97 protein-coding genes, 3 tRNA genes and 1 rRNA gene (1 of these 101 only partly in view) are annotated in these 106295 nt (G+C 73.0%); 71 read left to right on the top strand and 30 right to left on the bottom strand.

All coding sequences use genetic code 11. The annotated features are described in order from the left end of the window. From rrf to L1785_RS12595, 9 genes are all read left to right on the top strand, one after another. Positions 1-78, top strand: a 5S ribosomal RNA gene (rrf, locus tag L1785_RS23495); the annotation flags it as partial. A gap of 166 nt (positions 79-244) precedes the next feature. Then, positions 245-541 carry an Asp-tRNA(Asn)/Glu-tRNA(Gln) amidotransferase subunit GatC gene (gatC, locus tag L1785_RS12630; RefSeq protein ID WP_236089622.1) on the top strand — a complete coding sequence of 99 codons (297 nt, stop codon included), beginning with the start codon at positions 245-247 and terminating at the stop codon, positions 539-541. A 1-nt stretch (position 542) separates the two neighbouring features. Next, positions 543-2075, top strand: coding sequence for an Asp-tRNA(Asn)/Glu-tRNA(Gln) amidotransferase subunit GatA (gene gatA, locus L1785_RS12625; RefSeq protein WP_236089621.1), 1533 nt, complete (start codon positions 543-545; stop codon positions 2073-2075). Continuing rightward, complete coding sequence (gene gatB / locus L1785_RS12620; RefSeq protein WP_236089620.1) at positions 2072-3580, top strand: Asp-tRNA(Asn)/Glu-tRNA(Gln) amidotransferase subunit GatB; 1509 nt, start codon at positions 2072-2074, stop codon at positions 3578-3580. The genes gatA and gatB overlap by 4 nt, the downstream gene beginning before the upstream one ends. Continuing rightward, complete coding sequence (locus L1785_RS12615) at positions 3577-4158, top strand: GNAT family N-acetyltransferase (protein WP_236089619.1); 582 nt, start codon at positions 3577-3579, stop codon at positions 4156-4158. The genes gatB and L1785_RS12615 overlap by 4 nt, the downstream gene beginning before the upstream one ends. 91 nt (positions 4159-4249) lie before the next feature. Further along, positions 4250-6112, top strand: coding sequence for a dihydroxy-acid dehydratase (gene ilvD, locus L1785_RS12610; RefSeq protein ID WP_236089618.1), 1863 nt, complete (start codon positions 4250-4252; stop codon positions 6110-6112). Positions 6113-6136: 24 nt separating this feature from the next. Beyond that, positions 6137-7837: a dihydroxy-acid dehydratase gene (ilvD, locus tag L1785_RS12605; protein ID WP_236089617.1), complete on the top strand. Its 1701-nt coding sequence runs from the start codon at positions 6137-6139 to the stop codon at positions 7835-7837. A 36-nt stretch (positions 7838-7873) separates the two neighbouring features. Then, the gene (locus L1785_RS12600; RefSeq protein WP_236089616.1) at positions 7874-9220 is read left to right on the top strand and encodes a 4a-hydroxytetrahydrobiopterin dehydratase family protein; all 1347 of its coding nucleotides are present in this window, start codon (positions 7874-7876) and stop codon (positions 9218-9220) included. Then, a complete protein-coding gene (locus L1785_RS12595; RefSeq protein ID WP_236089615.1) occupies positions 9217-9873 on the top strand; it encodes a 4a-hydroxytetrahydrobiopterin dehydratase in 657 nt (218 codons plus the stop codon). The genes L1785_RS12600 and L1785_RS12595 overlap by 4 nt, the downstream gene beginning before the upstream one ends. Positions 9874-9886: 13 nt before the next feature. Here the strand turns inward: L1785_RS12595 and L1785_RS12590 are convergent, their stop codons facing one another. The 4 genes from L1785_RS12590 to L1785_RS12575 are packed head-to-tail and all read right to left on the bottom strand — an operon-like array spanning position 9887 to position 13786. Then, the gene (locus L1785_RS12590; protein WP_236089614.1) at positions 9887-10834 is read right to left on the bottom strand and encodes an ABC transporter ATP-binding protein; all 948 of its coding nucleotides are present in this window, start codon (positions 10832-10834) and stop codon (positions 9887-9889) included. Beyond that, on the bottom strand, positions 10831-11643 hold the full coding sequence (locus tag L1785_RS12585; protein WP_236089613.1) for an ABC transporter permease: 813 nt from the start codon (positions 11641-11643) through the stop codon (positions 10831-10833). The genes L1785_RS12590 and L1785_RS12585 overlap by 4 nt, the downstream gene beginning before the upstream one ends. Then, entirely contained in the window at positions 11636-12466 is an 831-nt protein-coding gene (locus L1785_RS12580; protein ID WP_236089612.1) for an ABC transporter permease, read from the bottom strand. Before L1785_RS12580 ends, L1785_RS12585 begins: the two co-directional genes overlap by 8 nt. 12 nt (positions 12467-12478) lie before the next feature. Continuing rightward, positions 12479-13786, bottom strand: a complete 1308-nt coding sequence (locus L1785_RS12575) for a cytochrome P450 (protein WP_236089611.1) — start codon at positions 13784-13786, stop codon at positions 12479-12481. Between the two features lie 71 nt (positions 13787-13857). Here L1785_RS12575 and L1785_RS12570 point away from each other — a divergent pair, with 71 nt between their 5' ends. The 13 genes from L1785_RS12570 (at position 13858) to L1785_RS12510 (ending at position 28228) form a co-directional block, all read left to right on the top strand. After that, positions 13858-14964: a 3-oxoacyl-ACP synthase III family protein gene (locus tag L1785_RS12570; RefSeq protein WP_236089610.1), complete on the top strand. Its 1107-nt coding sequence runs from the start codon at positions 13858-13860 to the stop codon at positions 14962-14964. Beyond that, entirely contained in the window at positions 14961-15731 is a 771-nt protein-coding gene (locus L1785_RS12565; RefSeq protein ID WP_236089609.1) for a glycosyltransferase family 2 protein, read from the top strand. The genes L1785_RS12570 and L1785_RS12565 overlap by 4 nt, the downstream gene beginning before the upstream one ends. After that, a complete protein-coding gene (locus tag L1785_RS12560) occupies positions 15728-16963 on the top strand; it encodes a cytochrome P450 (protein WP_236089608.1) in 1236 nt (411 codons plus the stop codon). The genes L1785_RS12565 and L1785_RS12560 overlap by 4 nt, the downstream gene beginning before the upstream one ends. Further along, positions 16960-18642: a class I adenylate-forming enzyme family protein gene (locus L1785_RS12555; RefSeq protein ID WP_236089607.1), complete on the top strand. Its 1683-nt coding sequence runs from the start codon at positions 16960-16962 to the stop codon at positions 18640-18642. The genes L1785_RS12560 and L1785_RS12555 overlap by 4 nt, the downstream gene beginning before the upstream one ends. Continuing rightward, positions 18639-19628 carry an NAD-dependent epimerase/dehydratase family protein gene (locus L1785_RS12550; protein ID WP_236089606.1) on the top strand — a complete coding sequence of 330 codons (990 nt, stop codon included), beginning with the start codon at positions 18639-18641 and terminating at the stop codon, positions 19626-19628. The genes L1785_RS12555 and L1785_RS12550 overlap by 4 nt, the downstream gene beginning before the upstream one ends. Positions 19629-19910: 282 nt before the next feature. Beyond that, positions 19911-21797 (top strand): acetolactate synthase large subunit, encoded by a 1887-nt coding sequence (locus L1785_RS12545; protein ID WP_236089605.1) that lies wholly within the window; start codon positions 19911-19913, stop codon positions 21795-21797. A gap of 1 nt (position 21798) precedes the next feature. Then, a complete protein-coding gene (gene ilvN / locus L1785_RS12540) occupies positions 21799-22323 on the top strand; it encodes an acetolactate synthase small subunit (protein ID WP_236089604.1) in 525 nt (174 codons plus the stop codon). Between the two features lie 41 nt (positions 22324-22364). After that, complete coding sequence (gene ilvC, locus L1785_RS12535) at positions 22365-23393, top strand: ketol-acid reductoisomerase (protein ID WP_236089603.1); 1029 nt, start codon at positions 22365-22367, stop codon at positions 23391-23393. 122 nt (positions 23394-23515) lie between these two features. Further along, entirely contained in the window at positions 23516-24070 is a 555-nt protein-coding gene (locus L1785_RS12530; RefSeq protein WP_236089602.1) for an ASCH domain-containing protein, read from the top strand. A gap of 219 nt (positions 24071-24289) precedes the next feature. After that, a complete protein-coding gene (locus L1785_RS12525; protein WP_236089601.1) occupies positions 24290-24688 on the top strand; it encodes a VOC family protein in 399 nt (132 codons plus the stop codon). A gap of 72 nt (positions 24689-24760) precedes the next feature. Beyond that, positions 24761-25804: a 3-isopropylmalate dehydrogenase gene (locus tag L1785_RS12520; protein WP_236089600.1), complete on the top strand. Its 1044-nt coding sequence runs from the start codon at positions 24761-24763 to the stop codon at positions 25802-25804. 155 nt (positions 25805-25959) lie between these two features. Further along, on the top strand, positions 25960-27090 hold the full coding sequence (locus L1785_RS12515; protein WP_236089599.1) for a branched-chain amino acid aminotransferase: 1131 nt from the start codon (positions 25960-25962) through the stop codon (positions 27088-27090). Between the two features lie 10 nt (positions 27091-27100). Then, on the top strand, positions 27101-28228 hold the full coding sequence (locus L1785_RS12510; protein ID WP_236089598.1) for a winged helix DNA-binding domain-containing protein: 1128 nt from the start codon (positions 27101-27103) through the stop codon (positions 28226-28228). A gap of 3 nt (positions 28229-28231) precedes the next feature. On the opposite strand, the gene L1785_RS12505 is transcribed toward L1785_RS12510, so the two are convergent. Next, positions 28232-28849: a hypothetical protein gene (locus L1785_RS12505; protein ID WP_236089597.1), complete on the bottom strand. Its 618-nt coding sequence runs from the start codon at positions 28847-28849 to the stop codon at positions 28232-28234. Between the two features lie 120 nt (positions 28850-28969). Here L1785_RS12505 and L1785_RS12500 point away from each other — a divergent pair, with 120 nt between their 5' ends. The 4 genes from L1785_RS12500 to cimA all read left to right on the top strand — a co-directional run bounded on the left by L1785_RS12500 (position 28970) and on the right by cimA (position 33452). Then, positions 28970-29911 (top strand): ABC transporter ATP-binding protein, encoded by a 942-nt coding sequence (locus tag L1785_RS12500; RefSeq protein WP_236089596.1) that lies wholly within the window; start codon positions 28970-28972, stop codon positions 29909-29911. Between the two features lie 2 nt (positions 29912-29913). Beyond that, positions 29914-30747: an ABC transporter permease gene (locus L1785_RS12495; protein WP_236089595.1), complete on the top strand. Its 834-nt coding sequence runs from the start codon at positions 29914-29916 to the stop codon at positions 30745-30747. Next, complete coding sequence (locus L1785_RS12490; RefSeq protein WP_236089594.1) at positions 30744-31577, top strand: ABC transporter permease; 834 nt, start codon at positions 30744-30746, stop codon at positions 31575-31577. Before L1785_RS12495 ends, L1785_RS12490 begins: the two co-directional genes overlap by 4 nt. Before the next feature lie 240 nt (positions 31578-31817). Further along, positions 31818-33452 (top strand): citramalate synthase, encoded by a 1635-nt coding sequence (gene cimA, locus L1785_RS12485; protein WP_236089593.1) that lies wholly within the window; start codon positions 31818-31820, stop codon positions 33450-33452. 30 nt (positions 33453-33482) lie between these two features. Here the strand turns inward: cimA and L1785_RS12480 are convergent, their stop codons facing one another. Then, a complete protein-coding gene (locus L1785_RS12480; protein WP_236089592.1) occupies positions 33483-34364 on the bottom strand; it encodes a MurR/RpiR family transcriptional regulator in 882 nt (293 codons plus the stop codon). Further along, the gene (locus L1785_RS12475; protein ID WP_236089591.1) at positions 34361-35566 is read right to left on the bottom strand and encodes a BadF/BadG/BcrA/BcrD ATPase family protein; all 1206 of its coding nucleotides are present in this window, start codon (positions 35564-35566) and stop codon (positions 34361-34363) included. The genes L1785_RS12480 and L1785_RS12475 overlap by 4 nt, the downstream gene beginning before the upstream one ends. 208 nt (positions 35567-35774) lie before the next feature. On the opposite strand from L1785_RS12475, the gene lplAB reads away from it, so the two are divergent. From lplAB to L1785_RS12460, 3 genes are all read left to right on the top strand, one after another. Next, a complete protein-coding gene (lplAB, locus tag L1785_RS12470; RefSeq protein WP_236089590.1) occupies positions 35775-36821 on the top strand; it encodes a lipoate-protein ligase LplAB in 1047 nt (348 codons plus the stop codon). Between the two features lie 201 nt (positions 36822-37022). Beyond that, positions 37023-37958, top strand: coding sequence for an N-acetylmuramic acid 6-phosphate etherase (locus L1785_RS12465; RefSeq protein ID WP_236089589.1), 936 nt, complete (start codon positions 37023-37025; stop codon positions 37956-37958). Between the two features lie 79 nt (positions 37959-38037). Beyond that, positions 38038-39540: a sigma-70 family RNA polymerase sigma factor gene (locus L1785_RS12460; RefSeq protein ID WP_236089588.1), complete on the top strand. Its 1503-nt coding sequence runs from the start codon at positions 38038-38040 to the stop codon at positions 39538-39540. Between the two features lie 3 nt (positions 39541-39543). Here the strand turns inward: L1785_RS12460 and L1785_RS12455 are convergent, their stop codons facing one another. Next, entirely contained in the window at positions 39544-40245 is a 702-nt protein-coding gene (locus tag L1785_RS12455) for a YggS family pyridoxal phosphate-dependent enzyme (protein ID WP_236089587.1), read from the bottom strand. Between the two features lie 135 nt (positions 40246-40380). Between L1785_RS12455 and L1785_RS12450 the strand changes: the two genes are divergently transcribed. The 3 genes from L1785_RS12450 (at position 40381) to L1785_RS12440 (ending at position 44878) form a co-directional block, all read left to right on the top strand. Beyond that, on the top strand, positions 40381-40791 hold the full coding sequence (locus L1785_RS12450) for a YccF domain-containing protein (protein WP_236089586.1): 411 nt from the start codon (positions 40381-40383) through the stop codon (positions 40789-40791). Between the two features lie 94 nt (positions 40792-40885). After that, the gene (locus L1785_RS12445) at positions 40886-43558 is read left to right on the top strand and encodes a DEAD/DEAH box helicase (protein ID WP_236089585.1); all 2673 of its coding nucleotides are present in this window, start codon (positions 40886-40888) and stop codon (positions 43556-43558) included. A gap of 108 nt (positions 43559-43666) precedes the next feature. Next, on the top strand, positions 43667-44878 hold the full coding sequence (locus L1785_RS12440) for an SGNH/GDSL hydrolase family protein (protein ID WP_236089584.1): 1212 nt from the start codon (positions 43667-43669) through the stop codon (positions 44876-44878). A gap of 4 nt (positions 44879-44882) precedes the next feature. Here the strand turns inward: L1785_RS12440 and L1785_RS12435 are convergent, their stop codons facing one another. Beyond that, entirely contained in the window at positions 44883-45638 is a 756-nt protein-coding gene (locus L1785_RS12435) for a sulfite exporter TauE/SafE family protein (protein ID WP_236089583.1), read from the bottom strand. Between the two features lie 57 nt (positions 45639-45695). Between L1785_RS12435 and ybaK the strand changes: the two genes are divergently transcribed. Continuing rightward, on the top strand, positions 45696-46205 hold the full coding sequence (ybaK, locus tag L1785_RS12430) for a Cys-tRNA(Pro) deacylase (RefSeq protein WP_236089582.1): 510 nt from the start codon (positions 45696-45698) through the stop codon (positions 46203-46205). 84 nt (positions 46206-46289) lie between these two features. Here ybaK and L1785_RS12425 read toward each other — a convergent pair whose 3' ends face one another. From L1785_RS12425 to L1785_RS12395, 7 genes are all read right to left on the bottom strand, one after another. Then, the gene (locus L1785_RS12425) at positions 46290-47108 is read right to left on the bottom strand and encodes an aminoglycoside 3'-phosphotransferase (protein WP_236089581.1); all 819 of its coding nucleotides are present in this window, start codon (positions 47106-47108) and stop codon (positions 46290-46292) included. Between the two features lie 19 nt (positions 47109-47127). After that, complete coding sequence (locus tag L1785_RS12420; protein ID WP_236089580.1) at positions 47128-47919, bottom strand: phosphotransferase; 792 nt, start codon at positions 47917-47919, stop codon at positions 47128-47130. Positions 47920-48018: 99 nt separating this feature from the next. Then, the gene (locus tag L1785_RS12415; RefSeq protein WP_236089579.1) at positions 48019-48795 is read right to left on the bottom strand and encodes a lytic polysaccharide monooxygenase; all 777 of its coding nucleotides are present in this window, start codon (positions 48793-48795) and stop codon (positions 48019-48021) included. Between the two features lie 164 nt (positions 48796-48959). Then, complete coding sequence (locus L1785_RS12410) at positions 48960-49499, bottom strand: DUF4240 domain-containing protein (RefSeq protein WP_236089578.1); 540 nt, start codon at positions 49497-49499, stop codon at positions 48960-48962. Positions 49500-49553: 54 nt separating this feature from the next. Continuing rightward, entirely contained in the window at positions 49554-50489 is a 936-nt protein-coding gene (locus tag L1785_RS12405) for a 3-methyladenine DNA glycosylase (protein ID WP_372461861.1), read from the bottom strand. 47 nt (positions 50490-50536) lie between these two features. After that, entirely contained in the window at positions 50537-51379 is an 843-nt protein-coding gene (locus tag L1785_RS12400) for a CE1 family esterase (protein WP_236089577.1), read from the bottom strand. Between the two features lie 16 nt (positions 51380-51395). Next, on the bottom strand, positions 51396-52358 hold the full coding sequence (locus L1785_RS12395; RefSeq protein WP_236089576.1) for an aldo/keto reductase: 963 nt from the start codon (positions 52356-52358) through the stop codon (positions 51396-51398). A gap of 28 nt (positions 52359-52386) precedes the next feature. On the opposite strand from L1785_RS12395, the gene L1785_RS12390 reads away from it, so the two are divergent. Then, positions 52387-53301 carry a PhzF family phenazine biosynthesis protein gene (locus L1785_RS12390; RefSeq protein ID WP_236089575.1) on the top strand — a complete coding sequence of 305 codons (915 nt, stop codon included), beginning with the start codon at positions 52387-52389 and terminating at the stop codon, positions 53299-53301. On the opposite strand, the gene L1785_RS12385 is transcribed toward L1785_RS12390, so the two are convergent. Next, complete coding sequence (locus tag L1785_RS12385; protein WP_236089574.1) at positions 53270-54442, bottom strand: heparan-alpha-glucosaminide N-acetyltransferase domain-containing protein; 1173 nt, start codon at positions 54440-54442, stop codon at positions 53270-53272. The two genes, L1785_RS12390 and L1785_RS12385, sit on opposite strands and share 32 nt — an antisense overlap. Before the next feature lie 87 nt (positions 54443-54529). Between L1785_RS12385 and L1785_RS12380 the strand changes: the two genes are divergently transcribed. From L1785_RS12380 to L1785_RS12325, 12 genes are all read left to right on the top strand, one after another. Beyond that, the gene (locus L1785_RS12380) at positions 54530-55438 is read left to right on the top strand and encodes a class I SAM-dependent methyltransferase (protein ID WP_236089573.1); all 909 of its coding nucleotides are present in this window, start codon (positions 54530-54532) and stop codon (positions 55436-55438) included. Between the two features lie 111 nt (positions 55439-55549). Further along, complete coding sequence (locus tag L1785_RS12375; protein WP_236089572.1) at positions 55550-56332, top strand: fumarylacetoacetate hydrolase family protein; 783 nt, start codon at positions 55550-55552, stop codon at positions 56330-56332. Between the two features lie 207 nt (positions 56333-56539). After that, positions 56540-61501: a non-ribosomal peptide synthetase gene (locus L1785_RS12370; protein ID WP_236089571.1), complete on the top strand. Its 4962-nt coding sequence runs from the start codon at positions 56540-56542 to the stop codon at positions 61499-61501. Continuing rightward, positions 61498-66975: a non-ribosomal peptide synthetase/MFS transporter gene (locus L1785_RS12365; RefSeq protein ID WP_236089570.1), complete on the top strand. Its 5478-nt coding sequence runs from the start codon at positions 61498-61500 to the stop codon at positions 66973-66975. The genes L1785_RS12370 and L1785_RS12365 overlap by 4 nt, the downstream gene beginning before the upstream one ends. A gap of 29 nt (positions 66976-67004) precedes the next feature. Next, positions 67005-67670 (top strand): 4'-phosphopantetheinyl transferase family protein, encoded by a 666-nt coding sequence (locus tag L1785_RS23230; protein WP_236089569.1) that lies wholly within the window; start codon positions 67005-67007, stop codon positions 67668-67670. 65 nt (positions 67671-67735) lie between these two features. Further along, positions 67736-68410: an NADPH-dependent F420 reductase gene (locus L1785_RS12355; protein ID WP_236089568.1), complete on the top strand. Its 675-nt coding sequence runs from the start codon at positions 67736-67738 to the stop codon at positions 68408-68410. A gap of 125 nt (positions 68411-68535) precedes the next feature. Next, positions 68536-69090, top strand: coding sequence for an NUDIX hydrolase (locus tag L1785_RS12350; protein ID WP_236089567.1), 555 nt, complete (start codon positions 68536-68538; stop codon positions 69088-69090). Between the two features lie 248 nt (positions 69091-69338). Then, positions 69339-70334 carry a patatin-like phospholipase family protein gene (locus tag L1785_RS12345; protein ID WP_236089566.1) on the top strand — a complete coding sequence of 332 codons (996 nt, stop codon included), beginning with the start codon at positions 69339-69341 and terminating at the stop codon, positions 70332-70334. 161 nt (positions 70335-70495) lie between these two features. Continuing rightward, positions 70496-70855 carry a hypothetical protein gene (locus L1785_RS12340; RefSeq protein WP_236089565.1) on the top strand — a complete coding sequence of 120 codons (360 nt, stop codon included), beginning with the start codon at positions 70496-70498 and terminating at the stop codon, positions 70853-70855. 165 nt (positions 70856-71020) lie between these two features. Then, positions 71021-72457: a glutamate--tRNA ligase gene (gene gltX, locus L1785_RS12335; protein WP_236089564.1), complete on the top strand. Its 1437-nt coding sequence runs from the start codon at positions 71021-71023 to the stop codon at positions 72455-72457. After that, positions 72454-73419, top strand: coding sequence for a CPBP family intramembrane glutamic endopeptidase (locus L1785_RS12330; RefSeq protein ID WP_236089563.1), 966 nt, complete (start codon positions 72454-72456; stop codon positions 73417-73419). The genes gltX and L1785_RS12330 overlap by 4 nt, the downstream gene beginning before the upstream one ends. Next, a complete protein-coding gene (locus tag L1785_RS12325; protein WP_236089562.1) occupies positions 73416-74177 on the top strand; it encodes an HAD family hydrolase in 762 nt (253 codons plus the stop codon). The genes L1785_RS12330 and L1785_RS12325 overlap by 4 nt, the downstream gene beginning before the upstream one ends. 3 nt (positions 74178-74180) lie before the next feature. Here the strand turns inward: L1785_RS12325 and L1785_RS12320 are convergent, their stop codons facing one another. Beyond that, a complete protein-coding gene (locus tag L1785_RS12320; RefSeq protein ID WP_236089561.1) occupies positions 74181-75221 on the bottom strand; it encodes a YeiH family protein in 1041 nt (346 codons plus the stop codon). Positions 75222-75291: 70 nt separating this feature from the next. On the opposite strand from L1785_RS12320, the gene L1785_RS12315 reads away from it, so the two are divergent. Next, the gene (locus tag L1785_RS12315) at positions 75292-76251 is read left to right on the top strand and encodes a LysR family transcriptional regulator (protein ID WP_236089560.1); all 960 of its coding nucleotides are present in this window, start codon (positions 75292-75294) and stop codon (positions 76249-76251) included. On the opposite strand, the gene L1785_RS12310 is transcribed toward L1785_RS12315, so the two are convergent. After that, a complete protein-coding gene (locus tag L1785_RS12310) occupies positions 76230-77000 on the bottom strand; it encodes a class I SAM-dependent methyltransferase (protein WP_236089559.1) in 771 nt (256 codons plus the stop codon). The genes L1785_RS12315 and L1785_RS12310 overlap by 22 nt on opposite strands. Before the next feature lie 123 nt (positions 77001-77123). On the opposite strand from L1785_RS12310, the gene L1785_RS12305 reads away from it, so the two are divergent. From L1785_RS12305 to L1785_RS12295, 3 genes are all read left to right on the top strand, one after another. Further along, a tRNA-Gln gene (locus L1785_RS12305) sits at positions 77124-77195 on the top strand. A 96-nt stretch (positions 77196-77291) separates the two neighbouring features. Beyond that, positions 77292-77364, top strand: a tRNA-Glu gene (locus L1785_RS12300). Between the two features lie 37 nt (positions 77365-77401). Beyond that, a tRNA-Glu gene (locus L1785_RS12295) sits at positions 77402-77474 on the top strand. A gap of 57 nt (positions 77475-77531) precedes the next feature. On the opposite strand, the gene L1785_RS12290 is transcribed toward L1785_RS12295, so the two are convergent. From L1785_RS12290 to L1785_RS12280, 3 genes are read right to left on the bottom strand one after another with little or no spacing between them, the layout of a single operon-like run. Then, positions 77532-78257 (bottom strand): PH domain-containing protein, encoded by a 726-nt coding sequence (locus L1785_RS12290; protein ID WP_236089558.1) that lies wholly within the window; start codon positions 78255-78257, stop codon positions 77532-77534. A 23-nt stretch (positions 78258-78280) separates the two neighbouring features. Next, positions 78281-78502, bottom strand: coding sequence for a hypothetical protein (locus tag L1785_RS12285; RefSeq protein WP_236089629.1), 222 nt, complete (start codon positions 78500-78502; stop codon positions 78281-78283). Between the two features lie 55 nt (positions 78503-78557). Further along, a complete protein-coding gene (locus L1785_RS12280; protein ID WP_236089557.1) occupies positions 78558-79277 on the bottom strand; it encodes an IclR family transcriptional regulator in 720 nt (239 codons plus the stop codon). Between the two features lie 75 nt (positions 79278-79352). Between L1785_RS12280 and leuC the strand changes: the two genes are divergently transcribed. Continuing rightward, positions 79353-80870: a 3-isopropylmalate dehydratase large subunit gene (leuC, locus tag L1785_RS12275; protein ID WP_236089556.1), complete on the top strand. Its 1518-nt coding sequence runs from the start codon at positions 79353-79355 to the stop codon at positions 80868-80870. Positions 80871-80889: 19 nt separating this feature from the next. Continuing rightward, positions 80890-81537, top strand: coding sequence for a 3-isopropylmalate dehydratase small subunit (leuD, locus tag L1785_RS12270; RefSeq protein ID WP_236089555.1), 648 nt, complete (start codon positions 80890-80892; stop codon positions 81535-81537). 3 nt (positions 81538-81540) lie between these two features. Here leuD and L1785_RS12265 read toward each other — a convergent pair whose 3' ends face one another. After that, positions 81541-82392, bottom strand: a complete 852-nt coding sequence (locus L1785_RS12265) for an LLM class flavin-dependent oxidoreductase (protein WP_236089554.1) — start codon at positions 82390-82392, stop codon at positions 81541-81543. 10 nt (positions 82393-82402) lie between these two features. After that, positions 82403-82912: a MarR family winged helix-turn-helix transcriptional regulator gene (locus tag L1785_RS12260; RefSeq protein WP_236089553.1), complete on the bottom strand. Its 510-nt coding sequence runs from the start codon at positions 82910-82912 to the stop codon at positions 82403-82405. Between the two features lie 29 nt (positions 82913-82941). Between L1785_RS12260 and L1785_RS12255 the strand changes: the two genes are divergently transcribed. The 4 genes from L1785_RS12255 (at position 82942) to L1785_RS12240 (ending at position 87060) form a co-directional block, all read left to right on the top strand. Continuing rightward, positions 82942-83781, top strand: a complete 840-nt coding sequence (locus tag L1785_RS12255) for an alpha/beta hydrolase (protein WP_236089552.1) — start codon at positions 82942-82944, stop codon at positions 83779-83781. Between the two features lie 65 nt (positions 83782-83846). Further along, positions 83847-84266 carry a ribonuclease HI gene (gene rnhA, locus L1785_RS12250; protein WP_236089627.1) on the top strand — a complete coding sequence of 140 codons (420 nt, stop codon included), beginning with the start codon at positions 83847-83849 and terminating at the stop codon, positions 84264-84266. A 52-nt stretch (positions 84267-84318) separates the two neighbouring features. Then, positions 84319-85722 (top strand): dihydrolipoyl dehydrogenase, encoded by a 1404-nt coding sequence (gene lpdA / locus L1785_RS12245; protein ID WP_236089551.1) that lies wholly within the window; start codon positions 84319-84321, stop codon positions 85720-85722. 657 nt (positions 85723-86379) lie between these two features. Then, on the top strand, positions 86380-87060 hold the full coding sequence (locus tag L1785_RS12240) for a DUF4145 domain-containing protein (RefSeq protein WP_236089550.1): 681 nt from the start codon (positions 86380-86382) through the stop codon (positions 87058-87060). On the opposite strand, the gene L1785_RS12235 is transcribed toward L1785_RS12240, so the two are convergent. Then, positions 87044-87844 (bottom strand): protein phosphatase 2C domain-containing protein, encoded by an 801-nt coding sequence (locus L1785_RS12235; protein WP_236089549.1) that lies wholly within the window; start codon positions 87842-87844, stop codon positions 87044-87046. The genes L1785_RS12240 and L1785_RS12235 overlap by 17 nt on opposite strands. Further along, a complete protein-coding gene (locus L1785_RS12230) occupies positions 87841-88662 on the bottom strand; it encodes a hypothetical protein (protein WP_236089548.1) in 822 nt (273 codons plus the stop codon). Before L1785_RS12230 ends, L1785_RS12235 begins: the two co-directional genes overlap by 4 nt. A gap of 126 nt (positions 88663-88788) precedes the next feature. On the opposite strand from L1785_RS12230, the gene L1785_RS12225 reads away from it, so the two are divergent. The 12 genes from L1785_RS12225 to L1785_RS12170 all read left to right on the top strand — a co-directional run bounded on the left by L1785_RS12225 (position 88789) and on the right by L1785_RS12170 (position 97859). After that, positions 88789-89166 carry a hypothetical protein gene (locus L1785_RS12225; protein ID WP_236089547.1) on the top strand — a complete coding sequence of 126 codons (378 nt, stop codon included), beginning with the start codon at positions 88789-88791 and terminating at the stop codon, positions 89164-89166. Next, entirely contained in the window at positions 89166-89543 is a 378-nt protein-coding gene (locus tag L1785_RS12220) for a hypothetical protein (RefSeq protein WP_236089546.1), read from the top strand. Before L1785_RS12225 ends, L1785_RS12220 begins: the two co-directional genes overlap by 1 nt. Further along, complete coding sequence (locus tag L1785_RS12215) at positions 89540-89788, top strand: hypothetical protein (protein WP_236089545.1); 249 nt, start codon at positions 89540-89542, stop codon at positions 89786-89788. The genes L1785_RS12220 and L1785_RS12215 overlap by 4 nt, the downstream gene beginning before the upstream one ends. Then, a complete protein-coding gene (locus L1785_RS12210) occupies positions 89785-91332 on the top strand; it encodes an FtsK/SpoIIIE domain-containing protein (protein WP_236089544.1) in 1548 nt (515 codons plus the stop codon). The genes L1785_RS12215 and L1785_RS12210 overlap by 4 nt, the downstream gene beginning before the upstream one ends. Further along, entirely contained in the window at positions 91329-92018 is a 690-nt protein-coding gene (locus L1785_RS12205) for a DUF2637 domain-containing protein (protein WP_236089543.1), read from the top strand. The genes L1785_RS12210 and L1785_RS12205 overlap by 4 nt, the downstream gene beginning before the upstream one ends. After that, positions 92015-92284, top strand: a complete 270-nt coding sequence (locus tag L1785_RS12200) for a WhiB family transcriptional regulator (RefSeq protein ID WP_236089542.1) — start codon at positions 92015-92017, stop codon at positions 92282-92284. Before L1785_RS12205 ends, L1785_RS12200 begins: the two co-directional genes overlap by 4 nt. Then, positions 92281-92559, top strand: coding sequence for a hypothetical protein (locus tag L1785_RS12195; protein WP_236089541.1), 279 nt, complete (start codon positions 92281-92283; stop codon positions 92557-92559). The genes L1785_RS12200 and L1785_RS12195 overlap by 4 nt, the downstream gene beginning before the upstream one ends. After that, positions 92556-94178: a replication initiator gene (locus L1785_RS12190; protein ID WP_236089540.1), complete on the top strand. Its 1623-nt coding sequence runs from the start codon at positions 92556-92558 to the stop codon at positions 94176-94178. Before L1785_RS12195 ends, L1785_RS12190 begins: the two co-directional genes overlap by 4 nt. 17 nt (positions 94179-94195) lie before the next feature. Then, positions 94196-94408 carry a helix-turn-helix transcriptional regulator gene (locus L1785_RS12185; RefSeq protein ID WP_236089539.1) on the top strand — a complete coding sequence of 71 codons (213 nt, stop codon included), beginning with the start codon at positions 94196-94198 and terminating at the stop codon, positions 94406-94408. After that, positions 94408-95592, top strand: coding sequence for a tyrosine-type recombinase/integrase (locus L1785_RS12180; RefSeq protein ID WP_236089538.1), 1185 nt, complete (start codon positions 94408-94410; stop codon positions 95590-95592). Before L1785_RS12185 ends, L1785_RS12180 begins: the two co-directional genes overlap by 1 nt. Positions 95593-95820: 228 nt before the next feature. Beyond that, positions 95821-97104 (top strand): tyrosine-type recombinase/integrase, encoded by a 1284-nt coding sequence (locus L1785_RS12175; RefSeq protein ID WP_236089537.1) that lies wholly within the window; start codon positions 95821-95823, stop codon positions 97102-97104. Between the two features lie 131 nt (positions 97105-97235). Further along, positions 97236-97859, top strand: coding sequence for a hypothetical protein (locus L1785_RS12170; protein ID WP_236089536.1), 624 nt, complete (start codon positions 97236-97238; stop codon positions 97857-97859). A gap of 122 nt (positions 97860-97981) precedes the next feature. Here L1785_RS12170 and L1785_RS12165 read toward each other — a convergent pair whose 3' ends face one another. Further along, the gene (locus tag L1785_RS12165; RefSeq protein ID WP_236089535.1) at positions 97982-98713 is read right to left on the bottom strand and encodes a hypothetical protein; all 732 of its coding nucleotides are present in this window, start codon (positions 98711-98713) and stop codon (positions 97982-97984) included. Positions 98714-98772: 59 nt separating this feature from the next. Between L1785_RS12165 and L1785_RS12160 the strand changes: the two genes are divergently transcribed. Continuing rightward, positions 98773-99162 carry a hypothetical protein gene (locus L1785_RS12160; protein ID WP_236089534.1) on the top strand — a complete coding sequence of 130 codons (390 nt, stop codon included), beginning with the start codon at positions 98773-98775 and terminating at the stop codon, positions 99160-99162. 106 nt (positions 99163-99268) lie between these two features. Next, entirely contained in the window at positions 99269-99505 is a 237-nt protein-coding gene (locus tag L1785_RS12155) for a helix-turn-helix domain-containing protein (protein ID WP_236089533.1), read from the top strand. A gap of 55 nt (positions 99506-99560) precedes the next feature. On the opposite strand, the gene L1785_RS12150 is transcribed toward L1785_RS12155, so the two are convergent. The 3 genes from L1785_RS12150 to L1785_RS12140 all read right to left on the bottom strand — a co-directional run bounded on the left by L1785_RS12150 (position 99561) and on the right by L1785_RS12140 (position 102165). Then, positions 99561-100637 (bottom strand): ParB N-terminal domain-containing protein, encoded by a 1077-nt coding sequence (locus tag L1785_RS12150; RefSeq protein WP_236089532.1) that lies wholly within the window; start codon positions 100635-100637, stop codon positions 99561-99563. Further along, the gene (locus tag L1785_RS12145; RefSeq protein WP_236089531.1) at positions 100634-101458 is read right to left on the bottom strand and encodes a hypothetical protein; all 825 of its coding nucleotides are present in this window, start codon (positions 101456-101458) and stop codon (positions 100634-100636) included. Before L1785_RS12145 ends, L1785_RS12150 begins: the two co-directional genes overlap by 4 nt. Positions 101459-101865: 407 nt before the next feature. Next, positions 101866-102165 carry a hypothetical protein gene (locus L1785_RS12140; RefSeq protein ID WP_236089530.1) on the bottom strand — a complete coding sequence of 100 codons (300 nt, stop codon included), beginning with the start codon at positions 102163-102165 and terminating at the stop codon, positions 101866-101868. Between the two features lie 457 nt (positions 102166-102622). Between L1785_RS12140 and mobF the strand changes: the two genes are divergently transcribed. Then, positions 102623-106295 carry the 5' portion of a MobF family relaxase gene (mobF, locus tag L1785_RS12135; RefSeq protein WP_372461860.1) on the top strand. Its footprint extends 71 nt past the window's final position, so 3673 of the gene's 3744 nt are visible here — the first part of the coding sequence; its start codon is at positions 102623-102625; the stop codon falls past the right edge of the window.

Here is a 106295-nt window from a genome sequence, read left to right as displayed (position 1 = left end):
CCGAACCCGGAAGCTCAGCCCTTCAGCGCCGATGGTACTGCCCTGGTGACGGGGTGGGAGAGTAGGACGCCGCCGAACACCCTTCACGTGAAGGCCCGCACCCCCCGGTGCGGGCCTTCACGCATTTCCAGACCCCTACCAGGGTCCGGAACCTGTGCGCGCGGGGCACAACACGGGTCCACGCCACAGAAGTGGCCCTCTGGAACCGCGTCGTCGGGCGGTCGGCCTTGACTAGACTGCAGCCATGTCCACCATCTCCCGTGACGAGGTCGCGCGCGTGGCTGCGCTGGCGCGGATCGACCTGCGCCCTGACGAGGTCGACCGCCTCGCCGGCGAGCTCGACGTGATCGTCGAGTCCATCGCCCGCGTGAGCGAGATCGCCACCGCCGACGTGCCGGCAACGAGCCACCCCCTCCCGCTGACGAACGTGTTCCGCGAGGACGTCCCCCTGCCGGCCCTGCCGGTGCAGGACGTGCTGGCCGCAGCGCCGCAGCAGGACGAGGGTCGTTTCCTCGTGCCGCAGATCCTCGGGGAGGAGTGAGATGACCGGCGACATCACGCGGCTGAGCGCGGCGGACCTGGCGGGTGCCCTGGCGGGCGGCGAGATCTCGAGCGCGGAGGCGACGCAGGCGCACCTGGACCGCATCGCGAGCGTGGACGGCGACCTGAACGCGTTCCTGTACGTCAACGCGGACGAGGCCCTGGCCACTGCGCGCGACGTCGACGAGCGTCGCGCCGCGGGCGAGGAGCTGCACCCCCTGGCGGGCGTTCCCATCGCGGTCAAGGACGTGGTCGTCACGAAGGGCATGCCGACCACGGCGGGCTCGAAGATCCTCGAGGGCTGGATCCCGCCGTACGACGCGACGCTCGTCGAGCGCCTCCGCGCGGCGCGCCTGCCGATCCTGGGCAAGACGAACATGGACGAGTTCGCGATGGGTTCCTCCACGGAGCACTCCGCGTACGGCAACACGAAGAACCCGTGGGACCTGGACCGCATCCCGGGCGGCTCGGGGGGTGGCTCCGCCGCGGCGGTCGCGGCCTTCGAGGCCCCGCTGGCGATCGGCACCGACACGGGTGGCTCGATCCGCCAGCCCGGCGCTGTCACCGGCACGGTCGGCGTGAAGCCCACCTACGGCGGCGTCTCGCGCTACGGCCTCATCGCCATGGCGTCGTCGCTCGACCAGGCGGGCCCCGTCACGCGCACGGTGCTCGACGCCGCGCTGCTGCACGAGCTGATCGGCGGCCACGACCCGCGCGACTCCACGTCGATCGCAGAACCGCTGCCGAGGCTCGTCGAGGCGGCGCGCCAGGGCGCGACGGGCGACCTGGCGGGCCTCCGGGTCGGTGTGGTCAAGGAGCTGTCGGGCGAGGGCTACCAGGAGGGCGTGAGCGCACGCTTCGCCGAGTCGCTCGAGATCCTGCGGGGTCTCGGTGCCGAGGTCGTCGAGGTGTCGTGCCCGCACTTCACGTACGCGCTCGACGCGTACTACCTGATCATGCCGAGCGAGGCGTCGAGCAACCTGGCGAAGTTCGACGGCATGCGCTTCGGCCTGCGGGTCGAGCCCGCCGACGGCCCGGTCACGGCCGAGCGCGTCATGGCCGCGACGCGCGGCGCGGGCTTCGGCGACGAGGTGAAGCGCCGCATCATCCTCGGCACGTACGCCCTGAGCGCGGGCTACTACGACGCCTACTACGGCAGCGCCCAGAAGGTGCGCACGCTGATCCAGCGTGACTTCGCGGCCGCGTTCGAGCAGGTGGACATCCTGGTGTCGCCCACGGCGCCCACCACGGCGTTCAAGTTCGGCGAGAAGCTCGACGACCCGCTGGCGATGTACCTGAACGACGTGGCGACGATCCCCGCGAACCTGGCCGGCGTGCCGGGCATGTCCGTGCCGAACGGCCTGTCCGACGACGGTCTGCCGGTCGGCTTCCAGATCCTGGCCCCGGCCAAGGCCGACGACCGCCTGTACCGCGTGGGGGCCGCACTCGAGGCGGCCCTCGAGACGACCTGGGGCGGGCCCCTGCTGGACCGGGCCCCCGAGCTCGGGCTGACGACGACGGAGATGACACTGTGACCGCGCTGACGACCGACCTGGTCGGCTACGAAGACGCCGTCCGCCGCTACGACCCGGTGCTGGGCATCGAGGTCCACGTGGAGCTCGGCACCCGCACGAAGATGTTCTGCTCCGCCGAGGTGTCGTTCGGCGCGGCCCCGAACACCCAGGTGACCCCGGTGTCGCTGGGCCTGCCGGGGGCGCTGCCGGTGCTCAACGGCAAGGCCGTCGAGTACGCGATCCGGATCGGGCTTGCGCTGAACTGCACGATCGCCGAGAGCTGCCGGTTCGCGCGGAAGAACTACTTCTACCCGGACGTGCCGAAGAACTTCCAGACCTCGCAGTACGACGAGCCCATCGCCTACGACGGCTGGATCGACGTCGAGCTCGAGGACGGGTCGCTGTTCCGGGTCGAGATCGAGCGCGCGCACATGGAGGAGGACGCGGGCAAGAACACGCACGTGGGCGGCGCGACGGGCCGCATCCACGGCGCGGAGTACTCGCTCGTGGACTACAACCGCGCGGGCATCCCCCTCGTCGAGATCGTGACGCGCCCGATCACCGGCGTCGGCGACCGGGCGCCCGAAGTGGCCCGCGCGTACGTCCAGACGCTGCGCGACATCTTCCGTGCCCTCGACGTGTCCGAGGCGCGCATGGAGCGCGGCAACGTCCGGGCGGACGTGAACGTGTCCCTGCGCCCCACCGCGAACGATCCGCTCGGCACCCGTACCGAGACGAAGAACGTGAACTCGTTCCGCTCGGTCGAGCGCGCGGTGCGCTTCGAGGTCTCCCGGCAGGCCGGGGTCCTCGACGCCGGCCTGCCGGTGATCCAGGAGACGCGCCACTGGCACGAGGACACGGGCGTGACGACGTCGGGCCGCGTGAAGTCCGACGCCGAGGACTACCGCTACTTCCCCGAGCCGGACCTGGTGCCGGTCGCGCCGAGCCGCGAGTGGGTCGAGGAGATCCGCGCCTCGCTGCCCGAGATGCCGGTCGCGCGCCGGAACCGCCTGCAGGCCGACTGGGGCTACGCGGACGCGGAGATGCGCGACGTCGTCAACGCGGGCGCCCTCGACCTGATCGAGGCGACCGTCGCGGCGGGCACGAGCCCGGCGGGTGCGCGCAAGTGGTGGATGGGCGAGCTCGCCCGTCGGGCCAAGCAGGACGAGGTGACGCTCGAGGAGCTGACCGTGACGCCCGCGCAGATCGCGCAGCTCCAGGGGCTCGTCGACTCGGGTCGCATCAACGACAAGCTGGCGCGCCAGGTGCTCGAGGGCGTCCTCGCCGGCGAGGGGGACCCGGAGGCGGTCGTGGTCGCCCGCGGCCTCGAGGTCGTGTCCGACGACGGCCCGCTGCTCGAGGCCATCGACGCCGCGCTGGCAGCCCAGCCGGACATCGTCGCAAAGGTCAAGGGCGGCAACCTCGGCCCGGTCGGCGCGATCATCGGCGCGGTCATGAAGGCCACCCGGGGCCAGGCGGACGCCTCCCGGGTGCGCGAGCTGGTCCTGGAGAGGATCGGCGCGTGACCCGTGGTCCGGAGCTGCACGGCGAGATGATGCGGCTCCGGCCCATCGAGGCGCGGGACGCGGATCGGTTGTGGGAGTCGCTGCAGGACCCGGAGGGCATCCGCCTGACCGGGACGACGGCGACGTTCACGCGCGCGCAGATCGACGAGTGGACCGCGACGGTCGGCGACCGGCCCGGCCGGTACGACTGGGCGGTCACGCCCGCCGCGATGCGGGACGGCGTGCCGATCAGCGACGACCTGATCGGCGAGATCGTGCTGAACCAGATCGACGAGGACGCGCGCTCGGCGAACCTGAGGCTGCAGATGCTGCCCGACTACCGGGGCCGCGGCTACGGCCGCGAGGCGATCCTCGAGGTGCTGCGCTTCGCGTTCGACGGTGCGCCGGGGGTCCCAGGCCCCCGGCTGCACCGCGTCAGCCTCGATGTGCTCAGCATCAACCCGCGTGCCCGCGCGCTGTACGGGTCGCTGGGGTTCCGCGAGGAGGGCCGCCTGCGCGACGTGTACCGCGACGGCGACGGCTGGGCGGACGCGATCGTCATGAGCGTCCTCGAGGACGAGTTCCGGGCGGGAGTCTGACGCAGAGAAGCACTGTCCGAAGTGTGACCCCTCGTCCCCCCGCCTCCTGGGCGGGGTTAGGCTCCCAGGCAGCCATTCGTGAAGGAGAATCATGAGCCGCCCTCTGCGCTCCCGGACGTCCACCCACGGCCGCAACATGGCCGGTGCCCGCGCGCTGTGGCGCGCCACCGGCATGGAGACCTCGGACTTCGGCAAGCCGATCATCGCGATCGCGAACTCCTACACGCAGTTCGTGCCGGGGCACGTCCACCTCAAGGACATGGGCGACCTCGTGGCGTCAGCGGTGCGCGAGGCCGGCGGCGTGGCGAAGGAGTTCAACACGATCGCCGTCGACGACGGCATCGCCATGGGCCACGCCGGCATGCTCTACTCGCTGCCCAGCCGCGACCTCATCGCGGACTCGGTCGAGTACATGGTGGGCGCGCACACGGCCGACGCCCTGGTGTGCATCTCCAACTGCGACAAGATCACGCCAGGCATGCTCAACGCCGCGCTGCGGCTCAACATCCCGGTCATCTTCGTCTCGGGCGGGCCGATGGAGGCCGGCAAGGCGATCGTGGCCGACGGCGTCGCCAAGACCCACCTCAACCTGATCAACGCGATCAACTACTCGGCCGACGACAACGTGTCCGACGACGCGCTGGGCCGGGTCGAGGAGAACGCCTGCCCCACGTGCGGGTCCTGCTCGGGCATGTTCACCGCGAACTCGATGAACTGCCTCACCGAGGCGCTCGGGCTGTCGCTGCCCGGCAACGGGTCCACCCTCGCCACGCACACCGCCCGGCGCGAGCTGTTCCTCGAGGCCGGCCGCACGATCGTGGACCTCGCCCGCCGGTACTACGAGGACGAGGACGACACGGCGTCGCCGCGCGGCATCGCCACGCGGGCCGCGTTCGCCAACGCGATGACGCTCGACGTCGCCATGGGCGGCTCGACGAACACGGTGCTGCACATCCTCGCCGCCGCCCAGGAGGCGGAGATCGACTTCACGCTCGCCGACATCGACGAGATCAGCCGCCGTGTGCCGTGCCTGTCGAAGGTCGCGCCGAACCACCCGGACTACCACATGGAGGACGTGCACCGGGCCGGTGGCATCCCCGCCCTGCTGGGCGAGCTCGACCGGGCAGGCCTGCTCGACCACGACGTGACGAGCGTCCACACGTCCACCCTCCGGGACTGGCTCGACGCGTGGGACATCCGGAGCGGCAAGGCCACCGACCGGGCGCTGGAGCTGTTCCACGCCGCGCCGGGCGGGGTGCGCACCACCCGCGCTTTCTCGACGTCGAACCGGTGGGAGTCCCTGGACACCGACGCGGCCGAGGGCTGCATCCGCGACCTCGCCCACGCGTACACGGTCGAGGGCGGCCTCGCGGTGCTGCGCGGCAATCTCGCCGAGGACGGTGCGGTCATCAAGACCGCCGGGATCGACCCCGACGTCTTCCACTTCGTGGGCAAGGCCCTCGTGTGCGAGTCGCAGGACGAGGCTGTCGAGAAGATCCTGACGAAGCAGGTCGAGCCGGGGCACGTCGTCGTCGTGCGGTACGAGGGTCCGGCGGGCGGGCCGGGCATGCAGGAGATGCTGTACCCGACGTCGTACATCAAGGGCCGCGGCCTGGGCAAGGTGTGCGCGCTGATCACCGACGGCCGGTTCTCCGGCGGGTCGAGCGGCATCTCCGTGGGCCACGTGTCGCCCGAGGCCGCCGCGGGCGGGGCCATCGGCCTGATCGAGGACGGCGACGAGATCGAGATCGACGTCGAGACGCGGCTCATCCGGATCAACGTGCCGGACGAGGTCCTCGCCGAGCGGCGCGCCAAGATGGAGTCGTCCGAGCGGCCGTGGCAGCCCCAGAAGCGCGAGCGGTACGTGTCCGCGGCGCTGCAGGCGTACGCCGCGATGGCGACGTCGGCCGACCGCGGTGCCGTCCGGGACGTGTCGCTCCTGCGGCGGCGCTGAGGTCCCAGGCATAGGCTCGGGGCCATGACCAGCGGCGCTCCCGACGTCAAGCCACGCTCTCGGCAGGTTACCGACGGCCTGGAGGCGACCGCCGCGCGCGGCATGCTCCGGGCCGTCGGCCTCGGCGACGAAGACTTCGCCAAACCCCAGATCGGCGTGGCGAGCTCGTGGAACGAGATCACGCCCTGCAACCTGTCGCTCGACCGCCTCGCGCAGGCCGCCAAGGAGGGCGTCCACGCAGGTGGCGGCTACCCGCTGCAGTTCGGGACCATCTCGGTGTCCGACGGCATCTCCATGGGCCACGAGGGCATGCACTTCTCGCTCGTGTCCCGTGACGTCATTGCCGACTCGGTCGAGACGGTGATGCAGGCCGAGCGGCTCGACGGGTCGGTGCTGCTCGCGGGCTGCGACAAGTCGCTGCCCGGGATGCTCATGGCCGCCGCGCGCCTCGACCTGGCGAGCGTCTTCCTCTACGCCGGCACGATCATGCCGGGCTGGGTGAAGCTCGAGGACGGCACCGAGAAGCAGGTCACGCTCATAGACGCGTTCGAGGCCGTCGGCGCGTGCGCCCGCGGGCTCATGAGCCGGGAGGACGTCGACCGCATCGAGCGCGCGGTCTGCCCCGGCGAAGGCGCCTGCGGCGGCATGTACACGGCGAACACCATGGCGTCGGCCGCGGAGGCACTCGGCATGTCGCTGCCGGGGTCCGCGGCGCCGCCGTCGGCCGACCGGCGCCGCGACCTGTGGGCGCACCGCTCCGGCGAGGCCGTGGTGGAGCTGCTCCGCCGCGGCATCACCGCGCGCGACATCATGACGAAGGAGGCGTTCGAGAACGCGATCGCCGTCGTCATGGCGTTCGGCGGCTCCACCAACGCGGTGCTGCACCTGCTCGCCATCGCGCACGAGGCGGAGGTCGACCTGACCCTGGACGACTTCGACCGGATCTCCGACCGGGTGCCGCACCTGGGCGACCTCAAGCCCTTCGGCCGGTACGTCATGAACGACGTCGACCGCATCGGCGGGGTGCCCGTCGTGATGAAGGCGCTGCTCGACGCCGGCCTGCTGCACGGCGACTGCCTGACCGTGTCCGGGCGCACGGTGGCCGAGAACCTCGCCGAGATCTCCCCGCCCGACCCCGACGGCAAGATCCTGCGAGCCATGGACGACCCGATCCACCGCACGGGCGGCATCACGATCCTGCACGGCTCGCTCGCCCCCGAGGGAGCGGTCGTGAAGTCCGCCGGCTTCGACGCCGACGTCTTCGAGGGCACCGCGCGGGTGTTCGAGCGGGAGCGTGCCGCGCTCGACGCGCTGGAGGACGGGACCATCCAGGCGGGGGACGTGGTGGTGATCCGCCACGAGGGGCCCAAGGGAGGGCCGGGGATGCGCGAGATGCTCGCCATCACCGGCGCCATCAAGGGCGCGGGCCTCGGCAAGGACGTGCTGCTGGTCACCGACGGGCGGTTCTCCGGCGGCACCACCGGCCTGTGCGTCGGGCACATCGCGCCCGAGGCCGTCGACGCCGGGCCCATCGCGTTCGTGCGCGACGGCGACCCGGTCCGCCTCGACGTCGCTGCGAAGACGCTCGACCTGCTGGTCGACGACGCAGAGCTGGCCGCCCGTCGCATCGGCTGGGCGCCGCTGCCGCACCAGTACACCCGCGGCGTGCTCGCCAAGTACACGAAGCTGGTCCAGTCCGCGTCGCGCGGCGCCGTCCTGGGCTGAGCAACGAGTGTCAGTGGCTCGTGGCAGGGTGAGGAAATGACGGTCGACGAGGCGCGCGGCTGGACCGCGCAGGAGTTCCAGGGGCAGCAGGGCGTGGGGGACTGGCGGGTCCTCGCGCGCGGCGCGAGCGCGCTTTTCCGCACGGGCTCGCTCGCCGCGGGCGCGGCGCTGCTCGAACGCGTCGGCGAGGTGGCCACCGGGGCGGACCATCCCGACGTCGACCTGCGTCGCGAGGGCGTCGTCGTGCGGCTGCGAGGGAGCGATGGGCGGTTCGGCGCGGCCGACGCCGAGCTGGCCCGGGCGGTCTCTGCCGCGGCGGCGGAGCTGGGCGCCGTCGCCGACCCGGCGGGCGTGCAAGAGGTCGAGCTGACGATCGACGCGCTCGACGGCGGCGCGGTCATGCCGTTCTGGGCGGCGGTCCTGGGGCACCGCCAGATGGGCGACGAGGACCTGCTCGACCCGCAGTGGCGCTGGCCCGGGATCTGGTTCCAGGAGATGGACGCGCCCCGGCCGCTGCGCAACCGGATCCACCTCGACGTGTTCGTGCCGCACGACCGGCGGCAGGCCGTGATGGACGCCGCGTTCGCGGCGGGCGGGCGGCACGTCAACACCGGGTTCGCACCGCACTGGTGGACGCTCGCCGACCCGGAGGGCAACGAGGCCGACGTCGTGGCGTGGGAGGGGTTCGACGATCCCGTCTCCGAGCCGTGGCTTTCCCCGGAGGCGTTCCGGGCCGCCGGCGGCGTCGAGGACTGGCGCGTCCTGCAGGGCGCGAGCGCGTACTACCGCACGCGCGACCTCGCCCAGGGCGTCACTCTCGTCGCGGCCGCCGCGCGGCTGGCCGACGAGGCCGGGCTCGCCCTCTTCGCGGACCTGCGCCCCGGTGGGGCGACCCTGCGCGTGGGGCCGCCGGAGGACGACTGGATCGACCGCGACCGGCTCGCCCTGGCCCAGCGGATCCAGGGTGTGGCGCGCGAGCTCGGGCTGACCGCCGACCCGGCGGCCGTGCGTGACGTGCAGCTCACGTTCGACGCCCTCGACGTCCCCGCGCTCCAGCGGTTCTGGGCCGCCGCCCTCGGGTACGCCGAACGCGAGGAGGCCGACCTCTTCGACCCGCTGCTGCGGGGCCCCTCGATCTTCTTCCAGCAGCTCGACGCCCCGCGGGAGCAGCGCAACCGGATCCACGTCGACATGTTCGTCCCCCATGACCAGGCGCGGGCGCGCCTCGACGCGGCGCTCGCGGCAGGCGGCCGGATCGTCTACGACGCCGGGGCGCCCATCTGGTGGACCGTCGCGGACCCGGAGGGCAACGAGGTGGACATCACGGTCGGCGTGGGTCGCGAAGAGGCGTGGGCGGCGCGACAGGCGGAGGAGGAGTCATGACGACCGAGGGCCGGATCACGCCCGGGCAGTTCCACGCGGCCGACGGCGTCGAGGACTGGCGCGTGCTGCTGCAGACCGCGTGCGCGCGGTTCGCCACGGGGTCGTTCGTCGCGGGCGCCGAGCTCGTCGACGCGATCACCGAGCTCGCCGAGGCGGCGAACCACCACCCGGACGTGGACCTGCGCTATCCCCACGTCACCGTCCGGCTCACCACGCACGACGTGGGCGGGCTGTCGCAGCGCGACATCGACCTGGCCCGGCAGATCTCCGACGCGGCGCGGGAGCTCGAGATACGCGCCGACCCGCGCGCCGTCCAGGAGCTGGAGATCGCGATCGACGCGCTCGACCGGCCCGCGGTGCGGCCGTTCTGGCGCGCCGTCCTCGGCTATGCCAAGGGCAAGCCGGACGACCTGGTCGATCCCGCCGCGCGTGCGCCGTCGTTCTGGTTCCAGCAGATGGACGCGCCGCGCCCCCAGCGCAACCGGATCCACGTCGACGTCACGGTGCCCCACGACGTGGCGGAGGAGCGGGTGGCCGCGACGCTCGCGGCCGGCGGGCGCCTCGTCACCGACGCGTACGCCCCGTCCTGGTGGGTCCTGGCGGACGCCGAGGGTAACGAGGCGTGCGTGTGCACCTGGCTCGGCCGCGAATGAGTATCTGCGACGATCAGCGCGACGCCGCGTAGAGGCGCCGGACCACGTCCTCGATCTCCGGCTCCTCGATCGACAGGTCGCGCACCTCGGCGCTCTCGGAGACGGCGGCCAGCACGCGCGCCGCCGTCGTGCTCTCCGCGTCGAACGCGAGGTGCTGGCGCAGGCCACCACCCTCGCTGCGCACGTGGGTGGCGTCAGGGATACCCGTGAGGTCGTCGGCAGGCGTGGCCAGGTCTACCACGAGCACGCGCTGCGCGCCGACGGTGCGGGCGAGGCCGTCGAGGGTGCCGTCGTAGGCGAGCCGGCCGTGGTCGACCACGAGGACGCGGTCGCAGAGCCGCTCGATGTCGCCCATGTCGTGCGTGGTGAGCAGGAGCGTGGTCCCGTGCTCGCGGCGCTCTGCCACGAGGAACTCGCGCAGGCGCTGCTTGGACAGCACGTCCAGGCCGATGGTGGGCTCGTCGAGGATCAGCAGGTCGGGCCGGTGCAGCAGCGCGGCCGCGATCTCGGCGCGCATGCGCTGCCCGAGCGAGACCTGCCGCACCGGCGTGGCGAGGAAGTCGTCCATCTCGAGGAGCTCGACCAGCTCCGCGGTGCGGGCCCGTGCCTCGCCGGCGGGCAGCCCGTGGATCGTGGCCAGGATCTCGAACGACTCCCGGACCGGCAGGTCCCACCACAGCTGCGACCGCTGCCCGAACACCACGCCGATGCGCCGGGCGAGGTCGCGCCGGTCCCGGACCGGCCGCAGCCCGCAGGTGCGCACCTCGCCGGCGGTGGGCACGAGGATGCCGACGAGCATCTTGATCGTCGTGGACTTCCCCGCGCCGTTGGCCCCGATGTAACCGACCGACTCGCCCGCCTCGACCGCCAGCGAGAGGTCGTCGACAGCGCGCACCGTCCGGCGGCGCAGCCCGTCCCGGACCCGGAACTCGCGTGTCAGGCCCGTCGTCTCGATGATCATCCGCCCGCTCCTCGGTAGTGGCGTACGCCCCACCGCCAGCACAGCAGGGCGAGAGTGACGGACCAGGCGGCCGCGAGGGGCGCGCACCAGCCCAGCCAGGACGGCAGCCAGGGCGCGCCGGGCAGGCCCAGCAGCGCCGTGACCGGGAGGTAGGCGGCGAACGCCATCGGGAACACGAAGCCGAACACGACGACGACGGCCTTCGGCCACACCGACGCGGGCTGCGTGGCCGCGTACCGCCCGCCGTACACGAACGCGTTGGTCATCTCGGCGCCGTTGACGAGGAAGAACTGGAGCCCGGCCGCGGTCACGAAGACCGACGCGAACATGACGACCCCGCAGACGAGGGCGATGGCGAGCAGCGCCACCGAGCGTGCGTCCCAGGCGATGTCGTTGATGACGAGCCCGGCTACGAGCGCCCCCAGCCCCACGGTGGCCCGCGCGAGGCGGCGCAGGCTGATGTCGCTCGTGATGAGCTGCAGCAGCACCGGCTGCGGGCGCAGGAAGAACACGTCGAGCGTCCCGGCGCGTACGTAGGTGGGCAGCGAGTCGCAGTGCCCCACGACGAGGTCCGCGAGCGAGAACGTGAGGTCCGCGATCCCGAAGACGAGCAGGATCTGCGCGAAGGTGAACCCGCCGATGCCGTCGACCGCGTGGAACAGCACCCAGATCTCGGTGAACTCCATGAGCCCGATGAGGACGGCGCCCACCAGGTCGAGGACGAAGTTGGCGCGATAGCTGCGCTGCGAGCGCACCCGGGAGGCCAGCACGGCGCGGTAGGGCGCGAGCCGGGCGAGCGCGTCAGCCACCCTGCACCTCCAGCGTCCGCCGCCCGGCTCGCGTCAGCACATGCCCGAGCAGGAGCACGCCCGCGAGCCACGCGAGCTGCACCCCGACCACCCCGACGGCGTCGGCGCCCGTGACCCGGCCGGTGAGCACGTCGATCGGGTACATCATCATCGACGGGAACGGGGTGGCCTCGGCCGCCGTCCGCAACCAGTCCGGGAACAGCCAGACCGGCGTGAACAGGCCCGCGAAGAGCCCCGACACCGACATGTAGAGCACGGTGACGCCCCGCGTCTCGACGAGCCAGAACCCCGTGACCGCGAGCAGGTACACGAGGGCGTGGGACACGGTGATGCCGACGAGCACGCTGAACACGCCGAGCACGTACGGCCCCGGGGTGGCGGGCATCGTCACGCCGACCGCCAGCACGCCGATCAGGACGCTCGGCAGCCCGCGCGGCAACAGGGCGAACAGCCCCTTCCCGACGTCGGTCGCGATCGCCGCACCCTGCACGTCGACCGGCCGCAGGAAGTCGATCGCGACGTCGCCCGACCGGATGCGCTGCATCATGTCCGAGCCGCCCCAGAGGTTGACCGACCCGAGCAACCCCTGCGACAGCCAGACGTAGGCACTCATGGTGCCGACGTCGTACCCGGCGAGGGTGCCGCCCGCGCTGCCCACGGCCGCGAGCAGGATCCCCGTCTTGAGCAGCCCGAAGGTCGCGTTCGCGACCAGGCCTGCGAGGGTCGCCAGCGGGTAGGAGGACTGCCGCCGCACTCCGGCCACCAGCAGCCGCGCGTACACGCGCAGGGCGTGCACCGGTCGGCTGACGGGTGGAAGGGGCACAAGCGCGAGACTCTACGCGTCCCGCACGGACCCCGCACCTGGATTACGGGCGACGAGCAGCTCCGCGTACGACGGGATCAGCACCCCGCGCTGCGCGCGGCGGCGCACGATGCGCAGCGGCACGCCGTCGTCCCACAGGGTGCGCAGGACGGCGCCGATCTCGGCCCGCGCGAGCGCGGCGCCGAGGCACAGGTGCCGCCCCGCGCCGAACCAGAGCTGGCGCGTCTCGCGTACGTACGGACGGTCGGCGCGGAACGGCCCGACGGCCGCGTTCGCCGACCAGACGAGCAGCATGATCCGCTCGCCCGCCCGCAGGCGGGCCCCGCCGACCTCCACGTCCGCGGCCACGCCGCGACCCACCACCGAGGCGGGGCTCGTCATCCGCAGGCCCTCGCGGACAGCATTCTCGATGGGGTCGTCCTCTCCGGGAAGCAGGCTGCCGGACGGCGTGCTCCCCGAGCCGAGCCTGGCCAGCAGCCGGTCCTGCTCGCCGGTGTCGACCAGGAGCGCCGTCGTCCGCGCGATGGCGCTCGCGGAGGTCTCGGTCCCCGCGACCATGAGCAGGCTCGCGAGGCCAGTCGTCTCCTCGAGGCCGAGCCCGAGCTCGCGGCACCGGCCCAGGAGCTGCTCCGGCGGCGCCGACCGCCAGCCCTCCGGCACGCCGGCCGTGAGCTCGGCGACGAGGCCGCGGGCCGTGGCGACCTGGGCGGGGGACAGGCGGGTGGACCCGGCGGTGCCGAGGGCCACGGTGGCAAGGCGCTCGCCCGTGGCGAACGCGGTGAGCGCGCCCTCGTCGTCGGGCCAGCCGGGGCCGCCTGCAGCACGCCCGTCGGGCGCGGGGAGGCCGAGCAGGGAGATCATCATGCGGCCGACGAGCACCCGGCCGAGCCGGGCGACGTCGACGGCCTCGCCGGAGCGGAGGCGGTCGCCGACGGCGTCGAGCGTCGGGCCCCAGGCGCCGCGGACCAGCTCCGCCGAGCTCGCCTCGGTGAACAGCTCGCGGGAACGGGACCGCAGGTCGTGGTGGCCGGGGCCGTCGAACAGGTCGAGCACCCAGTCGCCGAGGATCTGCGCCCAGAGGTCGCCCACGCCACCCTCGCCGAGGATGGTGAACGACCGGTGGTCCTGCAGGACGGCCCGCGCGACGACCGGGTCGGCCGTGACCCAGCCGATGCCGGGGACCTTGCGCACGGCGGGGCCGCGTCCGCCGGGTCCGGCGAGGAGCCCGGCGACGAGGAGACCCGCCATGGCGGGCCGCGCCTGCCAGAGCAGCCCCAGCTCGTGGTGGGTGGTTGGCAGGAGCCGACGGGTCGCGAGCACGTGCCGCAGTCTGCCAGCCAAAACGGACAAGCAGGACCCGGGACACGGTGCGCGCGGCTACGCTGTGCCGGGTGCTCCCCGAACCGGCCACCGCACCGTCGCCGACCCCTCAGATCTCAGTGCCGGTCGCGCGGATCGCGGCCGTGGCCGTGCACCTGGCCGAGCGGACTGTCGACGTCGCCGAGGCCGAGCGGGCGTTGCACCGCCGCAACCCCCTGGTCGTGCCCCGCATCCCGATGGTCGCCCGCCTGACCGGCGTCAGGCAGGTCCACGTCCTGCGCGACGACGAGCAGGCGTCCGACCTGGCGGTCGCCGCGGCGCGCCGGCTGCTGGACGCCGAGGGCCTCGGGCCGGAAGACGTCGACCTGCTCCTGTTCGCGTCCGCCAGCCAGGACATGGTCGAGCCCGCGACGAGCCACATCGTCGCCGCCAAGCTCGGCGTCCGCGCGCCGGTCATGGACGTGAAGAACGCCTGCAACTCCGTGCTCAACGGCATCGAGGTGGCCGAGGCGCTCATCGGCACGGGCCGGTACGCGCGGGTCCTCGTCGCGAGCGGCGAGGCGCCGTCGCGCGCGGTCCGCTGGGACGTGCCCGACCGGGCGACGTACGCGCTGTCCGCGCCCGGCTACACGATGTCCGACGCCGGCGCCGCCGTGCTCGTGGAGGCCGTCTCGGTGGCGGACGAGGTCGAGGCGGAGCTCGCGGGGAACGCCGGGGACGCGCGACCGCCGTCGGGCATCCTGGCGTCCGCGTTCGCGGCCGAGTCCGCGCACTGGGACGTGGGGATGCTGCCCGGGGGCGGCACGGCGCACCCGCGCGACGCCGACCGGAGCTACTTCGAGATCGACGGTTCCCGGCTGCGCGACGTGTTCCTCGCGCTCGGGACCGGGACGGTGCGCGAGGCGCTGGGGCGGGCCGGGATCGGCTGGGACGACGTCGCGCTGGTCGCCGTGCACCAGGTCGCCGTGTCGTACCTCGCCGACGTGCACGCCGCCCTCGGCGTGCCCGCCGACCGCACGATCGTGACCGTCGCCGACCACGGCAACGTCGCCTCCGCGTCGCTGCCGCTGCAGCTCGTGACCGCGCTGGAGACGGGGCGGCTGCACCGCGGCGACGTCGTCGTGCTCGTGGGCCTGGCCGGCGGGATCAGCATGGGGGTCATGGTGGTGCGCTGGTGAGCACGGGAGAGCCGCTGGCCGTCGTCGTACCCGCCCTGAACGAGGCGCACCCGGGCGGGCTGCGCGCCACGCTCGAGGCGCTGCACGCCCAGGAGGACGACGACTTCGACCTCGTCGTGGTGGACAACGGCTCGACCGACGGCACCGGCGACGTCGCGCGTGCCGCGGCCGCGGAGTGGGGCCGGGGGCGCTGGCGTGTCGTCGACGAGCCGGTCAAGGGGACGGGGGCCGCCGCCGACACCGGGATGCGGGCGGCGATCGCGGGGGGCGCGGTGCTGCTCGCCCGGACCGACGCCGACTGCCTGCCGCCGCCCACGTGGACGCGGGACGTGCGCCGGGCGTTCGCGTCCGGGGACGAGCTGGTCGCGGGGCGGCTCGTGCCGCGCACTGACGACCGGCCCGTGTCGGGCTTCCAGCAGGGCGCGCTGGCGGCGGCGCTCGCGGTGGCGAGCGCGTTCGGCAAGGTGCGGCCGGGCAACCGCGACGACGGGTACCTCGGGCCGTACGTCATGACGCCGGGCTGCAACATGGCGATCACGGCCGCGCTGTACGAGGCGGCGGGCGGCTTCCCGCGCACCCGCATCGAGGACCTGCACGAGGACCGCGCGCTGGTCAACGCGGTGCGCCGGATCACGACGCGGTACGGGGCGCACCCGGAGGTGTGGGTGCTCGCGTCGACGCGCCGGGTGCATGCCTGGGGGCTGCTGCGGACGCTCGGCTGGTACGCCGACCACCGGTACCGCCCCGAGATGGTGGACATCCGGTGAGCGTCGCCATCGGAAAAAGTGTGCCAAGCGTAGGAGACCGGCCCGAGGCCCCCTGGGAGGAGCGGGTCCAGCGGGCCGCGCACCCGCTGGCCTACCCGGCCCTGCGTTCGCTGCGGCACCGCCCGGTCGTCCGCCTGCCGCGCGTCGGCGTCGTCGTGAACGACGCCTCGCTCGCCCGGGAGGTCCTGCTCGACCTCGAGAGCTTCTCGAAGGTCGGCCCGGGCGCGCCGTCGGACCTCTGGACGCCCGTCCTCGGCCCGTCCGTCCTGCTCAACATGGAGGGCGCCGAGCACGCCTCCCTGCGTCGTGCCCTCGGCCCGCTGTTCAGCCCGCGCTCGGTGCGGGAGCTGGTCGGGTCCGTGGCGCCCGACGACGGCGCACCCGAACCCGCGGTCGCCCGGCTCGCCGAGCGGCTCGCGGCGGGCGAGACGGTCGACCTCGCCGAGACGGTCACCGCGCTCGCGGGCACGGTCATCTGCCGGATGGTCGGGCTGAGCCCGACCGACGCGGCCGTTCGCGAGTCGATCGCGGCGGCGCAGTCGATCACGGGCCTCGTCCGCCTGCACCGGCGCGGCCTGACCGCCGGGCAGGTGGCGCGCGCCCGCGAGGTGCTCGGCCGCCTCGTCGCCCCGGCGCGCGCCGCCTACGCCGCGGGCGACCCGGCCACGGTGCCCGGCCGGATGCGCGAGCTGGGGCTCAGCGAGCGCGAGGCGACGGGCGCGGTGGGCGCGTTCGTGCTGACCGGGACCGAGACGATCCAGTCGTTCCTGCCGCGGCTGCTGGCGATCGCTCACGACACGGGTCGCACGGGGTGGCTGCTGGCCGCCGACGCCGACGGACGCCGTCGCGCCGTCGAGGAGGGGTTGCGCGTGACCGTCCCGACCCCCGCGATGCTGAGGGCCGTCCGCCGCGAGACGCAGGTGGGTGACCTGCGCGTCGGCACGGGGGACCGGGTCGTGATCGCGACAGTGAACTGCTGCCGCGCGGCGGGCGGTTTCGACCCGGACCGGCCCGTCGACCCAGCGGTGCGCCATCTGTGGTTCGGCGCCGGGCCGCACTTCTGCCTCGGCATGCCGCTCGCCCTCGCGCAGGTCGACGTCGTGCTCGACGCGCTCGCCCCCCTCGCCGCCGCCGGCCGCGTACCGCGCGTGGGCCGGCGCCGCGTCGCACGGGGCGTCCTCGTGCCCGCCTACCGCTCGCTCGAGCTGACACTGGAACCGGAGGTCGGGTGACCGGCGCGCAGTACACCACAGAGCACTTCGTCACCCGTCTGCTCGAGGCCGTCGCCGACGGGCGGACCGATCCCCAGGCCGTCGCGCTGCGGTGGGTCGGACGGCGGTCCGGGACCGTGACCTACGGGCGGCTCGCCCGGCAGATCGAGCGGACGGCCGCCGCGCTGCGCGCCGAAGGGCTCCGGCCGGGCGACCGGGTGCTGTTCAGCATCCGGCCCCGGCCCGAGGGCGTGATGCTCTGCCTCGCGGTGCTGGCCGCGGGCGGGTCGAACGTGTTCGTCGACCCGGGCTCGACGCCCGAGCTGTTCGCCGCGCGCCTCGCCGCCGCCCGTCCGCGGTGGGCGGCGACCGAGGCCCTGCTCTACGCGGCGTCGTCCCGCCCGCTGCGCCGCCTCGCCCGGTCTCGCGGTCTCCTCCTGCCCGACTACGGGCGGCTGCCGGTCCGCCACCTGTATTCGGGGGCGTGGCTGCCCGGGGTGCCGCGCGGCGCCCGCCGCATCGCCCGCCTCGCGTCGAGGCGGGGGCAGGAGGTCCCCGTCGGGCCGAGCCCCGACGCGGAGGCACTCGTCGTCTTCACGTCGGGCACCACCGCGGACCCGCGTGCAGTCGTCCACACCGCGAGCACGCTCGGCGGCGGCCTGGACCTGTTCCGGCAGGTCGTGGACCTGTCCGCGGGCCAGACGGTGCACACCGACCAGATGTCGATCGGCCTGCCGGCGCTGCTCGCGGGCGCCACGTGGGAGATCCCGGCGCGGACGCCGGGCCGGGACCCGGTCGCGTTCGCGCGCGGCGCCGCCGGCGCGGACGCCTCGTTCCTCGTGCCTGCGGACGCGACCGCTCTGCTCGACGCCGTCGAGGCCGGGCGGGTCCCGCCGCGAGCGCCGCGCACGGTGCTGCTCGGGGCCGCGCCGGTGCGCAAGGCACTGCTGCGCCGGGCGCAGGCCCTGCTGCCGGGCACGCGATGGCTCGCGGTGTACGGGGCGACGGAGATGCTGCCCGCGGCGGCGGTGGAGGCCGAGGAGAAGCTGGCGGCCGACGTCGACGGCGATCTCGTCGGCGCACCCCTGGCCGGGGTGTCCGCGATCCTCGACTTCTCGGGGCACGAGGACTCCGAGCCCGACCCGGACGGCACCGGGGAGGGCCGCCCGGTGGGCGAGCTCGTGCTGTCGGGCCCGTCGCTCATGGCGGGCTACCTCGCGGACCTCGACACGGGCGCACCCCGCGCGAAGGAGCACCGGACCGGGGACCTGGCCTGGTTCGACGACGCCGGCCGCATCGTCCTCGTGGGCCGGACCCGCGACATGATCATCCGCGGCACGCTCAACATCTACCCCGGGCTGTACGAGCCGCGGTTGCGGGCGCTGCCCGGTGTCGGCGAGGCGCTCCTCGTGGGTGTGCCGGTGCCGGACGGCGACGAGCGGGTGGTGCTCGTGGTGGTCTCGGACGAGAGCGAGCCGGTGGACGAGGTCGTCGTCGGCACAGGGACGCTGCTGGCCCGGGCGGTGGAGGCCCGGCTCCCCGACGTGCTGGACCACGGCGCCCTGCCCGACCTCGTCGTCGAGGTGTCGCACGTCCCGCTCGCCGGCCGCTCGCGCAAGCCGGACCGGCGGTCGCTCGCGGCCCTGGTCGCGCCGCTGCTGGCCGCCGCGCAGCAGGGCGACGAGGGGGCGCGCGGATGAGGGTCGCGGTCACGGGCGCCTCGGGGTTCGTGGGCGGCGCGGTCGTACGAGACCTTGCGACCCGGGGCCACGAGGTGCTCGCCTTCGCGCGCCGGGTCCCGGCGTGGCCGGTGCCTGCCTCCGTCACCGTCCATCTCTGGGACCTGCGCACCGGTCCGCTGCGGAAGGACGTGCTGCAGGACGCGGGCGAGGTCGACGCCGTGGTGCACGCGGGCGCGGCTGTCGGCGACGGCGGCTCGCACGCCCGGGCGTGGCTGGTGAACGTCGAGGGCACGTGCGCGGTGCGGGAGACGTTCCCGCGGGCCCGGTTCGTGCACGTGTCGTCGGGCAGCGTGTACGACCCGCACCTGCCGAGCGTGCGGGTGCGCGAGGACGACGCCCCGCCGTCGGGCACGGGCGAGGTGCGCTACCTCAACGCGTACGCGCGGACGAAGGCGGCCGCCGAGCGCTACCTGGCGGCGGACGCCGCCCGGGAGGACCGGGGGCCGGTCGTCGTGCTGCGTCCCCACGCCGTCTACGGGCCGGGCGACACGACGCTGCTGCCGCGGCTCGAGCGCGCGGTGCTCGGCCGGTGGCTGCCGCTGCCCGGGGGCGGCGAGGTGCTGCAGCACCTGACGCACGTCGACACCCTGGCCACCGCCGTCCGCGCGGCGCTGGTCGCCGACCTGACGCCGGAGGTCGCGGTGGGCCGGGCGCTCGTCGTGAACGTGGCGGACGCGGAGCCGGTCGTGCTCCGCGAGATCGCCGAGCTGCTGATGTTCGCCCGGCACCGCCGGGTCCGGGTGGTGCCGGTGCCGCTCGAGGCGGCGGTGCGCGCGGCGACGGCGAGCGAGCGGGTGGCTCGGTGGCTGCGGCGGGAGCCGCGGCTGTCCCGGTACGCGCTCAGCCACCTCGCGCTGGAGCGCACGTACGACCTCACGGTGCTCCGCGAGCGCCTCGGGGTGGAGCCTCCCGAGACGTCGGTGCGGGGGGCGATGGGCTGGTAGCGGCGCGGCCGCCGTCGGCCCCACGGGCGGGCCGGTCTCGGATCGTGGGACGTCCGGCTCGTCGGGTGACACCGCCGAGACATCGGCGTAGTGTGCGGGGCGTGCAGACGATCCTTCTCGTAGTACTTCCTGAGCGCGCCGGCTGAGGCCCACGCACAGGCTTCGTCAGCGCGCTCACCCCTCGACCGTCCTCACACGAGGACCGAGGGGCTTTTTGTTGTCACGATGGTTTGTAGAGCCCCCGGGTGAGGATCCCCGGGAGCGCGACGGCAGGAGACACCGATGGCAGGCACACCGACACCCTCGCAGGTCGCCGCCCGTGCTGAGGCGCGGGCCGAGGTGCGCGCAGAGCTGCGCGCCCGCGGCGTCGGGCGGCCCTCGCCGGTAGCCCCGGCGACGAGCGGGCCGCGCATCGGACCCGAGGAGGTCACGGGCGCGCAGTCGATCGTCCGGTCGCTCGAGGAGGTGGGCGCGGAGGTCGTCTTCGGCATCCCCGGGGGCGCGATCCTGCCGACCTACGACCCGCTCATGGACTCCGAGCGCCTCCGCCACATCCTCGTGCGCCACGAGCAGGGCGGCGGCCACGCCGCGTCCGGCTACGCGCACGCCACGGGGCGCGTCGGCATCACGATGGCGACGTCGGGCCCGGGCGCCACGAACCTGGTCACGCCGCTGGCGGACGCCCACATGGACTCGATCCCGATGGTCGCGATCACGGGCCAGGTCGGCGCGGCGATGATCGGCACGGACGCCTTCCAGGAGGCGGACATCGTGGGCATCACGATGCCCGTCACCAAGCACAGCTACCTGGTGACCGACCCGGACGAGATCCCGCGCACCATCGCGGAGGCGTTCCACATCGCGTCCACCGGGCGGCCCGGCCCCGTCCTGGTCGACATCGCGAAGTCCGCGATGCAGGCGCGGACCACGTTCTCCTGGCCGCAGGAGCTGCAGCTGCCCGGGTACCACCCGGTGACGAAGCCGCACGCCAAGCAGATCAAGGAGGCGGCCCGCCTCCTCGCCACCGCCAAGCGCCCCGTGCTGTACGTGGGCGGCGGCGTGATCCGCTCCGGCGCGTCGGACCTGCTGCGCCGGCTCGTCGACCTGTCGGGCGCGCCCGTGGTGACGACCCTCATGGCGCGCGGCGCCGTCCCGGACAGCCACCCGCAGCACCTGGGCATGCCCGGTATGCACGGCACCGTGCCGGCCGTCGCAGCCCTGCAGAAGGCCGACCTGATCTTCGCGCTCGGCGCGCGGTTCGACGATCGCGTGACCGGCGTGCTGTCGAGCTTCGCGCCGCACGCCGCGATCGTGCACGCCGACATCGACCCCGCCGAGATCGGCAAGAACCGGGCCGTGGACGTCCCCATCGTGGGCGACCTGCGCGAGGTCATCGGCGAGCTGCTGCCGGAGCTGGCCCGGGAGCACGACACGCACGGCCTGCCGGACCTCGAGGGCTGGTGGCGCCAGGTGGACGAGTGGCGGCACACGTACCCGCTGGGCTACACCGAGACTGCCGACGGCCTGCTCGCCCCGCAGCACGTCATCTCACGGCTGGGCCAGATCACCGGACCCGACGCGATCTACGTGGCGGGCGTGGGCCAGCACCAGATGTGGGCCGCGCAGTTCATCTCCTACGAGAACCCGCGCACCTGGATCAACTCGGGCGGCCTCGGGACGATGGGCTTCTCCGTCCCGGCCGCCATGGGCGCCAAGGTCGGCCGGCCCGACGCGACGGTGTGGGCGATCGACGGCGACGGCTGCTTCCAGATGACCAACCAGGAGCTCGCCACCTGCACGATCAACGAGATCCCGATCAAGGTGGCGATCGTCAACAACTCGTCGCTCGGCATGGTGCGGCAGTGGCAGACGCTGTTCTACGAGTCGCGCTACTCCAACACCGACCTGCACACGGGCCACGGCACCGCGCGCGTCCCCGACTTCGTCAAGCTCGCCGACGCGTACGGCTGTGAGGGCATCCGCGTCGAGAAGGCCTCCGAGGTGGACGACGCGATCAAGCGGGCGAACGAGATCGACGACCGCCCCGTCGTCGTCGACTTCACCGTGTCCCGCGACGCGATGGTCTGGCCGATGGTCGCGGCGGGCGTGAGCAACGACGACATCCAGTACGCGCGTGGCATCTCGCCCGCGTGGGACCGCGAGGAGTGAGATGAGCCGCCACACCCTGTCCGTGCTGGTCGAGAACAAGCCGGGCGTCCTCACGCGCGTCGCCGGCCTGTTCGCCCGGCGCGCCTTCAACATCCACTCCCTGGCCGTCGGGCCCACCGAGCACGAGGAGATCTCGCGCATCACCGTGGTCGTGGACGTGGAGGAACACCCGCTCGAGCAGGTCACGAAGCAGCTCAACAAGCTGATCCACGTGATCAAGATCGTGGAGCTCGACCCCGAGACCTCCGTGCAGCGCGAGCTGCTGCTCGTCAAGGTGCGCGCCGACGCGGCGTCGCGCGCGAGCGTGCTCGAGGTGGTGTCGTTGTTCCGTGCCAACGTCGTCGACGTCGTGCCGGACTCCGTGGTCATCGAGGCCACCGGCACCGCCGCCAAGCTCGGGGCACTCCTCGCTGCGCTGGAACCGTACGGTGTGCGCGAGATCGTCCAGTCCGGGACCCTGGCCGTCGGCCGGGGGGCCCGATCCATCACCGACCGGGCGCTCGACCGCGTCGCCCGGACCGCGTGATCACCACCTGAACCACCCACCAGATACAAGGAGCACCAACCGTGGCTGAGCTGTTCTACGACGACGACGCCGACCTCTCCATCATCCAGCAGCGCAAGGTCGCCGTGATCGGCTACGGCAGCCAGGGTCACGCGCACTCGCTGAACCTGCGCGACTCCGGCGTCGACGTCACCGTCGGCCTCCGCGAGGGCTCGCCGTCGCGTGAGAAGGCCGAGAACCAGGGCCTCAAGACGGCCACCGTGGCCGACGCCGTCGCCGGCGCCGACGTGGTCGTCATCCTCGCGCCCGACCAGGTCCAGCGTCACGTGTACGCCGAGGACATCGCGCCGAACCTGAAGGACGGCGCCGCCCTCGTCTTCGGGCACGGCTTCAACATCCGCTTCGGCTACATCAAGCCCGAGGCCGGCCACGACGTCGTCATGGTCGCCCCCAAGGGCCCGGGGCACCTGGTGCGCCGCGAGTACGCGGACGGCCGCGGCGTGCCCGTGATCGTCGCCGTGGAGCAGGACGCCTCCGGCGCCGCCTGGGAGCTCGCCCTGTCCTACGCCAGGGCGATCGGTGGCCTCCGCGCCGCCGGCATCAAGACCACGTTCACCGAGGAGACCGAGACCGACCTGTTCGGTGAGCAGGCCGTGCTCTGCGGCGGCGCGTCGCAGCTGGTCCAGTACGGCTTCGAGGTCCTCACCGAGGCCGGCTACCAGCCGGAGGTGGCGTACTTCGAGGTGCTGCACGAGCTCAAGCTGATCGTCGACCTCATGGTCGAGGGCGGCATCGCCAAGCAGCGCTGGTCCGTCTCCGACACCGCCGAGTACGGCGACTACGTCTCCGGCCCCCGCGTGATCTCGCCGGTGGTGAAGGAGAACATGAAGGAGGTCCTCGCGGACATCCAGTCGGGCGCCTTCGCCGCCCGCTTCATCGCGGACCAGGACGCCGGCGCGCCGGAGTTCAAGGAGCTGCGCGCCAAGGGCGAGGCGCACCCGATCGAGGCCACGGGCCGCGAGCTGCGCAAGATGTTCGCCTGGATCAAGCCGAACGACACGGACTACGTGGAGGGCTCGGCCGCGCGCTGACCCCCGTTCCGCACGGTGCCCGACGCCGGGCTGGTCGCCTTCTCCTGGGAGGCGACCGGCCCGGCGTCGGGCACCGTCGTTCATGATGCTGTGCTTGCCCCGGATAGGGCAGGATGTCCACCGTGAGCCAGGACTTCGACCCCGCGACCTTCGACCCCGCCGCCGTGCCCGCCGAGGAGGCGGCGCTCGCGGCTGAGGTGCTGACCTTCTGGGAGGGCGCGCGCCAGTACGCCGGGCTCGGCCGCACGAGCGTGGTCACGGGCGCCCTCGTGTCCGACACGGTGCCGCCGCAGGCCTGGTCCTTCGGGGGCGACGACTCCCTCGGAGACACGCTCGTCGAGGCGGTGCTCAGCGGGGCGAAGACGGCGACGTCGTCGGCTCTCTCCGACTACGAGGACGAGGAAGCCGCGCTGCCGCAGGCGGGCGAGCTCGCGATCGTGCTCGACGGCGCCGGCCACCCGCGCGCGCTCATCCGCACGACGGCCGTCGAGACGGTGCCGTTCAGTGACGTCACCGAGGAGTTCGCGCTGGCCGAGGGCGAGGGCGACGGCTCCCTCGAGGAGTGGCGCACCGAGCACGAGCAGTTCTTCCGCCGCACGCTGGGCGAGGGGCACGAGTTCTCCTTGGACCTGCCGGTGGTGTGCGAGAGGTTTGAGCTGCTCTACCCGAAGAAGTAGCGGCGCTCGCCGGGCGGCGCGGCCGGCGATGTCGCGAACGGGGTCGAGGCGCCAGCGGTACGTGGTCCGCTTCGATCACGGGGTTACGCACCATGGGACGTGCCGTCCGGTGCGCAACCGCGTGATCGAAGCGGACCTTGGCGCACAGGGAGTGTCGGTGGTCCGGCGTAGCGTCGTGCTCCGGGGCCTGCGCCGCGGGCTGCGAGCCGAGGAGGACCGATGGCGCTGCGCTGGTACTCGACCGTGGTGGAGTCCACAGACCACCGGAAGCTGGCCCGATGGTGGGCGGAGGCCCTCGGGTGGCAGGTGATCTTCGAGCTCGACTCGGAGGCGATCGTGGTGCCGCCGTGGGTGCTCGAGATGTCGAAGGAGCTGGAGTTCCACCGGGTGCCGCCGGGCTTCGTGTTCGTGCCGGTCGAGCACGAGAAGCAGGGCAAGAACCGGCTGCACTGGGACTTCGCGCCGCACACGAGCGACGACCGGGACGCGGAGATCGCCCGCCTCGTCGAGCTGGGGGCCACGGTCATCGACGTCGGCCAGCCGGCGGACGCTACCTGGACCGTGCTCGCCGACCCGGACGGTAACGAGTTCTGCGTCCTCTCCTCGCGTGAGCAGTGAGACGCACCGATGGGATGTCCGAGCCGTGAGACTCGCGTCTCAGACGGCGTCCGGGATGCGTAGGCTCGCTGCATGACGCAGAGCATCGATCTGGCGGTCGTCGCAGGCGACGGCATCGGCACGGAGGTCGTGGAACAGGGCCTCCTGGTCCTTGAGACGGCCCTGGCCGGCACGGACGCCAAGGTCGCCACCACGGAGTTCGACCTGGGGGCGCGCCGCTGGCACGCCACGGGCGAGACCCTCACGGACGAGGACCTCGCCGCGATCCGCACGCACGACGCGATCCTCCTCGGCGCCATCGGCGACCCGTCGGTGCCGAGCGGCGTCCTCGAGCGCGGCCTGCTGCTCAAGCTCCGTTTCGCGCTGGACCACTACGTGAACCTGCGCCCCGCCAAGCTGTTCCCAGGCGTGACCAGCCCGCTCGCGAACCCGGGCGAGATCGACTTCGTCGTCGTGCGCGAGGGCACCGAGGGCCCGTACGTGGGCAACGGCGGCGCGTTGCGCGTCGGCACGCCGCACGAGATCGCGACCGAGGTGTCGGTCAACACGGCATTCGGCGTGGAGCGCGTGGTGCGCGACGCGTTCGCCCGGGCCGCGGTCCGCCCGCGCAAGCACCTCACGCTCGTGCACAAGCACAACGTCCTCGTGCACGCGGGCCACCTGTGGCGCCGCACGGTCGAGGCCGTGAACGCCGAGTTCCCGGACGTCACCACGGACTACCTGCACGTCGATGCCGCGACGATCTTCCTCACGACGAACCCGAGCCGGTTCGACGTGATCGTCACGGACAACCTCTTCGGTGACATCCTCACCGACCAGGCCGCCGCCATCACGGGCGGCATCGGGCTCGCGGCCTCCGCGAACATCAACCCGGACCGCACCGCCCCCTCGATGTTCGAGCCGGTGCACGGCTCCGCGCCCGACATCGCGGGCCAGGGCAAGGCCGACCCCACCGCCACCGTCCTGTCCGTCGCCATGCTCCTCGAGCACCTGGGCCTCGACGCTCAGGCGCGTCGCGTCGAGGCGGCCGTCGCGGCCGACCTCGTGGAGCGCGCGGGCCGAGTACGCACCACGGCTGAGGTAGGCCGCGAGATCGCGGCCCGCGTAGCCGGGTAGCCGTCGTCCGACGGCGGAGCTCGGCCAGGTGCACCGGCCGAGCCCCCGTCGCGAGACGCAGGGCGGGGCCGGGCACACATCGCCCGGCCCCGCCTGTCACGTTACGGGGCCGGGCGTGGAAGACTTGTCCACGTCATCCGGTGAAAGGCCCCACTATGACCACCACGTCAAGCACCATCCTGCCCGCCGAGCTCGAGGACCTCGTGGCCCTCTTCGAGGTGTCGCGCACCGACGCGCCCACGTCCGACGAGGAGCGCGAGGCGAGCCTCCAGGCGCCGAAGTTCGGCACCGTCTTCACGGACCACATGGCACGCATCACGTGGCGCGCCGCCGACGGGTGGGTGGACCGCCGCGTCGAGCCGTACGGCCCGCTCCAGCTCGACCCCGCGACGGCGGTCCTGCACTACGCGCAGGAGATCTTCGAAGGTCTCAAGGCGTACAAGCACGCTGACGGCTCGGTGTGGACGTTCCGCCCCGACGCCAACGCGGCCCGGTTCGCCCGGTCCGCGCACCGGCTCGCGCTGCCTGCGCTGACTGTCGACGACTTCGTCGGCTCCCTCGCGGCCCTCGTGCGTACCGACGTCAGCTGGGTGCCGTCCGGCGAGGACTCCAGCCTGTACCTGCGCCCGTTCATGTACGCGTCGGAGCCGTTCCTCGGCGTGCGGCCGAGCGCCGAGGTCGAGTACCTGGTCATCGCGTCGCCCGTCGGCCCGTACTTCGCCGGCGGCGTGAAGCCCGTCTCCATCTGGGTCGCGGAGGACTACCACCGCGCGGGCCCCGGCGGCACCGGCGCGGCCAAGTGCGGCGGCAACTACGCGGCGAGCCTGCTGCCGCAGGTCGAGGCCCAGAAGAACGGCTTCGACCAGGTGTGCTTCCTCGACGCCGTGGAGGACAAGTACCTCGAGGAGCTCGGCGGGATGAACGTGTTCGTCGTGAAGGCGGACGGGTCCGTCCACACGCCGGAGCTCACCGGCTCGATCCTCGAGGGCGTGACGCGGTCGTCCATCCTGCAGCTTGTCGCCGACCGCGGCCACGAGGTCGTGGAACGGCGCATCCCCCTGGCCGAGCTGGTCAAGGGTCTCGCGTCCGGCGAGGTCGCGGAGGTCTTCGCGTGCGGCACCGCTGCGGTCGTGACCCCGGTGGGCCGGCTCGCCGGCAGCACGTTCGACCACGCGGTGGGCGGCGGCGGGGCGGGCGAGCTCACGATGGCCGTGCGCGCCGAGCTCACGGACATCCAGTACGGCCGGGCCGCCGACAGGCACGGCTGGATGCGCCGGCTCGCCTGAGCCCGCCGGCATGCAGCGCCTGACGCAGCGTGACCTGAATCGCACGACGCTGGCACGCCAGGCCCTGCTGGCTCGCGCCGACGGCACCGTCACGGACGTGATCGGTGCCGTCGGCGGGCTGCAGGCGCAGCACGCGCGGATGCCGTTCGTCGCGCTCTGGTCGCGGCGGCAGGACCAGCGGATCGCCGACCTCGACGACGCCGTGAAGGCGCGTCACGTGGTGAAGGCGCACCTGATGCGGTCGACCCTGCACCTGGTCCCGGCGCGCGACGTCGCCCTGCTCGACGCGGTCGCCGCGGAGCAGCGCCTCGCCACGTGGGTGCCGAGCGCCCGCCGTGCGGGACTCGACCTCGTCGAGCTCAACGCGGCCGTGCGGGAGTTCTGCGCCGAGCCGCGCAGGGTCGACGAGATCGAGGAGCACGTGGCGGGCCTGCACCCCGGGGTCGACGCCGCGGCGGCGATCCCCAAGGGCGTTACCCGCGCCTGGTGGCGGCTCGCGTCCGCGGGCGGCGGGCTCGTGCAGGTCCCGCCCGCCGGCACCTGGGCCGCCCGCGGTACGCCCCGCTACGGCGACGCGCGCGCCTGGGTGCGCTCCGCCGTCGGGCCGCCCGACGATCCCGAGGAGGCGCGGGCCGAGGTCCTCGCGCGCTACCTCGCGGCCTTCGGCCCCGTCTCGGCGGCCGACGCCGGTCGCGGCCTCGGGCTGGCGCGTCCCGGTCAGGTGAAGCGTGCCCTGGGCACGCTCGACCTGCGCACCTACGAGGGGCCGGACGGTCGCGAGCTCGTCGACCTCGCGTCGTCCGAGGTGGTGCCGGGCGACACCGCGGCGCCCGTCCGGTTCCTGCCCCGGTGGGAGCACCTGATGGTCGCGCTCGCCGTGCGCGACCGGATCATCGCTCCCGAGCTCGTTCCCGCCGTGTACAAGCGCAACGCGGACGTCCTCGCGACGTTCCTCGTTGACGGGACCGTGGCGGGGACGTGGGCGGTCGACGAGGCGGGGGAGCGCGCGGTCCTGCGTCTCGCACCCCTTGCCGACCTGCGGAAGCGCGACAAGGCGGCCGTCGCCGACGAGGCGGCGGAGCTGGTGCGGTACCTCGCGCCGGACGCCTTGTCGTGGGACGTCGCCTGGGACGCCTGACCGTCAGACGCGCTCGACCACCGTGCGTGCCAGGACGCCCGTGAGCAGCGACCACACGGCGGAACCGAGGATCACCCACACGATCGCCGTCAGGATGGCCGGCACCGGCTCAGGACTCCCGGCGAACGGCAGGGTCGCCAGGATCACGGTCGCGAGCGCCACGATCCAGCCGAAGAATGTCCGAGGTCGCGGCGTGCTCAGGACGAAGATGTTCAGCACGATCGCCGCGACGAGCGCGAACGTCGCGCACGCCACCGCCCAGCCGGCATGGTCGGAGCCCGCGCCGAACAGGTCGGGCGGGGCCTGGAGGTCGAGGTTGAGGACGTCCTGGATCACGAAGGTCGCTGCGAGGCCGAACAGAGCGGCCACGAGCGTCGTCGCGAGCGCGCCGGACCAGTACCGGCCGATCTCGAGTCCCAGCCGGGGGTCCTCGGTGCCGGTCGTCGCAGGGCGGTGGTCGTGCCGGGGCGCATCGGGGTCGAGGCCGTCGTCGGGGACGTGCCCGAGGAAGCGGGCGTCGGCCGGGCCGTCGCGATGTTGCGGCGGGACGGACGGCGGGGGCGTGTGCGAACCGCCCGGATTGCCCGGAACGGCGCCGTATGGACGGGTGGGGTCGCTCATGGTGGAACCTCCCGAGTTCAGCCGGACTCTCCCAGTCGAACACGTCCCGGCCAGGTTCGCAGGAGGGACGCCGGGGGAAATGACGGCGACCGTGTCGGTGGTCGCGTCTACCGTGGCCTCATGAGCGAGGGGACAGCTGACGACGTGCTGCTGGAAGCGCGCGGTCTGACGAAGATGTTCGGCAGCTTCACGGCCGTCGAAAACGTCGACTTCGCGGTGCAGCGGGGCGAGCTGTTCGGGTTCCTGGGGCCCAACGGCGCCGGCAAGTCGTCGACGATGCGGATGATCGGCGCCGTGTCGCCCGCCACGTCCGGCACGCTCCGCGTCTTCGGGCTGGACCCGGCCGCCGACGGACCGCGGATCCGCGCCAGGCTCGGCGTGGTGCCCCAGGAGGACCAGCTCGACCAGGAGCTGACGGTCCAGGAGAACCTGTGGGTCTACGGGCGGTACTTCGGGCTGTCGCGCGCCCAGGTGAAGGAACGGACAGCCGGGCTGCTGGAGTTCGCGCAGCTCTCGGAGCGCGCGAAGGACCGGGTCGAGCCGCTGTCCGGCGGTATGAAACGGCGGCTCACGATCGCCAGGTCGCTCATCAGCTCACCCGAGCTGCTGCTGCTCGACGAGCCGACGACGGGCCTGGACCCGCAGGCGCGGCACCTGCTGTGGGACCGGCTCTTCCGGCTCAAGCGGCAGGGCGTCACCATCATCCTGACGACGCACTACATGGACGAGGCGGAGCAGCTCTGCGACCGGCTCGTCGTCATGGACCACGGCAGGATCGTCGCGGAGGGGTCGCCGCGGTCCCTCATCGAGCAGTACTCCACGCGGGAGGTGCTCGAGCTGCGGTTCGACGCCCACGACCACGCGGAGTACGCGGGCAAGCTCGCCGGGATCGGCGAACGGGTCGAGGTCCTCCCCGACCGCCTCCTCGTCTACACCGAGGACGGTGACGCGGCCGCTGCGGCCGTGCACTCGCGCGGCCTCGCCCCGCTCTCGTCGCTCGTGCGCCGCTCCACGCTCGAGGACGTGTTCCTGCACCTCACCGGCCGGACGCTGGTGGACTGACGATGAGCCAGCAGACCGACGTCTTCGCGGGTCGCGGCGCGCACGGCGTCCGCCCGCCCCTGAGCACGGCCGAGCGGATCGGTTCCGTGGTGTGGTACCAGGTCGTCGTCTACAAGCGCACGTGGCGCGGCACGATCATCAGCCGCTTCGTGTCGCCGCTGTTCTTCCTGCTCTCCATGGGCATCGGCCTCGGCAGCCTCGTCGACGCGCGGTCCGGCGGGGTCGGGGGCGTGCCCTACCTGCAGTACCTGGTGCCCGCGATCGTCGCGGTGCAGGCCATGTGGGTCTCGATCGGCGAGTCGACCTACGCGGTGCTCGGCAACCTCATGTGGGACCGGATGTACCAGACGATGCTCGGCACGCCCCTGCGCGTGCGGGACGTCCTCGCCGGCCACATCTCCGCGGTGGTGGGCCACATCGCGATGGCGAGCGTCATCTTCGTCGCCGTCGCGGCCGCGTTCGGCGGCTTCTCGAGCTGGGGCGCGGTGTGGTGCGTGCCGGTCGCGGTGCTCACCGGGCTGGCGTTCACGGTGCCGGTGTTCGCGTTCACGGCCACGCAGGAGTCGGACAGCGGGTTCAACATCCTGTTCCGCCTGGTGGTGACGCCCCTCATGCTGTTCTCCGGCACGTTCTTCCCCGTGGAGAGCCTGCCGGTGTGGCTACAGCCGATCGCCTGGGTCACGCCGTTGTGGCACGGCGTGGAGGCGAGCCGCGCTGTCGCTCTCGGCACGGTGGACCCGCCGTGGCTGGCGCTGCACCTCTCGGTGCTGGTGGCGTTCGTGGTGGTGGGCTGGGTGCTCGCGGTGCGGTTGTTCACGAGGAGGCTGGTGAAGTGACCGGGACGACGACGGCGACCGTCCCGCTGGCGGTGCGCATCTCGCGCCTCGTGCCGATCCCGGCGGGCGCGGGGATGGCGAGGATGCTCGTCGAGCGCAACGTCCGGGCGTACAAGCACGGCTGGATCGCCCTGGCCACGGGGTTCGCCGAGCCCGTCATGTATCTGTTCTCGCTCGGCATCGGCATCGGTGCCCTGGTGCAGACGGTCACGACCGACTCAGGCGCTCAGGTGACGTACGCAGTGTTCGTCGCGCCCGCGCTGCTCGCGTCGTCCGCGATGAACGGCGCGGTCTTCGACTCGACGTTCAACGTGTTCTGGAAGCTGCGCTACGCGAAGCTCTACGACGCCGTGCTCGCCACGCCGCTCGGGCCGCGCGACGTCGCCGTCGGCGAGATCGCGTGGTCGCTCGTGCGGGGCGCGCTGTACTCGGCGCTGTTCCTCGTGGTTGCGCTGCTCGCGGGCGTGGTCACCTCCTGGTGGGCGCTCCTCGCACTCCCCGCGGCCGTGTTCATCGGTTTCGCCTTCGCGGCGGTGGGGATGTTCGCCACGACGTTCATGCGGTCGTGGACCGACTTCGAGTGGATCAACCTCGCGATCCAGCCCATGTTCCTGTTCAGCGCCACGTTCTTCCCGCTGTCGACGTACCCGCCCGCGCTGCAGTGGCTGGTCCAGCTCACCCCGCTGTACCACGGGGTCGCGCTCGAGCGGGCGCTCATGCTGGGGGAGGTGAGCACCGGCGTGCTGTGGAACCTCGCCTACCTGACGGCGCTCGGCGTCCTCGGCGTCCTCGGGACGGCGCGGCGGCTGGAGCACCTCCTGCTGCGCTGAGCCGTCGAGGCGGTCCGGTGCGCGGGAGGCCCGTGCCTGATCGCCGCGGATGTGGCACCATGTGGCGCATGACACCGCGCGTACCCCTGCGACTGGCGCACATCATCGTGTAGCGCGTCCGGCACAAAACCGCCGGCCGCGCCGACCTTCCGTACCTGGGGGGTCTTTTTCTTTGCCCCGGGACCTGGCCTCGAGACTGACCTCGCGGACCCCGTCCCCCGAAGCACTGGTGGGAGAAGCATGAGCACGGCACCCTCGGACACGTTCCACGTGTACGACACGACCCTCCGTGACGGCGCGCAGCAGGAGGGCATGAACCTGTCGGTCGCGGACAAGCTCGCGATCGCCCAGCTCCTGGACGACCTCGGCGTCGGCTTCATCGAGGGTGGCTGGCCGGGCGCGGTGCCCAAGGACACGGACTTCTTCGCGCGCGCCAAGAAGGAGCTCACGCTCCGCAACGCCCAGCTCGCGGCCTTCGGAGCCACCCGCCGTGCGGGTGTGCGCGCCTACGACGACCCGCAGGTCCGTGCCCTGCTCGACGCCGACACGCCGGTCGTGACGCTCGTCGCGAAGTCCGACGTGCGGCACGTCGAGCGGGCCCTGCGCACCACGCGCGAGGAGAACCTCGCGATGATCACCGACACGGTCGCGTTCCTCGTGGGCGAGGGCCGCCGCGTCGTGCTCGACGCCGAGCACTTCTTCGACGGGTACCGGTACGACAGCGCGTACGCGCTCAGCGCCGTCGACGCGGCGTTCTCGGCCGGCGCGGAGGTGGTCACGCTGTGCGACACGAACGGCGGGATGCTGCCCAGCTGGGTGGGTGAGATCACGGCGGAGGTGAGCTCCGCCGTCGGACACGAGGCCCTCGCCTCCGGGGCGGTCCGCCTCGGCATCCACGCGCACAACGACTCCGGGTGCGCCGTCGCCAACTCGCTCGCGGCCGTCGAGGCCGGCGCCACCCACGTCCAGGGCACCGTCAACGGCTACGGGGAGCGCACCGGAAACGCCGACCTGGTCGCCGTGGTCGCCAACCTCGAGCTCAAGCGCGGCATGACCCTGCTCGCCGGGAACGGCCTGCGCGACGCGACCCGCATCGCGCACGCCATCAGCGAGGTCACGAACATCTCGCCGTTCGCCCGCCAGCCGTACGTCGGCGCGAGCGCGTTCGCGCACAAGGGCGGGCTGCACGCGTCGGCGATCCGGGTGGACCCGGACATGTACCAGCACACCGACCCCACCTCGGTGGGCAACGACATGCGCATGCTGGTGAGCGACATGGCGGGCCGGGCGTCCATCGAGCTGAAGGGCCGCGAGCTGGGCTTCGACCTGGCGGGCCAGGCGGAGCTGCTCGCCCGGGTCACCAACCGGGTCAAGGACGGCGAGGCCGCCGGCTACACGTACGAGGCGGCCGACGCGTCGTTCGAGCTGGTCCTGCTCGAGGAGATGGGGCAGCGCCCCGGCTACTTCTCTGTCGAGTCGTGGCGCACCATCGTGGAGACCGTGCCGGGCCGGGCAGCGGGCCCCGACGCCGAGGCCCTCGCCGAGGCGACGGTCAAGCTGAGCGCCGGTGGCGAGCGGCACGTGTCGACGGGTGAGGGGAACGGCCCGGTGAACGCGCTCGACCAGGCGCTGCGCGACGCGCTGACGCGGGTCTACCCGGAGATCGAGCGGTTCGAGCTCATCGACTTCAAGGTGCGCATCCTGGACAGCGAGCAGGGCACCGATGCGACCACGCGCGTGCTCATCGAGCACACGGACGGGGTGCGGTCGTGGTCCACGGTGGGTGTCGGCCCGAACGTCATCGAGGCGGCCTGGGAGGCCCTCACGGACGGGCACGTGTACGGGCTGCTCAAGGCGGGCGTCGAGCCCCTCTGAGGCACGCCGGCCGACGGCCGGCGCCGCCCGTCACTGGTGGCGTCGGCCGTCCGGCTCGTCCTGGTGCACGGCCGCCCAGGTGCGCTTGAGCGCGACCTGCGTGCGGTCGAACTGCTGCTGCGCGACGCGGACGAAGAGGAAGTCGACGACCGCGAGCTGCGCGATACGACTCGACATGGCGCCGGCCCGGAACTGCGTCTCGCGGGCGGCCGTGGCGAGCACCAGGTCGGACGCCTCGGCGATCGCGGCCTGCGGGTAGTTCGTGATCGACGCCGTCGTCGCCCCGCGCTCGTGCGCGATCGCGAGGGCGCGGACCGTCTCCGGAGTGCGCCCGGAGTGGGTCACGGCGATCGCCACCGAGCCTGGTTCGAGGAGAGACGCGGACGCGAGCTGCTGGTGCGCGTCGGGGGACGAGAAGACGTACAGGCCGATGCGCTGCAGCTTCATCGCGAGGTCCTGTGCCGCGAGGCTGGACGAGCCCACGCCGTAGACGTCGATGCGCGGCGCCGCCGCGAGGGCCTTCGCGACGTTCTCCAGAGCGGCGCGGTCGAGTCCCCGCGCGGTCTCCTCGATGGTCCGGGCCTCGTGGTGGGCGATCTTGTTGATGACGTCGTTGACGCCGTCCTCCTGGTTGATCTCGCCCTGGGCGATGCCCGAACGCTCCAGCTCGACCATGCGGCGGCTCGTCGCCTGCGCCAGGTCGATGCGGAACTCCGGGTACCCGGCGTAGCCCACCGCGCGGCAGAACCGCACGACGGTCGCCTGCGAGGTGTCGGCGTGCCCAGCCAGCTCGGTGATCGTCGACCCCACGACGGTGTCGGGGTCGTCGAGGACCGTCTGCGCCACCCGCGCCTCGGCGGGGCGCAGCGTCGGCAGCGCTCGCTCGAGCCGGACGAGCACGTCACCTGTCATGAGGCGTCTCCTGAAGGTCGGGCCGGGCCATGCTGCCCGTACGGATGTCCGGGCAGGTTGTGCCGGTCGGCTCGGTCGACCGGGAGCTCGGTCGCGGACAGCTCGGCCACGAGCGTGTCAGCGCCCATGTCGGCGGGACCGCCGGCCGCGCCGCGCCCATCGATCCGGACCGTGAGCCATGGACGGTATCCCACCACCTTGGCGGGCACCTCCGCCAGCCGTCGGGCCAGGTGGAGGGCTCCGTCGAGCGGAGTGCCCGCGCTGGGGACGAGCTGCACGTCCGGCCGCTCCTCCGCGAGGTTCTCGGCGAGCGAGCGCGTCAGGGGCGACTCCTCCTGCACGAGACGTCCCGTGGTCGAGGCGAGCGCGGGGATCCCCGGGGCGAGGGCGGTCGCGAGCGTCGTGGCCAGGTGCTTGCCGGCCTCGTGCAGGATCCGCTGCGACATCTCGTCGCCCTCCTGCGCGGCGCGCATCACCTCGGGCGTGAACGACGCGAGCTTCCGAGCACGGTCGGCGCTCATGTAGAGCTGGGCGGGCCAGCTCGGCACCGGCCCGAGGCGGGCGAGGGCGGCGTCGAGGAGCCGCTTGGAGCCGCCGCGGGGGCGTCCGTCGTGCGCCGCCGTCGCGGCGCGCAGCGCCTCGCCGCCGATCCACACGCCGGCCCCCAGGTCGCCGAGGAGGTGGCCCCAGCCGTCGGCGCGGTGCCAGCGACCGGACCTGTCGAATGAGAACGCGACGGCGCCGGTCCCGACGGCGAGCACTGCGCCGGCGCGCCCGCGCAGTGCGCCCAGGTGGGCGGTCAGCGCGTCGCCGGCCACGGCCGTGCGGTTGGTGAACAGCTCGCGGGCGAGCACGTCGTGCACCTCGCCGGGGCTGGGCACGAGCGACGTCAGGCCCGTGACGCCCACGGCGGCCGCGGACACGTGAGGCCTGCCCTCGCGCGCCGGGTCGCCGGGCTGTCCGGTGCGGGCCGCCCATGCCGTGAAGGAACGGCACAGGGACGCGACGACCTCGGAGGCGTCGCTGCCGGTCGGCAGGATCCGTACGGGCCGGCCCTCGAGCTGGATGCGCTCGGGCTCCGGACCGTGCTTCAGCTCCGCGACAAGCCGGGACCCGCTGCCACCGACATCGAGCGCGACGTTCCACGTCTCGGCCCAGCCTTCGGCCGCCGGATCGTCTGCCCCCCGTGTGATATCGCTCACCGACCCATTCTGGCACGAAGTTTCGCCAAGAATGGATAAAGAACAAAACAAATCATTGCCACATCGCGGGTGAATTTCACCCGCTGCTTCTTCATGCCGGGTAATGCACAAGCCTGCCCGAATTACTCAGGCTGCCCGACGGCGGAGCGCGGCCGGGTCCGCTGTGTCGCCGGCGTCCGGAGCGAGGCCTCCGGCGTACCGTGGACGCGTGCGTGGAGAGTACAAGGTCCCCGGTGGCAAGCTCGTCGCGGTCGACGTCGAGGTGGCCGAGGGCCGCCTCGCCGACGTACGCGTGAGCGGTGACTTCTTCCTTGACCCGGACGAGGCGCTCGAGGACATCGGCACCGCCCTCGAGGGCATGCCGGGGGACTCCTCGGTGGTGCTCCTCGCGGCCGCCGTCGAGCGGGCCGTGGCCGGCGCGACGATGGTCGGGTTCGACGCGGACGCCGTCGCGATCGCGACCCGCCGCGCGCTCGGCCACGCCACCGGCTGGGCCGATCACCTCTTCGAGGTGATCCACGACGAACCCGTCTCCCCGCTTCTCAACGTGGCGCTCGACCAGGTGCTCACCGAGGAGCTCGACGCCGGCCGCCGCGGGCCGACGCTGCGGATCTGGGAGTGGGACGAGTCGGCCGTGATCATCGGCTCGTTCCAGTCGCTGCGCGGCGAGGTCGACCTGGCCGCAGCGGATCGGCTCGGGGCCCGCGTGATCCGCAGGATCTCGGGCGGCGGCGCGATGTTCATGGAGCCGGGCAACACGATCTCGTACTCCCTGTACGTGCCGGCCTCGCTGGTCGAGGGCCTGAGCTTCGAGCGGTCCTACGCCTTCCTCGACGACTGGGTCGTCGGCGCCCTGCACGACCTCGGCATCGACGCCACGTACGTGCCCCTCAACGACATCGCCTCGCCGGCCGGGAAGATCGCGGGCGCCGCCCAGAAGCGGACCGCCGGTGGCGCGATCCTGCACCACGCGACGATGGCGTACGACATGGACGCCGACAAGATGACGCAGGTGCTGCGCATCGGCCGCGAGAAGCTCAGCGACAAGGGCACGAGGAGTGCGAACAAGCGGGTCGACCCGCTGCGGTCGCAGACGGGGATGGCTCGCGAGGACGTCATCGAGGCCCTCGTGAAGGCGTTCCGCGCGCGCTACCGCACCTTCGACGGGACGGTGACGCCCGCGGAGCGCGAGCGCGCCGAGGAGCTGGTGCGCACGAAGTTCACGACGCCGGGGTGGACCGCGCGCGTGCCGTGACGCCCCTCGAGCCGATTGCCGGCTCACCGGTGATTCCTACCGTCCCGATCATTGCGATTCGATAACGTCTGGTTGGCCGAGACTTTCGGCGCCGGCCGTTTGGGCAGTAATCTCCATGAAGCAGATAGACCAGGGAATTCCTTTCCCGCAGCCTCCGTCGGACATGGCACCCGGGCAGAAGAGCATAAAGGAGAGTCGCCGATGATCGCCGAGGCGGGTTACGAGCAGTCGCGCCAGGTCGTCCGGCCGGTGTCGCCGACGGAGGAGCGCAACGCCCGTACCCGGGACATCGACATGGTGCCGACGGCCGACGTCGTCCGGATGATCACCGACGAGGACGCCGGGGTCGTCGCCGCCGTCCGTGCCCAGCACCCCCGGATCGTCGAGGCGGTCGAGCTGGCCGTCTCGGGAATCCGCGCGGGCGGGCGCGTGCACTACGTGGGGTCCGGCTCGTCGGGGCGCACCGGCGTGATCGACGCCGCGGAGCTGTGGCCGACGTTCGGCGTCGGCGAGGAGATGTTCGTGCCGCACCTGGCGGGCGGCTTCGGTGCGATGCGCTCCGCTGTCGAGGGTGCCGAGGACGACGTCGAGGCCGGCGCTGACGCCGTCGACGGCGTCGGCCCGCACGACGTCGTCGTGGGCATCGCCGCCAGCGGCGGGACGCCCTACGTCCGCGGCGCCCTCGCCCGGGCGCGCGAGCGCGGCGCCCGGACCGTGCTCGTCGCGTCCAACCCCTGGTCGCCCCTGGCCGAGGTGGTCGACGTGCCGATCCTCGTCAGCACGGGCCCGGAGGCGATCACCGGCTCCACCCGGATGAAGGCCGGCACCGCCCAGAAGCTGGTGCTCAACACCTTCTCCACCGCCGTCATGGTGCGGCTCGGCAAGACGTACTCGAACCTCATGGTCGAGTTCCTGGCCACGAACGACAAGCTCCGCGGGCGCCAGGTTCGCCTGCTCGTCCAGGCGACCGGCCTCGACCACGAGGCGTGCGAGCAGACCCTCGGCCAGACCGGGGGAGACCTGCGCGTCGCGATCGTCATGCTGCTGGCCGGCGTGCGGCAGGACACCGCGCGGGCGGCCCTCGCGACCGAAGGCGTCTCGGGCGTCCGGGACGCCCTGTCTCTCCTCGGCAGGTGACGCGGGTCACACCAACGGTCGGCATGCCGATCGCGTTCGTTCGTCGAGCACAGCAGGTGGCCCGGCGAAGGAGCATCAGATGACGCCAAGACGGTGGGAGCGCGAGCTGCACGAGCTCGTGGTGGCGCGAGGACGCGCGCTGACGGGCTATGCCTACTTCGTGTGTGGTGACCGGCGTGAAGCCGAGGACCTCGTGCAGGAGGCGCTCGTGCGGGTGATCTCGCGGCTGAACCGCCTTCCCGAGGCCCCGGGGGGCGCTGCCGTCCACGCGGTCGACGGCACCCCCGCTCACTTCACGAGCAGCGAGGCCTACGTCCGCAGTGCGATCCTCACCGCCTACCTCGACCGGTACCGCCGGGAGCGGAACCGGCGGACCCGGTCCCTGGGCACGTGGGAGCGGCCGGTCGGCGGGCCCGAGGGCGCTGTCGCAGTGCGCCTCGACGTCGCCTCGGCGCTCGACCTGCTCACGCCGCGCCAGCGTGCCTGCGTCGTGCTGCGGTTCTACGACGACCTGACGGTGCCCGACGTCGCGGCCGTGCTGGGGCTCGCTCCTGGAACGGTGAAGCGGTACCTCTCGGACGCGAACGTCGTCCTGCGCGGCGCCCTCGACGACTGGGGCCCGGTGGGCGTGCGGGCCGGTCTCCAGGACGCGCTCGCCTCCGGAGCGCCGGGAGCCCGCTCGGGCGCGCTCGAGGACTCCGAGGCGGCGATCCGGGCACGCATCCGGAACCGGCGCCGCGTGCGAGCGGCCGTCGTGGGCGGGATGTCGGCCGTGGTCGTGGCGCTGGTCGCCTTCGGCGCCGCCCAGGCGCTCTCGGGGCGCCAGGAGGCCCCGCTGCCCGCCGTCCCGAGCCCGTCCTCCAGCGCGACGCCCTCCCGCAGCCTCACGCCGAGTCCGTCGCCGTCGCTGTCCCCGTCGGCCACAGCGAGCCCGACGCCCACGGAGGCGGCGCCCTTCTTCTCGGTCGGGCAGGTCGCCACCCTGCTCGTTCCGGACGCCACGATCGGGGCGCTCGCAGGTTTCGATGGTTCCGGGAATCTTCAGAGCGAGGAGCTCACCTGGGAGGCCGAGACCGGGACGGAGTACGCACCGGCGGAGTGCGCACCGCTCGTCACGGTCAACGCCGCGGGCGTTCCGCTCGACGGCTACCGCCGCCGGTTCGTCAGCTACCCCGGCGGCACGTTCGCGCAGACAGTGACGCTCTTCGCCGACGAGGTCTCGGCGAGGGCCGCGTTCGACTCCGTCGGAGTGGCCGCCCGCGGGTGCGAATCCGTCGCGGTCTACTTCACGTACGCCCGCGATCCCATGAACTTCGAGGTGACCGCAGTCGCCGACTCTGCGACGGGCTACGTCCTCGACTACCTGTGGTGCGCTGACTCGTACTACTGCGCCGAGGGCTACCTCGGCTTCGTACGCGTCGGGAACGCGATCGTGCAGTGGGACGGGCGGGCGAACAACTACTTCATCGGGAACGACGAGGCCCCGGCCGACCCCCGGATCGACCGAGCGACCCTCGGTGCCGGCGCGGACCTCCAGGCCCTCGTCGTCGACCACCTGGAATCGGTCGCGGCCAGCGGCTGAGGCTCAGCGCGGGCCGAAGACCGCCGTCCCCACGCGCACGATCGTCGCACCCTCGGCGATCGCGAGCTCGAGGTCGCCGGTCATGCCCATCGACAGCTCCCGCGCGTCCGCAGTGCCGGGTCGTCCGGAGGCGAGCACCTCGTCCCGGACGGCCCGCAGCCGTGCGAAGCCGGCGCGGACCAGCGCCTCGTCGTCGCTGTGCGCCCCGATCGTCATGAAGCCGGTCAGGCGCAGGCCCGGCATCGCCGCGACGGTGCAGGCGAAGGCGGCGGCGGCGTCGGGCGCGACACCCGCCTTGGTCTCCTCGCCGGAGACGTTGACCTGGACCATCATGTCCAGGGTGCGGCCCGCGGCCGCGCACCGGGTCGCCAGGGCTGCCGCGACGTCGGCCGAGTCCACGGACTCGACGCACGTCGCGGTGGCCAGCACCTGGTTCACCTTGTTGCGCTGGAGGTGGCCGATCATGTGCACCGCCGCGGTGCCCGCCGCCACCCGGTCGGCGAGCGCCGGCGCCTTGGCGACGAGCTCCTGCACGCGGTTCTCGCCGATGAGGTCGACGCCGGCGTCGAGGGCCTCGAGGACGGTCGGCGCGTCCTGGGTCTTGGTCGCGACCAGGAGCCGCACCCCGGACGGGTCGCGGCCGGCGGCGACCGCGGCGGCGTCGATGCGGGCCCGCAGGCGGGCGAGGTTGTCTGCGACGGTCACGCGGTCAGTGTAGGAAGGATCCGGGTCGGGTCAGGGGCGGTCAGGGTTCCGCGGCAGGCCCGACGTGCGGGACAATCGCGACATGAAGGCGCTGCTCAGCGTCTCTCCCACCCGGACGGAAAGCTGGTACCGGTCTTGAAGACGCTGCTCAACATCATCTGGGTCCTGTTCGCGGGCCTGGCGCTCTGGTTCGGCTACGTGATCGCCGGGGTCCTGCTGTGCATCCCGATCATCACGATCCCGTTCGCGATCGCCTCGTTCCGCATCGCCAACTACGCCCTGTGGCCGTTCGGGCGCACGGTCGTCGACAAGCCGGACGCCGGCGCGGGGTCCTTCGTCGGCAACGTCATCTGGATCGTACTGGCCGGCTGGTGGCTGGCGATCGGGCACATCGTCACGGCGATCCCGCTGTTCGTGTCGATCATCGGCATCCCGCTCGGCATCGCGAACATCAAGCTCATCCCGCTGTCGCTCCTGCCGCTCGGCAAGTCGATCGTGCCGAGCGACCTCGCGTTCCCGGCATATCAGAGGGGCCCGGCAGCCTGAGCGGGTCCCGTCTCGCCGGGCTCGCCCCCGCCGTCGTCTCCGCGCTCGCGGTGCAGGCGGGGGAGAGCCGGCAGGCTGCGACAATGGGCGCACCATGACGTCCCCCGCCACGCCGAAGCCCGCCGGCACCCTCGTCCCGTACCTGCCCGCTCCGACCGGCAAGGACCCCGACCCCGACGTGCTCTTCGAGGGGTTCTCGCAGTGGGCGTCGGCCGGCGGGCGGGACCTGTACCCGCACCAGAGCGAGGCGCTCATCGAGCTCGTCTCGGGCTCGCACGTCATCCTCGCCACCCCCACCGGTTCGGGGAAGTCGATGGTTGCGATGGGTGCCCAGTTCGCGGCGCTCGCGGCCTTCCGCTCCGGGCGCGGGGGTCGCACCTACTACACGGCCCCGCTCAAGGCGCTGGTCAGCGAGAAGTTCTTCGACCTCGTCGCGGCCTTCGGGTCCAAGAACGTCGGCATGACGACGGGTGACTCCTCGGTGAACCCGGACGCCCCGATCATCTGCTGCACGGCCGAGATCCTGGCGAACGTCGCACTGCGCGACGGCGGCGCCCGCACCGGCGAGGACGCGATCACCCAGGTCGTCATGGACGAGTTCCACTTCTACGGCGACCCGCAGCGCGGCTGGGCCTGGCAGGTGCCGCTCCTCGAGCTGCCCCGTACGCAGCTCCTCCTGATGTCGGCGACGCTGGGCGACACGTCGCGCCTCGCGGAGGACCTGGAGAAGCGCAGCGGACGCCCGGTCGCGGAGGTCACCGGCGCCGAACGACCCGTCCCGCTGACGTTCTCCTACGTCGTCGAGCCGCTCACCGAGGTGATCGACGAGCTGGTGCAGACGCGCCGCGCGCCGGTGTACGTCGTGCACTTCACGCAGAAGGACGCCGTGGAGCGCGCGCAGGCGCTGCTCTCGATGAACGTCGCGTCGAAGGCCGACAAGGAGGCCATCGCGGCCGAGATCGGCGCCTTCCGCTTCGGCACCGGCTTCGGCAAGACGCTCAGCAAGTTCCTCCGCCACGGAGTCGGCGTGCACCACGCGGGGATGCTGCCCAAGTACCGCCGCCTCGTCGAGCGGCTCACCCAGCAGGGCCTGCTCAAGGTCGTGTGCGGCACGGACACCCTCGGGGTCGGCATCAACGTGCCGATCCGCACGGTGCTCCTCACGAGCCTGGTGAAGTTCGACGGGGAGCGCATGCGCCACCTCACGGCGCGCGAGTTCCACCAGATCGCGGGCCGCGCCGGCCGCGCCGGGTTCGACACCGTGGGCGAGGTGCTCGTCATGGCGCCCGACCACGTGATCGAGAACCGCAAGGCGCTCGAGAAGGCGGGCGACGACCCGAAGAAGCTGAAGAAGATCGTGCGCAAGAAGGCGCCGCAGGGTTCCGTCAACTGGACGGACTCCACGTTCGAGCGCCTGCGCGACGCCGACCCCGAGCCGCTGACCAGCAACTTCCGGGTCACGCACGCGATGGTGCTCAACGTCCTCGCGCGGGCGGGTCGCGGCGGGTCGCCGTCGGCCACCGACCACGACCCCGTGGACGCGATGCGCCACCTGCTCACCGCGAACCACGACACGGACGGCAAGAAGGCCGAGCACGTGCGGCAGGCGTTCCGGATCTACCGGAGCCTGCGCGTCGCCGGCGTCGTCGAGAAGGTGCGCGTCCCGGACGCGACCCGCCCGCAGGGGTGGCGCCCGAGCGTCCGCCTGACCGTGGACCTGCCGCGCGACTTCGCGCTGAACCAGCCGCTGTCGCCCTTCGCGCTGGCCGCGATGGACCTGCTCGGCGTGGAGAGCCCCACGCACGCGCTCGACGTGGTCAGCATCATCGAGGCGACGCTCGACGACCCCCGTCAGGTGCTGCTCGGCCAGCAGAACAAGGCGCGCGGCGGGGCGGTCGCCGCGATGAAGGCCGAAGGGCTCGAGTACGAGGAGCGGATGGCGCTCCTGGAGGACGTGACCTGGCCGCAGCCGCTCGCCGACCTGCTGGAGCCCGCCTTCCGCACCTACCGCGCGGGCAACCCGTGGGTCGCGGACGCGGAGCTGTCGCCGAAGTCGGTGGTGCGCGACATGGTCGAGCACGCGATGACGTTCGCCGAGGTGGTCTCCGTGTACGGGCTGGAGCGCACCGAGGGGGTGGTGCTGCGCTACCTCGCGGACGCGTACCGGGCGCTGCGCCAGGTCGTGCCGGAGGAGCACCGCACCGAGGAGGTGCAGGAGGTCGTCGAGTGGCTCGGCGAGCTCGTGCGCGGCGTCGACTCGTCGCTGCTCGACGAGTGGGAGCGCCTGGCGAACCCCGTCGACGACGACGCGGACATGCTCACGAGCGGGCCGCTCGCCGAGGCGGGGGAGGCGCCGGCCCGACCGGTGACGGGCAACCCGCGCGCGTTCCGCCGGCTCGTGCGCAACGCGTTGTTCCGCCGTGTGGAGCTCGCGTCCCGCGAGGCGTACGACATCCTGGGCGCGCTGGGTGGCGGCTGGTCGGGCGACGACTGGGCCGAGGCCCTCGACCCGTTGTTCGAGGAGCAGGGCGACGACGCGATCGGGATCGGCCCGGCGGCTCGTGCCTCCGGGCTCCTGGCGTTCATCGAGCCGGGTGCCGAGCTGCCGCACGGCGGCCGCGTGGAGCCGGGGACGTGGTGGGTGCGCCAGGTGCTCGACGACCGCGACGGCAACCGGGACTGGGCCGTCACGGTGCTGGTCGACCTGGCCGCGAGCGACGAGGCGGGCGAGGTCGTGCTGACGGTGCTGGGCGTGGGTCAGATCTAACTGATATTTAGTAAGTATTTACCTAAGCGTGGACAGAACATAAGATTCCGTCGATAGCGTCCGGGCGCAGCGTCGCGACCCGGAGACGCTCGACGAACGGAGTCAACGATGCCGTCCACTCGTCTGTCCGCCGTGCTCATCGGCGCCCTCGCCCTGCTCGCGCCCACCCTCGTCGCCGTCGCGCCGCCGGCCGCAGCCGACGGTCCCGGCTCAGGAACGCCGTGGGTCGTCACCCTGGGCGACTCGTACATCTCTGGGGAGGCCGGCCGATGGGCCGGCAGCTCCAACTCCTCGTCCGCGCGCGCCGACGCGCTCGGCTCCACCGCGTACTTCGACAACGCCACCGGCACCGGCGAGACCATCAACCGGTGCCACCGCTCGCGCGCAGCCGAGGCCTACGTCGGGGGCGGGGTCAACGGCCTCAACCTCGCGTGCAGCGGTGCGAAGGCCGCCACGCACACCACCAGCGAGGGCTACTTCAAGCCGGGCCTCGACTTCTACGCCAGCGGCACGAACAAGGGCCAGGCGCTGATGCTCCAGGAGTTCGCGACCACCAACAACGTCCGCATGGTCGTGGTCCAGGTGGGCGGCAACGACTTCGGCTTCGCGTCGATCGTGCAGCAGTGCGTCACCGACTTCCTCGCCTCGCCGAGCTGGTGGAAGGACTACTGCTCCGACGACAGCTCCGTCACCGCGAACTTCACGTCCGCCAACGTGGCCGCCGTGCGCGCCCGCGTCGCGGCCGCGTTCCAGAACGTCCGCACCGCCATGCGCAACGCCGGGTACGCCGACACCGCATGGACGATGCTCGTCCAGACCTACCCGTCGCCGCTCCCGAACGGCTCGGCAATCCGTTACTCCGAGTCCGGGTACACGCGCCAGTTCACCGGCGGCTGCGGCTTCTGGAACAGGGACGCGGACTGGGCCAACAGCACCGCCCTGCCGACCATCAACGGGGCCGTGCGCGGCGCCCTGACCGACTCGGGTGTGACCAACTCCCGCGTCCTCGAGCTGCAGGGCGCGTTCAACGGCCGCCGGCTGTGCGAGAACACGGTCGGCCTGTACGAGGAGGTCGGCGTCGCCGACTGGCGTTCCGCGAACGCCGTGGACCGGACCGAGTGGGTCAACCAGATCCGCACCGTCTCGACGATCGGCCCGACGTACTACGTGCAGGAGTCGCTCCACCCGAACTACTGGGCACAGCTCGCCATGCGCTCGTGCGTGCGGCAGGCGTGGAACAACGGCGCCCCGCGCGGCGGGACCTGCACCATCGCCGGCACCGGGCTGGTGAACGGCGAGCCGCGGATGACGCTCGGCTGACCGCTCAGGCGAACGAGCCCGCGAGGCCACGCACCAGGGTCGCGACCCCGCCCGCATAGGCGAGGACCACCAGGACCCGGCGCGTGGCCTCGCGGGACAAGCGCGGTGCGAGCAGCTCGCCCAGCCCGATCCCGGCGGCCGCGGCGACCGCGATCGCCGCCCACTCCCACGCGGACAGCGCGGGGAACGACGCATCCGTGAACACCAGCTTCGCCACGATGGCAGCGACCGCGTTCGTCAGGAAGAACGGCTGCGCCGTGGCCGCGAACCGCAGCGTGTCCCACCGGTCCAGGACCGCGTAGACAGCCAGCGGAGGCCCGCCGACGCCCGCCGCGACGCTCCCGAAGCCGCTCGCCAGCCCGGTGAGCAGCAGCGGCGGGCGCGCCTCCGTGCGGAACCGGCGCTCGCTCCCGGCCAGCCGCGAGGTGACGAGGGCGAGCGTCATCGCGAGCACCACGACCAGCCCCACGGTGGCCTCCAGCACGGGTCCGCTCGCCTGCCGCAGGAGCAGCGCCGCGGGCACGCTCGCTGTGACCGAGCCCGTCGCGAGCCACGCGTACCGGCGCCAGTCCACGCCCCGCGAGACCCGCGCGAGGATCAGCAGCGCGCTCCCCGCGCCCACGAGGTTCACCAGCAGCACGCCCTCGAGCGGCCCGACGAGGAGCACGATGAACGGCCCGGCGACCAGGCCGAAGCCCATCCCGGTCACGCGCTGGAGGGCCCCGCCCACCACACAAGCCAGGATGAGGAGGGCGAGCACGACCCCACCGTACGCGAGGGCTGCGCGGCACCCGTCGGGCCGGGGGAGAATCGGGCCGTGGCCAAGAAGAGCAAGCACGCCTCCGGCACTCACGGCGGCACCCCGGCGATCGTCGCCCTCGAGAAGGCAGGCGTCGCGCACACGCTCCACCCGTACGAGCACGACCCGGGCAGCGACCTCGGCTACGGCCTCGAGGCCGCCGCGGCGATCGGGGTGACTGCCACGCAGGTCTTCAAGACGCTGCTGGCCGACGTGGACGGGCGGCTCGTCGTGGGCATCGTCCCCGTGGACCGAAAGCTCGACCTCAAGGCGCTCGCGAAGGCGGCGGGCGGCAAGAAGGCGATCATGGCCGAGCCGGCGTCGGCCGAGCGTGCCACCGGGTACGTGGTGGGCGGCATCTCGCCGCTCGGCCAGAAGCAGCGGCACGCCACGGTCCTCGACGACTCGGCCGAGGCCTACGACGTCGTGTACGTCTCCGGCGGGCGGCGCGGCCTCGACGTCGGGCTCGCTCCCGGGGACCTGTTGCGCCTCACGGGCGGCACGACGGCGCCGATCGCTAGGGACTGACCTCACCCTCGCGGGAGGCCTGCCTCAGGGCCGTCCTGGCCTCCGCCGATCTTGGTTCGCCTGGACCCTCGCAGGAGGCCTGCCTCAGGACAGGTCCCACAGCAGCCGGTACCAGGCGATCCGCTCCGGGTCCGGCTCGACGCCGTACGCCTCGTACACGAGGTGGTCGTACCCGGGGCCGTAGTTCCACTCGGTGCTCCAGGTGGCGACGGCCAGGTCCGCCCACGGGTCCGCCACGCCGAGGCGCCCGAGGTCCACGTGCGCGGCCCAGGACCCGTCCTCGGCGAGGAGCGTGTTCGGCGCGCAGGCGTCGCCGTGACAGACGACCGGGCCTGTCAGGTCGGGCACGTCGGCCAGCCGGGCGCGCGCCTCGGCGGCGGTCAGGTGCTGGTGCTCGGCCGCCCACGCCTCGGGCCCCTCGCCCGCGGCGAACCGCGCCTCCGCCCGCGCCACGCGCTCCTCGGCGCTCCACGTGAACGGGCACTCCGCCACGGGCAGGGCGTCGTGCAGGGCGCGCAGCCCGGCCCCGATCGCCCGGGCGGCGGTCTCGGGCCGGGCCTGCCACCGCGGCACGACGGCGGAGCTCGCCTCGAGCGCGGCGGTCACCAGCCACTGGCCCGCCTCGTCCTCGCCGGAGTCGAGCACGCGCGGCACCGGCGTCCACGAGGCCGCCCACGCGAGCCGTCCGGCCTCGTGCCGCAGGTCCAGCCCGGCCGACGTCGGCGACCACTTGACGAACCGCGCGTGCGCACCCGAGGTGTCCGGCGGGTCCAGGCGGAACGTGAGGCCGCCGAGCTGGTTGCGCCAGACCGGGGTGATCAGGTCGTCGCCCGCGAGTGCGCCGACCTGCGGCGGGACCGCGACGGGGCCGACGGGGATCTCCGAGAGGACGGGTGCGGTCACATCACGATCCTGGCACGTCTCAACCTGCCGAGCGGACCCGCCCGAGGCGCCACGTCTCGACCGCGTCCCACAGGCGGCGGTAGTAGGCGGTGCGCAGCGGGTCCGGTCCGACGCCGTAGGCCTCCAGGACCACGTCCTCCAGGCCCGGTCCGTAACGGCGGGTGACGCTGCGGGTCGTCACGGCGATGTCGGCCCAGCGGTCCGCGACGCCGAGCTCGCCGACGTCGACGTGCGCGGCGAACGTCCCGTCGTCGCGCAGGAGGGTGTTCGGCACGGTGGCGTCGCCGTGGCAGACCACGAGCAGGTCCGGCTCGGGCGCCGGCGGTAGCCGACGGCGGACGCGCGCCGGCAGGGCGGCCGCGCGGGAGGCGGCCGACCAGTCGAAGGGGCAGCCGTCGACCGGCAGGGAGTCGTGCAGGAAGCGCAGGCCCGCGCCGATCACCCGCGCCGCGTGCTCGCGCCGGGCGACCCAGTGCTGCTCGATCGCCGACGTCGCGTCGATCGCCTCCGTGACGAGGTAGGCCCCCTCGGGCCGCAGGCCCTGGTACAGCACGCGCGGCACGGCGGCATGGGGGCCCGCCCAGTGCAGCCGGTCCCCCTCGGCGGCCGGGTCCGGGCAGGCGCTGCCGCGCGGCACCCACTTGAGGTAGCGGGCGCGTCGCAGGGCACGACCCGGCTCGTCCAGGCGGAAGGTCAGGCCGCCCAGCTCGTTGCGCCACACGGGGGTAACAACGGCCCAGCCGGTGAGGGCTCGCACGGCCGGCGGCACCTCGACGGGCGCTGGCCGGACACCGAGGAGTGCTCGCGACACGCCGACATCCTTGCATGGCGCGCCGGGGGCCTCGCACCGCGCCGGTGATAGCAGTTCACGGGCGTGGTGCGGGCCCCCGGACGGCCGCTCCGGCGGGCGTCAGCAGACGCCGAGGTCTGCCCAGACGCCCCACTCGCCGCTCTGCGACGGGATCTCGGCGATGGTCCACCACCTGGCCCGGTACTCACGACCCTGGTACGCCACCAGGTCGCCGCTCACGTAGGTGGTGGTGGCGCTCCACGCCGGGTAGTCGCACGAGCCTGTCGGCGGGGTCGTGGGGGTTGGCGTCGGTGTCGGTGTCGGGCTGGGGTTGCCCGACCCCCCGACGTTCACGTCGACGCACGCGTAGAAGGCGTTGTTGGTGTCGTACACGTTCCAGCGGGCGAGGATCGTGTGGTTGCCGGAGGGCAGACCGGTGAGCGTGTGGGTCACCGTCGCGCCGGGTGTGGCGCCGTTGTCGTTGACGGTCTTGAAGAGCTGCCCGTCCACGAAGTACTCCCACGTGGACGTGCGGTGCCGGGCGGTCAGCGTCCAGGTGAAGGTCTGACTGCTCGCGACGGTGGTCCGGGGCCAGGCGAGCGCGTTGTCGTCCAGGGTGACGAACCGGGTGCCGCCTGAGCAGAGCAAGGAGCCCTTGCTGGACTCGACGCTCTGCGGCTCGTACTCGACGCCGTCGCAGCTCCAGGTGACCGTGTGCTTGGCGCAGTGGTCCTGCCGGCTGGGCGGCGACGTGATCCAGCCGTGGGCCGACGCGGAAGGCGTGAGCTCGGGCGGCGCGGCGACGGCGCTGGTGAACAGCGCCGCGGCCGCGAGAGCGACCACGGCGAAGGCTGCGAGCAACAGCCGTGGCAGGGTGGCGTGCAGGAGGGCTCTCATGGGGCTCACCTCATTGTCTCGTGAAGGTTTCCTGGCCTCCTCCTTGCAGAGGTCGTGCTCCATGACCGTAGGAAAAGTTCGCGTCGGTGACAATTAGGGTGAACTCGTATACGCGGGGGTGCGTAGCCGCGCCGCAGGGCCTCCCGTGTGCGGCCGCCCGCTGCTCAGCCCTCGACCAGAACGCTGAGGGCGGGCAGGCGGCGGGCGACCTCGTCTGCGTCGTCGAAGTCGAACCAGTCGAGCAGGTCGGGAAGCCTGCCGGGCTCGTCCTCCTCGTCCTCGGGCAGGTTCTCGTCGCCGGTCGTGAGCTCCCAGGCGGTCCACGCGAGCGCCGTCATCGACTCACCCTCGAGGTACTCCTCGTCACTGATCGCGACCTGCACCGCGGGCACGTGAGCGAGCGAGTCGGGATCGGCGACCGCGCGCTCGAAGGCGGTGCGGCCCTGCGCGATCAGCCACCCGCGGAAGTAGTCGAAGCCGTCGTCGGAACAGCCGCCGTTGATCGTGTAGGCCGCCGCCCACAGGTCCGTGCGGTACGAGGCGTGCATCAGCTCGGTCAGTGCGCGTTCGGCACCGAGGATCTCCGGCTCGGGCCGGGAGGCCAGGATCCGGGCGGCCTCAGCCGCGACCTCGTCGGCGTCGGCCGGGTCAGGCACGGCCGAACGGGCCTGTTCGACCAGGGCCCAGAACTCGTCTGTCGTCATGGAGTCGGATCGTGCCAGGCACCACTGACACGCCCGGCGTCTCTGTAGCCCGAGTCAGGCGTGCTGGAGCAGCCTGTCGCAGGTGTCGATGATCCGATGGCGCAGGGCGTCCGCGCGCTCGGCGTAGTCCCGCTGGCGGCGGACGTACTCCGCCTTGCCGTCCGGTGTCTCGATCTCGACGGCCTCGACCCCGTAGGCGGAGACGTCGTAGGGGGAGGCCGCCATGTCGGTCCAGCGGATGTCGCGGGCCAGCTCGAAGGCATCGAGCAGCAGGTCGCCCGGCACGCCGGGGCCCAGCTTGAGGCACCACTTGTAGAGGTCCATGTTGGCGTGCAGGCAGCCGGGCTGCTCCATCGCGACCTGCGCGGCCCGCGTCGGCCGGAGCTGGTTGCGGTCCGTCGCCTCGGGCGTGAAGAACCGGTACGCGTCGAAGTGCGAGCACCGCACGGGGTGCGACTCCACCACGGCGTCCGTCCCGTCGTGCCCGAGCCGCAGGGGGAGCGGGTGCCGGTGGTCGCGACCGGCCGCGCGGTCGCCGTAGACCATCGCCCACTCGTGCAGGCCGAAGCAGCCGAAGGTCCCCGGCCGCGATGCCGTCGCCGTCAGCAGGGACCGCACGTACCGCACGGTGTCGCCCCGGTCGGCGAGGTACGCCGCGACGTCCAGCGTCACGGCTCCCGCGTCCTGGCGGTACCACCGCCAGGAGGTGCGGTCGTCGGCCTCGGGCGAGCCACCGGCGTCGGGCAGCGTGAGAACCACTCCGGGACCGGGGTGCCAGCGGCGCAGCTGCGCCGCGCGGGTGGGGTAGTACGTGAAGAGGAAGTCCTCGATCGCGTGCTTGCGGCCCGCGGCGCGGGCCTCGCGCCAGACGGCCGTGAGCACGTCGGCGCGTGCGGCGTGCGCTTCCGCGAGCGCCTCCCACGCCTCGACCGGGTGCACGACGACGTCCCGCGCACCGCGTGCGGACGCCTCGGGCAGGGTCGTGGTCACCCGTCCAGGGTAGGTGCTGCGCCGGACGGGGCCGGACCCGGGGGCCCTCAGGGCGCGGGGTGCTCCTCGAAGAAGGCCCAGACCGCGGACAGCGTGTCGAACCCGTCGGCCGTGGACGGCCAGACGTGGCCGACCCCGGTGAGGGTGACGACCTCGACCGTGCGGTCGTCGGCGCACGCGGCGGTGCTCGTGTGCACGGGGCCGACGGCCGTGGCGACGGCCTCGCCGCACTCGCCGGCCTCGAGCCAGGGGGTGTCGGAGCTCTGGAACGGGACCACGCTGTCCGCGAGGCCGTGCACGTGCAGCACCGATGCCGGCTGAGGGTCGGCGCACGGGACACGCAGGTCGCCGCCCACCGGTGCGAGGGCGGCGAAGCGGCTGGTCTCGCAGGCGAGGCGGTACGACATCATGGCGCCGTTCGAGAAGCCAGTGACGTAGACGCGGTCGGGGTCGATGTCGAGGCTCGCCTCGACCTGGACCAGGACCGCGGTGAGGAAGGCGACGTCGTCGACCTGCTGCTGGACGGCGGCACCGCAGCACCCGCCGGCGTTCCACGATCCGCCGATGCCGTCGGGGTAGACGACGACGAAGCCCTCGGCGTCGGCCAGGTCGTCCCAGCCGGACAAGGCCTGGAGCTGGGCGCCGGACCCGGAGAGCGGGTGCAGCGCGAGCACCAGCGGGGCGGGGCCGCCGAGCGTCTCGGGGACGTGCACGGTGTACGTCCGTGGGCCCCCGTCCAGCTCGACGGTGGTGTCACCGGCGGGCAGGTCGACGCCGGCGGCCCGGGTGAGCGCCGGGCCGGGGGAGGGCGCGGCGCCGTCCGGCTCGGCCGGTCCCGTGCACGCGGCGAGGAGCAGGGCCGCCGCCATGACCGACCACGCTCTTCGCATCGCGTCCGCCTCCGTCTCAGGCCGGGAAGATCTCGTCCAGCTCGGCCAGGTCCTCCGCCGAGGGCGCCCAGGACCAGGCGCGCGCGTTGCGGCGCACCTGCTCGGGCGTCGTGGCGCCGGCGATGACGGACGACACGGCGGGCCGCGAGAGCAGCCAGGAGAACGCCACGTCGACCTCCTCGATGCCGCGCACCTCGCAGAACGCGTGCAGCCGCGCGAGGGCCTCCCACGGGGCGGCGGCGAGTCGCTCGGGCCGCGCGGCGAGCCGCGACCCGGCCGGCGCGAACCCGGCGGCGTACTTGCCGGTCAGCAGCCCGCTGGCGAGCGGGAAGTACGGCAGCAGGCCGAGCCCGTACGCCTCGGCGGCGGGCAGCACCTCCTTCTCGATGCCGCGCGCGAGGAGCGAGTACTCGTTCTGGGCGGAGACGAACCGCGTCCCGATCGCCCGACCGAGGTGCTCGGTCTCGGCGACCTGCCAGCCGCGCAGGTTGGAGTTCCCCACGTAACGCACCTTGCCGGCCCGCACGAGGTCGTCGAGCGCGGACAGGGTCTCGTCGAACGGGGTGGCGCCGTCGGGCCAGTGGTACTGGTACAGGTCGATCCAGTCGGTCTGCAGGCGGCGCAGCGACGCCTCGACGGCGCGCACGACGTACCGGCGCGACCCGCGGGCCCCGAAGTCCGGGCCGTTCGCGCCGCGCAGGTCGCCGCCGAACTTGGTGGCGACCACGACGTCGTCGCGCCGGCCCTTGAGCGCAGCGCCGAGCAGCTCCTCGGACCGGCCGGGGCGGCCGCCGTACACGTCGGCGGTGTCGTAGAGCGTGATGCCGGCCTCGATCGCGGCGTCGATCAGGGCGGTGGTGCCCTCTTCTGTCTCGGTCGCGGTGCCCGGGCGGCCGAGGTTGTTGCAGCCGAGCCCGACGGCGGACACGGAGAGCCCGGTACGGCCCAGACGGCGGAGGGGCACGGTGGTGTCGGTCATGGTCCGACCCTATGACTACCGTGGGGCCATGCCTCTCGCCTTCCGCCAGGTCGACGTCTTCTCCGGAACCGCGACGGGCGGCAACCCCGTGGCCGTGGTGCACGGCGGTGACGGCCTCACCGACGAGCAGATGGCGGCGTTCGCCCGCTGGACGAACCTGTCGGAGACGACGTTCCTCCTCGCGCCCACGGACCCTGCTGCCGACTACCGCCTGCGCATCTGGACCCCGGGCGGCGAGCTCCCGTTCGCGGGCCACCCCACGCTGGGCAGCGCCCACGCGTGGCTGGAGGCGGGCGGCACGCCCGCCGGGCAGGACGTGGTCCAGGAGTGCGGCGTCGGCCTGGTCCGGCTGCGCCGGCTCACGGTGCCCGATCCTCGGGGTCCCCGCGAAGTACCTCAGCGCAGCGAGGACACCTCGTGGGGTGAGGGCGGCGGCACGCGCCTCGCGTTCGCCGGCCCGCCGCTCCTGCGGTCGGGCGAGGCGGGGCCGGAAGTGGTCGAGCAGGTGGCCCGCGCGCTGCGCCTGCCGGTGGACGAGATCCTCGCGGCCGAGTGGATCGACAACGGCCCGGGGTGGATCGGTGTGCGGCTGCGGGACGCGGCCGCGGTGCTGGAGCTGCGCCCCGACTTCGCCGCGTTCGGCGAGCTCAAGATCGGCGTGGTCGGTAGGCACACCGCGGCCGACCGTGAGCGTCTTGGCGCCGACGTGGAGGTGCGGGCGTTCGTGCCCGCGCTGGCCGTCCCGGAGGACCCGGTCACGGGGAGCCTCAACGCGGGCCTGGCCGAGTGGCTCGCGGGCGGCGAGCTCCCTGCCCGCTACGTCGCCGCGCAGGGCACGGTGCTCGGTCGCCGGGGTCGGGTCTACCTGGAGAAGACGGAGGACGGAACGGTGTGGGTCGCCGGGGACACGGTCACGACGGTTCAGGGGACCGTGTCGCTCTGACGGCGCCGGGGACCGTGGCTCTCGCGACCCAGGCGAACAGCCGCTCCAGAGGCCCGCGCCCGAGGAATGCGCGCCACGCGGTCGCGGCGGCGAGCGTCACGAGCGTGATGGTGCCGAGCGGGACGTTCGTGGCGGGGTCGAGCAGGTCCCAGTAGGTGCGGGTCCACCACCAGATCGCGACGATCTGCGCCGAGTACACGGTCAGCGCGAGCGCGCCCACCGCGGCGAGCGGCGCGAGGACCCGGGAGCCGATCCGCCCCACGGAGAGGCACAGCCCGAGGACCCCGAGGGCGAAGCCGCCCGACCCGAACGCCTCGAGGACGCTGTCGGAGTGCGCGGAGGCCAGCCACAGGGCGGCCGACGGCGGCCACGGGTCGTCCCAGGCGAGCTGGGTCCCCGCCTCCTGGCTCGAGGACAGGGTGAGGGAGTACTCGAGCGACGCGGTGTCGGGCACCAGAGCCGCCGAGAGCGCCGAGCAGACCACCGCCAGGCCGAGGCCGCCCGCGACGAGCGACAGACGCAGGACGGGCGACCGCAGGTCGCAGCGCCCGACCGCGAGCCCGGCGAAGACGTACGCCATCCACACGAGGGCGGGGTAGTGGCCCGTGAGGAGGAAGTCCGTGACGGCGCCCGAGCCGTCCCGCGGCAGGCGGAAGCCGCCCCGGGCGAGCAGCTCGGGCCCGTAGAGCACCAGCACGGGCCCGACGACGGCGACCGCCGCCGCGAGCCCCGCGAGCCGTGCGGGGGGCCACCGCAGGAACGGCAGCGCGAGCACGAAGTACGCGGCGTAGAAGCCGAGGATCAGGAAGACCCGCGTGCCGAGCAGGTCGAGGACCGCGGCGAGCGCGAGCAGCAGGACCACCCGGACCAGGAGCCGGGCGCGGGCGTCGGCCAGGGCTCGGCCGAGGAGCGGCTCGCTGCGCCCCGTGACGAGCGCGAGCGAGACGCCCGCGACGGTGGCGAACAGGATGGACGACCGGCCGTGCGCGAGGGAGAGCCAGCCGGCAAGGGTGGACGCGTCGTCGGACGTGACGCCGACGTGGGCCGTGAACATGCCGAGCACGGCGATGCCGCGCGCGACGTCGAGGCCGGGGATCCGGCCCGGCTCGCCCAGGAGGTTGTCCAGCGGCTTGTTCGGCACGGACGCATCCTGCCGCGCTTTGGGCGCCCTGTCCCGATGGGTGAGAACACGGGTGTGTGCCCCCGGCAAGGGCTCTAGGGTTCGGCCATGAACGGAAGCGCCGGACTCGAGCCCGTGACCCCTGCGGGCGCCGACCCTGTGGACGCCATCGACGCCCCGAGCGGGTCCCACGGCACCGACCTCACCAAGGAATCGGAGTCGTACACGCACGGCCATCACGAGTCCGTGCTGCGCTCGCACCGCCGGCGCACCGCGGCGAACTCGGCGGAGTTCCTCCTGCCCCACCTGCGGCCGGGCATGTCGCTGCTCGACGTCGGCTGCGGGCCGGGCACCGTCACCGTCGACCTCGCGGAGCGCCTTGCCGACGGCACCGTCGTCGGCGTCGACGCGTCGGACCAGGTGCTCCAGGCCGCGCGGGACCTCGCGGAGGCGCACGGCACCAAGAACATCCACTTCGAGCACGCGAACGCGTACGAGCTGCCGTTCGAGGACGACACGTTCGACGTCGTCTACGCCCACCAGCTGCTGCAGCACCTGTCGGAGCCCGTCGCCGCGCTCCGCGAGATGCGGCGCGTCGCCAAGCCCGGCGGGATCATCGCCGTGCGCGACGCCGACTACGCCGCGATGACGTGGTACCCGGAGTCGGCCGCGCTCACCGAGTGGAACATCCTGTACCACGAGGTGACGCACGCGTACGGGTTCCAGCCCGACGCCGGCCGCCGCCTGCTCTCCTGGGTGCGCGACGCCGGCTTCGACCCGGCGGGCATCGTCCCGTCGGCGAGCGTGTGGTGCTACGCCACGCCCGACGACCGCGCCTGGTGGGGCGGGCTGTGGGCCGAGCGGTGCACCCAGTCGAACTTCGCCGTGCAGGCCACGGAGTCGGCGCTCGCGGACGAGGTGGGGCTGGAGCAGCTCGCGCACGGGTGGCTCGACTGGGCGCAGCAGCCCGACGGGTGGTTCGCGGTCCTCAACGGCGAGGTGCTCGTCCGCGCCTGAGCGCGGAGCGAGGTGAAGGGTGGGGGCCGAGGAACGAGGCACCCGCCCGGAGGCGAGCGCAGCGTTCGGGCGCACATGGGCACTGCGCGCAGTCGCACGTACGCTGAGGCCGTGCGTATCGCGAGATTCACCACCGGAGACGACCCCCGCTACGCCCTCGTCCAGCAGGAGGGCGAGCGGACGTACCTCGCCGTGCTGGGCGGGGACCCGCTGTACATGCCGGCGATGCCGACCGGCGAGCGGATCGAGCTCGGGGACGGAGTGCGCCTGCTGGCGCCCGTCATCCCGCGCTCCAAGATCGTGGCGGTCGGCCGCAACTACGCGGACCACGCGCGGGAGATGGGCAACGAGGTGCCGCGCAGCCCGCTGCTGTTCTTCAAGCCGAACACGTCGGTGATCGGCCCCGACGACCCGATCGTGCTGCCCGGGTTCTCCGAGGAGGTCTCCTACGAGGCCGAGCTCGCCGTCGTCATCTCCCGTGTCTGCAAGGACGTGACGCCCGAGTCGGCGCCTGCCTACATCCTCGGCTACACGGTCGCCAACGACGTGACCGCGCGCGACGCGCAGCGCACCGACGGCCAGTGGGCGCGCGCCAAGGGCTTCGACACGTCGTGCCCGATCGGCCCGTGGATCGACACGGACCTGAACATCGAGGACCTGGCCGTGCGCTCCCGCGTCAACGGGGAGAAGCGGCAGGACGGGCGCACCAGCGACCTCGTCTTCGACGTGCCGTTCCTCGTCTCGTACATCTCCGAGGCGATGACGCTGCTGCCGGGCGACGTCATCCTCACCGGCACGCCCGCGGGTGTGGGGCTCCTCGCCCCGGGCGACCGCGTCGAGTGCGAGGTCGAGGGCCTCGGCGTGCTCTCCAACCCCGTGGTGCGGCGGGACTGACCCCCCGGGACCCCGCGTCATCCCTGGCTGACCGCTCCATGGGGACAAGTGCCCATTGCCGTATTTGGGCATAACTGCTTAAAGTCTTCCGGGCCAGGGGGGCGCATTCAGGACAACTTCCACAGGTACGTACTTCGTGGCCAGGCACACGCTCTCTATCCAGGAGTCGAAGCCGGGCCGACGGACGGGCCGGCGTGGGAGTTGCACATGACGCACGAGCACCTGGCCGACACGACCCTCGTCGGCCTCTTCCAGGACCAGACCGCCCGTACCCCGGGGCGGGTCGCCGTGATCGACGGCACTCGCGAGCTGACGTACGCGGAGCTCGACGCGCTCGCCGACGGGTTCGCCCGCCGGCTGGCGCGGGAGGGGGTGGGACGCGAGGACCTTGTCGCGGTCTGCCTGCCCCGCGGCGCGGAGATGATCGCCGCGGTTCTCGGCATCCAGCGCGCGGGCGCGGCCTACGTGCCGCTGGACCCGGCCTACCCGCACGAGCGTCTCGTCACGATCGTCGCCGACGCGCAGCCGCGCGCGATGGCCGTCAGCGGCGGCACGGCGGCGCTCGCGAGCGAGCTCGTCGCGGCGTCGGGCGCGGCAGTGCGGCTGGTGGACGTCGAGGCGACGGCGCCCGATGACGGGGCCTTCGGCGGCTCGCCGCTGCCCGGCCCCCGCCCGTCGGACGCGGCCTACGTGATTTACACGTCGGGCTCCACCGGCCGGCCCAAGGGCGTGGTGCTCGAGCACCGCAACACGGTCGCGATGCTGGACCACCTGCGGACCGTCTTCACCGCGGAGGAGCTCTCGGGCGTGCTGTTCAGCACGTCGCTCAGCTTCGACCTGTCGGTCTTCGAGATCTTCGGGACGCTCGCGCTCGGGGGCACGGTGATCGTCGCCGAGAACGGTCTCGCCCTCCCGGAGGTCCCGGCGCGGGACAGGGTGCGCCTGGTCGTCATGGTCCCCGCCGTCGCCGCGACCCTCGCCCGGGGCGGCGACCTGCCCGCCACGGTCCGCACCGCGGTGCTCACCGGCGACGCCGTGTCCCGGTCGGTCGCCGACGCGGTGTACGACGCCGGCGTCGGGCGCGTCCTCAACCTGTACGGGCCCACCGAGTGCGTGACGTGGCAGGTGGGGACCGAGGTCGAGCGCGGCGGGACGGGCGAGCCGCCCATCGGCCGGCCGTTCGCGTGGGTCGAGGCGCACGTCCTCGCCCCGGACGGCATCCCGGTGGCCGACGGCGCGACGGGCGAGCTGTACATCGCCGGCCCGCAGGTCACCCGCGGGTACCTGCACCGCCCGGAGCTCACCGCCGAGCGCTTCCTCCCCGCCCCGGGCGGCGGGCGCATGTACCGCACGGGCGACCTCGTCAGCCGCGACCCGGACGGGACGCTGCACTACCACGGGCGGGCCGACTTCCAGGTGAAGATCCGCGGCCACCGCATCGAGCTCGGCGAGATCGAGGCCGTGCTCGATCAGCACCCGCTCGTCGACGACTGCGTCGTCGTGGTCCAGGGCGAGCACGAGAGCAAGCGCCTCGTCGCCTTCGTCGAGGCGCCTGGTGCGACCGATCCCGACGCGCTCCGGGCCGACCTGCTGGCCGCCGTCGCCGCGACCCTGCCGGAGGCGTACGTCCCCGCCGGGCTCGTGGTCCTCGACGCCCTGCCGCGCACGCCCAACGGGAAGCGCGACCGCGCAGCCCTGCCCGTGATCCTGTTCGGCGGTGCCGGGCCGGTCGCTGACGGTGCGGCTCACGCCGGGGCCGCGCCGTCCGGGCCCGACGAGGAGCTCGTCGCCGCCGTCTGGGCCGAGGCGCTCGGCCTGCCCGGCGTCCCGGCCGATGTCGCGTTCACCGCGCTCGGCGGCGACTCGCTCCGCTCCGCCGCGGTCGCGAGCCGCCTGCGCCGGGCCGGCCGGCCGCTGACGCTCGCCGCGCTGCGCGAGCACGCGACGGTCCGCGACCAGGCCGCCGCTCTGCCCGGCGCGAGCGAGCGGCCCGCCGAGGCGGACGCACCCCTGGTGCACCTCGACGACGTCGCGCAGCCGACCCGTGCCCAGCACGAGTTCTGGGTCGGGGAGCAGCTCGCCGGCGAGCAGAGCGCGGTGTGGACGGTGCCGCTGGAGGTCCGGCTCACCGGGCCGGTCGACGCCGACGCACTGCGCGGCGCGCTCGACCTGATGCCCCTGCGGCACCCCGTCCTGCGCACCGCGGTGCTCGACGGCGAGACGGCGGTCCGCCGCCCGGCTGGCCCCGTGCCGTTCGAGGTCGTGGACCTGCGCGGCCTGCCCGCCGGGGAGGCCGCCACCCGGCGTGGGGGCGCCCTGGACGCCGAGTCCCGCACCCCCATGCCGGCCGCCGACGGGGGGCTGCTGCGCGCGCTGCTCGTCCGCGAGAGCGACGAGGCCACCCTTCTCGTCCACGTGCACCACATCGCCTTCGACGGCCTGTCCACCGAGCCGTTCCTCCGTGACCTGGCGGCCGTGCACCAGGCGCTCGCCGAGGGGGCGCCGGTCCCGCCCGCGCCGCGCCTCACGTTCGACGACGCCGCCCGCTGGGTCACCGCCGACGAGGCGCGGCGCGCGGACGCGGTCCGCGCCCACTGGGCGCAGCGCCTGGCCGGCCTGCCTCGTGACCAGGACGTACCGGGCGGCCACGTGCCCGGCCACGGCACCTGGGACGGCGGGCGCGTCGAGCGTTCGCTGGGCCCCGACGAGGTCTCGGCCGTCCGGGACCTCGTCTCCGCGACGGGCACGAGCGCCTACGCCGTGGTCACCGCGGCGGCCGCCACCCGGATCCACCGGGAGACCGGCCGCACCGACGTGGCTCTCGTGGGCTCCGTGGGCGCACGAGGTCACGTCGACATCGAGGACACGGTGGGCCTGCTGCTCGGCTCCGTCGTCGTCCGCTGCCGGTTCGACGACGACCCTGCGTTCGCGGACCTCGCCGCGCGCGTCGCCGCCGACACCGCGCGCGACCTCGAGGTGGGCCTGCCCGCGCTCACGGACGTGGTGAGCGGCGCCGGGTTGCGCCGCGAGGGCTCGAGCCGGGCCGCGCTGCTCACGGTCGCGATGCAGCGCGCCGTCCCGGCGATCACCGCTGCGGACGTCACCTGGTCCTTCGTGCGCGAGCGCGACAACGGCGGCGCGAAGGGCGACGTCACCTTGTTCTGGGAGGGCGACAACCCCACGCACCCGCACGTCGCCCTCGAGTTCGCGCGCGACCGCTTCCGCCCCGAGGAGGCCGAGCGCCTGCTCGACCAGCTCGTCACCCTCCTCCTCGCCGGCTCGGGTGCCCCGCAGACGCGCGTGTCACGGCTCGAATGGACCACGCCCGCCGAGCGGGAGCGCCTGGCGGCGCTGAGCGGGGCCGACGTCGTCCGGGCCGGGGCCGGGCGCACGGTCGCCGAGCAGGTGCTCGCCCAGGCCGCCGCCACGCCCGACGCTCTCGCCGTCGACGACCCCGTCCTGGGCGCCGTCTCCTACGGGCAGCTCGTCGCCGGGGCGCGCACCGTCGCCGCGGTGCTCGCGTCCGGGACCGGGCGCGGTCCCGACCCGGTAGCGGTGGGCGCGCGGCGCGGTGCCCGGGGCATCGCCGCGATGCTCGGCGCCTGGCTCGCCGGGCGGCCGTACCTGCCGGTCGACACCGACCACCCCGTCGCGCGGCTCGCGGACACGCTTGCCGACTCCGCCGTGCCGGTCCTCCTGGCCGACCGGTCGTGCCCGGAGGTCGAGGAGGGGCTGCGGGTCGAGCTCGAGGAGCTGCTCGCCGACGACCCGGCCGCGTGGGACGGGGCGCCGGCGCCGGCCTCCCCGGCGGGTCCGCCCAGCGGGGCCGCCTACCGGATCTACACCTCCGGGTCCACGGGCCGCCCGAAGGGCGTCACCGTCGGGCACGCCGCGCTCGCGAGCCTCCTGGACGCCTTCGACGACGTGCTGCCCCTCGGCCCGGGCGACGCGATGGCGTACGTGACGACGCCGTCGTTCGACATCTCGGGCCTGGAGATCTGGCTGCCGCTGGCACGCGGGGCTGCCGTGCGCGTCGTGGACGAGGCCACCGTCAAGGACGGCTTCGTGCTGGCCGCGCGGCTCGCGGGCTGCACCGTGGTGCAGATGACCCCCTCGGGGTGGCACGTCCTGCTCGAGGCGGGCTGGCGGGGCGACCCGGCGCTGCGCGCGCTCGTCGGCGGCGAGCCGGTCCCGCCCGTGCTGGCGGCCCGCCTCGCGGCGGCGTGCGGCGCGGCCTGGGACGTGTACGGGCCGACCGAGGCGACGATCTGGGCGACCGCGCACCGGATCACGCCGGCGGACGGAGAGTCGGGGAGCGTGCCGGTGGGCCGCCCGCTCGCCAACGCCGTCGTGCACGTGCTCGACACGAACGGGCGGCCCGTCCCGCCCGGCGTGACCGGCGAGGTCTGGATCGGCGGCCACGCCGTCGCGGACGGGTACCACGACCGGGACGAGCTCACCGCGGACCGGTTCCGCGACCTGCCGTGGCTCCGCGAGGCGGGGCTCGCCCCGGCAGGCCGGTTCTACCGCACAGGCGACCTGGGGCGCTGGCGCGACGACGGCGCGCTGGAGTGCCTGGGGCGCTCCGACGGGCAGGTCAAGGTGCGCGGCGTGCGCATCGAGACGGGAGAGATCGAGGCCGCGCTCGCGCGGCTCGGCGTCGCGCCGAGCGCCGTGGGCGTGGACGGCGCGGGCACGCCGGGCGCGCGGCTCGTCGGGTACGTCGTCGCGGGGCCGGGCGGCCTCGACACGGCGGCGCTCGAGGAGCGGCTGGCCCAGACCCTGCCCGCCACCTACGTCCCCCGCACATGGGTGGTGCTCGACGCGCTGCCCCTGACCGGGAACGGGAAGGTCGACCGGCGGGCCCTGCCCGCACCGGCCGAGGCCCGTCCGGCCGACGTCCCCTGGGAGGCGCCCGCGACGGACGTGGAGCAGGTGGTCGCCGACGTCTGGGCGGAGGTGCTCGGCGTCGAGCGCGTGGGGCGGCGGGACAGCTTCCTCGCGCTCGGCGGGCACTCGCTGCTCGCGACCCGGCTCGTCGCGCTGCTGCGCGACGACCTGGAGCTGACGGTGCCCGTCCGGGTGCTGTTCGACGCGCCCGTCCTGGCGGACTTCGCGAGCGCCGTCGAGGCGCTGCTCCTGGCCGACCTCGAGGAGGCGGGCCTGTGACGAGCTCGGCGCTCGAGGCCCGCCTCGCGGCCGCCCGGGAACGGCGGCAGCGCCGCGGCGACGGGGCCGACGTCCGGCCGCGGCCCATCCCGCGGCGGCCCGAGGGCACCGAGCCGCTCTCGTCCGCGCAGCGACGCTTCTGGTTCGCCCGGCAGCTCACGCCGGGGGCCGACCCGTTCATCGTGCCCGTCGCCGTGCGGCTCCGCGCGACCGGGGCAGACGGGCACGACGGCGTCGACCCGGGCCGTCTCCGCGAGGCGATCCTCGCCCTGGTCCGCCGCCACCGGGTGCTGCGCACCCGCATCGTCGAGCTCGAGGCCGAGCCCGTCGCCGAGGTGGACGACGAGCCGGCCGACGGCGTGCGCACCGGCCTCACGACCGAGGCCACGCTCGCCGAGGACGTGCGCCGCGTCGCGAACGCGCCGTTCGACCTCGCGGCCGACCAGCCGTGGCGCCTGACCCTGTTGCGTGTCGCGGAGGAGGGGTCAGACGGGGCCGCGGACGCCGGCGAAGGGCCCTGGCCCGACGCCGTCCTCGTGCTCTCGGTGCACCACGTCGCCTGCGACGGCTGGTCGCTCGGCATTCTCCTCGCCGAGCTGGGCGCGCTGTACCGGGGCGAGGAGCTCGCCCCGCTCGCGCTCGACCTCGCCGACGTGACGTACTACCGCAGCCTGCCCGAGGGCCGGGAGGGCGCCTCGCTCGCCTACTGGACGGAGCACCTGCACGCCGCGCCCGCCGAGCTGGGGCTGCCGACCGACCGGCCGCGCTCGGCGCAGGCCGGTCCGCGGGCGGGGGAGGTCGGGCGGCAGCTCGCCCGGCCTGCCGCTCGCGCCCTGCACGCCGTCGCGACGCAGACCCGCACGACGCCGTACATGGTGCTGCTCGCGGCCCTGCACGTGGTGCTCGGGCGCTGGGCGGGGACCACGGACGTCGTCGTCGGCACCGCGGTCGCGGGCCGGACACGACCCGAGCTGGAGCCGCTCGTCGGCTGCTTCGTCGGCACGCTGGCCCTGCGCACCCGCAGCGGCGACGGCACGACGGTGCGCGGCCTGGTCGAGCACGTGCGCGACGTCGTGCTGAGCGGCCTCGCGCACCAGAGCGTGGGCTACGAGGAGGTCGTGGAGGCGGTACGGGCCCGCGGTGCGGGGGCGTCCGCCACCACGACCGGCCTGTACCAGGTGAGCCTGACCGTGCACACCGAGGCCGAGCCGGTCCTGCGGCTGCCGGGCGTCGCTTCCCAGGTGCTGGGTGTGCCGGGCGAGCACGCCCAGTGCGACCTGGCGATCCATGCGGCGGGGACGCTCGCGACGGGAGACCCGGACGGCGACCTGGAGGTGAGCGTCGAGTACTTCGCCGACCTGTTCGAGCCGGCCACGGTCGAGCGGCTGCTCGGCCACGTGGAGCAGGTGCTTGCCGGGATGGCTGCCGGCCTGGACGCACCCGTCGCGGTGCTGCCGGTCCTGACCGGTGCGGAGCGGTCCGCGCTCGACGCGCTCACCGGAGCCGACGTCGCCGCCCCGCCCGTCGGCCCGACCGTCCTGGAGCGGGTCTGGTCGTGGGCGGACCGCACGCCGGACGCCGTCGCCGTCACCAGCGGCGGCGCCGACCTCACGTACGGCGGGCTGCGCGATCGGGCCGTGCGCCTGGCCGCAGCGCTGCACGACGCCGGAGTCCGCCCGGGTGACCGCGTCGGCCTGCTCGCCGAGCGGTCGGCCGACGCGGTCGTCACGATGCTCGGCGCCTGGGAGGCGGGCTGCGCGTACGTGCCGGCCGACCCCACCTACCCGGACTCCCGCGTCGCGGCCGTCCTCGCGGGCGGGGAGGTCGCGGCGGTGGTCGCCCCTGAGCACCTGCGCGGGCGCGTCCCCGACGGCCTGCGGGTCGTCGCGCTCCCGGACGAGGCGGGTGACGCCCGACCGGGCCGTGCCGCGGGACGCAGGCGACCGGCGTCGGACGACCTCGCCTACGTCTTGTTCACGTCCGGGACGACGGGGACGCCGAAGGGCGTCGCCGTCGAGCACCGGCACCTCGCGGCCTACCTCGACGGGCTGCGGCAGAAGGTGTCCTTCGCCGACGGGTGGTCGTGGGCCACGATGTCGACGCTCGCCGCCGACCTCGGCCTCACCAACGTGCTCGGCGCGCTCACGACGGGCGGCCGGCTGCATGTCCTCGCCTACGAGCAGGCCACCGACCCGGAGCAGGTCGCGGCCTACTTCGCCGCCTTCCGCGTCGACGCCGTGAAGATGGTGCCGAGCCACCTCGCCGCGCTGTGGGACGACTCCCTGCCAGGCGCAGTCCTGCCCCGTGAGCTCCTCGTCCTCGCGGGCGAGGCGCTGCCCTGGGACCTCGTCGACCGGGTGCGGGCCGCCGCCCCCGCCCTGCGCCTGCACAACCACTACGGGCCAACCGAGACGACCGTGTCCACCCTGGGCCGCGAGGTACCGCCCGCGCCGGGCCACCTGACGGACCCGGCGCGCACGGCGGGGCCGGTCGTGCCGCTCGGGCGGCCGTTCCCCGGCACACGCGCGCACGTCGTGGACGACGCCGGCCGGCCGCTGCCCGTCGGCGTCCCGGGCGAGCTGCGCCTCGCCGGGCCGAGCGTGTCCCGCGGCTACCTCGGCCGGGACGACCTCACCGCCGAGCGCTTCGTCCCCGAGGTCCGGGGCGGCGCGCCGACGGGCGAGGTCGCGTACCGGACCGGGGACCGCGTGCGGCTCCTGCCCACGGGGGACGTGCAGTTCCTCGGGCGGGTGGACGACCAGGTCAAGATCCGGGGCTACCGGGTGGAGCCGGGAGAGGTCGCGCGGTGCGCGGCCGGCGCGCCCGGCGTCGCGGACGCCGCCGTCGTGGTCCGCGAGGACGGTGGCCGACGCCGGCTGGTCGCCTACCTGGTGCCCTCCGTCCCGGTGGCGGCCGGGCTCGACGTGGCGGTGCGCGTGTACCTGCGCGAGCGGCTGCCCGACTACATGGTCCCGGCCGACGTCGTGCTGCTCGACCGGCTGCCCCTGACCGCCAACGGCAAGATCGACCGGGCCGCGCTGCCCGCGCCGGTCGCCGGGCCTGCTGCGGGGTCCGTCGCACCCGAGGGCCCGACCGAGCTGCGCGTGGCCGGGGCGTGGCGCGAGGTGCTCGGCCTGGCGGAGGTCGGCGCCGAGGACGACTTCTTCGACCTCGGCGGCGACTCGTTCAGCACCGTCCGGGTCGTGCGCGCTCTCGACGGCGACGTCAGCGTCGTGGACGTGTTCGCGCACCCCACCGTCCGCGGGCTCGCCCAGCTGCTCGACGAGCGGGCTGCCGGGCGCTCCTCGGCGCAGGGCGGGCTGCTGCGGACGCTGCGGCGGCCCGCCCCCGGCGGCGGGGGCCGCGCCCCCGGGGCGACCGTGCACGTCGTCGCCGTGCCCTTCGGTGGCGGGTCGCCGGTCGCGTTCGCCCCGCTCGCGGCCGAGCTGCCCGACGGCATGGTGCTCCACGGCGTCGACCTGCCGGGCCACGACACGTCGCGGTCCGGCGAGCCGAACCGGCCCGTCCCCGAGGTCGCCGCCGAGCTCGCCGAGGAGATCCAGTCCCTCGACGGCCCCGTCGTCCTCTACGGGCACTGCCTCGGCGGGGCGCTCGCCATGGAGACCGCGCTGCGCCTCGAGGCGGCCGGGACGCCCGTGCTCGGCGTCGTCGAGGCGGGCACGTTCCCCGCCGCGCGCATCCCGAGCCGGCTCGTAGAGCTGCTGCACCGGTGGTTCCCGGCGGACCGGCTCGTATCCGACCGCGCCTACCTGGAGTCGCTGCGTGCGCTCGGCGGCTTCACCGACGCGCTCGACGCCGCCGACCAGGCGCAGCTCATGCAGGCGTTGCGGCACGACAACCGGGAGGCGGAGTCGTACTACACGGCCCGGTACGCCGTGCCCGCGGAGGAGCGGCCACGCCTGCGAGCGCCCGTGCTGTGCGTGGTGGGGGAGCGGGACCGCTCCACCGAGCTGTACACCGAGCGCTTCGACGAGTGGCGTGACTTCGCCGACGACGTCGAGCTGGCCGTGGTCCCTCGTGCCGGGCACTTCTTCGCCCGGCACCAGGCGCCGGAGCTCGCCCGGCTGCTCGCCGACCGGGTGAGCGCATGGCGGCGGGGCGTGCGGCCCTCGACGCCGCCGCCGGCAGCCGCCGAGGCGCGGCTGAGCACCTTCCTGTGGGTGGCGCTCACGCAGCTGCTGTCCATGATCGGCACCGGCCTGACGTCGTTCGCGCTGGGCGTGTGGGTGCTGCAGCAGACGGGGTCCGTGAGCGCGTTCGCCACGATCTCCGTGATGGCCGTCCTGCCGTCGATCGTCGCGCTGCCGTTCGCCGGAGCCGTCGCCGACCGGTTCGACCGGCGGCGCGTCATGCTCGTCGCCGACGGCGTCGCGGGGGCCATGACGGCGGCGCTCGTCGTGCTCCTCGCGACCGGCGGGCTCGACGTCGGGTTCGTGTACCTCTACGCCGCCGTCGGAGCCCTCGCGAACGCCTTCCAGCGACCCGCGTACCTCGCCGCGGTGACCCAGCTCGTGCCGAAGCGCTACCTCGGGCAGGCGGCCGGCCTCGTCGGCCTCGGGCTCAACGCGGGTGATCTCGTCGCCGCCCTCGTCGGCGGCGTGCTCGTCGGGCTTTTCGGGCTGCCCGTCGTGGTCGGCGTCGACGTCGTGACCTTCGTGCTCGCCGTGGCCGTCGTCGCGGTCGTCCGCTTCCCCGACCGGCTGTGGGTCCGCCGCGAGGAGGGCTTCCTCGGCGAGGTGACCGGCGGGTGGCGCTACATCCTGCGGCGGCCCGAGATGGTCGCGATGGTCGTGTTCTTCGTGGTGTTCAACTACCTGTTCACGTTCCCCGTCACGCTCGCCACGCCGCTCGTGCTCGCGGAGCACTCGCCGCAGGTGCTCGGCGTCGTCACCGGCGTCGGCGGGCTGGGCGCCCTCGCGGGCGGCCTCGTCATGGCGCTGTGGGGAGGCACCCGGCGCAGGGCGCTCGGGATGGTGGGTGGCACCTCGGTGCTCGGGCTCGCCGTCGTCGTGCTCGGCGTGACGTCGTCGCCGGTGGTCCAGGCCGCCGGGCTGTTCGGCGTGTACGGGGCGCTCCTCGTGCTCAACGCCCACTGGCTCTCGCTGATCCAGGCGAAGGTGGGCCTCGAGCTGCAGGGCCGCGTGCTGGCCACCAACCAGATGCTCGCGACCGCGATGATGCCGCTGGGCTTCCTCACCGTGGGGCCGGCGAGCGCCTGGGTGGGAGCGCACTGGGGCACCGGCGGCCCGGGCGGCGTCGACGGCCTCGGGCTCACGCTCGTGATCGTCGGAGCGGTGCTCGCGGTGTGGGGCGTGCTGGGCCTGCTCTTCCCGCCCCTGCGCGACATGGACCTCCGGCTGCCCGACGCGGTGCCCGACGCCGAGATCGCCGGCGACCGGGAGGCCCTCCAGGCGGCCGCCGACCGCGAGCTCGCCCACGCCCGGGGCGCATGACGGCCGGTGCGGGGGCGCCAGGCCCCGGCGTGGCTGTCGACGTGGTCGCGGTGCGGACCGCGGGGCTCGGGTCGGTGCCCGAGCACCTGCTCGGGCCGGTCGAGCGGGCGAGGGCGGACGGCTACCGCCGGGCGGAGGACCGGCGGCTGTCGGTCGTCGCGTCGCTGCTGGTGCGGGCGGTGGCCGGCCGGACGCTCGGCATCGCGCCGGGCGTGGTCGCCGTCGAGCGGCGGTGCCCGCGCTGCGGCGGCCCGCACGGCGCGCCGTACGTCGACGGGGGTCCGCTGCTGTCGGTGAGCCACTGCGCAGGACTGGTCGTGGTCGCCGCGAGCGGGCTGCCCGTCGGGGTCGACGCCGAACCGGCGGACCGGCGCGACATGTCCGACGTCGCCGGGATCCTCCTCGGCGAGGGAGAGCCGGTCCCCGCCGACGATGCCGGCCTCCTGCGCACCTGGGTGCGCAAGGAGGCGGTGCTCAAGGCGACCGGGCTCGGCCTGACCGTGGACCTCACCGCGGTGCGTGTCAGCGCCCCGGACGACCCGGCCGCCGTCGTGCACCACGGGCCGGACCCGGGGCTGCCTATCGCGCTCGCGGACGTGGCCCTGCCCGGCGCCGTGGGCGCCGTGGCGGTGCTCAGCGACAGCCCGCTGGAAGTCCGCACCCTGGATGGGACGGCGTTGCTGGCGGGGCTCTGACCAGGGGTCGGGCCGCGGAGCCGGGCCCGGGGAAGCCTGCGGGGCGCCCGCGCGTTGAGGTGGCCGTGAAGGTCGGTCTGTTCGGTGCGGGGAAGGTCGGGGTGGCGCTCGCGGAGCGCGCCCTCGAGGCAGGGCACGAGGTGCGGGTCGTCGGGTCGCCCCGGCAGGACTCGCTCATGCTCGAGCTCATCGTCGAGACGGTCGCGCCCGGCGCGGAGGCGGTGGCCGCCGCGCGGGGGGCCGACGTCGTCGCGTGGGCCGACGTCGTGCTGCTCGCCGTGCCGTTGTCCCGCTCCGGCGACCTGCCCTACGCGGCGCTCGACGGCAAGGTCGTGGTCGACCTCATGAACCACTGGGAGCCCGTCGACGGGCCGATGCCCGAGCTTGCCGGGCTCGGGACCTCCGAGGTCGTGGCCCGGCGCAACCCGCGTGCCCGGTGGGTCAAGTCGCTCAACCACCTCGGCTACCACGACGTCGAGACGGACGCCCGGCCCGCCGGCGCGGCCGACCGGCGAGCCGTCGGCGTGGCCACGGACGACCCCGAGGCCGGCGCCGTCGTGGCGCAGCTCGTGGACTCCCTCGGCTTCGACCCCGTCGACCTGGGCGGGCTGACGGCCGGGCGGTTCCTGGAGGCCGGCGGGCCGGTCTTCGGGGCGTTCCTCACCGCGGCGGAGCTGGCGGCGCGGGCCGCGGAGGCCGGCGCTCCCGTGCGCGAGGCGGTGGACGAGGCGGCGGCCTGACATTGGCCGTGCCCGTCCCCGGATCGGTCCCCGTCCCCGGATCGGCGACCATGTAGCTGTTCACGTGCTGCGGCCCAGAACGTGAACAGCTACATGGTCGCGGGCGCGGAATCGAAGGAGTGCGGATGGGATCGCTGCGGGACGACGCATCGGAGGTGCTCCGGTCGTGGCCGGCGCCCGACGCGGACCAGGAGCGGCTGCGGGAGCGGTACGTGCGGCACCTGGAGGCACACCCCGACGGCGTGCACCGCGAGTGCGTCCCGGACCACCTGACAGCCTCCACGATCGTGCTGTCCGACGACGGCGCCCGCGTCCTGCTGACCCTGCACGCGAAGGCGCGGCGGTGGTTCCAGCTCGGTGGCCACCTGGAGGGGGGCGACGGCTCGCTGCTCGCGGCCGCGACACGCGAGGTCGCCGAGGAGTCCGGGCTCGACCTGGCGCTCGACCCGGTACCTGTCCACCTCGACGAGCATGCGGTGCCGTTCTGCGGGGGCCGCGGCGACGTGCACCACCTGGACGTCCGCTTCCTGGCGGTGGCCGGGCCGGACGCCGTGCACGCGGTGAGCGAGGAGTCGCTCGACGTCGCCTGGTGGCCGGCGGACGCCCTCCCCGATCCCGACGCGAGCCTGGTCGCGCTGGTGGAGGCTGCCCGGAAGCGGCTCGCGGCGCGCGGAGCGTGAAAGAGGCCCATCACAGATGAGGGTGTGGCGGTCGGCGGCGCGTTCGACAGCAACACGGCAACCGGCTTGTGCCGGCTGCGCAACGCGTCGCCGGCGTGCTAGCGTCTCGGCGATCGTGATCCATCGGCAGGAGGTGAGACCCATGAACGCAGTATCCGCACTGGGTGCTCCCTTGCAGTCCACGATCGCGCGACTGAGTTAGTCGCCACCGGGAGCGCCCGCCAGGCAATTCGAGAAAGGCGACTCCCATGAACACAACACCCATTTCAACTCCGCACGTCACCTCGACGACGGCCTCCGAGCGGCCGAGGTCTGACCAGGATCAGCCGCAGGTCGACGTCACAAAGCGGGTGCCCGCCGCGGGCGAGCGAGCGTTGGTCCTCGGTGGCGGCGGATCGACAGGCAACGCGTGGCTGATCGGTGTCATCGCCGGCCTGTTCGATGCTGGGCTGGACGTGACCACGGCCGACATGACCATCGGGACGTCGGCCGGCTCGACGGCCGCGGCCCAGATAGCTGGCGCGACCCCGACCGAGCTGCTTGCCGCAATCCTTGCCGCTGCCCCCCAGCAACGGACCGGTCCAGTCGGATCCGACCGAGGACGCGTTCCGATCATGCCGGTGGCGGACCACATGGAGAGGATGAGCAAGATCATCGCCTCCGCTGAGGATGCGGCTGACATGCGCCGCAGAATGGGCGCGGCGGCACTCGACATGGATGCGGCGTCGGACGGCTCCTGGCAAGCACAGTGGCGCGCCACCGTCGCCTCGCGGCTGCCGAGTCAGCGCTGGCCGCAGCGAACGGTGCTCATCACGGCGGTCGATGCCCATACCGGTGAACCGGTCGTGTTCGACCGCCACAGCGGAGTCGACCTGGCGGACGCCGTCGCCGCCAGCTGTGCCAGTGGCCTTCCCTACAGGATCGGGGACAACCGATATATCGACGGCGGTTACCGATCCAACGCCGAGAATGCCGATCTGGCAGCCGGATACGGGCGGGTGCTGGTGCTGTCACCCTTCGGCGGCAGAACACTGGCGCCGCTGGACTGGGGCATGCATCTTGCAGCGCAGGTCGACGAGCTACGCGCCCGCGGCAGCAGAGTCGAGACGATCTTCCCGGACAGCAGCTCCGAGCACATGTTCGGCGCCAATGCGATGGATCTGTCGCTGCGTCCGCCCGCCGCTCGAGCCGGCTACGAGCAAGGCAGAGCCCTTGCGGAGCAGCTCACCGAACTCTGGCGCTGACACCCTCGAAATTCCGGAACCTGACGAACTACATCGCACGCTCATTGCTGAAGCCGGCGGACTCAGACCCCGACTACAACCTCGATTGCGATGAGCCGTGAAAGGACCGGTGGCCTCGCCACAGATGCTCAGCGAGACGTGTCGCACGGGAGGTGGCTGCGATGTGGCGATGGGCGCGTCCAGCAGGAGCGCTGGCGCTCGTTCTCGGGGTGCTGGCCGGGTGCGGTGACGGGTCGCCCGGGGCGCCGCCGTCTGGCACGCCGACCTCCCAGAGCGTGCCGTACACGCTCCTGACGCACTGCGGGATCGACGAGGTCATGCACGACGGCCGCTGGTACGAGCGGGTAGGCGGAAGGCTCGACGACGGGAGCGGGAACCCGCCTCCCGGCTGGGACAACCCGGTTCACGAGGGCCTGCTCGTCGTCGAGGGCGACACCGCGATCTTCACGGACGACGCCGGCCACCGGGAGGTGTTCCGCCTGCGCGAGGGTGCGACCGACTTCAAGAGCCTGTGCATGTGAGGCGCTCGCGTCCGCTTCGAGAAGGCGATCAGGTGTCGCCAAGCCCACCGAGGCGATACCTGATCGCCTTCTCGAAGCGGACCGTCGGTGGTGACCAGCCGGACGGCGTCGGGCACCGGAAGGAGCCCGGGGCCGCATGCCGGTGCGACCGCCTAGGCTTGGGCCGTGACTTCCTCCTCCGCGATCCGCGTCCGCTTCGCCCCGTCGCCCACCGGCATGTTCCATGTCGGCAGCGCCCGTTCGACCCTGTTCAACTGGGCCGTGGCGAAGCAGCAGGGCGGCACGTTCGTGCTGCGGATCGAGGACACGGACGCCGCGCGGAACAAGCCCGAGTGGGTGGACGGGATCCTGTCCGCGATGAGGGCGCTGGGGATCAGCCCGGAGGACCCGACCTTCGAGGGCCCGTACTTCCAGTCGCAGAACGTGGGCCTGCACCAGGAGGCCGCCGCCCGCCTGTCCGACGCCGGCCGCGCCTACTTCTGCGACTGCACCCGCGAGACGCTGGTGGAGCGCACCGGCTCGCAGCACGCGGGGTACGACGGCTTCTGCCGGGACCGTGGCCTGGCGTACGAGCCGGGACGCGCGCTGCGCTTCCGCACGCCGGACGACGGCGAGACGGCCGTGGTGGACCTGATCCGCGGGAACCCCACATTCCCGAACGGCGTCATCGAGGACTTCGTGATCGCGCGCGGCGACGGGTCGCCGGTGTTCCTGCTGGCGAACGTCGTCGACGACATGGACGAGCGCATCACGCACGTCATCCGCGGCGAGGAGCACCTCTCGAACACGCCGAAGCAGCAGATGCTGTGGGAGGCCCTCGGCGCCACGCCGCCGGTGTGGGCCCACCTGCCTGTTCTCGTCAACGAGAAGCGCCAGAAGCTCTCCAAGCGCCGCGACAAGGTGGCCCTGGAGGACTTCTTCGCGGAGGGCATCCTGCCCGACGCGATGGTGAACTACCTGATGCTGCTCGGCTGGGCCCCGGGCAACGACGAGGAGATCCTGCCGTTCGAGGAGCTGGTCCGCCGGTTCCGCGTGGAGGACGTGAACTCCGCGCCGGCCTTCTTCGACATCAAGAAGCTGACCTCCTTCAACGGCGAGTACATCCGCGCGCTCGCGCCGGAGGCGTTCGCCGCGGCGTGCGAGCCGTGGTTGCGCGCGCCGCGCGCGCCGTGGGCGGACGAGGCGTACGACCCGGCGGTGTTCGCAGCGGTCGCGCCGCTCGCCCAGACCCGCATCGCGCTCCTGTCGGAGATCACCGCCAACGTCGACTTCCTGTTCCTCGACGAGCCGATCATCGACGACCAGTCGTGGGCCAAGACCATGAAGGCCGGTGCCGCCGACCTGCTGGCCGACGCGCGCGCCGCGCTCGCCGACGCGACGTGGGAGCCGGAGGCGCTCAAGGACACGATCACCGCCGTCGGCGAGAAGCACGGGCTCAAGCTCGGCAAGGCGCAGGCGCCGGTGCGCGTCGCCGTGACGGGCCGCACCGTCGGGCTCCCGCTCTTCGAGTCGCTCGAGCTGCTCGGTCGGGAGCGTGTCCTGGCCCGGGTGGACGCCGCGCTCGCGCGGCTGGCCGCCGGGGTGCCGGCGGGCCCCGAGTGACCGACGGTCTCGTCCACCCACAGGCCCTGCGCGGCCCGTGGTACCGGTGGTGGCGCCCGCTCGTCGGGCTGGGCGTGGTGGTCGGGATCGGCGTGATCCTGGTCGCGGCGATCGTGGTTGTCGCGGTGGCCGCCGTCGTGCTCGAGCTGGCCGGAGTGGTCGGCCCGATCTCGCTCGACACGATCGACGAGGCCTGGTTCGCGTCGCCCGTCGGCATGCTCGTGAACAACCTGTCGCTCGCCCTGGGTATCCCCGTGGCGCTGCTCGCGACGTGGGCGCAGCGGGCGCGGCCCGGCCTCGTCGCGTCCGTCACCGGGCGCCTGCGGTGGCGGCTCGTGCTGGGCTCGGCGGGACTCGGCGCGGCGGCGATCGTGCTGCTCGGCTTCGGCGTGCCCCTGGCGATCGACGCCGCCGCGCCGGGGCCGCTCGAGGGCTGGGGCCTCGACCCCGATCCCGCCTGGCTCGGGCTCGCCGCGGTCGTGCTGCTCACGACGCCGCTCCAGGCCGCGGGCGAGGAGTACTTCTTCCGCGGCTGGCTGAGCCAGACGGTCGGCTCCTGGTGCCGCTCGCGATGGCTCGCGGTGGCCGTGCCTCTCGTGGTGTCGGCCACGCTGTTCGCGCTGGCGCACGGCACCCAGAACGGGTGGCTGTTCGCGGACCGGCTGATCTTCGGCGTCGTCGCGAGCCTGCTGGTGTGGCGCACCGGCGGCCTGGAGTGCGCGATCGGCCTCCACGTCGTGAACAACCTCCTCGCCTTCGGCTGGGCGATCGCCTCCGGCACGGTCGACGACTCGCTCCTGATCACGGAGGTGTCGGCCCTCGACGGCGCCGTGAGCATCGGCTCCACGGTGGTCGCCGCGGTCGTGGTCCTGGCCTGGGCCCGACGACGGCGCCCGCAGACCGAGGTGGTCCCGCCGCGCGCGGTGGCTTCCGCCGGCGGGCCGGCGGAGGTCGTGGGATGAGCCAGGTCGACGGCGTGCTGTTCGACGTCGACGACACGCTCGTCGACACGAGGGCGGCGTTCGCCCGGGCGATAGCTGCCGTGCGCGCGGAGTACCTGCCCCACCTGCCGGCCGAACGCGAGCCCGAGCTCGTGTCGCACTGGCGCACCGATCCGGGCGGCTTCTACCGTCGCTACACGCGCGGCGAGATGGACCACCTGACGCAGCGCCGCCACCGCGCGGCCCTGCTGCACGAGACGTACGGCGGGCCGCCGATCACCGATGCCGTCTTCCCCGCGTGGGACCGGCTCTTCTGGACCACGTTCGAGAGCTCCTGGGCCGCGCACCCCGACGCGCGGGCGGCGGTCGACGCCGTCCTCGCGACCGGCGTCCGTGTCGGCGTGGTGACCAACGCCGCCGTGGAGCTGCAGGTGCGCAAGCTCGCGGCGACCGGGCTGGGTGACGTCCCGGTGCTGGTCGGGGTCGACACGCTCGGCTACGGCAAGCCCGCGCCAGAGGTCTTCCTCGAGGGCGCCCGCCGCCTCGGTACCGATCCTGTGCGCACGGCGTACGTGGGCGACGAGCCCGAGGTGGACGCCCGGGCGGCGCGAGCCGCGGGTCTGGTCGGCGTGTGGCTCGACCGGCCGGACCACCGCCGGGGCGCCGGGTACGGGGGTCCCGACGCGGCCGAGGAGGCGCAGGACCCGCACACCCTGCGCGATGACGGCGTGGCCGTCATCGCGAGCCTGGCGAACCTGACGGGCGTCCTCGGGCTCTGACGGTCACGCCCCCACGGCGAGCAGCGCGCCCAGCGCCGTCCCGGTCACGACGACGGAGCCGAGCGCCCCGAGGGCGAGCACCCGGCGTCCGGTGCGCGCCAGCCGCGGCAGGTCGACGCCGAGCCCCATGGCGAACATCGCGGCCACGAGGAGCAGGGTCGTCGCGTGCTGTGCGGCGTCGAGCACGCCCTGTGGCAGCAGGCCCGTGCTGCGGACCATGACCGCCACGAGAAAGCCCGCGACGAACCACGGGACCGGTGCCGGCCGGCGGCCGTCGCGGAGCGCCGGTGCGCGCCGCGCGAGCACGGCGCCTGCGACGGCCACGACCGGTGCCAGGAGCGCTACCCGGGCGAGCTTCGCGACGGTCGCGGTGGCGAGCGCGTCGGGGGAGACGGCACCGGCGGCCGCGACGACCTGCGCGACCTCCTGGACGCTCGCGCCGACCCACAGCCCGGCCTGTCCAGCGGTCAGTCCCAGGTGCGTGGCGAGCCACGGCAGCACGAGGACCGCCAGCGAGCCGTAGACGGTGACGAGGGCGAGGGCCGCGGCGACGTCGTCCTGGGGGTCGGGGGAGGCGTCTGCCCGCCGCCCGCCTGCCCGCTCGGCCACGCCCGCCATCGCGGAGACCGCGGCCGCGCCGCAGATCGCGAAGCCGGTCGCCACGAGCAGCGTGGCGTCCCGCGAGACGCCGAGCCGCCGCCCGAGCGCGAGCGTCGCCGCGAAGGTCGCCCCGACCGTCACGACGACCACCAGCAGCCCCGGCACCCCCAGCCCGAGCACCTGCGGCACGGAGAGCTGGAGACCGAGCAGCACGACGCCGGCCCGCAGCACCGTGCGGGCCGTGAACGCCGTCCCCGGCCCCGTGGCGGCCCATGCGCGCCCGGACGGTCCCGGGCGGAGCGCCCCGGCCGCCGACCCGGCGAGCGCGCCCAGGACGAGCGCGAGCACCAGCGGCGAGACGGCCTGCACGAGCCCTGCGGTCGCGACGAGGACCGCCGTCGCGGCGGCGCTCAGGCAGAGGCCGGGCAGCAGGGAGCGGAGCACCCTTCCAGGGTGCTCGGAGCGCCGAGCCCCGCGGTAGGCGCAGCCTCCGAGGGAGCCATAGCCTTCGTCTATGGCCGACGACGGACGCGCGCGCGGGGACCGCATCCCGCTGAGCCTGCTCGAGCTGCTCGTCGCGACGGACTCGCACGGCTCGATCAGCGGGGCCGCGCGGGCGCTCGGCGTCTCGCAGCCGACCGCGTCCGCGGGTCTGCGCCGCCTGGAGCGCCGCCTCGGGCTCGACCTCCTGCGCCGCACCACGCGCGGCGCGCGGCTCACCGAGACGGGCCGCGTCACGGCGGCCTGGGCGCGGGAGGTCGTGGAGGCGTCCGACCGGTTCGAGGAGTCGGTGGCCGTCGTCGGCGCCGCGCCACAGGGCCGGCTGCGTGTGGCGGCCAGCCTGACCGTCGCCGAGTACCTGGCGCCGCGCTGGCTCGCGACGCTCGCGAACTCGCCGGGAGCGCCCGGGCCGGCGGTCGAGCTGCTGGTCCGCAACTCGCGCGAGGTCATGGACCTCGTGCTCGCGGACGCCGCCGACCTCGGGTTCGTGGAGAGCGCGACCGTGCGGCGCGGCCTGCGCAGCCGCACGGTCGCCCCCGACGAGCTCGTCGTGGTCGTGGCGCCCGGTCACCGCTGGGCCCGACGCCGGTCCGTCGATGTGGCGGACCTGCTCGCGGGCGGGCTCGTCGTACGCGAGACCGGGTCAGGCACCCGCGAGATCCTCGAGCAGGCGCTCGCGGCGGCGGGCGCGCAGCTTCCCGCGGACCTACCGGCCCTGGGCTCCACAGCGGCCCTCAAGACGGCCGTGGAGCACGGTGGCGCCGTGGCCGTGCTCTCGGCGCTCACCGTGGCCGACGAGATCGCGCGCGGCACCCTTGTGCGTGTGCCGGTCGCCGGGCTCGACCTGACCCGGCGCCTGCGCCTCGTCTGGAAAGACGGTCCGGGGCTGTCGTCCGTCGCGGGCCGGCTCGCCGCCATCGCCGGTGCGCGCCCGCCGAGCCGGCCACCGGCTCAGGCCCGCACCGCGCGGTAGCACTCCGTCACGTACGGCAGCCCGACGACGTCCTGGTCAGCGAGGTCCGGGTGCGTCGCCACGAGCTCGTCGACCTCGGCGAGGAGGGCGTCGCGCGCCGCCTCGGGCAGCGAGATGAGGTAGCTCCGGGACGCGGCGAGCGGCCGCAGCGAGGCGGTCGTGATGCGGTCCACCCACCGGAAGGTGGCGGTCCCCAGAGGCCCGAACGCGTCGCCGAGGGGCCCGACGCGGGCCGCGGCCGAGGTGGGCTCGAGCGAGTCGCCGCGGTGCAGGATCTCGCCGAACCGGGCCACCCAGTCGACCGCGTCGTCGCGCGTGTTCCAGACGATGCCGAGGTGCCCGCCCGGGCGCAGCACGCGTGCGATCTCGGCCGACGCCGCGGGCTGACGGAACCAGTGCCAGGCCTGGGCGACGAGCACGGCGTCGACGGACCCGTCCGGCAGCGGGATCTCCTCCGCGGTGCCGACCATGGCCGTGACGCCCGGCAGCGTGGCCCGCAGGTGCCCGAGCATCGACTCGGACGGCTCCACCGCGACGACGTCGAGCCTGCGGTCCGCGAGCAGCGCCGTGAGCTTGCCGGTCCCGGCGGCGAGGTCGAGCACGCGCGGGGAACCCTGGGGGAGCAGCCACGACACCGCGTCCCCGGGATATGACGGGCGTACCGCGGCGTAGACGTCGGCCCCGTGCTCGAACGAGGCGGCGCGGTCTGCGAGGGAGTACGGGTCCAGGTCAGGCGCGGTGTCCGGCATGACCGTACCGTCTCACGGGACGTGACCGACGGCACCTGGTTTCCGTTTTGGCGGCTCGGCCCACGTCGGGTAGTGTTTCCCGTCGGTGAGGCCCCCGGAAAGTCGCGGAGGGCGTTACCCCCATGGGGTATGGTGTAATTGGCAGCACGAGTGATTCTGGTTCACTTAGTCTAGGTTCGAGTCCTGGTACCCCAGCGCAGCGCTCTATGGCACATCCGCCGCGGACGACGCGAAGGATGCAGTAGAGTTCTCACCGGCACGGACGGTCCGAGAGGATCGATCGAGTCATAGGCCCCCATCGTCTAGCGGCCTAGGACGCCGCCCTCTCACGGCGGTAGCGCGGGTTCAAATCCCGCTGGGGGTACGCAGTTCCACCGGCTTCGTCGGCGGGACAGCCATGGGCCCCCATCGTCTAGCGGCCTAGGACGTCGCCCTCTCACGGCGGTAACGCGGGTTCAAATCCCGCTGGGGGTACACAGCACGAAGGCCCGGTCCCGCGAGGGACCGGGCCTTCGTCGTGCGACGGGTCCGTCAGCGCTCCCCGCCCTCCAGGAACGGCCGGGGCGGGCGCGTCTCGCTGTACGACGTCGTCGGACCGCCCGGCAGGTGCCCGCGCCGGGCAGGTGGGTCGTCGTGCGGCGGAACCACCGGGATGGGCTGAGTGACGGTCGCCGGCGGCTCGTAGGACGGCGGCCCCGCGGGATAGCCGCGCTGCGGGCCGTCGTGCACGACGAAGATCGTCTTCGGCTCCTCCTTCTTCTCCGCCGGGAGGAAGTGCGCCGCGATGATCTGCCGGTACCGCTCGTCGGGCTCGGGGATGTAGTCCACGAGGTTGAGAACCTCGTCCTGGCCCGCTGACTCGAACCGGAACTCGCCGAAGCCGAGGAGCTGGCCGAGCGGCGGGCGTCGGTACTGCATGTCGGTGACCTTGTCGACCTGCACGAAGGTGCCGCTCTGGTCCATGAAGCCGTCGATGACGATGAGCCGCTTGTTCGTCACGACGAACCACTGCTGGCGCCAGTCGAGCCACTTGATGAGCAGGCGCACGGCGAGCACGCCCCACGCCACCCAGAGGATCGCGAGCTCCTCGACGGCGACCGTCATCCAGGCGACCGCGACGAACGCCGCGGCGGTACTGAGCGCGGGCTCCCACAGGCGCGCCCAGTGGCGTCGCGTGGCGAAGACGATCTTCTCCTTCGCCGACACGTACCGGCGCAGCGCGCTGTTACGGAGCAGGATGCTCGTGGTGTCGGTCACGGACGGTCGGTCCCGAGGTCGGGTCAGATCCGGATCAGGCTCGCGAAGAACTGACCGAACCCAGCGAACGCGCCGACGATGACCTCCCAGATGGCGCGCACGACATCAGCGGAGCCTGTCGGATTCGAGATGATCGCGTAGATCAAGAAGATCACGACCACCCAGATCAGGGCTGTCTTCACCTTCGGCGGCATCGGAGTCCTCACGGTCTCGTCGTGCGTGCTCCCGGTCGGGACCACGTTCAATGCGAAAGCGTACTTTCCGGACGGGTAACTGCGGAACACCGACGTCGGCGCGCCGTCACTCCCCCGCGCGGTGCAGGACTTCGGTGAGCTTGTTGGCGGCGGCGACCACGGCACCTGCGTGCAGGCGGCCTGGCTGGCGCGAGAGCCGCTCGACCGGGCCGGACACGCTGACGGCCGCCACGACGCGACCGGACGGGCCGCGCACGGGTGCGGACACCGACGCCACGCCGAGCTCACGCTCGGAGACGGACTGCGCCCAGCCCCGGCGTCGGACGCCGGACAGGATCGTCGCCGTGAAGACGGCTTCGCGCAGGCCGCGGTGCAGGCGGTCGGGTTCCTCCCACGCGAGCAGGATCTGCGCGGCGGACCCTGCGTGCATGGTGAGCGTCGCACCCACCGGGATCGAGTCGCGGAGCCCGACCGGCCGCTCGGCCGCCGCCACGCACACGCGGTGGTCGCCCTGGCGGCGGTAGAGCTGGGCGCTCTCGCCGGTGTGGTCCCGCAGCGCGATGAGCACGGGGTTGGCCGCGGCAAGCAGACGATCTTCGCCGGCGGCGGTCGCCAGCTCGTTGAGGCGCGGGCCGAGCACGAACCGGCCCTGCATGTCACGCGCCACCATGCGATGGTGCTCGAGTGCGACCGCGAGGCGATGCGCCGTCGGTCGAGCGAGCCCCGTCGAGGTCACGAGCTGCGCCAGAGTGGCGGGCCCCGCCTCAAGAGCACCCAATACGGACGCGGCCTTGTCCAGCACGCCGACTCCGCTAGTATCGTCCATACCTCGATATTGCCGTCTCGGAACGTGAGATTGCAAGTCGGGCCGTGAGAAGTCACTACTGAGGAGGCAACCCGCATGGCCGGCACGCTGGCTGAGAAGGTCTGGGAGGCGCATCTGGTGCGCCGTGGCGAGGACGGATCGCCCGACCTTCTCTACATCGACCTGCACCTCGTGCACGAGGTCACCAGCCCTCAGGCGTTCGAGGGCCTCCGGCTCGCGGGCCGGCAGGTCCGCCGCCCTGACCTCACGATCGCGACCGAGGACCACAACACCCCGACGCTCGACATCGACCTGCCGATCGCGGACACCACGAGCCGCACCCAGATCGAGACGCTGCGCAGCAACGCGAGGGAGTTCGGCGTCCGCCTGCACAGCCTGGGCGACGCCGACCAGGGCATCGTCCACCAGGTGGGCCCGCAGCTCGGCCTGACCATGCCGGGGCTGACGGTGGTGTGCGGCGACTCGCACACCTCCACGCACGGCGCGTTCGGCGCGCTCGCGTTCGGCATCGGCACGTCCGAGGTGGAGCACGTGCTCGCCACCCAGACGCTGCCGCTCGCCCCGTTCAAGACGATGGCGATCACCGTGAACGGCCAGCTGCCGCCCGGCGCCACGTCCAAGGACATCATCCTCGCGATCATCGCCAAGATCGGGACCGGCGGCGGTCAGGGCTACGTGCTCGAGTACCGCGGCGAGGCCATCCGGACGCTGTCGATGGAAGCGCGGATGACGGTCTGCAACATGTCCATCGAGGCCGGTGCCCGCGCCGGCATGATCGCGCCGGACGAGACCACGTTCGAGTACCTGAAGGGCCGCCCGCACGCCCCCGAGGGGGCGGACTGGGACGCAGCCGTCGCGTACTGGCGCACCCTGCGCAGCGACGACGACGCGGAGTTCGACGCCGAGGTGGTCCTCGAGGCCGCCGACCTGGAGCCGTTCGTCACCTGGGGCACCAACCCGGGGCAGGGCCTGCCGCTCTCCGCGTCCGTGCCGGTCCCGGCCGAGATCGCGGACGAGAACGAGCGCGTGGCCGCCGAGCGCGCCCTCGAGTACATGGGCCTGGAGCCCGGCACCCCGCTGCGCGACGTCAAGGTCGACACGGTGTTCATCGGCTCCTGCACCAACGGGCGCATCGAGGACCTCCGCTCGGTCGCCAAGGTGATCAAGGGCCGCCACAAGTCCGCCGACGTGCGCGTGCTCGTCGTCCCGGCGTCGGCCCGCGTGCGGCTGCAGGCCGAGGCCGAGGGCCTGGACGTGATCTTCAAGGAGTTCGGCGCCGAGTGGCGCAACGCCGGCTGCTCGATGTGCCTCGGCATGAACCCGGACCAGCTCGCGCCGGGTGAGCGGTCCGCCTCCACGTCGAACCGCAACTTCGAGGGCCGTCAGGGCAAGGGCGGGCGCACGCACCTGGTGTCGCCGCTGGTGGCCGCCGCGACCGCCGTGCGGGGCACGCTGTCCAGCCTCGCCGACCTCGACCTGCCCGCGGACGTGGACCTGACCACCTTCGACGGTTCGCCGCTGGACGGCGTGGGCGCTGCCGTGCCCGACACCGTCGTCGTCGAGCTGCCGCTGCCGCTGCCGGTCCTGCGCTGACCTGAGACTGGAGAGACCGATGGAGAAGTTCACCACCCACACCGGGGTCGGCGTCCCGCTGCGCCGCAGCAACGTCGACACCGACCAGATCATCCCCGCCGTCTACCTCAAGCGCGTCACCCGCACGGGCTTCGAGGACGCGCTCTTCGCAGCGTGGCGCGGCGACCCGTCCTTCGTCCTCAACCAGGACGCCTACCGCGCCGGCTCGGTGCTCGTCGCGGGCCCCGACTTCGGCACCGGCTCGTCCCGTGAGCACGCCGTGTGGGCGCTCAAGGACTACGGCTTCCGCGTGGTCCTGTCCTCCCGGTTCGCCGACATCTTCCGCGGCAACTCCGGCAAGCAGGGCCTCGTCACGGGCATCGTCTCGCCCGAGGACATCGAGATCCTGTGGAAGATCCTCGAGACCAAGCCGGGCACGGAGGTGACCGTCGACCTCGAGGCGAAGACCGCCACGGCCGACGACGTCACGGTCCCCTTCCAGATCGACGACTACACGCGCTGGCGCCTCCTGGAGGGCCTCGACGACATCGGCCTCACCCTGCAGCACGCGGACGACATCTCCGCGTTCGAGGCGGAGCGCGAGGCATGGCGGCCGAAGACCCTGCCGGCGAAGCACCTGCCGTCCGTGGAGGTCGTCCCGGCCCGCCCGGCGGGCAGCCAGGCCTGACGCCTAGAGCCGAGGCGGCCCCTGACGCACCTTCTCCAGGAGGAGCTCGGGGGTCGCCTTGGCCGGGTCCCACCAGGACTCGATCCACCAGGTCGCGCCCGCCATGGCCATCCCCCGAGCCGTCTCGGAGGCCTCGCGCGGATCGGCGGGCAGCTTTCCCTGCACGACGACGTCCCACTCGCCCTGCGTCGTCGTCTCACCGCGGTGCTCGGCCGCCCAGGCGACGATCGCCGCCACGTCGTCGGGAGTCAGCGGGTCCTCGGCCGTCGTGCCGCGCAGCTGTGGCACGACGCCGTCCCACCGCAGCGCCCGCCCCATCGACCGTGCGCTCGGCCACGAAGCGACCGGCCAGACCGGGATGCGTCCGCGGACGGGCGCCACCGGGAACCGGAAGTCCCCGGTGTGCACGTGCGTGCCGTCGAACGCGAACCGCTCGCCCGTCCACGACTCGGCGAGGAACGCCAGCACGTCGTCGAGCGTCTCGGCCCGCTCGCGCAGGCCGCGCTCCTGGCCGGGCACCGACGTGAACCCATGGTCGTCCAGGACGCCCACGCCGACGGGCAGCACGAGCCGGCCGCCCGACAGGTGGTCCACGGTGAGCGCACGCTGCGCGAGCTCCCACGGCCGGTGCCGAGGGAGTGCGAACACCATCGCGCCGAGCGTGATGCGCTCCGTGACTGTCGCGGCCGCGGCGAGGATCGCGAAGGGGTCCCAGGTCGGTATGCCGCCGCCCCAGTCGCCCAGGTCGATGCCGTCCCACGTGAGGAACCCGTCCCACCCGTGATCCTCGCAGGCGCGTGCGAGCGCGACATGCTGCGACACCGTCCCGAAGCTGCCCACGAACCCGAACTTCATGAACCCGACCCTACGTGTGACCTCTGACACTCGCGGTGGCCTCCAGGTGGGTCCGCAGTGCGGCCAGTGCATCTGCCACCGCTGCGAGGTCCCGCTCCCGAAGCCCGGCGCCGTCCAGCAGCTCACCGCCGGCCGCCGCATAGGTCGGCCTCATCCCGTCGAGCAGCCGTCGCCCCTCGGGCGTGAGCGCGAGGAACGACGACCGTCGGTCCGCCGGGTTGACCGTGCGCCGCACGAGGCCGTCACGTACCTGCCGGTCGACGCCCTTGCTCGCCGCGCCGACGGTGATGGCGAGCACGCGGACAAGGTCGGACACCCGGCAGTCCGGTACGTCGCCGACGACGCGGAGCTGCTCGAACCGGCCGAGGCCGGAGCCGTGCGCCGCCCGCAGTCGCGCGTCGATCGCGCTGTAGAGACGGACCTCGACGCGCACGAGATCGTCGACGACCTGGGCCGCGTCCGTGGCCGGAGTCCTGGTGCGGCCAGGAATAGATTCCGACGAATCTTTATTGGATTCCATGGAATCTACTTCTACCCCAGGAGGACGCCATGGACCACACCGCACTCGCCGACCTCAGGACGTTCTACGAGGGCTTCGGAGACCTGGCCCTGCCCGCGGGCACCCGCTCGGCGGCGACGACGCTCGGCGGCGTCCCCGCGCTCGCGGTCGACGTGCTGGGTGACCCCGGCGCGGCTACCGGCACGCTGCTCTACCTCCACGGCGGCGGGTACACGATCGGCTCGGCGCGGACCGGCGTCCCGCTCGCCGCTCGCCTCGCCGCGAGCGCCTCCCTCCGGGCGTGGGTGCTGGACTACCGCCTCGCGCCCGAGCACCCGTACCCGGCCGCCGTCGACGATGCCCTGGCTGCCTACGAGGCGCTCGTCGCCGAGCACGACCACGCCCGCGTGGTGCTGGCCGGGGACTCCGCCGGGGCCGGCCTTGCCCTCGCGACCCTCATCGCCGCCCGGGACGCCGGCCTGCCGCTCGCGGCCGCCTTGGTCTCGTTCTCCGGCTGGTTCGACCTCACCCTGAGCGGCGGCAGCCTGACGGGCAAGGAGACGGTGGACCCGATCTTCGACGCGGCCGGCATCCAGGTCTACGCAGACACGTACCTTGCCGGCGCAGACCCCGCCGCGCCGCTGGCGAGCCCGTTGCTCGCTGACCTCGCAGGCCTTCCGCCGCTCCTGCTCCAGGTGGGGACGCACGAGGTCCTCCTCGACGACTCGACCCGGCTCTCGGTCGCCGCCGCCGCGGCGGACGTGGACGTCGTTCTGGAGGTCTACGCGGGCCTCTCCCACGTCTTTCAGCACCACCACGCGTCCGAGCCGACGGCGGCCCGCGCCCTCGACAGCGCAGCGGCGTTCCTGGTCCGCGCGGTCTCGGGCTGAGGCGCCTGGCCGGCACCGGCCGGGCTACGGTGAGCACCGTGACGGAGAGCCGACCGGTGGTGGAGATGTGGACCGACGGGGCCTGCAAGGGCAACCCGGGGCCTGGTGGCTGGGGTGCGCTCCTGCGGTCGGGCACGCACGAGAAGGAGATCTTCGGGGGTGACCCGGCCACGACGAACAACCGCATGGAGCTCACCGCCGTCGTCGAGGCCCTGCGGGCGCTGAAGGCGCCGAGCGAGGTCACGATCCACGTCGACTCGTCGTACGTGATGAACGGCATGCGGACCTGGATCGCCGGCTGGAAGCGCAACGGGTGGCGCACCGCCGACAAGAAGCCCGTCAAGAACGTGGACCTGTGGCAGGCGCTCGACGCCGAGGTGGCCCGTCACCAGGTCCGCTGGGTGTGGGTCAAGGGCCACGCCGGCGACCCCGGGAACGAGCGAGCCGACGTGCTGGCGAACAAGGGCGTCGACACCGTGCGGTAGATGCGACGGAAGTCACGTCTCCTGTATTTGTCGCGGCCAATACTCTTGACCCATGGCTTCCCACTACGACGTCGTCCTCCTCGGCGCGGGCCCCGGCGGCTACGTCGCCGCGATCCGCGCGGCCCAGCTCGGCAAGTCCGTCGCGATCATCGAGGAGAAGTACTGGGGAGGTGTGTGCCTCAACGTCGGGTGCATCCCTTCCAAGGCGCTCCTGCGCAACGCCGAGCTCTCCCACATCTTCACGCACCAGGCGGACTTCTTCGGCATGTCCGGTGACGTGACCTTCGACTTCGGCAAGGCGTTCGACCGCTCGCGCGTGGTCGCGGACGGCCGCGTCAAGGGCGTCCACTTCCTCATGAAGAAGAACAAGATCACGGAGTACGAGGGCCGCGGCACGTTCCGCGACGCGAACACCATCGAGGTCGCGCTCACCAAGGGCGGCACCGAGACGGTGACCTTCGACAACGCGATCATCGCGACGGGGTCCCAGGTCCGCCTGCTGCCGGGCGTCGAGCTGTCCGACAACGTCGTGACGTACGAGACCCAGATCATGACGCGCGACCTGCCGCGCTCCATCGCCATCGTCGGCGCCGGGGCCATCGGCATGGAGTTCGGGTACATCCTGAAGAACTACGGCGTGGACGTCACGATCATCGAGTTCCTCGACCGTGCCCTGCCGAACGAGGACGTGGACGTCTCCAAGGAGATCACCAAGCAGTACAAGAAGATGGGCGTGCCCATCCTCACCTCCACCAAGGTGGAGACCGTCAAGGACAACGGCTCCTCGGTGTCCGTGACCTACACCGGCGTCAAGGACGGCAAGCCCGGCTCGCTCGAGGTCGACAAGGTCCTCATGGCCGTCGGCTTCGCGCCGAACGTCGAGGGCTTCGGCCTGGAGACCACCGGCGTCGCCCTCACCGACCGCGGCGCGATCGCGATCGACGACCACATGCGCACCAACGTGCCGCACATCTACGCCATCGGCGACGTCACCGCCAAGCTCATGCTCGCGCACGTCGCGGAGGCGCAGGGCGTCGTCGCCGCCGAGACCATCGGCGGGGCCGAGACCATGACGCTGGGCGACTACCGGATGATGCCGCGCGCCACGTTCTGCTCGCCGCAGATCGCGTCCTTCGGCCTCACCGAGCAGCAGGCCCGCGACGAGGGCTACGACGTGAAGGTCTCGTCCTTCCCGTTCATGGCGAACGGCAAGGCACACGGCCTCGGCGAGCCGACGGGCTTCGTCAAGCTCGTCGCCGACGCGAAGTACAACGAGATCCTCGGTGCGCACATGATCGGCCCGGACGTCTCCGAGCTGCTGCCGGAGCTCACGCTCGCGCAGAAGTGGGACCTCACGGCCGACGAGATGGCGCGCAACGTGCACACGCACCCGACGCTGTCGGAGGCCGTGCAGGAGGCGATCCACGGCATCGCGGGGCACATGATCAACTTCTGAGACCTGGGGTCTCGCTAGCACCGGAAACGGCGGCTGACCTGCGCAAACGCCTTGCAGCGTTGTGCAGCGTTTGCCGCCGTTTCTCGTGCTCCTGTGCACCACGTGTGCACCACGGCTGTCCGCGTCACCGCCTGGCCGACCTTGCGGGCTCGTCCTTCCCATGGGTGGGGTTCTCGGTCCCCGTCTCCCTCCGGCCCTCGGCGCGGTGCCGTCTCGCACACGGGTTCTGCCGGCATGTCTACCCGTGGCCTCGACCTCGACGGCTTGCAGCTCTTCGCCCGAGTCTGGCCACGGGTAGACATGCCGGCGGGTTCCGTGTGAGGCTCCGCGTCGGTCGAGGGCCGGAGGGTGGCGGGGGCCGACCCCCTGTCTCTTTTCGGTTCCGGTTGCCCCCCGGCGGGCGGTAGTTCGGTGAGAACGGAAGATCGTGCGACGGCCCCGGACCTGATGAACCAGGTTCCGGGGCCGTCTGTCGTGTGTGGGGTGCGGGCCGAGGTGCCCGGGTGGGGGGAGGCGCAAGGGCGCGCAGCGCCCGCCGCGCTCTTGGGGGCCCTTCGCCCGGGCGCCGAGGCGCGCACCGCGCGCCGAAGGCGCGCCTTGATCTGGTAGAGGTCAACTCGGCAGTGCGTGTCGGTGGGCGGTTCTAGACTCACCGTCATGTCGACACCCGACCCTGACACGCTCCCGACATCGGCGGATCCGACCGGACCGTGCCCGCGGTGCGGCCGTGTTTCCAGTTTCTCGCAGGCGGGGTCGCTGCCGACGCGCACCGCGTTTCACGCAGTGCTTGGTGACCATGTGCCCATCGAGCGCGCCGTGATGCTCGTCTGCCAGGGTTGCCGTGAGGGGTCGTTGGTAATCGAGGCCCGCGACGGAGTTGACGCGCAGTTCGTGCCGCTTCTGTGGTGGCCGACGCCTGGAACGCGAGCACTCGATCCGGCGATCCCGGCAGCGATCGGCGCGGCCGTGAGCGAAGGTGCTCGCTGCCTGTCCGTGCTCGCCCCGCACGCTGGCGTTGCGATGCTCCGGACGGCGCTGGCGCTGATCGTCAAGGACAAGGGCAGCGAGGCTGCGAGCAACAAGAACACGCTCCACGCCGCCATCAAGCAGATGGTGGACGACGGTGCGCTCTGGGAGTCCTTCGGCGACTGGGCGACTCACATTCGGCAGCTCGGAAACGCGGGTGCTCATCAGGAAGCGTTCGGCCCCGTCTCGATGGATGAGGCGAACGATCTCTTCGCGCTGGTTCAGCAACTCCTTGAGTTCCTGTACGTCCAGCCGGAAAGGGTGGCTCGTGCTCGCGCGCAGCGGACCGCCGTGGCTAGTCCCCCGGAGTGATGACGACGAGCGTCTTATCGTCGTGGGGCTTGGCGCGGGGCCAGCGCTGACCGTCGGGGTCGGAGACCTCGGCGTCGTGGATGCGTTGGAGCACCTGGGCGGGGCCGTCGTGGCGGGCCTCGTCGTATAGGTCGCGCCAGGTGGTCGCGGTGGGGTGCCGGTCGAGGGCTACGCCGTCGGTGGCGAGCATGACGGCGGCTACGTCGCGACGGGGCGTGGTGGTGGTGACTCCGTGCTGTGCCGCCTCGGGCTGGGCTCCTGCGATCCAGAATCCGCCGGGCTGGTTGCGGTGCCGTGCCTGCTCGGCCTGGAGCGCGAGGAGCAACGGCCGGAGTGCGTCGTCGTATCCGTGGCCGTCGGCCAGGTGCGCCCGGTAGGCCGCTCGCTCGGCGGGGGCAACGGCTGCGAGCCGGTCGTCATGGTGGACCGTCTCGGTGCCGTCGGGGTGGAGCACGACGGCGAGGCTGTCCCCGAGTACGTACGTCTCGACCGTTTCGGCGGACCAGCGGGCAAGGGCGATGGTGCTCGTGGGGGCCGTGTCCGGGGTGAGGCCGTGGGCGTCGCGGACGTTGGCGATGGCTGCGGTGGCGGCGTCGGCCAGTGTGCCGCCGTCGGGCACTGTGACCGTGAGTGCGTTTGCGAGCTGCTCGGCGTACCAGCCGGGATCGTGGGAGCGGTCGCCCGCGAACGAGGTTGCGCCGTCGAGGACGAGGGCGAATCCGTCGCCGGTGGCGTGGCGGTCCTGGTTGAGGGTGCCGCCGGGCAGGGTCGCCGCGAGGATCACGGGTGGACCTTCGGTCCCCACAGGGCCGTGGTCTCGGTCGGGGTCGTGCCGTCGAAGGTGCTCGCGACCACAAGGGAGAACGGGCGCTCTCCGACCTCGGCGTACAGGTCGGGGAGGTGGTGGCGTAGGTGCTCGACCGCGCCGACGGACCCCAGCGCGTGCACACCCGCGACGACCAGGAGCGTGCGGCCCTTGCGGCGAAGTCGCGCGACGTAGGCGATGTCGCGGGTCCGGTCGCTGGTGTCCCACGGCGAGATGAACGTCTCCCCGGTCTGCCGGTCGGTGATGACCCACCGGCCGGAGTCGTCCGGCTTGAATGAGAGGAACGGGTCCGACTCGATCGCTTCGGCGGTGACGCGCGAGGACTTCGGACCGCAGATCGCCACGGCATCGGCGGGCGGGTCCCATTCGCCGGTCGGGGGGATCTGGAACGGGTCGACGGCGAGGCTGAGCGATTCGAGGATGCCGCTCATCACCTCGGCGGCCTTCGCGTCCTCGGCCGCGACGACTCCAAGCGGGCGGTCCCCGATCGCGCGCAGCGGGATTGCGACGGTGACCGGTCCGACGCCGAAGAAGACGCGTTCGGCGGGCGGGGCCGACTTCCGCAGCTGCGTGATGCGGCCCTTGGAGAGACCGATCTGGGCGGCGATCTCGGTGTACGTCATGCCGGCGGCGTAGGCGCGATCGATCGCGACCTTGCGGAGCCGCGCGAGTTCGGCGGCTCGCTGGGTGTAGGTCGTCAGGAGGGCCGTTGCACGTCGGGCCTGGCTGACGGGGTTCCCGTCGGCCCGGATGCTCTCGAATTCCTCCTCGTCCATAACTCGCGAGTTTAGACCCCTTGACGGGAGCACTCTCCCGTCGTACCGTCGTGTTTAGACCCCTCAACATGACGGGTCGCGAGAACGGGCCAAGAGTTTAGACCCCTCAACACAGGAGATGCAGAGATGGCGACGTTCGCGGTGGACAGCAACCGGCAGAAGATGATGGCGACCGGCGTGGTGGAGCCGGTCATGGAGTGGATCGAGACGGCGGACGGCAAGCGCCGCCCGGGCGAGACCCAGGCGCGGCACGCCGAGTCCGGTGCCCCGCTGTGGGGCGTGGAGGTGGTGTACCAGTCCGAGTCCTGGGGCCGGGTCTCCACCGAGTCGGTCAAGGTGACGGTGCCCGCGCGGGAGATGCCCGCCCCGTCGATGTTCACGCCGATCCAGTTCGACGGCCTGGTGGCCTCGGTCCGCATCGACCGGCGCAACAACGGCCTGTCGACCTCGTGGGAGGCCTCTGGCATCGCCGGTGCGGCCGGAGCTGCGAAGGCGGCTGCCTGATGACCGGGGCGGTGGGTGCGCTGACCTCCGCCGTCGTGGAGGTCCTGGCCGGGCTGGGCTCGGTCGAGGTGTACGGGCTGCGGGTCGAGCACTCGCGGCTGAGCATCCCCGACGCGCGGTCGGTGCCCTACATCGGCGTCGACATCCACGCCGACGACTACGCCGGCGCGCTGGCGGTGGTAGAGCGGTTCGCCCTTGTCGAGAGCGAGACCCGCACGTCTGAGGCGTACGGCGGCGGGGTGCTGCTGTGGCGGACCTGGGCGGGCTGGGTCTCCGGCGACGGGTCGGGCCTGCCGGTCTCGGTCGAGGTGACCGCCTCCGAGGACGTCCCCGCCGAGGCCGACGCCGCCCTGTTCGACAAGGCGGACGCGGCATGAGCAGGGCTGAGGGCCTGGCGGTGGCGTGGGACTTCCTCGCTGCCGCCAGGTCCGGCCTCGGGCAGGTCGCGCGCCTGTTGACGGTGCACGACCTGCCCGCCCCGGCCGACCTCGCCGCCGAGCTGCGCGAGCGGGTCAGCGACCTCTACGACGTCGTCCGTAAGGAGGCCGACGCCGCACACCGGGCCGAGAACCCCGGCGCCTACGACGAGCACGGCCGATGGATCGGGAAGGGGAAGTCATGAACCAGAAGGTCAAGACCACGGCCCACGTGGGGTGGCGGGTGGTGCGCGGCTGCGCGCGGTTCGCCCGGCTGTGGCTGGTCTGGTGCTGGCGGGCACGCCCGTGGGTGGCGCTGTGGCTGGCGGTCGCTGGGTTCACCTGGTTCGGAGCCGTGATCCAGCCCGAGCCGGAACGGTCCGCGACGTTCACCGCGATGTGGGCCGTCCTCGGGCTCGGGCTCGGACCCGGCGCGCTCGTGGCGACCTGGCGGATGCTGACCGGCTGGCCGGTGCCCTGGTTCGCCCCGCGCTGGCTGATCGCCCACGCCGTGCGGCTGCGCTGGCCCTCGGTCGCCGCAGAGTGCGGCCTCGCCCGCACCGCCCAGGGCAAGAGGGGCCCGGTGCTAGTCGCCCCGCCGCTGGCCCGGGTCCGGGTCCGTGACGGGCTGCTGAGCCTGCGGGTGCGGGTCCTGGTCGGCCAGACCCTGGAGACCATCGAGACGGCGGTGCCGAAGATCGCCACCGCCCACGGCGCCGTCGGGCACGTCGTCAAGCCCGCCGGGCCGACGGCCGTCGACGTGACGCTGATGACGGCCGACCTGCTCGCCGATGGCGGGACCGCGCTCCCGCCCCAGACCGTGACGACCGAAGTGGTGCCGATGGGTGCCCGGCAGGACGGCACCGCCTGGTACCTGCAGATCGCCCAGCGGCACACCCTGGTCGTGGGGTGCTCCGGGTCCGGGAAGGGCTCGATGTTCTGGGGCATCGCCTGCGGGCTCGCCCCGGCCGTCGGTGCCGGGCTGGTCCGGCTCTGGGGTGTGGACCTCAAGCGCGGGGTCGAGCTGCGCGTCGGCGCCCCGTTGTTCACCGCCGCCGCCGCGACCCCGGCCGAATCGCTGGAGGTCCTGCGTCGTGTGATCGCGATCCTCGACGCACGGGGGCACGCCATGGCGGGCACCGCCCGCAACCACGTCCCCACGGTCGATGACCCCCTCGACGTGGTCCTGATCGATGAACTCGCGATCCTGACCGCCTACACCGACGCCGAGACCAAGGCCGAGGGTGCCCGCCTGCTGGCCGAGATCCTGACCCAGGGCCGCGCCCTGGGCGTGCTGATCGTGGCCTGCGTCCAGGACCCGCGCAAGGAGACGATCCCGGCACGCGGCCTGTTCACCCAGACCCTCGCCCTGCGCCTCCGCTCTCGGGATGAGGTCACGATGGTGCTCGGCGAAGGTATGGCCGCACTCGCCCCCGCCCACCGGATCAACCCCGCCCAGCCGGGCACCGCATGGGTCGTGAACGACGACGGATCCACGGACAAGGTCCGGGCCGCGTACTGGCCCGACGAGCTGATCCGCGCAACCGCCGAGCGATTCGCCGCCCCGACCCGCGTCGACCTTTCCCCTGCCCCGGTGGCCGAGGACGAGCCCGAGCGGTCCCGGCGCAAGCGCTCCCCGCGCAAGCCCCGCGCGGTCGAGGCCGTCCCTGACGCACCGGCCGAGGCGCCCGCTGAGGCTTCGGCCGAGGTCCCCGAGGTTCCCGTCGACGGTGGGGAGGTCGCGGCATGACCCGGCCCGTGGCCCGGATCGCGGCCGACTCCCGCCCCGTCCTGTTCTTCACCGTCGCCCTGACGGCGGCTGTCGCGCTGGCCTCGTTCGCCCTGTCGTTCGCCTCGCTGCGGGACGCCGCCCTGTGGGGCCGGGTGCCTGAGCCGATCGCGTTCCTCGTCCCCGTCGTGATCGACGCCTCCGTCCTGGTCTACGGCCTGGTGGCGCTCGTCCTGCGGGCTCGGGGCCGCTCGTCGGCGTGGGCGTGGACGTTGATGCTGCTGTTCACCGTGGTGTCCATCGGCGCGAACTCGGCCCATGCCTACGACGTCGGGCCGCAGCTGCGCGCCCTCGTCGGCGTCGTCCTGGTGGCCCTCGCCCCGCTGTCGGTGCTGACCTCCACGCACGCCCTCGCCTCGCTCGTCGTGACCGACGAACCCGCCGAGGTCGAGCCGGTTGACGTGCCCGAGGTCTCCCCGGTTCTGGCGACCGCCCGCGTGCTCGACGCCGTCGCTGCTCCGGCCGAGTCGCCCGCTGCGCCGGCTATCGCCCCGGCGGAGTCGTCCGGACCGCCGGCCCCCGCGCGGGTTCCCGCTCTCGGGCCGCTGGCTCCGGTCCGCTCGGGCCTGTCCCGCCGCGTCGCCCAGGACACCCTGCCCGGCTTCGACGGCCTCGACGGCCTGGACGTGGCAGGAGCGACGGCATGAACACCTCCTGGATGCTCGGCGCCGCGTGCGCCCGCGACGAGCTGCGAGACCTGCCCTGGGTCGCGGAGCCCGAGGACGTGACCGTGTGGGACCGGCACCTCATGGCGAAGGTCTGCGCCGCCTGCCCCGTGCTCGAAGCCTGCGCCGTCGCGGTGGCGACCACGCCGACCACGGCCGGGTTCTGGGCCGGCCACGATCGCACCGTGCCTGACCTTCCCGAGCAGCCGGCGCTGCCCGGGCTGGAGTCGGTGGGCAGGGCGGCATGAAGGCCGTCGAGAAGTACGGGCAGATTCCGGCCGCGGTGCGCTACGACCTTGCAACGGCCGCACTGGACGCCGCCCACACGCGATGGGAGTCCTGGCGGGTCAACCTTGCCGACCCCCGCGACGGCACCGTGCTGCGTGCACGCCTGGAAGCAGCCCGCGAGCAGTGGAACGCCGCCGTGGCTGCCCTGTCCCGGGCCGTCGCCCAGGGCGCCCGCGCCGACTACTTCCAGCCCACTCTCTTCGAGGCGTGGGCCGACACCGCGCAGGAGGCATGACGATGCGGCTCGACGGTGGCATCTCGGCGGTCGTGGATGACGACCTGGCCCGAGCGGCTGCGGAGTCGGCCCAGGTGTGCGTGCGCCCCCTGGTCCGGTCCGTCCACGACCGGGTGACCGGCGCGACGCACATCGTGCCGATACCCTGCGGGTCCACGCGCGAGGCGGTCTGCCCCTCGTGCGCGGACAAGGCCCGCCGCCTGCGGATGCACCAGTGCCGCGAGGGCTGGCACCGCACCGACGAGCCGCGCGTGCCGCCCACGCCGGAAACGCCCCTGCCGGACGGCTGGGAAGACCTGGACCGGTGGGCCGATGACGGCGGGTTCATCCCCGACGCCGACCGCGTGAAGCTGCCCACCGCCCGGCTGGAGCCTGCGGCCGACGGCGAGCGGCAGACCCGCTCCACCCGCCGCCTGGACGACTTCCCGGACCTGCCCAAGCAGCACATGACCGACGCGACCGTCGGGCAGACCTTCACCGACCCCAAGACCGGGCGGGTGTTCCGCCCCTCGATGTTCCTCACGCTGACGCTGCCGTCCTACGGGAAGGTCGCCGAGGGCGGCATCCCCAGGAACCCGGACCGGTACGACTACCGGCGTGCGGCGCTGGACGCGCTGACGTTCTCCCGCCTGGTGGACCGGTTCTGGCAGAACCTGCGCCGCTGCGCCGGGTACAAGGTCCAGTACTTCGCGACCATCGAGGCGCAGAAGCGCCTGGCGCCGCACCTGCACGCCGCCGTGCGCGGCTCGATCCCCCGAACGGTCATCAAGGCCGTGGGCGCCGCGACCTACTACGCCGCCTGGTGGCCTCCGATCGACACGGTGCGCTACGACGACGTGCTCCCCGTCTGGGACGCCGAGACCGCCGCGTACCTCGACCCGACCACGGGTGAGGGCCTGCCCGACTGGAAGCAGGCCACCGCGCACCTCGAGAACCCGGTGCACGTCGCCACCCTCGGCACGCAGCTTGACGTCAAGGGCCTGATCGGGGGCACGAAGGACTCCGAGCGGACCGTGCGCTACCTGTGCAAGTACCTCACCAAGTCCATCTCCGGCACCTACACCGCCACCGACGACGACGGGGAGCAGGAGCCGACCGCGCACGCCCGCGCGTACGAACGGCACATCGACCGGCTCCACGCCGAGGTGCGGTGGCTGCCGTGCGGCCCCACCTGCGCGAACTGGCTCCGCTACGGCGTCCAGCCCAAAGACCCCGGCCCCGGCCTCATCCCGGGCCGGTGCCCCTCCCCGGCGCACGACCGAGAGAACCTGGGCCTGGGCGGCCGGCGAGTGCTGGTCTCACGGCAGTGGACCGGCAAGACCCTCACCGAGCACAAGGCCGACCGGTCCGCCGTCGTGCGCCAAGCCCTCGCAGCTGCGGGGTTCGAGCCCGAGGACGCGAACCGGCTCGCCGCCGACCAGGCCACCGACGACGGCCACGCGCGGTTCGTCTGGCGCGCCCCCGAAGCGGGCACCTTCACCTACCCGGCCGTCATCGCCGCATCGCTGCGGCAGGCCATCGCGTGGCGCCGCCAGTACGACGCCGCCAAACACGCCCTCGGGCGACCACCCGGGCCTGTGGACAACCGTTCGGCAACCACCACGCCTACCGCGGCGTGACGACGACAGGGGGAACCATGCGACGCAAGACCACCACCCCGACGGCGGCAACCACGATCGAAGAGCTCTGGACCATCGAGGACGTGGCCGCGTTCCTGCGCGTCCCGGTCGCCACGCTCTACCGGTGGCGCACCATGCACACAGGCCCCGCCGCCTACCGCGTCGGCCGGCACCTACGCTACGACCCCGCCACCGTCCGCGCCTGGCTCACCGAGACGGCGGCCGCCTGATGGGCTCGGTACAGAAGCGGGTCCGCACGCTCAAGAATGGCAAGCAGTCCGTGACCTGGGTCGCCCGCTGGCGCGAACCAGGCACCGACAAGCAGCCGGGCAAGTCGTTCCCGAAGAAGGGGCTCGCGGAAGCCTTCCTGAGCGAGATCGAGGCCGACATCCTGCGCGGCGAGTACATCGCCAAGGACTCTGGCAGGGTCACCTTCGGCGAGTTCGCGCGGCGCTGGCTCGCCTCCCGGACCTTCGCGGAGTCCACGCGAGAGGCCGTCGAGATGCGGCTTCGCGTGCACATCCTGCCTGTGCTCGGCGGCCTGGCGCTGGCCGACATCAAGCCGACGACGGTGCAGAGATGGCTCCTCGGACTCGACGGCGAGGCCCGGAACTACCGGGAGGTGCTGTTCCAGCACGTCGCCTCAATCTTCGCGGCGGCCGTCGATGACGAGCTGATCCGCCGGAACCCGTGCAAGGCGAAGTCCGTGGCGCGCCCCGGCCGCGAACAGAACAAGGTCAAGCCGTGGTCGATGGACCAGGTCCTCGCGATGCGAGAGGCGCTCCGTCCGCGCTACCGGATCGTCGTGACGCTCGGGGCCGGCCTCGGGCTGCGCCAGGGCGAGATCTTCGGGCTCGCCGTCGAGGACATCGACTTCGAGCGTGCGCGGGTCACCGTGCGACGACAGGTGAAGCTCTCCAACACGAGTGCCCACGTGCGCTACTTCGGTCTGCCCAAGGGCGAGAAGATCCGGGAGGTGCCGCTGCCTGCCGTCGTTGCACACGCGCTCCGGGAGCACCTGGCGGAGTTTCCCGCCCGGGAGGTCTCGCTCCCGTGGGGGACGTCGACGGGCCCGACTGTCTCGGCGCGGCTCGTGGTGACGTCGCAGCAGGGGAGGGCGTGTCGCCGGGACGAGTTCAACCGTGTGGTCTGGGCGAAGGGCCGTCGTGCGGTCGGTATCCCGGGCGAGCGCGAAAACGGATGCCACATGCTGCGGCATGTGTACGCATCGACGCTCCTGCACGCGGGCGAGTCGATCAAGGCGCTCTCGCAGTACCTCGGGCACTCGGACCCCGGCTTCACGCTGCGCACCTACACCCACTTCCTGCCGGAGAGCGATGAGCGCACCCGACGGGCGGTCGATGAGGCCTTCGGTGCACCCCGTGTGCACCCCGAAGTGCGAGACGCGGCATAAGCCCAGGTCAGGCGCACTTTTCGCCCAGTAGATCAACTTCTGATCCGGCCCCCGGCGTCAGCCGGGCGTCGCACCTGGCGAGAGGCCCGGATCCGCGGAATTCCGCGGATCCGGGCCTCTTCGCGTCCTGGGGCGTCGTGGACACCTGGGGACGTGAGGGGTCCGAAATTGCCATCCGCTATGGCACGGGGATGGCACGACGACGGACACGAGCCAGGAGGTCGATCGATGGGTACGACGACGGAGAAGCGACAGCGCCGTGAAGCGTGGGGGAGTCTGCGGAAGCTGCCGTCGAAGCGGTGGCAGGCGCGCTACCCGGGACCGGACGGCACGGTCTACTCGGCGCGCACCGAGGACGACAAGCCGCTCACGTTCCTCACAAAGGGTGACGCGCGGGCGTGGTTGAACCGGATGCACGATCGCATCGCGCGCGGCGAGTGGCTGCCGCCAGAGGAGGCGGCGCGCCGCCGTCGGGCCGAGGCGGAGTCGGCAGCCATCCGTGACGTGACGTTCCGGGAGTACGCCGAGCAGTGGCTGGTGCGGATCGCGCACGAACCCGGCAAGGGCGGCAAGCCGCGCCGACCCGCTACGGTGCTGGCCTACCGCGGCAGGGTGAACAACTACCTGATGGAACCGCTCGGCGACGTCCGGGTCCGGGACATCGACACGACGCGGGTGGGGGCGCTGACGGCTCGGCTCGTCGCGCTGCCGTCGGTACTCAAGCCGGGGGCGAAGCACAACGGTGTTGCGGGCGACGCCGTCGACACGCTCAAGATGATCCTGCGGGCGGCGGTTCGCGACGGGATCCTCACTGCGATGCCCGGCGTGCCGACCCCGGCGCGCAAGTCCGTGCGCCACGACGACGGCCACACGCCGGAAGACGACGTCGCGACTCCCTCACAGGTGGACGCTCTCTACACGGCCGTGCAGGAGCCGTGGCGGATCGCCGTGCTTCTGGCGGCGTGGTGTCAGCTGCGGCGGGGAGAGGTGCTGGGCCTCCAGCGGCGGGACATCGTCTGGGACGCCGAGCGGAAGGCCGCGACCCTGTACGTGCGGCGGCAGAAGAACGGGACGACCGGGAAGCTGGCCGACCCGAAGTCTGACATGGGCGTGCGGTCCATGGCTGTCCCGCCGCACATGATCGACCGGCTCCGAGAGCACCTCGAGGGCCGCGTCGCGTCAGGCCCGACGGCGCCCGTGGTGCCCACCGAGGCAAGGGGCCGGCAGCACCTGTCGGCTACGAGGTGGAACGCCGTGTGGTCCGAGGCGCGCAAGGCGGTCGACGGGCTGCCGGATGGCTATCGGTTCCATGACCTGCGACACACGGGCCTGACCCGGTTCGCCCAGGAGGGCGCGACGCTCGCCGAGCTGATGAGGCGCGGTGGGCACGCCGACGTGAACGTGGTGCTTCGGTACCAGAAGGCGACGATGCAGCGTGACATCGATCTCGCGGCGCGGATGAGCGCGACGGTGGAGGAGGAACTGCGACGGGACGGGGTGAAGTCGGCATGAGCCAGGTGGCACGGAGCACCCAACAGGAGGCGGAAGTAGCGAGGCTCTCGTGTACGTGAGGGCGCCGGGCCTCACGAAGGCGCATGCATCGTCGTCGCCGCGCGGCGCTTCCTCGTGGGACGGTTGCCCACGTGACCCTTCTCCCTTGGAACGAGATCAACTGGAACGCACCCCGGCCCACGGAGACCGAGATGGTCGAGTCCTGGACCGCGATCCGCTGGGAGCACTCACCGATCGACGCTCCAGGTCTCGAGGCATATCTCGATGCCGCCCGCGCCGCGTTCCGCGGCCGCTGCTTGGCAGGCCGCTGGCGGGCCGTGGAGTACCCCGACGCCACAGCCTGGTTCACCACCCGCAACCGTCACGATGAGTACGGGCTCCACTCGCAGTTGCTCGACAGCGCTGTAGTACGGACCGACCTTGCCGAGCTTGAGATCCCGGCCGCGCTGGACCGTATCCCCGCAGGACTCAAGGAAGAGTGGGCCGGCGCCCTGACGCTCGACGGCACGCTCGCCGCACTCATCGTGCAGGGTGGCCCCTACGACCGATTCCGCGGCACCGCTGCGCAGGCCAAGGAGCTCGCGTCGGCTGCCGTCCACTCCCTTGTCGGCGACCGGTACGAAGACTTCCGGGTCGACTACAGCGGCACGGCATGGACTCCGTGGTTCTGGGACGAGACGTGGGACCACACGTACGTCATCACAGACAACGGACGGGCCGAGGTCACCGTGCTGTGTCTCACCGACACGGACTGACTTCGCACCCGCGGCATCTTGGCCACTCTCGCCGAGCTGATGCGCCGCGGCGAGCACGCGATGTCGCGGCACCCGCTATCGCCGGCCAGCTCCGCGATTCACCGGACAAACGACGGGCAACCTCACGGGGACACAGGCCGCATCGCGCAGGCCCACCAGCCGTCCTCAAGCGGCTCGGGGTCCTCGCAGGCCAGGCTGTACATGTCCCAGCCCACCGGCGGCCCGCCGGGCGAGTAGATGTAGCCACCAGCGTCGTCGACGAGCGCAGCCCACTGGGGGACGACCACGCCCATTGCGCTCGTGGCATCGCGCGCGCTGCTCACCTCCACCGCACCTGTCACCGAGACGAACTCCAGCGACGCTGGGAGATCCGCGTACCATCCGAACAGATCGCCTCGCTCCACGAGCGCCGCCACCTCGTCGAGCGCCGGCCGGAGCGTGTGGAAGTCACGCAGGGTGTCGTTGTGGGTCAAGCCAACGCCGTGCGGCGCCGTCAGTGCGAGCACGGGCGCGAGGCCGAGAAGCGCGGCGACGCCGAGTGCGGCGACGACCTTGCGGTCCCTCGCCGCACGCCGCCTCGCGACGCGGGCGACCGCCACGAGGGTGACGACCACACCGGCGAGCCACGCGAGGGCCCGCCCCGTCACCGAGCCGAGATTCTCGGGGAGCATCCCGTTTGAGCCGCCGTGCTCGAGCAGCCACCACAGCCAGGATGGGAGCACGCCGAGCAAAAAACTCACCCAGGCGAGGGTCTGTGACGCGGCGACGAGCAGGAGCACCAGGCCGGCCATGGCCCACCCGAGGCCCACGCGGATCGGTACGGCTGCCTGCGCGGGAGCACCGTCGTCGGTCACGTCGGGATCGTACCGACCGCGAGACCTCCACCGTCAGCCGGTCCCGGTACCGTTCGGCCGTGGAGACTTCGCCGACGTCGTCGGCCCCCTTCGCCCGGCCGCTGAGCGGGCACGAGCGCGCGATCCTCGACCTGCTGCTCAGCGGAGATTTCCCCGGCTCCGCGAAGCTTCGCACTCAGGCCGAGAGCGTTCAGGTCTCCGCAGCGTGCGGGTGCGGGTGCGGCTCGTACGACGTCGACGTCACGGATCCCCACGCTCCCCGAGCACCACTTCCCGACGGACCGATCCCCCAAGAGCTCTCGGTGACCGATCCCGACGGCACGCTCTACGGCTCGATCATCATGCTCGCCCAGGACGGGCTGCTCGCTTACCTCGACTTCCACACATGGGACGACCGCTCGATAAGCGGTCTGCCACCCCTGGAGCACCTGTCGGTGGTCCGCCGATGAGCGACCGTACGTTTGAGAGCTGCAATGGAACGGCCCGCGCGACCTCGGCTGGCCGGCGATGGACACCTGTGATCTGACAGCACGTCCCGACGGACAGGAGGTCGTCATGGCAACACACACATCGCGAGGAGAGCACGTCCGCCCTGCGGCACATGGCGGGCCGCCGGGTGTTCGGCTCGTGGCGTTGAGCGTCGCGGCCCAGATGTTCGGCGTGTCGGTCAAGACGTTGCGGCGGCGGATCGCAGACGGGACGGTGCGCGGGTACCGGGTCGGGCGGCTGGTGCGGGTGGATCTGGACGAGGTGCGTGAGGCGCTGGTGGCGGTGATCCCTTCAGCACGGTGAGCCCCGGACAGGGAGGGCCGGACCTCCGGGTCCGGCCCTCCCGCGTTGTCTGGGCTTACTTCGGGACGGCACGCCTGGGATGTAGTGAACCTATTGCGACTGGCTCGGTGGTGCGGGCGGCACGGGCGGCACGGCCCGTGTCGCGGAAGGTATTGATGGTGTCGACGAGGTGTTCGAAGTGGTTCCAGTCCTTGTCGCTGGCGCTCGTCGCGATGGCGGTGGGGTCGTCGACGTTCTGGCCGGAGACGTCGTGCCAGAGCTCGACCCAGGCGTGCAAGGCCCGGCCGAAGCTCTGCCCGGTCGGCGCTGTCGTGCCGGTGCCGGTGCCCTTCTTCGGGTTCTTCGTCGTGGCCTTGGTGGTGACGCGGTCGATGGCCTGGCGGGCGGTGTCGGCGAGGTCGTCGGCGGTGACCGGGCGGATGGCGGGGCGGGTGGGGTCCAGGGCGGCGATCTGGGTCATGGCCTGGTCGTAGGTCGGGAACACCGGTGCCCCGGCCTGGATGTCCTCGACGGCGAGGGCAGCCAGCTCGCGTGCCACGGGAGTGGCGGTGTCGTCGTCGGCGATGGCGCGCAGGGCGCTGGTGCGTTCGAGGCGCTTGTAGGCGGCCTTGCCGGTGACCAGGACGGCGGCCTTGTGCCGGGCGTCGCCCGGCCGCTCCGGTCCCGGCAGGTTGCCGGAGCCACTGTTTCCCGTTTCGCCCTCCCTCTCGCTGGCGTCGTGCTCGCCCGGACGGGCGGGGTTGTGGTGTCCGGGGTGGAAGCGGGTGGCTTCCTGGCGGCGGGCGGCTTCCTCGCGTTCGACGGTGAGGATCTCGTCGTAGAGTTCGGATTCCTCGACGGGGTTGAGGGGTTTGCGTTGGGTGTTCTCCTCGCGTTCGGCCAGGAGGGCTGCGAGGTGGGTGGAGATCCCGGAGCGCACGTGCACGGGGATGGTGGTCCAGCCGAGCTGGCGGGCGGCTTCCAGGCGGCGGTGGCCGCAGATCAGGACACCGTCCGGGGTGACGGTGATCGGCTGCAGCGGGCCCAGGCGCCGGATGGACTCGGCCAGGGGTTCCAGGTCGCCGAGGTCGCGCCGGTGCCGGGTGCCCACGGTGATGGACGCGATGGCGCGGTGCAGGGCGTTGTCGCTCATGCCGCCACCACCGCGGGACGGGCGGCGAGCAGGGCCGCAACGAGGGCGTCATCGTCCAGGAGGGCGCGGACGGGTTCGCCGGTCAGGAGCCGGCGCAGCACCCCACCCGGGTGCGACGTGCCGGGGCCGATCAGGACCCGGCACAGGGTGGTCCAGGTCCGAGGTCGGATGTCGAGCAGACGGGGCAGCGTCACGTCGCGGCGCAGGGCGTCGTACGCACGCTGCGGGTTGCAGGTGGTGGCGAGGCGGTCGCAGACGTGCGTGACGCCGAGCTCTGCCACCGCACGCGTCCAGCCCAGCGAGCACAGCAGCTCGACGGCGTTCGCCACGCAGATGCGCACCTGCAACGGAGTGAGCCCGCCCGGGCCGGCGGCCTCCTCGGTCGTGGCATCGGTGTAGTGGGGCCCGATGGCGGGGTGGTCGGTGCGATCGCCGAGCCGAACCACCCGGCTCAGCCCGGCATCGCTGAGGAGGCGTCGCGCCGTGGCCGCGGAGCAGAGCAGGGCGTCGGCGCGTTCGTCGGCCGCCAGGGTCAGCCGGACGGCGTGGGTGACCAGGGCCCACGGGTCACGCGCGCGGGCCGTGGCCGGGGCGCGCAGGACGCCGAACGCGGCCGTCGCCGCATCCAAAGGATGCTGGCCGTGCTTGCGGGCCAGGGCCGCGTACCGGGTCGCGCAGAACTCGAGCAACGCGCTCGCCTCGGGGTCCCGCGCCCAGGCGGCGGGGTCCAGGCTCAGCCGGTGCAGCAGGGCACGCAGGCCTTCGCTCGTCACGAACGACCATGCCTCGGTGTGGGCGTTGGTGGGGTTCTCGGTGGTCAAGGTTGGCTCGCCTCCCTCAGGTTCTGGGCGTCGGTGTCGAGCATGACTAGCGCGCGCACCCAATTGCGCACCCCCGCGAGCGAGTGCGCGGACCTGCCGGGGCGGGTGGGCGGGCATCGGTGCAGGTCAGCTACGCGCCCCATGCGCACCCACGAAGCCCCTTGCACCGGCCCCCGCGACGGTGCGGGGGCAGGTGCGCACGGCGCGTGACGACCCGCGCACCCCATCGGGTGCACGGCGCCCAGGCGCACGCCGGCGGCGGGGACCTTGTCCATGCGCACCACCGTGCCACGAGGAAAACGCGCCAATCGCGCACGCCGAATCGAGCACGCCCCCTCGACGGCCCCGTCCGCGCAGGTCAAAAACGCGGGCTCAAACCCTCCGCCGACGGCTGGCCAGACGGTCACTTAGCCCGGACAGCACCCGACAGCGACCCGCTGCGCGGGCGCGCGGCTCGCTTCAGGCGTCGGCTCGGTGTCGTCGTCGCCGCGGTCGGTGCGGTGGTCGCGACCCTCGTCGCTGGGCGGCACGAGGTGGGACCGGAAGAAGGCTCGTGGCAGCCGCGACAGGTCCGGCTTGACCGGTGCGGGGCTGCTGGACGCCTCGCACCAGCCACCTCCGCGCAGCTTGTGCCCGGTGACCCTGCCTGCCGGGGCGGCGACCCGCTCCCCGCAACCCAGGCAGTGCCGGGTGATCTCGACCTTCACGACGTGCCCCCTTCGCCGGGTCCGGGATGTCCGTTCCCGCCATCGTGACAGGCGCACCGCCGCGCCGGGCCCCGGGGATCGCACGGTTCCGGCGCGCCAGGGGCAGATCCGCCCCGGGCCGCGACTGGCCCGGGGCGACGCGGCGCGGCGCGGGCAGCGCACCTCCCAGGCAAAAGGAGGTGCCAGCCATGCGGACCGGCGAACCACAGCGGCAGACGACGACAGCCCGGACGACCGATCCACGAATCACTATGGCGATCACGAGATGCACAGCAAGCACGACAGACAGCAAGTACCAGATCAACACCCTCAAGACAGACCCAAGCACGATCATCAGCATCAGATCGACCATCCATCAGACGAGGCACACACTTCAGGCAGTCGAGGCACGGGCGGGCTTTATCGGATCAGATGTCACAGTCGACCGGGCTTCCCGGTCGCGACCTGCCGGAGTCGGGTGGGCCGGTTCGCACCGCACGGGTGGTGGTCCGCGGTGACGGTCACGATCCGGAAGATGAGCGCGGGCAACGGGTACGAGTACCTGCTCAAGGCCGTGCGCAACGCCGACCTCGATCGGCCCACCCCAGCCCCGGGTGGCGTGCCCGCCGCTGAGTGGGTGGATCCGGTGGTGGCGTACTACGCCGAGGCCGGAACGCCGCCCGGGTTCTGGCTCGGAGCCGCCGTCCGCGACCTCGGTGACGGTGAGCTGGCGCCGGGGGATCCGGTGACGGCGACGCACCTGCAACGCCTCCTCGGCGTCGGGGTCGACCCGGTCACCGCCGAGCCGCTGGGGCGGCGCTACCCGAAGTACCGGCCGGTCGGGGAACGAATCACCGAACGTTCCGCGCAGCTCGACCCCGGCCTCTCACCGGAGGAGCGGCAGGGTGCCGTGGATGCGATCACGGCCGAGGAGGTCGCGGCCGGGGACAAGACCGCCACGGCCGGCTTCGACCTGACGTTCTCGGTACCGAAGTCCGCCTCCGTGCTGTGGGGACTGTCCGACCGGACCGTGCAAGCCCTGATTCTGGCGGCGCACCACCAGGCCGTGGCCGAGACGATCGCGTTCATCGAAGCCCACATCGCGAGCACACGGGTCGGCACGGACGCCGGGGACGGGTCGGTCGCGCACGTGGACGTAACCGGGCTGGTGGCGATGGCGTACGACCACTGGGACTCCCGCTCCCACGACCCCCAGCTCCACACCCACCTCGTCGTCGCCAACAAGGTCAGAGCCGTCATCGACGGCAAGTGGCGGACCCTGGACTCCCGCGCCCTGTTCAACGCCAACGTCGCGTTCTCCGAGCACTACAACGCGATCCTCGCCGACCGCCTCACCGCCACCCTCGGCGTCACCTGGTCCCACCGTGGGCGCGGCCGGGACCGCAACCCGGCGTTCGAGATCGACGGCATCCCCGACGAGTTGCTGTCCGAGTTCTCGTCCAGGTCAGCGGAGATCGAGCACTGCGCCGACGCCCTGATCCGCCAGTACCGCGAACAACACGGCCGCGAACCCTCTAGGCGGACGGTCGTCCGGCTCCGCGCGCAGGCCACCCTCGCGACGCGCCCGCCCAAGACCCTCAAGTCCCTGGCGGACCTGACAGCGTGGTGGCACGAGCGCGCCACCCGGATCCTCGGCCGCGACTCGAGAACCTGGGCCCGCCATCTCCTCGCGACGGCTGCCCGCCGACCCGGCCGGCTGCACACGGCCGCCGACGTCCCCACCGAGAAGATCGAGGAGGCCGCCGTTGCGGTGCTGGCGGTGGTGGGTGACAAGCGGGCGACCTGGCGGCACTGGAACCTGTGGGCCGAGGCAGAACGCCAGACCATGACCTGGCGCTTCCACACCCGCCACGACCGCGTCGCCGCCGTCGCCGCGGTGGTCGCGACCGCGGAGGGTGGGTCAATCGCGCTCACCCCGCCGGACCTCGCGCCCACGCCGGCGTTCCTGCTGCGGGACGACGGAACGAGCAGCCTGCGGCCCAAGCACGCCAACGTCTACACCTCCGAAGCCGTCATCGCCGCCGAACGGCGCCTCCTCGCCCTCGCTGCGACTCCCACCGGCCCGGCGATCGAAGGTGGCCTGCTCACCCGGGTCGCCGACGACGCCGTCGCACAGGGGATACTGTCCCGCTCCCAGGCCGACGCCGTGCTCTCCATCACCGGCTCCGGCCGGGCCCTCGACGTCCTGGTAGGCCCCGCGGGGACCGGGAAGACCACCACCATGCGTCTTCTGCGCGCGGTCTGGGAGCACCAGCACGGCGCCGGGTCCGTGGTCGGGCTCGCCCCCTCCGCGGCCGCCGCGGAAGTCCTCTCCGAAGAGCTGGGCATCGGGTGTGAGAACACCGCCAAGTGGCTCCACGACCACACCGGACGCCGCACCGACTTCCGCCCTGGGCAGCTCGTCATCGTCGACGAAGCATCCCTCGCCGGCACCCACACCCTCGACCGCATCACCCACCACGCCGCCCAGGTCGGGGCCAAGGTGCTGCTCGTCGGCGACCCCGCACAACTCTCCGCCGTGGAGACCGGTGGCGCGTTCAACCTCCTCGTCACCGAGAGGAAGCGCACCACCGGGGACGTGCCGGAGCTGGTCGAGGTCCACCGCTTCGCAAACACCTGGGAGAAGCGAGCGTCGTTGCGGTTGCGGGACGGCGACACCGATGTCCTCGCGCTCTACGAACGTCACGGGCGCATCCGGGCGGGCAGCACCGAGGAGATGACCCAGGCCGCATACGAGTCGTGGAAGACCGACACCGACGGCGGCAAGGTGTCGGTCCTGATCGCGGCCGACGGGCAGACCGTCACCGACCTCAACCGTCGCACGCGTGCCGAACGTGTCCTGGCCGGGACCGTGGACGACGGGCGCGCCGTCCGCCTGACCGGCGACGTGGAGGCGTCGGCCGGAGATGTGATCGTCACCCGCCGCAACAACCGCACCCTCCGCCACGGACGCGACGGGTGGGTCCGCAATGGCAACCTTTGGCACGTCCTCGCCGTGCACCGCGACGGGTCAGTCACCGCCCGCCGGCTCGACCCCGACGACGAGGCTCGTAAAACGCGGACCAGCACCAACGCATCCGGGAAGAACCGAGCACGCGAAAACGCGCACGCCCGGCGAGAAAACGCGCACAGCGTTGCTGGGGGGACGGTGCGGTTGCCCGCCGGCTACGTCGCCAAGCATGTCGACCTCGGGTACGCGATCACGGCCCACCGCGCCCAGGGCGTCACCGTCGACACCGCCTACACCGTCGCGACGCCGACCATGACCCGCGAGGCTCTGTACGTCCCGCTCACCCGGGGACGGGACAGCAACGTCGTGTTCGTGGCCGTGGACCAGCCCGACCACAACCACGACCAGGCCCCCGCCGCCGCACACCCGGACCACGCCATCCCCGACCCGGCCCGCGCACGAGCGATCCTGGCAGGCATCCTCGCCCGGACGGGCGCAGAACCCACCGCCCACGAAACCCGGCGCGCCGAGGAGGAGCAGTACGCCTCGATCGCCCGCCTGGCCGCCGAGTACGACACCATCGCGAACCTCGCCCAGAAACCCCGCTGGGCCCGCCTCATCGCGGGCACGCTCCTGGCGGAAGGCTTCACCGAGCCGGAGATCGTCACCGTGTTGGAGTCAGAGGCCTTCGGACCGCTGTGCGCCGAACTGCGACGCGCCGAAGCCGACGGACACCCGGTCGACGAGTTGATCCCGCACCTCGCCCGAGCCCGGTCGCTGTATGACGCGGACGACGTCGCCGCTGTGCTGCACGACCGCCTGGCGCACACGACCGCCTGCCCCGCGGTCCACCGGCCAAGGCTCGTCGCCGGCCTCGTCCCTCAAGCCCTCGGCCCCCTGCCCGACGACGCCCGCGAAGCCCTTAACGCCCGCGCCGCCGTCATCGAACAACGCGCCCACAACCTGGCCACCCGAGCACTCCAGGACCGCGATGCCTGGACCCGACACCTGCCACCCCGCCCAGCCGGAGGCACCGCAGACCACGAGTGGAAGGGTGCTGTCCTCGCCGTCGCCGCCTACCGCGACAAGTACGCCATCACCCGCGACACCCCGCTCGGCGACGCGCCCACGAGCCTCGCTCAGCGCGACGACGCCCGACGCCTAAACGCCAGGCTCCACG

It is taken from the genome of Antribacter soli, from assembly GCF_021568775.1.
GTDB classification, from domain to species: domain Bacteria; phylum Actinomycetota; class Actinomycetes; order Actinomycetales; family Cellulomonadaceae; genus Antribacter; species Antribacter soli.
The sequence above is the reverse complement of the archived record's forward strand: the minus strand, read 5'-3'. Positions and strand labels throughout refer to the sequence as shown.

Coding starts and splice junctions, on each gene's coding strand:
- L1785_RS12215 (WP_236089545.1), top strand. CDS start 89,540: ATGAGCAGGGCTGAGGGCCTGGCGGTGGCGTGGGACTTCCTCGCTGCC.
- L1785_RS12500 (WP_236089596.1), top strand. CDS start 28,970: ATGAGCGAGGGGACAGCTGACGACGTGCTGCTGGAAGCGCGCGGTCTG.
- L1785_RS12185 (WP_236089539.1), top strand. CDS start 94,196: ATGCGACGCAAGACCACCACCCCGACGGCGGCAACCACGATCGAAGAG.
- L1785_RS12515 (WP_236089599.1), top strand. CDS start 25,960: ATGACCACCACGTCAAGCACCATCCTGCCCGCCGAGCTCGAGGACCTC.
- L1785_RS12465 (WP_236089589.1), top strand. CDS start 37,023: ATGATCGCCGAGGCGGGTTACGAGCAGTCGCGCCAGGTCGTCCGGCCG.
- L1785_RS12315 (WP_236089560.1), top strand. CDS start 75,292: ATGGCCGACGACGGACGCGCGCGCGGGGACCGCATCCCGCTGAGCCTG.
- L1785_RS12230 (WP_236089548.1), bottom strand. CDS start 88,662: ATGGACGAGGAGGAATTCGAGAGCATCCGGGCCGACGGGAACCCCGTC.
- L1785_RS12260 (WP_236089553.1), bottom strand. CDS start 82,912: ATGGAATCCAATAAAGATTCGTCGGAATCTATTCCTGGCCGCACCAGG.
- L1785_RS12495 (WP_236089595.1), top strand. CDS start 29,914: ATGAGCCAGCAGACCGACGTCTTCGCGGGTCGCGGCGCGCACGGCGTC.
- L1785_RS12190 (WP_236089540.1), top strand. CDS start 92,556: ATGACGATGCGGCTCGACGGTGGCATCTCGGCGGTCGTGGATGACGAC.
- L1785_RS12255 (WP_236089552.1), top strand. CDS start 82,942: ATGGACCACACCGCACTCGCCGACCTCAGGACGTTCTACGAGGGCTTC.
- L1785_RS12175 (WP_236089537.1), top strand. CDS start 95,821: ATGGGTACGACGACGGAGAAGCGACAGCGCCGTGAAGCGTGGGGGAGT.
- L1785_RS12205 (WP_236089543.1), top strand. CDS start 91,329: ATGACCCGGCCCGTGGCCCGGATCGCGGCCGACTCCCGCCCCGTCCTG.
- ilvD (WP_236089618.1), top strand. CDS start 4,250: ATGAGCCGCCCTCTGCGCTCCCGGACGTCCACCCACGGCCGCAACATG.
- L1785_RS12520 (WP_236089600.1), top strand. CDS start 24,761: ATGACGCAGAGCATCGATCTGGCGGTCGTCGCAGGCGACGGCATCGGC.
- L1785_RS12550 (WP_236089606.1), top strand. CDS start 18,639: ATGAGGGTCGCGGTCACGGGCGCCTCGGGGTTCGTGGGCGGCGCGGTC.
- L1785_RS12545 (WP_236089605.1), top strand. CDS start 19,911: ATGGCAGGCACACCGACACCCTCGCAGGTCGCCGCCCGTGCTGAGGCG.
- L1785_RS12350 (WP_236089567.1), top strand. CDS start 68,536: ATGGGATCGCTGCGGGACGACGCATCGGAGGTGCTCCGGTCGTGGCCG.
- L1785_RS12505 (WP_236089597.1), bottom strand. CDS start 28,849: ATGAGCGACCCCACCCGTCCATACGGCGCCGTTCCGGGCAATCCGGGC.
- L1785_RS12280 (WP_236089557.1), bottom strand. CDS start 79,277: ATGGACGATACTAGCGGAGTCGGCGTGCTGGACAAGGCCGCGTCCGTA.
- cimA (WP_236089593.1), top strand. CDS start 31,818: ATGAGCACGGCACCCTCGGACACGTTCCACGTGTACGACACGACCCTC.
- L1785_RS12480 (WP_236089592.1), bottom strand. CDS start 34,364: ATGACAGGTGACGTGCTCGTCCGGCTCGAGCGAGCGCTGCCGACGCTG.
- L1785_RS12460 (WP_236089588.1), top strand. CDS start 38,038: ATGACGCCAAGACGGTGGGAGCGCGAGCTGCACGAGCTCGTGGTGGCG.
- L1785_RS12225 (WP_236089547.1), top strand. CDS start 88,789: ATGGCGACGTTCGCGGTGGACAGCAACCGGCAGAAGATGATGGCGACC.
- leuD (WP_236089555.1), top strand. CDS start 80,890: ATGGAGAAGTTCACCACCCACACCGGGGTCGGCGTCCCGCTGCGCCGC.
- L1785_RS12240 (WP_236089550.1), top strand. CDS start 86,380: ATGTCGACACCCGACCCTGACACGCTCCCGACATCGGCGGATCCGACC.
- L1785_RS12590 (WP_236089614.1), bottom strand. CDS start 10,834: ATGATCATCGAGACGACGGGCCTGACACGCGAGTTCCGGGTCCGGGAC.
- ilvN (WP_236089604.1), top strand. CDS start 21,799: ATGAGCCGCCACACCCTGTCCGTGCTGGTCGAGAACAAGCCGGGCGTC.
- L1785_RS12370 (WP_236089571.1), top strand. CDS start 56,540: ATGACGCACGAGCACCTGGCCGACACGACCCTCGTCGGCCTCTTCCAG.
- lpdA (WP_236089551.1), top strand. CDS start 84,319: ATGGCTTCCCACTACGACGTCGTCCTCCTCGGCGCGGGCCCCGGCGGC.
- L1785_RS12440 (WP_236089584.1), top strand. CDS start 43,667: ATGCCGTCCACTCGTCTGTCCGCCGTGCTCATCGGCGCCCTCGCCCTG.
- L1785_RS12445 (WP_236089585.1), top strand. CDS start 40,886: ATGACGTCCCCCGCCACGCCGAAGCCCGCCGGCACCCTCGTCCCGTAC.
- L1785_RS12345 (WP_236089566.1), top strand. CDS start 69,339: ATGAACACAACACCCATTTCAACTCCGCACGTCACCTCGACGACGGCC.
- L1785_RS12325 (WP_236089562.1), top strand. CDS start 73,416: ATGAGCCAGGTCGACGGCGTGCTGTTCGACGTCGACGACACGCTCGTC.
- L1785_RS12380 (WP_236089573.1), top strand. CDS start 54,530: ATGAACGGAAGCGCCGGACTCGAGCCCGTGACCCCTGCGGGCGCCGAC.
- L1785_RS12310 (WP_236089559.1), bottom strand. CDS start 77,000: ATGCCGGACACCGCGCCTGACCTGGACCCGTACTCCCTCGCAGACCGC.
- L1785_RS12195 (WP_236089541.1), top strand. CDS start 92,281: ATGAAGGCCGTCGAGAAGTACGGGCAGATTCCGGCCGCGGTGCGCTAC.
- L1785_RS12525 (WP_236089601.1), top strand. CDS start 24,290: ATGGCGCTGCGCTGGTACTCGACCGTGGTGGAGTCCACAGACCACCGG.
- L1785_RS12150 (WP_236089532.1), bottom strand. CDS start 100,637: ATGAGCGACAACGCCCTGCACCGCGCCATCGCGTCCATCACCGTGGGC.
- L1785_RS12155 (WP_236089533.1), top strand. CDS start 99,269: ATGGCAACACACACATCGCGAGGAGAGCACGTCCGCCCTGCGGCACAT.
- L1785_RS12395 (WP_236089576.1), bottom strand. CDS start 52,358: ATGACCGACACCACCGTGCCCCTCCGCCGTCTGGGCCGTACCGGGCTC.
- ilvD (WP_236089617.1), top strand. CDS start 6,137: ATGACCAGCGGCGCTCCCGACGTCAAGCCACGCTCTCGGCAGGTTACC.
- L1785_RS12180 (WP_236089538.1), top strand. CDS start 94,408: ATGGGCTCGGTACAGAAGCGGGTCCGCACGCTCAAGAATGGCAAGCAG.
- leuC (WP_236089556.1), top strand. CDS start 79,353: ATGGCCGGCACGCTGGCTGAGAAGGTCTGGGAGGCGCATCTGGTGCGC.
- L1785_RS12210 (WP_236089544.1), top strand. CDS start 89,785: ATGAACCAGAAGGTCAAGACCACGGCCCACGTGGGGTGGCGGGTGGTG.
- gatC (WP_236089622.1), top strand. CDS start 245: ATGTCCACCATCTCCCGTGACGAGGTCGCGCGCGTGGCTGCGCTGGCG.
- L1785_RS12410 (WP_236089578.1), bottom strand. CDS start 49,499: ATGACGACAGACGAGTTCTGGGCCCTGGTCGAACAGGCCCGTTCGGCC.
- L1785_RS12600 (WP_236089616.1), top strand. CDS start 7,874: ATGACGGTCGACGAGGCGCGCGGCTGGACCGCGCAGGAGTTCCAGGGG.
- L1785_RS12265 (WP_236089554.1), bottom strand. CDS start 82,392: ATGAAGTTCGGGTTCGTGGGCAGCTTCGGGACGGTGTCGCAGCATGTC.
- L1785_RS12595 (WP_236089615.1), top strand. CDS start 9,217: ATGACGACCGAGGGCCGGATCACGCCCGGGCAGTTCCACGCGGCCGAC.
- L1785_RS12400 (WP_236089577.1), bottom strand. CDS start 51,379: ATGCGAAGAGCGTGGTCGGTCATGGCGGCGGCCCTGCTCCTCGCCGCG.
- rnhA (WP_236089627.1), top strand. CDS start 83,847: ATGTGGACCGACGGGGCCTGCAAGGGCAACCCGGGGCCTGGTGGCTGG.
- L1785_RS12340 (WP_236089565.1), top strand. CDS start 70,496: ATGTGGCGATGGGCGCGTCCAGCAGGAGCGCTGGCGCTCGTTCTCGGG.
- L1785_RS12415 (WP_236089579.1), bottom strand. CDS start 48,795: ATGAGAGCCCTCCTGCACGCCACCCTGCCACGGCTGTTGCTCGCAGCC.
- gatA (WP_236089621.1), top strand. CDS start 543: ATGACCGGCGACATCACGCGGCTGAGCGCGGCGGACCTGGCGGGTGCC.
- L1785_RS12390 (WP_236089575.1), top strand. CDS start 52,387: ATGCCTCTCGCCTTCCGCCAGGTCGACGTCTTCTCCGGAACCGCGACG.
- L1785_RS12220 (WP_236089546.1), top strand. CDS start 89,166: ATGACCGGGGCGGTGGGTGCGCTGACCTCCGCCGTCGTGGAGGTCCTG.
- L1785_RS12510 (WP_236089598.1), top strand. CDS start 27,101: ATGCAGCGCCTGACGCAGCGTGACCTGAATCGCACGACGCTGGCACGC.
- L1785_RS12200 (WP_236089542.1), top strand. CDS start 92,015: ATGAACACCTCCTGGATGCTCGGCGCCGCGTGCGCCCGCGACGAGCTG.